Here is a 115,343-nt window from a genome sequence, read left to right as displayed (position 1 = left end):
AAGCTGGGTCACAGAGTCTTGCAAATTGGCTGCGACCCCAAGCATGACAGCACGTTCACGCTCACCAAGAAGCTCATGCCGACTGTTATTGATGTCCTCGAAACGGTTGAATTTCATAGCGAAGAGTTGCGGCCCGACGATTACATGTTCGAAGGCTATAACGGCGTGATGTGTGTGGAGGCTGGCGGGCCTCCGGCAGGCACAGGCTGCGGTGGCTATGTGGTCGGGCAAACGGTAAAGCTGCTTAAACAGCACCATCTGCTCGAAGACACAGATGTGGTAATCTTTGACGTGCTGGGCGATGTGGTTTGCGGCGGGTTCGCCGCTCCCCTCCAGCATGCTGAGCGTGCGCTGGTTGTCGCGGCCAACGATTTTGATTCCATCTTCGCGATGAACCGGATTGTGGCGGCAATCGGGGCGAAGTCGAAGAACTACGATGTCCGCCTTGCTGGCGTGGTTGCGAACCGTTCCAGAGAAACCGACGAGATTGATCGCTTTTGCGACAAGATCGGCATGGAGCGCCTTGCGCATTTCCGCGATGTCGATGCCATCCGCCGTTCGCGTCTCAAGAAATGCACCCTGTTCGAAATGGGCGATGATCCTGAAGTGATCGCGGCTCAGGACGAATATTTACGCCTTGCAGCGATGCTGTGGGCAGGCGTTGAACCGAGCACAGCGGCGCCGATGAAAGACCGCGACATCTTCGACTTTTTGGGGTTTGAGTGATGGCAACACGCGCATCTGACACACACTTTACCGCGCCCTATGTTGAAAGGCGTGAAGCGCTGGCGACCTATTTCGACAGCACGGCGAAGCAAGCGTGGATCGACCTCACATCTGACGCAAAAGTGAGCGGTATTCGCGCAACCGTGCGTGCCGGGCGTGAAGAAATGCGCAAGACCTTAGTCAGCTGGCTACCGCGCGATTTGCGCCGTACCAAAGTGCTTGATGCGGGCTGCGGCACAGGCGCTCTCGCTGTCCAAGCCGCGTGCAGGGGCGCAGAGGTGACCGGCGTAGATGTGGCTGGTGGACTGATTGAGGTCGCGCGCGAGCGGACGCCTGGCTTCATCGGCCATGGCCGTATCCGGTGGCGCTCAGGTGACATGCTTGATCCTCTTTGGGGGTCACATGAGCATGTGGTCGCGATGGATTCGCTGATCCACTATTCACCGGAAGACTTGGTCGACGCAGTGGCAGAGCTCGGCCAGCGCGCATCGCACTCCATTCTTTTCACATTTGCCCCGCATACAAAGCTGCTGGGCGCGATGCATTCGGTTGGCAAATTTTTCCCGAAAAGCGATCGTTCGCCAGCGATTGTGCCGGTCTCAGAAACCGAACTTCGTGCGCGGCTTGGCAGTCTTGCTGATTGGAAGATCGGCCGAACGCACCGTGTCTCAAGTGGGTTCTACACCAGCCAAGCGCTGGAATTGGTGCGCCGTGTATGAGTGAAACGACGCCTCCTCCTGTAAAGATCAGCAAGACGGCGCTCGCCTTCTTGCCCTTTGCGGATGCGGCCAGCACTGAGCTGCCGCTGGGGCGTTTGCTGCGTATGGCGCTGTTTCAAGTGAGCGTAGGCATGGCGATGGTTCTGCTGTCGGGCACGCTTAACCGGGTTATGGTGGTCGAGCTTGGCACGCCCACATGGGTGGTGGCTCTGCTGATCGCTGTGCCGCTGCTGGTGGCGCCGTTCCGCGCGCTAATTGGCCACCGTTCTGACCGGCATATCTCCGCGCTTGGTTGGCGGCGGGTCCCTTACATCTGGTTCGGCACACTCATGCAGTTTGGCGGCCTTGCGATTATGCCATTTGCGCTGCTGCATCTGTCGCGTCCTGAGAACTTCGCGATCGGCATGGTGGCCGCAGCCGTCGCATTCCTGCTCACGGGCACAGGCTTTCACATCACCCAAACCGCAGGCCTTGCGCTCGCCACTGACCTTGCTCCCGAAGACAAACGCCCGCGCGCTGTGGCGCTCCTTTACGTCATGCTGCTCGTCGGCATGATGATCTCCGCTTTCGTGATCGGCGGATTGCTGATCGAGTTTTCGCCCACCCGGCTTGTCCAAGTGATCCAGGGCGCTGCGGTGCTCACCTTCATCCTCAACCTGACCGCGCTGTGGAAGCAAGAGGCGCGCGCACCTGACCGCACCAAGGCGGACCCCGATGCGCCATCCTTCAGTACTTTGTGGAACGCCTTTGTGCGCGATGGCCGCAATGCGCGCCTGCTTATTGCCATCGGCATTGGCGCTGCTGGCTTTGCCATGCAAGATGCGCTGCTTGAGCCTTATGGCGGTGAGATCTTAGGGCTTTCTGTGGGAGCAACCACCGGCCTTACCGGGGCATGGGCATTCGGCGCATTGCTGGGCTTTATGTGGTCCGCTCGAATTCTCACAGGTGGCGGTGATCCTGTGCGCATTGCTGGACGCGGAATGGTTATTGGCATCAACGCATTCTTAGTCGTCATGTTCGCAGCGCCCTTTGGCTCGCCCGCTATGCTGTATTTGGGCGCGGGATTGATTGGCCTTGGCCTTGGTCTTTTCTCTGTTGGCACGCTCATCGAAGCCATGAACCTCGCCAAGAGTGAAACCGCTGGCCTCGCGCTTGGCGCATGGGGCGCCGTGCAAGCGACCTGTGCAGGCGCGGGCATCGCACTGGGCGGTATCCTGCGCGACATCATCGCCTATTTCGCTATCAACGCCGATCCGTCTGCTGCCATCGCCACCCGCGCGACGGGCTACACATCGGTCTACACCATCGAAGTTCTGCTGCTTTTGGCAGGCCTTGCCGCGATTGGTCCGCTTGTCGGACGCTCTCGCAATCAAACCACTGACACCGGGGAGCGCTCAGACCAGAGCTTTGGTCTGCGCGAATTCCCAACATGAATGCGCGTGAAGGGATGGCGCGCCAAGCCTTGGAGGGCATCCGCCAATGTTCTCCTGAATTTGGAAGGAAAGTACCATGACTGCCACCCTTGATTTGGGCCACTTTTTAGGGACCGCGTATATTGCGGGCACGTTTGATGTCGCTGAACTCGCGTTCATCCTGTTCTTCATCTTCTTTGTCGGCCTTGTGTTCTATCTGAACCGTGAAAGCCGCCGCGAAGGCTATCCTGTAGAAGACGAGCAAACTGGCATTGTGATGCGCGGAATGCCTTTGTCAGACGGCGCGAAGAAGACCTTCAAACTGCCGCATGGCCGTGGCACCTACACGCCAGAAGATGTTGCGCGAGATGATATCGATATCGCTGCGAAACAGACCTTCCCAGGCCGCGGCGCTCCGTTTGAGCCGACCGGCAATCCGATGGAAGACGGCCTAGGCCCAGCAGCCTATGCCAATCGTCAGGACTATCCAGATCTGACAATGGACGGCGCCCCGCGCATCGTGCCAATCGCTGACAGCCACGGCATGACCATTGCAGAGCAAGACCGTGATCCAGTTGGCTTGCCGGTCTATGGCGCTGACAAGAAACTTGCCGGCACCGTCTCAGATGTCTGGGTCGACCAAGCGGAACACATCATTCGCTATCTCGAAGTGACCACCAATTCGGGCAAGAAAGTGCTCGCGCCGATGGGTGTGGCTGCGGTTCAGGGTAAGGCGTGGCTTGGCGGTCTTATTCCGATTGTGGATGACCAGACCGAGCTGATCGATATTGACGCGATCACTTCTGAACAGTTCGACGCAACGCCTGCTGTAAAGACGCCCGGCCAGATCACCCGTCTCGAAGAAGACAAGATCATGGCCTATTACGGCGGCGGCTACATGTATGCCACGCCTGAACGCTCTGAGCCTTGGATGTAAGTCAGATGACGGGATCATCATCTGCGCCGCTCGAGGAAGAAGGCCCCAAAGCTTTTGGCGACCCTATGGGGACGCCAGCTGGGGATGAACGCGTGCTGTGGAAGGGCCGGCCTGATTTGCCGGTCCTAGCCCGCACAGCATTTCACACCCGCAAAGTGGCCTTCTACTTCGCTCTTCTGATTGTCATTGCGGTTGCAACGAACAATCAGAACACCGCGATTATGCTGGCTGTTATGGGGGTTGCGGCGCTTGCGATCCTGTATGGCCTTGCATGGCTGTGCGTGAAGACAACGCTCTACATCCTTACCGATACGCGGCTGATTATGCGCATTGGCATGGCGGTTGAGGCGCGGATCAATGTCCCACTCAAGCATGTGAGCGCAGCCAATCTTAAGCCGCTGGCAAATGGTGCTGGCGATATCGCTTTGCAGCTGAGCGGCGAGCGTCTGCTCGGATACTATCTGATGTGGCCGCATGTTCGCCCGTGGCACTTCACTAAGCCTGAGCCAATGCTGCGCGCTATTCCTGAGGCTGAAAAGGTCGCATCGCTGCTGGCAGAAGCGCGGGCCACATTCAGCGCGATCGAACGCCGCGATGTTCAATCGGCTTCCGCAGAGGCTACCGGCAACGCATTGGAGGGAGCACCGGCATGATCGTTCGCGAATATGAAGAGGACGAAGTTACCGTCCACAAAGTGCCGTTGATCATGGCAGGCGCGCTGATCGCCAGCGTCATCGCGCTAACATCGGCGGTCAGCTTCGGCTTGCTGGATAGGCAGTCTGTCCCCGCCGAAGCGCGCGCGGAAGCGGGCACGATGGCCACATCAACCCGGTCGCTAGCCTTCTTTGATGAAGCGGATGGAACGGTCCGTGTTGAGGATGCATTTAGTGGCGAAGTGGTTGGCAGCTTTGGTCCGGGCACAGGCGGATTTGTCCGCTCGACCATGCGCAGCCTCGTCCACCAACGGCGGATCAACGGCATTGGCCGCGCCACCCCATTCGAATTGATCGAGTGGGATACCGGCGCTCTCACCATTCGCGACACGACGACAGGCAGCATGATTGAGCTGTCATCCTTTGGCGCTGACAATCGCGCCGTTTTTGCCAACATGCTGGAGGGATCACAGCAATGAACACGGTAACAAATGCGGACATCCGCTCTCAAAGCGCACGCCAGTTTGACGTGCCCTGCACCATCGAGGTCGAGCAAAGCTCTGAGCATTTTCATGCCCATGTGGAGCTGGATGGCGATGTTGAGATGGAGCCGGGCGATAAAGTTCAGGTCCATGGCGACCCTATCTCAATTCCCTTTGGAAGCCGGCAAGTATTTGAACGCACCGCCACCGTTACACGGGCAGGCCCAGTGATGCGCGGATTGACGCGCCTCGCTGCTTATTTCGACTTGGCCGAGCTTTACGAAGTCAGCTTCAACGCGGGGAGGATCAAATGAACGCGCATACTGCAATCACTGAAGCACCCATCGATGAGATGATGACCAGCGAAGAGGCGATGGACCTTGCGACGCAGGACACCATGCTCACGCCGCGTTTCTACACCACCGATTTCGATGCATTGGACGCGATTGACGTCTCAACTGTGCGCGAGGAATGGGACCAGCTGATCGCTGATATGACGGCGGACCCCAACAAATATCACTTCCGCCAAAAAGACGATTTTGCAGGCGTGATCGAAGGGCTTGAACCAGCGCTGCGCAAGGAGTTCACAGACTTCCTCGTCAGTTCAATGACGTCTGAGTTTTCGGGCTGCGTGCTTTACGCAGAAATTGCGCGCCGGACTAAGAACCCGGATGTAAAACAGCTGTTCAAGCTGCTTGCGCGTGATGAAAGCCGCCATGCAGGTTTCATCAATGAAAGCCTGAAAGATGCAGGGATCGGCGTTGATCTGGGCTTTCTGACCAAGACCAAGAAGTACACATATTTCAAACCAAAATTCATCTGGTACGCGGTCTATCTGTCCGAGAAAATCGGCTATGCGCGGTACATTACGATCTACCGCCATCTGGCCGCCAACCCGCAGCACAAATTCCACCCGATCTTCAACTGGTTTGAAGAGTGGTGCAATGATGAGTTCCGCCATGGTGAGGCCTTTGCGATGCTGATGCGTGCGGATCCTGACCTGCTCAAAGGCGCGAATAAGCTTTGGATCCGCTTCTTCCTGCTTTCGGTCTACGCCACGATGTATGTGCGCGATCATGCGCGGCCCGTGTTTCATGAGGCGCTGGGCGTTGATCCGACAGAGTATGATTACAAAGTGTTCGACATCACCAATCAAATCGCTCGCCAGGTCTTTCCGGTTGAGCTTAATATTGATGATCCAAAATTTCGCGCGCGTATGGACGGCCTTCGCCTTGCTGCGAACCGGATTGAGGATGGCAAAGCGCAAGGTGGAATTAGCGGTCTTGCCAAGCGGGTGACCGGCATGGCGGGCGCAGGGTACAATTTTGCGCGGATGTATTTCAGCCGGACTAAGCCCAACACACTGCCGCAATCGATCAGGCTACAGCCTGCATGGTAAGTTGGAGCGGCCATATTGTCCCGTTCATCGTGACCGTAGCCATTTGGTTTATGGCGACAGGGCTGATTGCCTTTTCCGTAAACCAAGGAACCGATAGCAATGAGCGTGCAAGATTTCGCCGCAGCCTGATTTGGGGCGGCGTGGCCGGCATCGCTGGCCTCATCACAATCCTGTTCGCATCCCAATCGGTTAGCTTTTGGGCGGTCTATGCGAGCTTCGTCGGCGCTTTGCTGGTTTGGGGCTGGCATGAGATCGGCTTTTTAACTGGAGCCGCTGCAGGGCCACGACGCGAGGCATGCCTTCCCGGTGTGCAGGGCTTTGAACGGTTCACACAAGCAAGTGCGACAGTGATCCATCACGAAGTCGTGCTGGCCCTTACCGCGCTTATGCTCATTTCTCTGTCATGGAGCGCGCCTAACCAGATTGGCGCAACGGTGTTTGTGCTGTTGTTTGGTCTTAGGCTGTCGTCAAAGATAAACCTTTTTATCGGTGTGCCCAATTCAACCACAGAAATGCTGCCATCGCATCTGGGCTATCTGAAAAGCTATTTTGGTCGCAATCGGATGACCGTCTGGCTGGCTGCTTCAGTGGCCACGATTTTTGCTCTGACGGGTTGGTTTGGTAGCCTCGCTATGGCCGCACCGACCGGAAGTCCTGAGATGATCGGCGCAAGCCTGATCACTGCATTATGTCTATTAGGTGCAATCGAACATCTATTTTTGGCGCTACCATTTCGTGATGGAATGTTGTGGGGCTGGGCCTTTTCGCGTGAACGACGTGTCTAGGCTGGGGGGCGAGAAATGACTATGACGAACGAGAATACGAAAGCAGGGGAACCACCCATGGATTTTGAAACCTATTTCGCAGAGCAGCTGGACAGTGTTCGCGAAGAGGGACGCTACCGCGTCTTCACCGATATCAAGCGGCACCGGGGGAAATTCCCCCATGCAACGCGCTTTATTGGCGAAGAAACGCAGGCGGTGACCGTGTGGTGTTCCAACGATTACCTCGGCATGGGCCAGCATCCCAAAGTGCTCGATGCGATGCATTCAACACTGGATGAATGCGGCGCGGGCGCAGGTGGAACGCGCAATATCTCCGGCACCAACCACTATCACGTGGAATTGGAGGCTGAACTTGCCGATCTGCACGGCAAGGAAGCTGCTCTTCTGTTTACCAGCGGATATGTGTCGAACTGGGCGGGCCTTGGCACGCTTGCGAGCAAGATCCCAGGCTGCGTTGTGTTCTCTGACGCGCTCAACCATGCGAGCATGATCGAAGGCATTCGCCACTCCCGCGCGCCTTACAAGATCTGGAAGCATAACGACGTCGAAGACCTCGATCGGCACCTTTCCGAGTTTGGTCCAGAGGTGCCCAAATTGGTCGCTTTTGAGAGCGTCTATTCAATGGATGGCGACATCGCCCCAATCGCAGACATTCTTGACGTGTGTGAAAAGCATGGCGCGATGACCTATATCGACGAAGTGCACGCAGTGGGCCTCTACGGCCCGCGTGGCGGCGGCGTCGCTGAGCGCGAAGGACTGATGGACCGCATCACCGTCATCGAAGGCACTTTGGGCAAGGCCTATGGTGTCATGGGCGGTTATATCGCGGCATCCTCCAATTTGGTCGATTTCGTGCGCAGCTTTGCAAGCGGGTTCATCTTTTCGACCGCCCTGCCCCCGGCCGTTGCAGCGGGTGCGGCTGCCAGCATTCGCCATCTTAAAGAATGCAATGAAGAGCGCGACACGCAGAAGGAACGCGTGGAGCAAGTACGACGTCAGCTCGACATGGTTGGCATTCCGCATCTTCCAAACCCAAGCCACATCATTCCGGTGATGGTTGGGGATGCGAAGAAGTGCAAAATGATCAGCGACTGGTTGATGGATAATCATGGCATCTATGTGCAGCCGATCAATTATCCCACGGTCCCTGTGGGTACAGAGCGGCTACGCCTGACGCCTTCACCGGTGCATGATGATGGCGATGTGACACGGCTGATTAATGCTTTGTCAGAGATCTGGTCGCAATGTGAGCTGGCGCGCGGCAGGATTGCGGCCTGACAAAAGGCTAGCTTTGCGTTTCTGGCTCAGTCTCTGACGCTTCAGGCGTCGGCTCAAGCATTCCGCGCGCTTCGGCTTCAGCAAATATTTCAAAGAATTCGGGCACACCCAAACCAGGGTGCCCGGATTGCTTTGCGCGCTCCAGATTGTCGAGCTTGCTCTCACCTTCAACGATTACCACACCAACCATACCAGCGGCATAGTGCGGTACGCATTGGAAGCCATAGATGCCGGGCGCTGGAATCGTGTAAGAAATCTCTTTGTTTACATCGCCTTCCCAACCATTCGAAGCATCTGGTAGCATGCTCGCGATGGACGAGGATTGGTGGCTGCTTTCAGTCGGGATAAAACGGATTGTGTCGCCAACCTGCGCGCTGACTAGGCGCGGTTTGAACACGTGTTGCTCGCTCGGATCATCGGGATCGACGGTGTACATAAGGATGTCGATCACTTTGCCCGTCGGCTCAACATTAGGTTCCTCAACATTACCAGCAGGCGTCGCCTCTGGCGCTTCGATCATGGTCGTATCGGGAGTCGGACGTTCGCAGCCAGCAAGAGCCAATAAAGACGCTGCGGCGCATATCGAAAATGTTGGGGAGGAATTGGTACGCATAATGGACCGGAAGGCAGACATTTAAACAGCTCGCCCCGCAATGGCCGAGAACTGATTCTCGTCCGTTGCGGGGCGGTTAGCCATTAGCAACAAGGGCGATTATTCGCCGTTGGTTTGCAAGTAAGCAATCAGGTCAACGCGGTCCTGCGCGTCTTTGAGACCGGGATAGGCCATGCGCGTACCTGGCATGTACTCACGTGGTGCTTCGAGATATTCAAACATCACTTCTGGTGTCCAGGTGATGCCGCTGCTTGAGTTTGCATCTGAATAGTTGAAGCCTTCGATTGAACCGGCTTCGCGACCGATCACGCCGTAAAGCGATGGGCCAACGCCGTTTTTGCCTTCTTCGAGCAGATGGCAGGTTTTGCATTGTACGAACACTGTTTCGCCCGCGCCCGCATCGCCAGTGAGATCAGCAAAAGCCAATTCAACTTCTGGTTCAGCAGGCTCCGCTGGGGCTTCGACTTCAGCAGTTTCGGTTTCAGCCGTGGCGTCTTGCGATGCGGGGCTTTCGCCGCATGCAGAAACAGCCACTAGGCTGCCCAGTGCTACGGTGCTGAGAACAATTTTACGCATAAAGATATTTCCCTCTATGTCTTGGCAGACCCAATATGTCTTTTAAACCGAGGCCTTAACCGGTTGAACTTACGTGTTAAATCAGCGCTGATCTCACAAGCGCATCCCTATCGACGTGTGATCTCAAATGTCTAACGCGCGAATGCCAGATGGGTTTCCCGAGAAATTCGTGAAAATTTCAATTGGTATACTGCGGGACCAGAGGCTTTGCGTAATGCGCTCGCCTCGTTAAAGGGGGCAGCCATGAAAAACATTCCTTGGCATTCAAAGCTCGTCCTCGCTCTCACCGTCTTTCTGCCGGTGTTTTTTGTCGTTGCAGCACTCGGCACTAAGATTGGACTCTGGTCTTGGCAAACGGGGCTTTTGGCGCTCACATTTGGCGCTGGGCTTTGGCTCGTCGGGATTGTTGCCGTGGCGGCCTTGGTCTCGCTAATCATCGCGATCATCAGAAAGCCGCGCAGCAAGGTTGCCATGGGTGTTGCGGGTTTGGGCCTAGTGATTCCTGCTGCTCTTGCGGGCATGGGAGCCAACGCCTCTGGCACGGCCTCCGCCAATCCAATCCACGATATCGCAACCGACACGGCGAACCCGCCAGCTTTCTCTAAAGCGACCATGGATGATCGCGCAGAAAGTGATGCCAATCCGCTGAATGATTATCAAACCCCGCTTGGTGAATTGGAAGCCTATGCGGGCGCTGCGCCAGAGCTGGCTATCAAAAGTCACGCACAGATCATCAATGACACATATGCGGAGCTTTCCCCGCTCCCTCTCGCCGGAGCAAGCAAAGCAGACGCGGTCGCTGCAATTGCAGCTGCGATGGGATCGATGGGCTTTGTCGACATTAAACAAGATGCCGAAGCTGGGCGTGTCGAAGGCGTTGCTGAGACTTTCTGGTATGGTTTCAAAGACGATGTGGTTGCCCGTGTTGGTGAGAACCAGATCGACTTCCGATCAGTAAGCCGCGTAGGCCAGAGCGATCTTGGCGCAAATGCCGCTCGCATCGCTGAACTTCGCGAGCGTGTTGCTCAACAAATCGGTCAACGCTAAAGCTTCAGCGGAATTGCATGATGGCGAGCGCGCTCCGCTGAAACACGGTCAGCGCACAAAGTCCTGCATAGGCATAGGCAATCACGCCAAACCATGCAGGGAAGATGCACACTGCGACAAAGACCGCGATGGTCTCCGTCCCTTCTGCCAATCCGGTTGAGTAGAAGAAACTCTTCTTGCCATGTGCCTGCGTTTCTTGGCCTCGCTCGGCAGCGATGACTGCGAACGCTAGAAAGCTGACGCCGGTAAGGACAAAGCTTGCCACCAGAACCAAAGCCGGCAGCGTGTTCGAAGATGCCATGACGCCAAATCCAACGGGGATTGAGACGTAGAAGGCGAAGTCAGCGACTATATCGAAATAGCCGCCCAATGCAGTCGGTGTGTTCGCTCGCGCGACCGCTCCATCAAGGCCGTCGAGCACGCGGTTCACGATGATGAAAGCCAGCCCCCACCAAAGCGCGCCAAATGCTATTGCGACGGCGCCTGCAAGACCAATTGCCAGCCCTGTTAGAGTGAGCATATTCGCGGTGACGCCTGCCTTGGCTAGTGCCGCACCGACACGGTTGAGCGGCGGGTCAATCAGAGGGCGCAGCTTTGCATCGAACACTAGAACGTCACCAGACCAATCCACGCACCCGTCATAGCGGTGGCGATATTGCCCGCGACCCAACTTTTCATGCCAAGTCCTGCCGCCTCTGCCCGGCGCTCTGGACACAAAGTTCCGATGGTGGAGACCAGCAGGCCTACGCTCGCCAGATTGGCAAAGCCGCACAATGCATAGGTGACGATCAAGAGACTTCGCGGTCCAAACGTGTCAGCGGGGAGCGCGGCGAGTTCGAGATAGGCGACATATTCATTTAGGATCGCCTTGGTCCCCATCAATCCGCCAGCCGCCTGCGCCTCTGCCCATGGCACGCCGATCAGCCACATAAAGGGCGCGAAAATCCAGCCAAAGATGCGCTTGAGGCTCAAAGGCTCATCACCCACCAATGGCAGTAAGCCCAGCACCTGATCCGTGAGTGAAACAAGAGCGAAGATTACCATTATGATCGCAATGACCGCCAGGAACAGCTGCATCCCATCCATTGTGCCTTTGACTATGGCATCAATGCTGCTTTCGTATTTCAAACTTGGCTCATCCTCGTCGGCCTCAGTGGCTTGATCGTCGGCCTCACTTGGCACCATCAATTTGGCGATGAGAAGCGCTGCTGGAAGTGAGACAAGTGAGGCAGAAATCATATGGCCCACAGCATCAGGCACCGTTTCGCGCAGTGTGGTGGCGTAGAGGATTAGGATGGCGCCTGAAATGGTAGCCATGGCCAGCACCATGACCTGAAACAGCTCAGCGCGGGTCATGCGGGCGAAGTAAGCGCGCACGACCAGCGGGCTCTCCACCACGCCTAAGAACATATTCGCGCCGCCTGACAGGCCAACGACGCCGCTTACGCCTAATGAGCGCTGGAGCAGGAACGACAGCCCTTTCACGAGCCAACGCAAGACCCCCCAATGCCACAGCAACGCTGCCAGAGCAGAGAACACAATCACCAGCGGCAATATCTGAAACGCAATGATCAGCGGCGGCTGCGCGCCTTCCTTCAGTTCAAATGGGAGGTCTGCCCCGCCCAGATACCCGAACATGTAGGACGATCCATCAAGGGTCGCGCGCTCAATCGCAGCCACCCCCTCATTGGCTAACGTCACCACATCCCACACGAAAGGAACGCGAACGATCAGCAAAGCCAGCACCCCCTGCAACAGCAACGCGCCAAGGATCCAGCGGGTTGTGGGCCGCTCCGCCCTATTTTCGCTTAGTCCCCATGCGAGTGCGAGCAGCACCGCAATGCCGATGATACCGCGAAATTGATCAAACAGTTCCACGCCTCGCGCCTTAGCCCCGCCGCCAATCGTGATACTTCTCGACGAGGTTAAGCAGCCCTTCTGGTTTGCGCGCTTTCTTCCATTCGCCAGCGGCAAACTTGTTGCCTTCGGCCATGGTCGGATAAGGATGGATCGTACCGAGTATCTTATTGAGGCCCAGCTTGTGTTTCATCGCCAGAGTGTACTCAGCCAGCATTTCGCCTGCTTTGTATCCCACGATGGTCGCACCAAGGATCGTGTCCTTACCCGGCTTGGTCAGCACTTTCACGAAACCCTTGATCTCATGTTCTGCAATCGCACGGTCGAGATGATCTAGATTGTAGCGCGTGACATCGTACTCGACGCCCTGCTCTTTTGCCTCGGATTCGTTGATACCGACACGGGCAATTTCTGGGTCAAGGAAGGTGACAGCAGGGATTACCGAATAGTCAGCCTTGAACCGCTTGAACTGCCCGAAAAGAGCGTTGACGCTGGCAAACCATGCCTGGTGGCTGGCGGTGTGGGTGAACTGGAACGGCCCCGCTACGTCACCGCAGGCATAGATATTGGGGAATTTGGTCGCAAGGAATTCGTCGGTGACCACCGTTTTATTCGTATCGATGCCCAATTCCTCCAGACCATAGCCAGTCAGCCTGGCCGCGCGCCCCACGGCGACGATCAGTGCATCGTACGGCACTTCGACCGTTGTGCCGTCATGTTCGGTCATGACCGCGCCATCGGTGACCTTCACCGCCTTGTGATCGACAAGGACACGCACGCCCGATTCTTCAAGCGATTGCTGCGCAAGTGCGGAGACTTCCTCATCCTCGCGGCCCATAATCCGGTCCATCATCTCGATCTGAGTGACATTTGAACCGAGCCGCGCGAGGCTTTGCGCAATCTCACACCCAATCGGACCACCGCCCAAGATGGCTACGCGCGCAGGCGGGGCATCCATTTGCGCAAAAGCATCCCACATCGTGTCAGAGGTCAGGTAATTGCTTTCCTTAAGACCTTCGATGGGCGGCACGAATGGAGCAGCGCCCGCAGCAATGACGATAGATCGCGTCGTGAGGCGCTGGGTTTCGCCGTCATTGCGCGCGATCTCGACCGTCCACGGATCGATGATTTTGGCATAGCCTTCGACCACATCGACGCCGAGGCCAGTGTAACGCTCCACACTGTCATGCGGCTCAATTGTCTTCACCGCATCCATGACGCGGGCAATTGTGTGCTTGAACGGCACGGTGGGTTCATGCGCTTCGAGGCCATATTTGTCGGCGTTGCGCATTTGGCTCGCAACCTTGGCGCTTTTGATGAGAGCCTTTGAAGGAACGCAGCCAGTGTTTAGGCAATCGCCGCCCATCTTATGCGCTTCGACCAATGTCACCTTCGCCTTCACCGTTGAGGCAATCAGGGAAGAGACAAGTCCTGCTGCCCCTGCCCCGATGACCACCATATTGCGGTCAAAGCTTTTTGGCTTTTCGAAGCCACGATAGACTTTTTGCCGCTGAATGAAGCCGACGATCACTTTTGCAATCCAAGGAACGATAGCGAGAAGGATGAAGCTGCCAATCAGCGCAGGAGAAAGCAGGCCCGATGTGCTTTCAATCTGCGCAAGCTGCGTGCCAGCATTCACATAGACAATCGTGCCAAGCAGCATACCGACCTGACTAACCCAGGCGAAAGTCCACGTCTTGATCCGGGTTAGACCCATAACGAGGTTGATCACGAAGAACGGCACCAGCGGGATCATGCGCAAGGTGAAGAGGTAGAATGCCCCATCGCGCTCTAACCCAGAATTGATCGACTTCAACCGATCTCCGAAACGCTTCTCAATGGTATCGCGCAGCACATAACGCGAGGCGAGGAATGCAAGTGTTGCCCCAAGAGTAGAGGCGAATGAGACGAGGATTGTACCTTCCCAGAGCCCAAATAGAGCGCCAGCCGCCAACGTCATGATTGCGGCGCCTGGAAGCGAGGCTGCCGTGACGGCGACATAGATCAGGAAAAACAAGACCAAAACCAAAACCCGGTTCGCCTCGTAAAAGCCCTGTACGTCATCAACGACCTGCTTGATCCCCTGGATCGTCAAGTACGCGCCAAGGTCAAAGTAAAAATAGGCAATGACGAGCGCGGCCAGCGCAAGAATGATCAAAATCTTCTTCATCAAATATCCCTCTCGCGCCCTGTTGTTCAGGGTAGGTTCGCGCATTGATTGACCGCGGTTACGCTTTGCGCGCCAGTTCGGCGTATTGCGAAATCCAGCGATTGTCGATCCAATGTTTAAGACGAGCCACCCAGCGTCCTTGTGCTGCCAAGGGGCCATAGCTCAAAATTGCAGAGCTATCGTTGGTTGAGAGCAAATAAAGGCTGACAGGTCGCGGCCGATAATGAGCGTTCGCAGGCTTTCCCTGAGCTGCATTTCGTAGGTTTCTAGCCAGCACCGGCCCTGCCATCACAGCATGAACTCCAGAATGCGGGACGCGGCGGTCCTGATGCGATGCCACATCACCAACGGCGAAGATGTGTGAGTGCGAGAGCGAGCGGAGGTCGCCAGATACGGCAATAAATCCGCTTTCATCGCAAGCGAGCCCACCAGCGCGGGGCCATGCCGGTGCGCCGCTCCCCAAAGTCGCGATGATCAAGTCCATCGGTTCGAGCACGACATCGCCTGCCTGCAGCTTACCCTCGCAAAGTTGAGCATCATCCTCGTACAAAATGATATTCTGTCGATTTAGTGATGCAGTCACGCGCTTGCGGACTGCGTTGGAAAAGCTGGGCAACAATCCCTCTGCTCCTGCAACCAGTGACACATCAGGCCCGCTTTCAAACCGCTGCGAATTGCGCAGGCCAAAGGCAAGTTCAACACCTGCCGCCCCGCCCCCGATGATTGCGATCCGCTTCGCGTCTTTGAAGTCGGACAGGCGGTCCACGAAACCATCAATTGGGCGCACATCTAAAACACGCGGGTCGGTGCCCAGAACCGCCTTCGCGCGACCCACCCCGCCTGTGTCGATAGACCCCACGTCAAAGGAGATGACTTCGCCAGCCTCGGTCCGAACTTCGCCCGCGTCTGGATCAATCGCTATGCAACGCCCGAGCACCAAATCCACGCCCGCCCGCCGCGCCAGCGCCGCCACATCGACGATACCCGCGTCTCGCGGATATTGACCGGCGATCCAGCCAGGCACCATGCCAGAATAGCGTAAATGCTCTGACGGCGTGAGCAGCATCACATCATCGCATGGGAGGCCACGGCGAATAAAATCGGCCAGCACCGCAACATGGGCATGGCCGCCACCAATAAGCAGGAGTTTTGCCCGAAGCGTCATTGTGTTGTCGCCATTCCCCAATGCGCCGGGCATGTCCAGTGCAGCGTGCTGGCACCGGAACCTAGCCCAGCTTCAAGCGTACTCGCTTTATCCCTGCAGGTTGCCACGACCCTGCAAGGCCGGTTTGGGATGCCGGTTCAGCAATGCTGGTGGCAACCTCAATCTGCTAAAGTGGACGGCGAATGCCTGCGACCATGGCACTTGAAAACGACACATACGGATCGCGCATCTCGCTTGCGCAGTTCTTTCGGCGCTTCTTCGAGATATTGAGGCCCGAGCGGAGCTTTTATTGGCTCGCCGTTGTCTATGGGGTCGGGATCAGCTTGCTGTCCCTGGCAACGCCGATTTCAGTTCAGATGCTGGTGAATACAGTCGCCAACACAGCCCTTGCTGCGCCTTTGGTGATGCTGTCGCTGACATTGTTTGGACTGCTCATCATTTTCGGTCTGCTTTATGCGCTTCGCATCCATCTGATGGAGCTGTTTGCGCGCCGTTTCTACGCGCGGATGGTGGCGGAAATTTCGTTGCTCTCAGTCTACGCACAAGACCCCTTTTTCGCAGATCGCAAGTCTAACGCACTGTTTAACCGCTATTTCGACGTGATGATCGTCCAAAAGGCGATCCCCGTCCTTTTCATTGGCGGGTTTTCGGTGGTGCTACAGGTTGCGGTCGGCTTTGTGCTCGTGTCGCTTTACCACCCGCTGTTCATGGTTTTTACCCTAGTGATGTCAGCGCTGATCTGGGTGATCTGGCTAGTATGGGGGGCGCGTGCCGTGCGCACGGGGATCGACCTCTCTCATGCCAAACACAACACCGCCAATTGGCTGGAGACGGTGGGCGGGTCGAACGGCTTCTTCAAATCGCAACGCCGCGTTGATTATGCGCTGAACCGCACCGATGAATTCACGCACGGCTACATTGATCAGCGAAAGCGTCATTTCCGGCAGCACTTCGCACAAACCATTGCTTTTCTACTGCTCTATGCAGGCGCGAGTGCGGCGCTGCTTGGCCTTGGCGGCTGGCTGGTTATTCAAGGACAATTGACGCTCGGCCAATTGGTTGCAGCAGAGCTGGTGCTCTCGGTTGCCTTCTTTGGCGTCGCCCAGCTCGGCACATATCTCACGTATTTTTACGACCTGTGCGCAGCTATTGAGGAGATTTCGCTGTTCTATGATGTTGAGCAGGAAGAACCGCGCGGCGACAATCCGCTAGCCGGCGATGACCATACTCTGGTTTTCAAACGGGCCAGCGGAACAGGGCGGCACGGCGAAGGGCAATTCAATCTTGAAATCCCAAGTGGCGCAATCGTGATGGCAGCGGCCAGCGATCACGGCGTCCAGCGGCTTTTCACCAATATGCTCAAAATGCACGAGCGCCCCTCTTCGGGCTTTCTGACGCTGGGCGGCGTCGATTTCCAAGACATCGAAACCTACAATCTTCGCAACACCGTTCACGTACTGGAGCGACCCAGCTTTGTGGGTATGACCGTGCGTGAATATTTGGGTCTGTCATGCCCTGATACCGCGAGCAAACGCATGGTTGGCGCGCTTGAGTGTGTGGGACTGATCGATACCATCTCCAGCTTCGAAAAGGGGCTTGATACGCCCATCGCTTCGACCGGCCATCCACTCAGTCAGGTTGAATTGCAGCAATTGAAGCTCGCCAATGCGCTGCTCGAACAGCCCCGCGTCCTGGTGCTCAGCCGCCTTTTTGACCTGCTGGATGAAGACAGCCTTGCCCGCGCCATCACGGCGCTGCGCAGCCAAGCTTATTCGACCGTCATCTATTTCTCGAACAGGCGGGTTGATCTTGGGTTTGATAAATTCCTTTATCTTGAGCCGACGGTGCAGACCTACTTTGACAAGTTCGAAGACTTCTACACCGCCGTTCACAGCAAGCCGCCCGCGGAACCAAGCGGCCCAAGGCTTCTTTCTGCCAAGCCAGCAAGCGCGGTGGGAGAATGACAGTGGCTCGCCCCTCCGCCGACATGGCTCATTTCACTGCGCTTCAAAGCATTCGCACGCCGAGGATTTTCCGCACGGTCTTCATCGTGGTTCTGATAGCTGCGCTGCTGACGCTGGCCTTCCTGATCTATGCCCCATGGGTGCAAACCATCGGCGGACGCGGCGTCGTGACCACCCTCAACCCGAATGAGCGCCAGCAAGAGATCAACGCGCTTGTTTCTGGACGTATTGAAGAATGGTTCGTCAATGATGGCAGCCGCGTTGAGAAGGGCGATCCCATCGCGCGGATTGCGGATATTGACCCCAATTTGGTTCAGCGCCTTGAGGCGGAGCGCGCGCAGGTGGAAATCCAGCTGCAAGCAGCGCGAAACGCACAATCGACGGCCGAAATTGATCTTCGGCGAATGCAGGAATTGTTTCAGGCGGGCTTGTCTGCGCGGCGCGACTATGAACAGGCGCAAATCAGAGTGGAAGAAATGCGCGGCCGTGTGGCTGAAGCGCAGGCAAACCTTGCGCGAACTGAAACCAATTTGGCTCGGCAATCCGAACAGCTTGTTGTCGCCCCGCGTGATGGCTTTATCCAAAGCATCAATGCAGGCGACGCCGCTACATATGTGAGCTCTGGCCAAGTTCTCGCGACCTTCGTTCCCGAAGCTCAGCAGCGCGTGATCGAGATCTTCGTTGATGGCCGCGATGTGGCGCTTGTTGAACCTGGTGAGAAGGCGCGGATTGAATTTGAAGGGTGGCCAGCAGTGCAATTTAGCGGCTGGCCGTCTGTCGCCATCGGAACATTTCCTGGCGTGGTCAAGACGGTCGATCAGGTGGCACAACCCGATGGCCGTTTCCGCGTGCTTATCGCCGAAGACCCTAGCGCCGAACAGCAATGGCCACAGGATCGCTATGCCCGCTTTGGCACGGTGGTGCGATCATGGATTTTGCTGGACACTGTACCAGTGGGATACGAGCTTTGGCGGCAACTCAACAATTTTCCACCCGAGGTTCCTCCTGAGGTGACAGAGGCGACCAGTGCCAATGGATCGGGCACTTAGATCCATGCGCGCCTTTGCAGTCATTCTCGCTGCTATCCTCGCCGCACCTCCTTTGCTTGCGCAGGACATTGCGCCCTTCGAAGATCCACTTGAGGTCGCGCTAAGCGAAGGTCCTTTGACGCCTGACGAGGTTTTGCGCAGCTCTGCGCTGACCTTTCCCAGCATTCTTGAAAGCTTCGAACGCGAAGCGGCTGCCCGCAGCGATCAATTGGTCGCAGACGGCGCATTTGACTTGATTCTCAAAGGCGAGGCCTATGACAGGGTCACAGGCACATTTTCAGGCGGCTATGCCGAAGTCGGTGCGCGCCAACCGCTCGCCGACATGGGCGCGGAGCTGTATGGCACTTACCGCCTGTCCGACGGGCGTTTCCCAATTTATGAGAACATCTACAATACCAATCAGGCGGGCGAGTTTAAGGTTGGAGGATTGCTATCGCTGCTACGCAATCGCCGAATAGACCAGCGCCGTTTCAACGTCAGCGACACGCAGCTTGCTGCGGGCCAAGCGCAGTTGGATGTGGTGCTGGTACAGTTGAACGTGCAGCACGAAGCGCTCAAAGCCTATTGGCGTTGGGTCGCAGCGGGCCGCGAAATTCGGGTTTATGAAGAGCTGCTGGAAATCGCAGAAGCACGAACCATCGGTATTTCGCGCCAAGTCCGCGAAGGGGCGTCGCCGCGCATCGCGCTGACTGAGAATGAGCAAAATGTCATTCGTAGACGCACTCTTTTGGCAGAGGCGCAGCGCAATTTCGAAACGGCGGCAAACTCGCTCAGCTATTATCTACGCGCTTCAAACGGAGAGATGATCGTTCCCACGCGGCAAAATCTGCCTGAGCTGGACAGCCTCATTGGCCTTCCCGATATGCAATCGCTGATCGCGCAGCGGCGTAGCGATATTCTGGAGAATAGGCCTGAATTGCAGAACTTTCAGCTCGCCATTCAACGCGCTGAGAACAAGGTCGCGCTGAGGCAGAATGATCTGCAACCGCAGCTAAATCTGAGCGTTGAACTCAGCCGGGACTTTGGCGGGATTGGTGATGGCGGGCAAACGTTTGATTCGACCGATACGGTTGTCGGCGTCACATTCACTGTTCCCCTGCAGCGGCGCGAGGCACGTGGGCGATTGCAACGCGCAGAGGCCGAACTGCGCGAGATTGAACTGCGCGAACGGCGTGTTGCAGATCAGATCGAGGTCGAGCTCGACAATATCCTCGCCAACCTCAATGCAGCCCTACGCCTTGCCGATTTGGCAGAGGATGAAGTCATTCAGGCGAACACAATGGTCACAGCAGAGCGGCGTCGCTTTTCACTGGGAGCAGGCGATTTCTTCCTAGTGAATTTGCGCGAAGAAAGCGCGGCGGATGCGCGCATCCGCCAGATCCGAGCTGAGCTGCGCGGGCGGCTGGCCACTGCAAGCTACAATGCAGCAACAATGAACCTTGCTGAACTAGGCCTCGAATAAGCAAGCCTCAGGTGTTTTGACGACCCTCGATCAGTCGGTCGACCAAAGAGGGATCAGCCAAGGTCGAGGTGTCACCCAAAGCCCCGTAATCGTTCTCAGCCACTTTGCGCAGAATGCGCCGCATAATCTTGCCAGAGCGCGTTTTGGGCAGACCATCGGTGAACTGGATATGGTCGGGCGTCGCGATCGGGCCAATTTCTTTGCGAACATGCGCGCGTAGCTCAGCATAAAGATCGTCTGAACCTTCCTCGCCTGCATTCAAGGTAACATAGCAATAGATGCCCTGCCCTTTGATATCGTGCGGATAGCCCACCACCGCAGCCTCTGCGACAAGATCGTGCAGGACAAGCGCGCTCTCTACTTCGGCTGTTCCCATCCGGTGGCCCGATACGTTTATGACATCATCGACGCGGCCCGTGATCCAATAATAGCCATCGGCGTCGCGCTTGCACCCGTCGCCGGTGAAATACTTGCCTTTGTAGGTTGAGAAATAGGTCTGCACGAAGCGTTCATGATCGCCATAGACGCTGCGCGCTTGGCCCGGCCAGCTATGCGTAATGCACAGATTGCCATCGGTTGCCCCTTCCAAAACAGCCCCCCCGTTGTCGACCAATTGCGGACGAATGCCGAACATGGGCAAGCCGGCGCTGCCGGGTTTCATGTCGTGCGCCCCGGGCAAAGTGGTGATCATACAGCCACCGGTTTCGGTCTGCCACCAAGTGTCGATGATTGGGCAGCGCCCCTCACCCACAACATCGTGATACCAGCGCCATGCCTCGGGATTAATCGGCTCACCCACTGACCCCAGCAAACGCAGCGAAGAGCGATCACGACTGGTCACAAACTCATCGCCTTCACGCATCAAAGCGCGGATCGCGGTAGGCGCGGTGTAGAGGATATTGACCTTGTGCTTTGCCACAACGTCCCAGAACCGTCCAAAGTCTGGATAGTTGGGCACGCCTTCAAAGACGAGGCTGGTGGCCCCGTTCAGCAGCGGCCCATAGACAAGATAGCTGTGCCCAGTGACCCAGCCAATATCGGCGGTGCACCAGAAAATCTCGCCCGGCATATAGTCGAAAATGTAGTTGAATGTGGTCGCCGTCCAAACGCCATAGCCACCGGTCGTGTGCAGGACGCCTTTGGGCTTTCCGGTCGACCCTGAGGTGTAGAGAATAAATAGCGGCTCTTCCGCCTGCATCACTTCGCAAGCGACATCGGCATCGGATTTAACGTCGTGAAACCAATGGTCGCGCCCGTCCACCATGGGCACGCCCAAGCCCGTGTGCTGGACAACAAGTACGCCCTCTACCGCGACACCTTCACGCTCCAATGCGGCATCAACATTGGCTTTGAGGGGCACGCTCTTAGTCCCCCGCAAACCTTCATCTGCGGTCACAACAAACCGGCTTTCGCAATCGGTGATCCGTCCCGCCAGCGCTTCGGGAGAAAAGCCGCCAAACACAACGGAATGGATCGCGCCCAGCCGCGCGCAGGCGAGCATCGCGGTCACGCCCTCCACGATGTTGGGCATATAGATCGTTACCCGATCACCCTTTGTCGCGCCGATGGCTTTGAGCGCGTTGGCCATCTCCACCACTTCGGCAAAGAGCTGCGCATAGCTGAGCGAGCGCGATGGAGTTGCGGGGTCGTCGGGTTCAAAAATGATTGCGGTCTGATCGCCGCGTTCGACCAAGTGCCTGTCGACCGCATTATGACACAGATTGGTTGTGCCATCAGCGAACCATTCAATGCCAACCGGATCGTAGGACCAGTCACCACCCTTCGATGGTTTCTGCATCCAATCGAGCCGCTCGGATTGCTCAAGCCAAAAGCCGTCGGGATCAGCGATAGAGCGATCATACATCGCGGAATATTGCTCCGCTGTACAATGGGTCTCACGTGCTGCGGCTCTCGTTGTTTGTGGGCGCTTCACGAAGTCGCTCATTGGTTAGTCTCCCTTTGGATCAGATGTAGAGGCGCGCGCGCCATCCTGTCCATATTTTCTGAGGTCATCAGGCGTATCAATGTCGATCAACCACTCAGGTGGGCAAGGCGTCACGTAACCTGTGCGGATCAGCGACCGGGCGCCCTTGTCTGCGGTACAATTCCTAAGGTCTTCAAAGGACGCCGCGTCGAAGATCGCGGGCGGCATTCTGGCGGCTTCTTTGGCTGAAACAGCAATGGAAGCTCCTTCAATGTGAGTCTGTACAAGCACTTCGAAATGAGCGCGTGGGACCAGCGGCATATCGGCAAGCGCAATCAGCAAGCCATCGCACTTTGCCTCGGTTGCCAGCTGAGCCACGAGAGCAACCGATGTGCCCATTCCCAATGCCGCATCGGGGTTCGTAACGACTTCAAAACGACTTTCGCGCCAAGCTGGTTCGCATTGATGACTCGGCTGTGAGCTGATCACCCAAGCATTTGAAAACATCTCGCGCGGGATCGCACACACCGTATGTTCGCCTAGGGGCGCGCCGCGAAAGACTTGAGCGAGCTTATCCTCCTCGCCAAATCGCTGCGAGGAGCCAGCGGCAAGGACGGCCACGCCAATTCGCAGGTCAAGCAAGGGCGGCCTCGAAGTCCGTGTTCTGATAGGTGCGGATCACTTCTGCCAGCGTTGAAAGCGCGAGCGTTTGTGGATCGCGAGAAGAATGGAATAGGCCAATCGGGGCGTGGATAGTCGCGAGTTGATCGTCGGTAATGCCGCGCCTCTTTAATGCCTCACAACGAAATGCATGTGCCTTTCGCCCGCCCATTGCGCCGAGGTAGAAATGCGGCAGTTCGAATGCTCGAGCCATCAGCTCAATCTCCCAATCGTGATCGTGGAAGAGGAAGATGGTGGCGGTCCAGGGGTCGCCAACAACGTGGTCAGTTTGATCGACCCTCTTGAGCAATTCAGCGCCGATCCCCTCTTCCTCAAGCGCCGCAATGATACGCTCATCCGGGGTCAGTATATGTGTGGAACAACCAAGGGTTCGCGCTTGCATGGCAAGCGCCTGCAAACCCGCACCGTGCCCGATGATCTGCAATCGCGGCCCCGGCCAATGGCCAAATACGCCTTCGGCGCTTGCGGGTTCAAAATTCGACGCCCGCCAACCGTCCACGTGCTGAGCGCCCTCTGAATTGACCGAGATTGAAAATGGTGCACGCTCGCGCAGTGAATTTAGGCATGCAGACGCGGTCTCACCTGCACCCATCGGCGCGAAGTGCAGATCAAGCCCGCCCCCACACGGCAGCTTGATATCAAGATAAGGTGATCCAGCCCCAAAACGCACGACGCGCGTGGCGCCAGCTATCAAAGCCTCAAGAGCTTCTGCAACAACAGCGTTTTCAATGCAGCCGCCTGAGAGCGAGCCTGCAAAGCTTCCATCAGCGCATATGCCCATGACTGTGCCGGGACCGCGCATCGAAGAGCCCTCTACCGCGCAGACCGTGACGAGCACACAAGATTCGCCCCGCAGCGCTGCCTCATGCAGAAATTGGCAAACTTGGTTGAGGTCCACAGCCGGTTAAGCGCCCCGCCTACTCACTTTGTGCAGCGAGGTAAGCGATAATGGCCGCGCGCGTATCCGCATCACCCACGGTGCCAGCCAGCATGTCTGTTCCCGGCACGGTGCCATCTGGATCAGCAAGATAGCGGTCAAGATTGACCTCATCCCAAGTCATATTCGCCGCCTCGAGCGCTTCGGAATAAGGATAGCCTTCGAGGCCGCCTGCGACACGGCCAACGACGCCGTGCAGGTTCGGGCCAGCCGTCGAAGATGCGCCCGCTTCGATGACATGGCAGCCCGCACAGCGCTGAAAAGCGTCTTCGCCCATCGCAACCAAATCAATCGCCGCATCGCCAGTCTGAGCTGCAGCTGCAGGGGCCGCTTCGCCAGGCTCTCGCACCACGATCTGTTCCACCACTTGTGGTTGTTCCGATGATCCGCAAGCCGTCACGAGCACTGTCAAAAGCCCTGCGGTGAGCACCGCCTGATTGCGCATAAATAGTCCCCTCAAACCTTGATGTGCAGCCTTATGCGAACTGCTTGGCAATCGGCAGTTCACGAAGGCGCGTGCCAGTTGCGGCAAAGATCGCATTGGCAAGCGCTGGCGCTGCGGGCGGCAAGCCAGGCTCACCCGCGCCGCCCACTGGCACATCGCCGCTATTGATGATGGCCACTTCAATCGATGGCACCTCGTTCATCCGGAGCATTTTGTAGTCGTGGAAATTGCTTTGGACGATGGCGCCGTCTTTCAGCTCCAACTCACCATACATGGCTGCGGTCAGACCAAAGACGATGCCGCCTTCGATCTGGTTTCTAAATCCATCGGGATTCATCACATAGCCCGCATCGCACGCGGCCCAAATGCCGGTAATCTCAGGCTTGCCGGACGCCATATCGACCGCAATCACCTCAGCGACGATCGTGCCGAAGCTTTCAACGATGGCAACGCCCATATGGACGTCACCTTCGCGCACAGCGTGCCAGCCGCTCATCTCACCCACTTTTTCCAATACCGCTTTGTGGCGCGGGGAGTTGTTCAACATGGCAAGGCGAAATTCGAGCGGATCTTTGCCGCCTGCATGCGCGGCTTCGTCGATGAAGCTCTCAATGAAAAAGCTCTGCTGAGAATGGTCAACGGAACGCCATGCTTGGAAAGGCAAATGCAGTTCCGCCTCCGCCACGCGAATGGACGTATTGGCGATGTCATAGATTGCAGGGATGCAGGCCTCCGCTGGATCATGGCGCTGAGTGAAGACGCTGTCATACGCGATCAGCGATCCGCTCTCATCCAGACCGGCGCGCATGCGGCACTGGTCTGCGCAACGGTAAAGCGCTTTTTGCGTGTCTTCCTCGCGGCTCCAGATAAGCTTCACAGGATAGCCGGTCGCCTGTGCAACACGCGCTGCCATAGAGACATATTCTGCGCCAAGCCTGCGCCCAAATGCGCCGCCCAGATAAGGGTGATGGATCACCACATCATCCGCGCCCAGACCCAGCGTTTCAGCAACAGCGCTGCGCGCCATCAAGGGCACCTGCGTGCTTGTCCAAATGTCGCATTTGCCATCCGCTACATGAGCGGTGCAATTCAGCGGCTCCATCGGCGCATGGGCCAAATAGGGCGCTTTGTATTCAGCATCGATTTTGGTCGCAGCATTGCCCAGCGCGTCTTGCACATTGCCTTTTGCTGCCGCTTCTTCGCCGCCCGTTTCGCCTGCTGCGTCTAGCGCCGCTGCAAAGATGGCGAACTGATCGTCCATCGTTTTCACAGGACTATCGGACTGGCTCCACTCAATCTGAACCGTGTTCACCGCCTGTTGTGCTTGCCAATAGCTATCCGCCACTACGGCGACGAAACTGCCCATGTTTAGGATTTGCAGCACGCCGCCCATACCTTCAGCACGGCTTGCATCCATGCTGGTCACTGTGGTTCCGGGAACAGGCGGACGAATGACAGCCGCATAGGTCAGGTCGAGCCCTTCAGGCTCGGCATCTATGCCGAATTCGGCAGTGCCGTTGATTTTCGCAGGGATGTCCGTTCGCGCTTTGCTACGGCCCATCAAACGGTATTGATCGCGCGTTTTCAGTGTTGGCGATTGATCCATGGGCTGTTCAGCGGCAGCGGATGCAAACTCTGAATAAGGCGCAGATTTACCAGAGGCTTCGTGAATAAGTGTGCTGTCGCGCGTCACGATCTCTGCCGCTGGCACGCCCCAACTGTCTGCCGCTGCGCCAACGAGCATCTTCCGCGCAGCCGCACCTGCGATGCGCATTGAGAATTGTCCGGTGGTGCGGATTGAGGATGACCCGCCGGTGATCATTGCGTCAGCGGCTCTGGCCATTTGAGTGAACAGGCCATTCCAAGTTGGCTCAATCCAGTCAGCCGCATTCAACGTAAACGGTGCCAAGAACATTCGCGCCGTGTCCGTGACAACATAGCTGCCGTCAGCGGGCGCTTGCATCACGCGAACATTATCCCAGTCTGCGTCCAGCTCATCTGCGAGCATTTGGCCAAGCACAGAATGCGCGCCCTGCCCCATCTCGCAATGCGGGACGATGGCTGTGACGATATTGTTGGCGTCGATCTTGACCCAGCTGTTGATCAGTTCTTCGCCCGCGCCCGCAACCTTTGGCGCAAGGCTGTCAATCGGATTGCCAGGACGCACGCCGATACCAATCAGCAAGCCACCGCCAGCAAGCACGCCAGCGCCAATAAATCCGCGGCGGCTCCATTTGCCCAATTTTGAACGCTCTTGTTTCTCAGGAGACATATCGTTCATGGATCAAGCCTCCTCTTCACGCGGATTAACCTGCCCGGCGGCAACTTTGATTGCGCGCCGAATGCGAGTGTATGTGCCACAGCGGCAGATATTGCCCGACATCGCTGCATCAATGTCATCATCGCTTGGGTTGGGTTTGTCGCGAAGCAGAGCTGTTGCGCTCATGATCTGGCCCGATTGGCAATATCCGCATTGGGGGACTTGCTCGCTGACCCAGGCTTGCTGAACCTTGCTCAATTCACCGTCCGGCCCACCAACACCTTCGATGGTCGTAATCTCGCGCCCTTCGGCCTGTGACACTGCGGTCGAGCATGAGCGCACGGGCGTTCCGTCCAGATGCACGGTACAAGCTCCACATTGAGCAATTCCGCAGCCAAATTTGGTCCCCGACATGCCGAGTTTCTCACGCACGACCCAAAGGATCGGCATAGCTGGATCAGCTTCCACCTCCACCGGTTGCCCGTTCAAGATAAAACTCGCCATTGATAATTCCCCGCAGATGGTGTCGGTTGCACTTCGCAATTTATCCGACGGGCTGCATTTTGGGAAGAGCCAATGGCTGAGATCACATTCGATGACTTTTTGGCAGTCGATATTCGCAAAGGCACCGTAGTGGAGGCCGAACCTTTTCCTGAGGCGCGAAAGCCCGCGATCAAATTACGTGTCGATTTTGGACCGGAAGTCGGGGTGAAGAAAAGCTCCGCTCAAATCACCGATCACTACTCGCCAGATGCGCTGATTGGCCGCGCGGTGATGGCAGTGGTGAACTTCCCTCCGCGCCAAATTGGGCCTTTTATGTCGGAAGTGCTCGTTCTTGGCTTTGCCGACAAAGATGACGCAATTGTACTATGCGCGCCCGATCTCACTGTGCCAGATGGTGCGCGATTGATGTGAAGCGGTGTCGCGCGTAGGCTTTGCATTACCTCAAATTTTTTGGGTTCCTATGGGGGGAAGAACACAATGGCCGTATCCGATCACGTCGATCTAGAAACTTTCATGGAAGGCGTGAAAAAGCGCAATCCGGGGCAAACTGAATTCATCCAAGCCGTTCACGAAGTGGCGCAGGACATCTACGAATTCATGGCCGACAAGGTTGAATATCACGAAGCGCAAATCCTGCGCCGCATTGCAGAGCCCGATCGCATCGTTTCGTTCCGTGTCTGCTGGGAAGACGACAATCACAATATCCGTGTGCAGCGCGGCTGGCGTGTGCAGAACAACAACGCAATCGGTCCCTACAAAGGTGGCATCCGTTTCCACCCGAGCGTGACCGAAAGCGTTTTGAAGTTCCTCGCTTTTGAGCAGACCTTCAAAAACTCGCTTACTGGCCTGCCTATGGGCGGCGGCAAAGGTGGCGCAAACTTCAATCCGCGCGGCAAATCTGACGCCGAAGTGATGCGTTTCTGCCAAAGCTTCATGTCTGAACTCTATCGCCATATCGGCCCGAACACCGATGTTCCCGCGGGCGATATTGGCGTCGGCGGGCGCGAGATTGGCTATATGTTCGGCCAGTACAAACGCCTCACCAATCGTTGGGAAGGCGTCCTGACAGGCAAGGGTCAGGAATATGGCGGATCGCAAATGCGACCCGAAGCAACCGGCTATGGCGCGGTCTATTTCCTGCGCAACATGCTCAAACATCAAGGCATGGATGTCGAAGGTCATAGCGCTGTGATTTCAGGCTCGGGCAATGTCGCCACCCATGCGGCGGAGAAAATCACGCAATTGGGCGGCAAGGTTTTGACGCTGTCCGATTCAGGTGGTTTCATTCACGATCCAGACGGCATCGATCAGGAAAAGATCGATTGGGTAAAGCACCTTAAAACCGTCAAGCGTGGCCGGATCTCCGAATATGTTGATGAGTTCAAAGGCGCTGAATACCACGAGGGCAAGCGTCCTTGGGGCATCGCCTGCGACCTGGCTCTCCCTTGCGCAACGCAAAACGAACTCAACGAAGACGAAGCGAAAACGCTGGTGAGCAATGGCTGTAAAGGCGTCTCCGAAGGCGCCAATATGCCAACCACGCTCGACGGTGTGAAAGTCTTCCACGATGCAAAGATCATGTACGGTCCTGGCAAAGCGGCCAATGCTGGCGGCGTTGCAGTATCGGGTCTCGAAATGAGCCAAAACTCAGAGCGGATCAGCTGGAATCAAGAGCGTCTGGGCGACATGCTCACCGATCTGATGGAAGGCATCCACGAAAAATGCACTGAATATGGCGACCAAGGCGATGGCTATGTCGACTATGTGAAAGGTGCGAATATCGCCGGCTTCAAGAAAGTCGCCGACGCAATGTTGGCGTTCGGCGTGGTCTGACCCCGCGCATATCAGCGAATGAAAAAAGGGCGTCCCTTATCGGGGGCGCCCTTTTTCGTTGCTCGCGATTGTTCTTACTGAATGCCGAGTTGAGCTGCTTGACGCCGTAGCTCGTCCGCGTTTTCCGGATTTGCCGCGACCGCTTTCGCCAAAGCTTCGCGCGCTTTGCCGGTTTCGCCCAAGGTCATTCGGCTGCGCATCAGCATCACCCAACCATCAAGATTGCCGGGTTCATTTTCGAGCCGTTCTTCGAGACCAGCCACCATTCCAGCGACCATCTGATCCTGCTCACCCGGTGTCATTCGGCTCGCATCGGCAACTTGCTGAGCTGTTGGCCCGCGGACATTAGCCGATGCAGAATCACCTGCTGCCTCGCCCGAACCGGGGATCAGCACTTCTGGCGCGCGCGCTCCGTTAATCGTGGCGATCCGCGTTTCAACTGCGATGTCATTGATTGCGCCGACCTGCTGGATGGTCTGAATTAAGGACGCTTCCCATGGCGCGCCGGGTGGTGTGTCCGAAAGCAGCGCCAGCCAGGCCGAAATCGCCCCGTCGTGATCGCCTTCCAAATCCAATTTCACTGCGGCAAAGTAGCGCGCACGCGGGTCACTTGGGTCAAGTTCTAACGCTTTTTCAAACGCTGCGAACGCCTCTGGGGGCAGTGGGTTGGCCGCCGCTTCCGATGCGTCCGCGGCGTAGGCAATCAACTCGCCAAGCGCTGACCAAAGAGCCGCCTCGCTTGGATCGATCTCTATCGCTTTCTCATAAGCAGCTGCGGCTTCGGCAAATTCACCGCGCTCATAATGCGCAAATCCCAGCTCCGCCCAAGGGCCCGCATCATCATCGGAACCTTCCGCTGCCGCGCGAAGAGATTCCATTGACGGCGCACCATCACTGGCGACTTCAATCGATTCGTCACCGTCGCTGCTGCCATAGACATTGTAACCAACCGAGCCTGCGGCAAGAACCGCAGCAGCGCCGAGCAATATCCATCCGGCTTTTGAGCCCGAAGATTCTTGGTTTGCATCCATAGTCGAATTATTTGCACCTGATCCCATGCGTTTTTCACTAGCAACCAGTGCAGAAAACAGCAATTCTCTCTGGCATTAAGATGCACTTTCTCTATGGTGAGGGAGTGTGAAATCTATCCAAAGGGGGGGATAGATTGGGGGATTTGTATAAAGTCGCCATAGTTGGCTCCGGCCCCGCCGGGATGAGTGCTGCTGGCCGTGCCGCCGCGCTGGGCATTCCGCATGTGCTGCTCGAAAAGACAGATCACCTGTCGGACACGATTTTCAAATACCAGAAGGGCAAGCACGTCATGGCGACGCCGTCCAATCTGGTGCTCAGATCAGATATGGATTTCGACGCTGGCAAGCGTGAAACGATCCTCGGTATTTGGGACGAACAAACCGAAGGCCACAAGGTCAACGTCAAATACAATGCAGAGGTCAACAAGGTCGAAGGCGAAAAAGGCAATTTCACGATTGGCCTGAAGAATGGCGAGAGTGTGAAAGCTGAAACCATCGTTATCGCCATCGGGACGCAGGGCAACCCCAACATGTTGCGTTGCCCTGGCTCAGAACATGAGATGATCCAATATCAGCTCGATGATCCCGGCGAGTATTTTGACGAGCATATCACCGTCGTTGGTTCCGGCGATGCAGGGATTGAAAACGCGCTAGGCCTTGCCGCCGATGACGCGCAGCGCAATGTCGTCACTATACTCAATCGCCGCGATAGCTTTGCCCGCGCGAAAGCGGCCAATGTCTCTTTGCTGGAAGAGGCTGAGCAAGATGGCCGGATTAGCGTCCGGCGCGAGACTTCGCCTGCTGAAGTAAAAGATGGCGAACTTGTCCTCGAAACGCGTGATGGCGAAGAGACGATCAAATGCGACCGGATCATCGCTCGCACCGGTTCGCAGCCGCCACGCAAGTTTGTGGAATCGATGGGGATCGAGTTCACAAGCGAGGAGCGCAGCGCCTTTCCAAAGCTCACTCCCGCATTTGAATCGACCAATCCCGGTATCCATGTAATTGGCGCTTTGGCGGGCTATCCACTGATCAAGCACTGCATGAATCAGGGTTATGATGTCATTGAGTTCATCAATGGAAACAGTGACCTAAAACCCGCTGATGAACCAATTCTGCAAGCCAAATTCGCTCCTCTTCCCGGCGACCATTCGGTTGAACATTGGCTCGATGTATTTGGCGGGAATGTCGCGGTGTTCAGCGGGCTTTCCTCGCTACAATTGCGCGAGTTGATGCTCGATTCCACCGTCCATTCTTATGATGCAGGCGATGTGATTTTTCGGCGTAATGAGCCGGGTTCCTCACTTTTCACCATCGCGCAAGGATCCGTTGCGGTTGAGATCAATCCAAACGATCCTTCCATCACCGTACCGATTGAGCAGGGCTCGATCTTTGGCGAGGTTGGTCTGATTTCAGGCCGTCGTCGCGGCTCAACTGTTCGTGCGGCTGAGCCAGTGGTGGCGATTGAGTTGGCTCGCAACGCAGCGCTGAAATTGATCGCGACTTCGCCTGAAGCCGCAGAAGCGGTGAACCGGATCGCAGTGGAACGGCAATTGTTGCAAATGTTCGGGTCAGGTCTGACACCCCAAGACATCGCGCCCCTCGTTGAGGCGGCTGAAGTGATGGACGTGAAGGCTGGTCAGGTCCTCATTCAAGAGGGCGATGACGACAAAGAGGTCTACATCATCCGACGCGGGTCGATGATTGTTGAAAAGCAGATTGGCGAGAAACCCGTCTTCCTGTCCTACCTTCCCGCTGGAAGTTATGTGGGCGAAATGGCCGCAATTGATGGCTCTTCGCGCACAGCCACAGTGAAGGCTGCGATCAAGGCCGAAGCTATTCGATTGCCGGGAGAAGAGTTCGCCGCATTGCTCGATCGCAATCCAACCTTGCGTGAGAAAGCGCTGAAGGAAATGGACGGGCGGCGCAAAACCAACGCCTTTATCGAAAGCCGCAAGGATGAGTTTTCGGGCGCAGTCGATCTCTATTCGGAAACTGCGCAATTCCTCGTTGATGAAGGACTTGGCGAGGCAACCGATGTCCTGCTGATCGACGAAAAGCTTTGTATTGGTTGTGATAATTGTGAGCGCGCCTGTGCCGATGCGCATGAGGGGCTGTCGCGTTTGGACCGTGAAGCGGGCCGCACTTATGCACATTTGCACGTGCCGACGTCATGCCGCCACTGCGAACATCCTCACTGCATGGCCGATTGTCCTCCCAATGCGATCAAGCGCGGACCTGATGGCGAAGTCGTGATTGACGACACCTGCATTGGCTGCGGAAATTGCCAACGCAATTGCCCTTACGGCGTAATCCGAATGGATCCGAAACCGCCGGAAAAGCCGTCACTATTGAAATGGCTATTTTTCGGCAGCGGACCGGGACCGGGCGAGGCATCGTATAAATGGCGCAAAGAAAATGGCGATCCTGAGCAGCCGAAACAGGCGATCAAATGTGATATGTGTTCGGGCATCGATGGCGGCCCAGCCTGCGTGCGCGCGTGCCCAACGGGCGCTGCAATCCGCGTATCGCCCGACAAATTCCTGACCTTCACGAAGCTGACAGAGGACGTCGAATAATGGCTAGCGTCCCCAATAATCGCTTCAAGCAGGATGAAGCGCGGCGCAATGCCGATCATGTCAGCTTTCTGAAGCACAAGAAGTTCCGCTATCTATGGTTGGCGCTGATCCTCTGCATCGTTAGCGGGCTTGGCTATGCGATGATTGACCAAGAGCCGCGCCCCAATGGCGGCAGCTGGTATGGCTATACGCTTGGCACAATCGGACTGGTGCTGATCGTCTGGCTCTCGCTACTCGGAGTGCGCAAACGCAAAATGACCACAGGCGCTTGGAGCCTGAAGGGCTGGACTTCGGCGCATGTCTATCTCGGCCTTGCGCTGATCGTTGTCGGCACGCTCCATACCGGATTTCAAATCGGCTGGAACGTGCACACGCTGGCCTATGTGCTTATGATGCTCGTGATCATCACGGGCATTTATGGGGTGATTGTCTATGCGACTTTGCCCAGCACGCTCTCCTCCAACCGCAATGAAATGACCCGCGCGCAAATGCTGGAGGCGTTGACTGCGCTTGACCGGCAATTGGAAAGTGCAGCGCAGCCATTGGACCGCGCGCAGTCTGATCTGGTGATCGATGCACTGGGTCAGGACGTGTTTTACGGCGGCGTTTTCGCGCGGTTGTTCAATGCCTATCCGGGTTGCAAAACCAACAAAGCGCTGCGCGGTGTAGCCGCAGCCGTTGGGGGGACTGATGGTCCCGAAGAACGCGTGCATGTTCTCTTACAAAAACGCGCTGACCAGCTCGGCCAAATCCGCCGCCACCTTCGCATTCGGGCGCTTCTCGAAGTGTGGCTCTTCATCCATATCCCGGCGACAATTGCATTGCTCGCCGCACTGCTCGCGCATGTCGTGAGCGTGTTTTATTATTGGTGAGGGCGAGCGCTGTGGCATTCCTGATCCGAACCATCGATTTCACCTCCTCTGGTCGAGAGATCGTGCGCGATCGCACGGTGGATCAAGACGCGCTGACGATTGGCCGCGCGGCCGAAAATGACATTCACTTGCCCGATCTTGCGGTCGAGCAACACCATGTACGTCTGTTTGATGCAGGCGGCGGAATGCTCAGTGCTGAGGCCGTTAGCGGTCTTGGCTTTGGGATTGATGGACGTGTTGAAGAACACGCAGAAATCGACCCCAATATTGGCGCAGAACTTTCACTTGGTTCCGCACGCCTCGCCATATCCCGTGACGCGGATGGTCCCGTGCAGATCGTTATCAAGCAGGTTGAGAAGGACGCAGGTGCCGGCGATGCTCTTGAAGGGTTTGCCCTCGCCAGTGCGATGCCGTCGAAACGGGCTGTTGCCTGGATCGGCTCTCTTGCCATTTTCATCCTGCTGCTTTCGGTGCCTATCTTTACGCATCTCACCCGTGATCCGGTCGAAAACGACCCAGACAATCCGATGGAAGGTCAGGTTCTATTTGATGCGGCGTGGAGCTCAGGAGAGCTCAGCATGGCTCACCATGACCTAGAGGAGAATTGTGAGGCCTGCCACGTGACACCCTTCGTTTCGGTGCAGGATGAAACCTGCCTGACCTGTCATGAGGAATTGGGTGAGCACGCGCAAATGCCTCGCCTCAAAGAGGGGATGCCACCGCTTAGCCAAGGCGATGCGATCCAGTGGTCAATTGCTGAGACGCTGGGCAAAGAAGGTCCATTGGGCTGTGTCTCATGCCATTCCGAACATGAGGGCCCGGTCAAGCTTGAGGCATCAAACGAAAAGTTCTGCGCAGACTGCCACAACGAACTGGATGCACGGCTTTCCAACGCATCTTTCGGAAACGCGGCTGATTTCGGGAAGAAGCACCCGCAATTCCGCCCGCAATTCTACACCGCGCACTTCGATGAAAAGCCGAACCGTGTATCGCTCGACCAGCCCATTCAGGAAATGAGCGGATTAATCTTCCCGCACGATGTCCACGTATCCGAAAATAGCGGCGTTGCCCGCATGGCGATCAGCCTCGACCAGTATGGCGCACCGCTTGAATGCAGCGATTGCCATTCTGACTGGAGCGATGAGGCGCTGATTGTGCAAGTCGCCGAACAGGGCGGAAAGCCATCCGATTACGGCGATTTTGCGCCTGTAGAGATGGAGCCTGCATGTGAGGCCTGCCATTCATTGGTGTTCGATCGCGCCGGTCCCAATTTCCGCTCGCTTCGCCACGGGGATGTCGATGATCTAATGGCAGATCTTGCGACCATGAATCGTGGCCCAAGCCGTCCGCGGGTCGAAGGGCGCAGCCGTCCGGGCCAATTTGCGCGCGGTGGCCGTTATTATTCGAACTTTGGCCGCCCGATGAGCGCTTACATCGCGATCAATCGCGCGCTCGAGCCAACTGGAGTATGCGGCGAATGCCATATCCCGACCAGCACCAATGGCAGACGTGACCTCACACCGGTAAATCTGCCCGACCGGTTTTTGATGCATGGTTATTTCAGCCACGCAGCGCACGGCGATGATGTGGCGGAATGCACCGATTGCCATGCAACAGACACGTCGGGTGAAGCCACCGACCTGCTAATCCCGGATGTGGAGAGCTGTCGCGATTGCCACCAGGGCGAAACGGCGAGCAAAACCGAGGAAATCACTCCATCAAGCTGCGCAATGTGCCATGGTTATCACACACCAACCATGCCTTGGCGGCCAGAGGATCACCCTGATCTCCCCGGAAATGGCGGAAGCGACTCTGTTGCTGCCATCCTCAGCAGTCTAAGACGATAGAAAGAAGGAGCAGGTGAACGCGACGTGTTGATTGCTCAGATTACTGATACGCATGTCGGGTTTGAACCCGAAGCGGGCGAGAATGAGTTCAACTTCGTTCGCTTTCGCAACGTCCTTGGCCACCTGCTGAGCCAGCCGGTCCAACCCGATATGCTGATCCTTTCGGGTGATCTCACCGATGGCGGGCAGCCTGAATGTTATGATCGCATTCGTGATCTGGTTTCAGAATGCCCCTTCCCAGTTCACGTCATCCCGGGCAATCACGACAGCCGGGAAGAAATGCTCAAGGCGTTTCCCGAATGTCCCGTGGCCGACGGCTTTGCGCAATTCGCGATCGAAGAAGATGGCTTGAGGATCGTTTGCGTCGACTCATTTGAGCCCGGTCGCCATGGCGGCGCATTTTGCGAGGTCCGCGCAGCATGGTTGGCAAAGGAACTAGCCGCGCATCCGGAAACGCCCACCGTTATCTTCATGCATCACCCGCCCGTGGTCGCAGGGATCGAATGGATGGATCCCAAGCCGCACGAGGCATGGTTTCAGAGATTTCGTGACACAATCAGGGGCCACAAGCAGATCATCTCTGTCCAGGCCGGACATTTGCACCGACCATTGCACACGATGATTGAAGGCATTCCGTTGAGCGTGACGCCAGCCGTCGCACCCGCAGTCGCGCTTGATCTGCGGCCAATGGACACAGACGTGGCAGACAAGCGGCCTATCGTTGCAGCGGAACCGCCCTTTTACAGCCTGCATCTTTGGAAAGACGGTGAGTTTGTCTCCCACTTCCAGCCCGTAGGCCACTGGCAAACGCTTGCTCGGTTTGAAGATCACCTAAAGCCGATGATGAAGGGCCTCTTCGCCGAACGCGAATAGAGGCAAGGCCGTATACCCAATCTTTGCCTAAAAAAGAGAGCCGCCAGGTCCCAGCTGGCGGCTTCTTCTTTTAGTCGCCGCCCAGTGCCCCTGTCGCCTCGCTCTCAGGCTGCGCATCCATATCGGCATTGCGACGTAGTGGGCCAAGATCGCGGCCAACCCAGCGATCCATATTGACCTCATCGCTGACTTTCCACGGAATGCCCGAGCGGGTCATGAAGAGGCGCTCCATTTCATCGCGAGTGAACGGGCGTGAGCCAAGCCGTCCAAACACGGCCATCTGACCGCCGGTTTCATCCACCGCACGGTCCCTGTCGAGGCCTTTGGACAGCGCAATCGCAGGCGTGGGTGTATCGGCATAAGCGATAAGTTCAGGCACTGGTGCCGGGCTAAAGCCATAGAAGTTGCGCTGACTATCAGGGCTGGTGAGCTGCAACACCTTCATCCCGTTACGGCCATCCGCGACATACGCGAATAGCGAGGCATTGGTGGAGGCGACGATGACGTCCTCTGCATCGTTGAGTGTGCCATCCAGCGTCACTTGGCTGTGCAGGCGCGGTGCGCGTGGGTTCTTCACATCAAGGATCAGCAAGCCATCGCCCTTTGCAGCGACATAGGCATAGGTGCGCGCGACATAGATACGGCGCGCATCCGCCACCGGATAAGTCGCCTCAGGCACAGCCACCGGGTCGCGCAAGTTCGTCACGTCGAACAGCTTCACACCCTCAGCATCGCTCACCCAAAGGTAGCGGAACTGAATTGTGCTCGCCTTAGCCCCCGGCAGGTCGCGAACGGCGGCCAGCTGCGGGTTCTTGGGATCAGAGAGATCGACCACCACCAATCCGCGATCTGCGGTGATATAGGCCACCTCACCTGCCAGATGGATGTGGTTTGCCCCATTCAGTACACCATTCGGGTTCCAAGCATCCGAGCCATCGGCAAATTCGAGCCGGTCGAAGAAGTTGTTGCGGAACTCACCATCGGCCAATGTGTTCACATCGACCAGCACCAGACCTTCGACCGCATCGGTCACAACCGCATAATTGTAGATCGGTAGGAAGGGTTGCTCCTGATTGACCTCACGCATGCGCGCAGTGTTGCGGTCCGGCGCGATCGGTTGGTTCGTCGGCAACGCCATACAGGTCGCATTCTCGGTATCGACATGCGTGTCTTGCCCAAGCGGGGAGAATGGCGCGGTGATGATCCGCTCCGAAATGCCCTTGTTAGCGATGGAGGCGACATCATAGGCCCGGAAACCGCCGCTGCCCTCTGCCACGAACAGATATTCGCCGCGCAGTTGCAGACAACCTACCCGGTCCGGCGTGCCTTCATGAACGTTGACGAATTCCTCGAATGGCTTGGTTTCGCCCGAGATATCTTCGTCAAACGCCTCGCCGCGCACCCAGTTTTTGAGCTCACGCTCATTATCCTCAACATGGCGCTGCCAATATTCGGGATAGGAATAGCGGTGCAGATAGGAGCCAATGACAGCTTGTGGTTCATCATATTCAGTTACGCGAATTGCGGTAAGCCCGCCTTCAAGCCCAGTAAAGGCATGCATGCCAACGAAGTTCACATAGTTCGTGCCCAGCAGCAGCAACTGCGCCATAATCGCATTGTTGTCTTCCGCTTCGGACAGGTGACAGTCGGAGCATTGCTTGGTCTCTGTCAGACGGACCGTATGCGGGAAGTGCGGCGCGAAGGCTTGGCTTGAGAAGCCAATCGCTGAGATCGGCGGCTGCTGCACATAAATGCGCTCGCGGTTGATGTTGGTTGAGCTCAGCACCAGTGCAGAGGTCGAACGGACCGGAGCGGTTTGATTGCCCTTCGTCGTCTGGTGGACGCCCAATTGGAACATCTGATCGCGGGCGACCTGTGGGTTGTAGCTTGCGAAGTTGCGAGTGGAGCCGCCTTCATAGCGGTGCGATTTGGTCTTCCAGTTGGCCTCAATGGGCAAGTGGCAGCCACCGCAAGAGGTCGTCCATGAAAGGTGGCAGGTGAAGCATGCCATTTCTTCATTCTGGTGCGCGCGGTCGCTTTCCGCGATGCCGACACCAAATTCGAAACGGCCCGTTTCTGCGCCATAGCGACTCATCAATTTTGAGCGCGCGGCCTTGGCGTTGAATTCAGGTGTGGCCGGGTCGACGCTGTCCCGCACCAGGCTAACTTCCCATTCAAGCTCTGGGTCGACCAAAGAGCGTTGGATCAGAACGCGGCGGCCCTCTTCATTCTCCAGCCACTCAAACCGGCGCTGACCATCAGGGTTGCGAAGAAGCGCAAGGTTGTGCCCTTCGGGTGGAGCCGCTGGACCACTGGTACGCAGAGTTGGGTATTCATCTGCCGTGCCGTGGCAATCCTTACAACCGATCTCAATAGCATTGGCGACTTCCCCGTAGAGCAGGCCATTGCCATGTGTGTCTTGCTCATAATGGCAATCGACGCATTGCATCCCGACCTCGGCATGAATGCTCATCATATGCACCGCTTCGCCGGGATTGGTTCCAGGTTCGACGAATTGTTCCTCACCATCACGGCGCCAGCGCTGACGCCAACGTTCGTCGTGATACTGAGCCTCCTCGGGTGTGTCGCCTTCTTGAGAGGGGCGCAGAACTTCATTGTCCGCATCAAGCAGATTGCCGTCGCGATCCCGCTTAAACACGCCGCGGAAATTCCAGCCATGGCCGTGATAATCGGCGAATTGCGTGTCTTCGAGATAGGGGTTCAGATCATAGACATTGCGCAGGAAGTCGAGGTCCGCCCACATGCCTCGCGCGGCCGCGCCTTCCGGGTTACGGTCAAGGATAGCGCGCACTTCTTCGGCAGTTGGGAAGCGTTGCTCCTTATAGAATGCCTCGTAATCCTCATCCGACATGCCTTCGGGGCGCGGTGTAGTGTTCTCAGGGCCTGACCACATCATCGGCGCATCAGATTCGTAGTCCCACATCGTGTAGCCGAGGTATGAGTTCAGGAAGATATTGGGCTGGTGCATGTGACAGGTCATGCATTGCGAGGTCGGAATGCTCCGCGTGAAGACGTGCTGGAGTGGGTGGCCTTTCTCGCGCTCGGGCACTTCACCATGGCCATCACCATTGTGATCATCATAGCTTTCACCCGGCTGACGCAGGCCACCATGTCCCATGCCGCTATTCAGTGCGCCCTCTGAGCCGTAGCCATGGCCCTCTTGCATCTGGCTGTTGATCGTCGGATCGACCGTGATCGTCTGCCCATCACGGCCATATTGCGCATAGATCAGCGAGTGGCGCGGCTCACGGTCATTGGCATAGACAACGTGGCAGCTGGCACAGCCTGAATGGCGATAATCGCCCGGCTGATCATTGGTGCCCATAAACCATGTGAACGGGTCATTGAGGCGGGTCTTGTGAATGTTGAGCGCAGGGATCGCGACGCGAAGGCCAGTGCCAGGACCCCGATTGGACTGCTTAAGGTCAGGGCGCCCCGGTTCTTCGAGCCGCTGGATCTGTCCGGTCGGGCTAGGCAAGCCAATTTCCGGGAATTGTGAGTTGATCGTGCGACCACCACGCTCAAAAACGCGGAAGACGTCAGCGGGGGGGATCACATGCCATGTGGGCAGCGGGTAAAGCTGGCTCAGGACACCGCGCGCTTCTTGCTCAGGTGACAATTGCCCTTCTTCGCCGTCACCGGGTGATGCGATGACACTGCCAATGCCCGCAACTGTCGCGGGGTCACCGCTGCGGGTGTAAGCTTCGCCAAGGATGTAGTTTTTGAAGGGCAGAATGCCGTTATTGTAGGTCGCTCCGCCCCAAAGCATCGCGCCGGTTGCCATGATGGAGCGCTCGGCCGCCTCGATCGACTGAATGTGGCACGAACCACAAGCCTCGCGCGCGACGCGGTAGTCTGACGGGTTCACAAATTTGATGAATTCAGGCGATTCCTGATTAAGCAGCGAATAGGAACGCTCTGGGTTCGCCGATGATGGGAAGTGCCAGCTGTCAGGATATTTCGGTAGAACGTGAGCACTGTCACGAGCAGAGACATAGTCGGGGTGATCCTGCGGCAGATCAGAATTGCCGCGCACGCTCGCATTACCGCCGTGGCAATCAGTGCAGCCGAGCCGCACCGCAGGCGTTGTGTGCATAGTCGGCGCGTCTGTTTGGAGGTGGCAGGTGTAACACCCTTCCGACTTCGCATCCATTTGCGCTTGAGACTGCCGCGCAGGGGCTGGCGGAGCCGTTACGAGCGAATAATCCCGGTACGTCGGCGTTTCCTTATCCGCCGCTTGCGTCTCCGCTTGGAATACCGAAACACCAAGGACTAGCGCCGCCAGGGCCAGAAACGCTTGAGCGAAAGAGATGGGCTTCACTGTCATCAGTAGGTCAACGTCACATTTGCAAGGACTGAGTAGAACTCATTCTGGTTGCCACGATTGTCGAACAGGTCACGAAACCCGTCACCCGAAAGGAGTGTCGCGCCCGATAGGCGGAACACGATGTTCTGGTTCGCTTTGGGTCGCCAGATTGCTGAGACCGAGAGATCGTAGCCAATCTCATCGGGGATCGAGCCCTCAATGCGCAGGTTTTCAAGTGATGTCGTATCTTCGAACCAGAGGTGATTGGCGTTTGCCGTCACGCGAACTTCTGGCGTGATGTCGAAGTCAGCGCCGATACCGACCAGCCACAGACCCGGATTGTTGAAGTTAGATTGGCCCTGCTCTTTTGAGGAGCGCAAATTGTTCAAAATACCATTGCGACCGTTCACCGATACCGCGCGGCCACCGCCTGCAAAGGGGATCGTTTGCCGGATCCAGTATGAGGTGTCAGCGCCTGCAAAAACGGGGTTTTCAAAGATCGCGTCATATCCGTTGACTTCATTGTCATATGGATCGCTGTCGCCGCTTTGATAAAGACCCGACAGGCGAAAACGCATCCAATCGCGATCATAGCTCAGCTCAACAGCAGCAAATTGCGCGTTGATGTCGGCAGGTTCTCCGGTGAAGAAGTTGTTGCGATCTTCACCCAGAACCCAATAGGCGCTGCCCGTCACATTGATCCGGCCAATGCGTCCATCGACATTGTAGCCCAAGTAAAATGCGTCGTAATCGCGCCCACGCAAATCGCCGAGCAGAGCGGGGCGCACAGGAAAGCCGTTGTCGTCAATCTCGATATCGTCGCCTTCGCGGTTGCGATTATAGGCAACGGTCACTTGACTGGTCAGCGCCGGGATGAGGAAATCCTGACGGTAAACATTGGCAATGAAAACAAAGTCATCGCGCGGGCTCTGAACAACTGAGTTGAGACCGCTATTGGTGTCCTTCTCAAGCCGCCAAAACGCCGCCAGATTGAACTGGAAACGGTTGTTATCGCGGTTGCCGAACAGCCGCACGCCTAGCTGCTGATCGTTAAACAAGAAGCCACGAAAATCGGCTTGGAACGGCTGGATACCGGCCCGGATCGAGATGAAGTCGAACCGGTCATTGTCGTATTCAGTGAAGTGATAATCGACGAAGGCTTCTTGCACGCCGAGGAAGTGATCAAGACGCGTTGTGCCCTTGGATGGCTCTACAAACAGCACTCGCCGCTCAGGCACTTCGACATAGTTCAAATTGTAAGCGAGCGTGACACGATATTCGATGCTCGGCGGTTTGTAGGCCGTACTCCCCTTGAGGAGGGCAGCGCCCACAATGAAAGTCTGCGACAGGACGGTTGAGAAATCATCGCCGAACACGTCCAGCCGATCGGGGTCCTGCGTGGTTTGGATGCCGACAGGGATCGGGAAAGTGCGCGGTTCGTAAACCGTGTCGCTGATCGCATTGACGACGAAGAACCAATCATCCCCGGTGATCGGCAGCCACGGAACCTTCTCGCGGTTGATCGGGCGGTCGCCCTTATACGTGTTCTGATTGTAAGGATCGAGAATGTCCTCTGTCAGAACCGGATTGCCATTAATATCAGGCACATTCTCAATCAGACGCCAGCGATCGGGGATCGGCACTTGATCGGGTGAAAACGCCTGGGGAGGAGGCGCACGAATGGCGCCTTCGTTCTCTTGCTCAATCGCGTCGGGCAGTTCTGAATTGAAACCAGGGCGCTCACGGCCATCGATGATCTGCGGATCGACCGGGTCCGGTTCTTCGCGTGCGGTCGTATTCAACCCTTCGCGATCAATGCTCTGATTGTGCTGAGGTGAATCGCCCTCTTCCTCAGGCTGAGGGAGCGCCGGCGGCTCTTCCTGCCCAGCATCAGCCCCGGTATCGTACGTCGCTGGCTGCGCCAGAACGATCATTGGGATGAGTGAAGACACCGCCATCCCTTAAAGCCCCTCACACACATTCTGCGTTGGATCATCAAGGAACGGCGCAAACGGACAATTGATGTAGCGCAGTCGCACCTGACGGCTGCCCACTTGTACCAAGATACGATCCGCGCGGATTTCATTGGGCGCATTGTTCACAGAGCCGGTGCGCACACCAGCATTGTGAAGCCCTAGGAAACTGATCATGTCATCCTGATCAATGCCGTCGCCCGATACGCCAATGCCGCCAACCAGTTGGTTGCCGCGATAGACAGGGACCGACCCTGGGAAAATCTGAATACCATTGTCGAGCCGCGTGCCAGCTCCTGCGATATTGGGCAGCTTTGAACAGCCACGATTGGTGTCAGCGACAGTGCCAGTGGGATCAAGAACGAATCCCAAATGCTCTTCTAAGTTCTGCACAATCAGCGCCGATTGCAGTCCTGTCGAGAACGGATTGAACTGCTCGATAGGACGGGAAAGCGGGCCATTGGGCGTGCCGACTTCGCCATCTGGGAAGAACGGCCGCGCCAGATTGCCACCCGATCTATCCGCGAAGGCAAATGCCCCGGTCAGCGCATTGGGATCATTCAGAAACGTGCGAACGCGGTCTACAAACTGCGGCACTTCGCGCTCTGCCGCTTGCAATTCACCCGCCGCAAATGCTCCGGAGAAGAAATTCGCCGTCCGTGCCTTTTGCAGGCTAACATCGGTGCCAAAAATTGGTGCATCAGGAGAGCGGACGATGCCAAGAATTCGCCCCCGCGTATCGACGAGACTGATAGTTACTTGCGCGCGGCTATCAAGCGGTCGACGGATTTGCGCCCTCGCCCGGCTCATGACTGTGAAGGCTTCCTCTAAGATCGCCGCGGCTTCACCTTGCGTGATTGGGGAGCCGATATCCGCACCATCAGTTCCGCCGCGCACAGGAAAACGGTTGGTGCCTGCGCCGTCGCTCAAAACGAACGCGTCTGGGTTTGTGAACTCCGCCGTTGTCGATGGACGAATTCCTGAGCCTTCCGATCCATAAGCAGTACCCGCACGGATCGTCCCGTCAGTGTATCCGCGCACTGCCACCAACGTGCCTGCAGTGCCTGCAAAGCTCGCCCCAGAAACATTGCTCAAAGACGCATAGGTGGCGTCAGTGTAGCGCAGCGAGGTGCCATCTGCAGAAATGCGGTCAGCGCGAATTTCAACGGGAGCCTCAAAACCGACCGTACCGGCGAGCGCGATGGATTCGTCCGCATCAACATCCACATCGAGGATATTTGGGTCAAAATCATAGCTACCATCAGCCAGCACTCCGATGCCGCCAACCACAACGCCGTTCTTGTAGAGCGGGAAGCCGCCTGCATCGGCGGCAAGCCCCAATGGCGATCGCTGCGGGCCGATCATTCCATCGCTAAAGCGTGAGGATAGGTCGGAGCATGGCAATTGACTGAACTGCACCCCAAACAGCGGGCCACTTTCAAGGCCAACAGTAGTAGGCGCTGGCGGGAAATGCTCTTGAACAATCTGCGAAGCTACCCGCGTTGAAAAAGCATTGCCGCCGCTGGAAAGATACGCGCCTGTAATTGCCTTCGCCATGGCAGCTGCGACACCGGGAACGTCCAGACCTTGAATGTCGACGTTTTGTCCGTTTGGTGCCTCAGGAACGCGCGCATTGGCGGGCGCACCGGGCATCGCAAAGACGGCAAGGATATTCCCCACCCGATCAACCACCGCGATATTGGCTGCGTCTCCTTGAGCGCTCGCTTGGGCGGCAGCCTGCGCGATGATCGCCTGAACCTCTGCAACAGAGAGGTTCTCTTGCGCGGGGAATGAGAAGAGCTGCCCCGCTGGCGGTGGCGATGGCGGAGAAGGAGGCGGCGCATTGCCAGTGCCTCCACCAGCGGGCGCGGAATCCCCGCCTCCACAAGCAGCCAGCACCAAAAGCGGTGCGCCAACGAGAACTTTCCACCCCCGCGCCATAATTATTGCAACCTACGAATAGCGGTGGTGGCCGATGCAAGCGCGGTGCGGAAATCAGCCGGTTTGAAAGCGTTTGGCTCCTCGACCGCCGCATAAGCACGGTTGATATTGGCCCGAATACCTGCAGCAGCACCCGGCGTGATCCTACCATCCGTCACCAAGCCATTGAGCAAAGTATCAACCGCCATAACCGACTGTACAGCACCTGAATAATCGGTGAAGCGTGGCCGCGTTGCCCGCCCGCCTATGATCTCAATCACGCGGAAAGCGTCATTATCGACATAGGCCCGCTGGCTAAGCGCGTTGGAGAGCGCCCGCGCCCGCTGCGACAGCCGCTGCGCTGCCTCACGCGCATTGCCACCCGACATTGCACGGTGGAAATCACGGCTGGCGGCGCGGAAATCCTCAGCCTGCCCCGGAACAAGCGCGCCCGCGACTGCAGAAAGCATGATGATATTCTCATCATTGAACGGCGGATTGCCAAATGGGATCGGACGACCCGGATTAGTCTCGAACGTCAGGAGGCGACTATCCGAATCTTGAATTTGCCGGTGGCAGGAATGGCAATCGAAGAAGTAAAACTGCGGAAACGCGCCTTCCATCCCGAACTTGGGCTGGGCGAAAAGGCGTGTGGAGCGGCGCACCGCCTCTGCCTGACCGACGGCCCAAAAGCGCACCGCATTGGGCCTGCGTTTGCGCGACGCATAATCGTCATCAATATCGTGGTGCTGTTGAAGCGCGCTAAATAGGTCGAGCTCAAATGAAACGCGCGGGTGGCCTGCCGCCATCATCTCATGCGTCACAAATTGCCCTGTTTTTTCAGAGCCATAATGACAATCGAGACAAACATTCGCACGGGCCTGAGGATTCTCGAGAGGGATAAGGCCATCGGAAACATTCGACGAATGTGTCGCAGGACGCGCATAGTGGCTCGCAAGCCACCCCTCGGCAGGGCCATGGCAGCTTTCGCAGCCGACACCGTCGCTCAACTGAAAACGGGCTCCACGCTTTTCGCTAGGCGCAAAAGTCGCATGACACCCAAGGCACTCGCTCGCCTGGGTCGCCGGACCCAAATTAAGGCTGTTCGCAATCTGCTGACCACGTCGACCGGCGAGCACGGAATAGGCGCGGCTATGCGCGCCGCTCACCGATGAAGGCTCTTGCCATGTTGCGATTTCGTCCTGCCGAACGACCGCTCCATTGCCCTCTGCCCGGCCATGGCATGTCGAACCAGCGCAGCTAGCCACACCTTCAAAATTGCCATTTCCTGATGCTGTGGCCGCAGGATAGATCGCCACTAGGCCCGCAACCGCCAACAGGCGAACGAACCCAGCGCTCATCCGGCTAAAGGGATTAAACACACCCCATTTCGGCCTTGATACTGCCATCTCTTGCCCCCCACGAGATGCCCCAACTTTGCCTTTTTCTCCAAGCCGCGCAAGTCTTGCATCACATGCACGCATCGTCGCTAAGAGCGTCAAGCAGATACAGAATTAGCCACCTCGACTGGCCAAAGCTTGTATAGTCCCGTCAAGTCGCAGGCTTTTGCCCGCCGACTCAAAAATTTACCACGATCCGGGTTTCTTGTCCCAAGCTTACACGCGAAGTGCAACCGTCAATCCTTCAAATTCAATTCTTTCGCGATAGCTGCAAGATAGCCGGACGTCAGTTTCCCCGTCCAAAATGATCGACGCGCTTGTCCCCGGGCCTCGCATAAGGCCATGATACAAATAGCAAAGGGGACACAGAAACATGAACACACCGCCTATTCCGATTGGAAATGACGGATTTTATCATCCCTCGAGCGAGACAGATGTTGTCGCGCTGATCAAGTTTGCGCGGGCCAACTCGCTGCAAGTGCGAGGGCGTGGGTCGACCCATTCAGTGGCGTGGAGCGTCTATACCGATCCGAGTGACGGCTCACCTCCGAACCGAACCCTCCAGCAAAATCCGCCGCCGGGTGAAGTAAACCTCGCGTTTGATCAAATGCGCGCATTGGACTGGGTCGATGAAGCCAAAGGAGTGATTGAGGCAGAGCCCGGCATCAATCTTGGTTGGGACCCGCAAGACCCGTTTGGCGTCTCGACCTTGGAAAACAGTCTACTGCATCAGATTTTTGAGAAAGGCTGGGCGGTCAACACGCTTGGTGGGATTACACATCAGACACTGGGCGGCTTTACCGCAACCGGCTCTGCTGGTGGCTCTACCCGCTATGCTTGGGACAATATGATCGCCTACCGCGTAGTCGATGGAACGGGCAAGGCGCAATGGATTGACCAAACGCACACCGATTTTGACGCTTATGGCACATCAATGGGCCTACTCGGCATTGTGACCAAAGTGCGCCTGCAATTGGTGCCAATGTACAATATTGAAGGCACTGAGATCACGACTGAGACGTCTGGGGCTAATGCGCCAATGGATTTCTTTGGCCCCGGAAGTGCGACCCAACCGAGCCTGGAGCAATATCTCAAAGACGCGCCCTATACCCGCGTCGTGTGGTGGCCGCAAAAGGGGGCTGAGCGAATTCAGACGTGGCAGGCAAAGCGTGTCGCAGCTTCAAATGACGACCTTTCTCCCTATGAGCAGTTTCCGCCAAACTTCGGTGGTCAGACCGAAATGTTCCTTGGCTCAATCGTCTTCGCGATCTTTGGCAACACCAACCCGCTGCGGATTATCGGGCTGATCTGGGAACGCGTGGGCTTTTATCTGGAGAACCTTGGCGATGTCCTGCGGCGTTCCGGTAAGGGCGCGTTGGGCCGTTTCTTCACCTACCTGCTTGGCGTGATCGCCGGGATTATCCTTGGCGCGATTGGGTCGGCGCTTGGTTTTTTGAACGGGCTGGTCCGGATACTGTTTCCCAAACTCCTGCCGATCTTCAACCCAATCACCAAACCGGGCAAACAGACGAAGTTCAATGATTGGTATTGGCGGTCGCTATGCATGGATAACACCGTGCGCGACAATCTGCTCGCAACCGAATTTACTGAGATTTGGGTGCCTATTGGCAGAGCACGGCAGGTGATGAACCTGTATCAAACCATGTTTGAAGAGCGCGGATATGAGGCCACAGGTTACTTTTCGACCGAGGTTTATGGCGGCCCGCCCACGAGCGGCTGGATGCATGCAGGCTACACCGATGGGTCGGACGAGTACAAAGACGGCACAGTTCGTATCGATGTTTATTGGTATCGCGATAACAAAGGCGTGCCCAATGCAGATGAAGGCTTCCTAGACCAGTACTGGGAACTGCTGCGCGACAATAACGTGCCCTTCCGGCTCCACTGGGGCAAATTTGTGCCAAGCTATGATTTCGGCAGATGGGCCACGCATTATCGGGACAATCTGCCGAAGTTTGCCGATTTCATGGCCTTGCGCGAAAAGTGCGACCCAGATGGCGTGTTCTACACTCAATACTGGAAACGACGATTGACCGTGCCGCCGCCCGGCCAAGTCTAATTACGGAAAGCGCGCTGGAACTGGTCGACCAAGGGTTTCGTCACAAAAGACAGCATCGACCGGCTTCCGGTCTCGATAAACAGTTCCGCCGGCATGCCAGACACAAGCTGGAGATCATCAGCAATCGCCTGATCTTCGCCATCCAGAACCACGCGCACACGATATGCGCGCGCGCCTGAGGCTTCGTCAGAAATGGGATCGGCGGAGACGAAGGTGACTTCTCCATTCAACTCCGGCGTAGTGGCTTGATTGAAAGCTGATAGGCGCAGGCGCGCTGGTTGGCCTACCTCGACCCGGTCAATATCGCCGGGCATCACCAGACCATTAAAGATTAGGCGATCATCGCGCGGCACGATTTCGAGGATGGTTTCAGCTGGCCGAATGACTTCGCCAATCGCGCCAAATGCAAGCTTGTCGATAGTGCCCGCATATGGCGCGCGAATAGTTGAGCGGTCGAACGTATCATCCGCGCTCGCGCTTGCAACGCGTTGATCATTGATCGCGGCTTCGACCTGCGCCAGCTCAGCCCCTGCATCGGTACGTGCAGATTGCCCGATTTGAATGCGTTGTTCCTGCGCTTCGGCGATGCCTGCATTGGCTTGTGCGATACTTGCCCGCAATGCGCCAATCGAGCCTTCCAGCTCAATCGCCTGCCGCTCCATTTCATTGAGGCGGCGGATCGTGACATAGCCTTCTTCAAACATGTCGCGCAGCATCGTTAGCTCGGGCCCGATCAATTCTTGCTGCTGCTGGAGCGCTGAAATCTGCGCCTCAAACCCGTCGATCTGACGGTTGAGCTGGTTGACCCTTTCATCAAGCTGCGCACGCAAACTGGCCCTTTCAGATCGAGTGATGCGGAATCGGCGCTGTTCGGACTCCATCACCACCCGCGCTTCTGGCCCATCATCATTGATCAGCTCTGCCGGGAAAGTGATCGCCCGGCGGTTCTCGATATCAGCGAGGAGCGCCGCGCGGCGCGCGAGCAATTGTGCAAGCGACAGCTCAGAAAACTCTGCGTCCATTTCGGTGACATCGCTGTCCAGACGCATCAACAGATCGCCCTCTTCAACGCTGTCCCCATCGCCGACGAGGATTTCTGCAATCACCCCGCCAGTGGGGTGAGCAATGCGTTTAATCCGGCTTTCCGGTCCAACCTCGGCGGTCGCAATCACCGCGCCGCCAATGGGGACAAGAATGCCTCCGACCAGTACGATAAACGCGAGAATGCTGGCTGCGATCAGGGCTGTGCGTGCGCGTGCCTTCGCGCGCAGTTCAAACATATCAGCGCCGTCTTCGACATCCGCATCGATAGTCACAGGCAGCTGCGCGTTCATTTCTTGGACGCCGATACGGTTTGTGTGGCCCTGATCGGGGTTGCACCGGGCGGCGGCGTGACCATTCGCGAAAGGATCTCATCACGATCACCAAAGGCGACCATTTTCCCATCTCGCAGGAACAGCACTTTGTTCACTTGGCGCAGGGCCGATGGACGATGCGCAACCAAGACCACAATGGCTCCGCGCTCACGGGCCGCCGTGACAGCCTTACCCAGCGCCTCTTCACCCTCGCTATCGAGGTTTGAATTCGGCTCATCCAGAACCACAAGGAACGGATCGTCATACAACGCTCGCGCAAGACCAATGCGCTGGCGCTGACCTGCCGATAATTGGATGCCGCCAGCGCCAACGAGCGTGTCATAGCCATCAGCAAAGCCAAGGATCATTTCATGCACGCCCGCCATTTGGGCCGCAGCAATCACTTTTTCCGAAGGCTGATCAGGATCGAACCGAGCGATGTTCTGCGCAATGGTGCCGTCGAACAGTTCGACATGCTGAGGCAGATATCCAAATGAGGCACCAAGCGTATCCGGGTCCCATTGATCTAGGCTTGCCCCATCAAGGCGAACCGCGCCTTGTGATGGCTCCCACAAGCCCACGAGCGCGCGTGACAGGCTGGTCTTGCCAGCAGCGCTCGGGCCAACAACGCCCAAGGCATCGCCCGCTTTCAGATCAAATTGCACGCCTTCCAGTACTGCGGCTTCCATACCCGGAGGCGTGACAGCGACGCCCTCAACCCGCATGTCTCTTGATGGCGCTGGCAATATGGTCTCTTGCGCTTCCTCAAGCGGAACAGCCTCAAACAGCGTCTCCAACCGATCCCAACCTTGGCGCGCTGCCATAAAGGATGGCCAATGCGCGATTGCCTGATCAATCGGAGCGAGCGCGCGAGCCGCAAGGATTGAAGCTGCGAAAACGATACCGCCGCTGGCCTCTCCTGCGAGATACAGAAGCGCGCCCACGGTCAGGACAAAGCTTTGCAGGAACAGCCGAAAGATGCGGCTGATGCCAGAGATAAGACTGCCTGTGCGCTTTACCCCGTCTTCGGTTGTGCTGAGCTGGGCGTTGGCAGTGTGCCATTTTTCATTCATCCGCTCACCCATGCCAAGCGCGCGGATCACCTCGGCGTGGCGACGGCTATCATTGGCCATCTTTGCGCGCCAAGCCCGTGCATGTGCGGCCTCTTCGCTGGGCTGCCGGGTTGAGCGGTCATTGAGGAAGGTAAAGCCGATCAAGACCAACGCCCCGACAAGCGCGGTCACTCCCAACCAGAAATGGAGCGCTGTTAGCAATCCCACGAACAAGAGCAGCCACGGTAAATCCATCAAGGCACCGGGTCCGGGGGACGAAAGGAATGCGCGGATTGAATCAAGATCACGTAAAGGCGTCAATCCATCATCGCCTTGTGCCCCTGATCGTAACGCCTTCCACGAAATTGCCCGGTGAACTCTGCCTGTCAGACGCGCATCCAATGCCGCCGCAACATCTCCGAGGATGCGGATACGCAGCAGGTCAAACAGACCCTGAAAAACATAAACGACGATAATCATCGCGAGCAGCCCGAACAAAGTCGCCGTGCTGCCGCTGGGCATCACGCTGTCATATATCAACAGCATATAGATCGGCCCGCCCAAAAGCAGGACGTTGATCACAGCACTAAGCCAGCCGACCGTGACAAAGGCCGATTTCGACGCGCTGAGCGCGGTTCGAAGTTCAGAAGTGGGTGCGGTGCTCATTTGCATAGAATCTGCGCGGCGTAAGAGCCAAAATCAAGCCCTTACGCCGCGCAGCATAATCCTTGGCCTATATCATGGCCGTATTATCACAGGCTTATTAAGAAAGCGCGATATGGCGTTTCATATGGTGATCGACATTGCCAAACTCGGAATCGAAGATGGTCAAGCGCTTGAAATAGCTGCCAATCGCCAGCTCATCGGTCATGCCCATACCGCCATGGATCTGGATCGCCTCTTGACCAATATGGTGCGCTGCCTGCCCGATGCGGACTTTGGCGGCCGATACGGCAAGTTTGCGCTCACGTTCTTCTGCATCAAGTTTGAGCGTTGCGAAATAGGTCAGGGAGACCGACTGCTCATACTCAGTGTACATATCGACCATGCGGTGCTGGAGTACTTGGAAACTCGCGATCGGAACGCCAAATTGCTTGCGCTGTTTGGCATAATCGAGCGTCATCGCGTTAGCGACTTTCATCACACCGCAAATCTCCGCGCATTGTGCCGCAGCCGCTTCATCAGCGACCTGCTCAATAAGCGGGAGGGCCGCGCCCTCTTCACCGATCAAAGCGTCAGCAGGCACGCTGACATTTTCGAAGTAAACTTCGGACGCGTGACGACCATCAACGGTTGGATAGTCGCGGGTAACAACGCCATTGGCGCTTTTGTCGACCACGAACACGGAGACACCGTCTTTGTCGCGGCGATCACCTGCGGTGCGCGCTGTCACGATCAAGTGACTTGCCCAAGGTGCTCCGATGACGACAGCCTTGTGACCGTTTAGGACATAGCCATCCCCGTCTTTCTTGGCGGTCGTCTCAAGGTCTGCGTAATCATAACGGCCACGTGGCTCAGCATAAGCAAATGCAAAAACGCGGCTACCATCGACGATACCGCCAATATGCTCTTCCTTTTGTGCTGGTGTACCAGCGTGCTTTAGAAAGCCGCCTGCGCATACCACCGTTGGAACGAATGGCTCGACCACCAGGCCTTTGCCAAACTCTTCCATCACGACCATCGCATCAACCGCGCCGCCACCAAAGCCACCATCTTCTTCGCTAAACGGCATGCCCAAGATGCCAAGCTCAGCCAGCTGAGCCCAAACCTCTGGACGCCAGCCAGCATCGCTGGCCACCACGCTGCGGCGCGTGTCCCAGTCATATTGCTCTCGAACCAAGCGCGACAAACCATCGCGGACCATGTCCTGCTCTTCAGTGAAATTGAAATCCACTTATATTCCCTCCGGTGTCCGTGCGGCTCTTAAAGGCCGAGGATCATTTTCGTGATGATGTTGCGCTGAATTTCGTTCGATCCGCCATAGATCGAAGTCTTACGCATATTGAAATAAGTCGAAGCGGCATGCTCGGCATAGTCCGGGCCGACCGGATACTGGTTCGATCCTGCATCTGCGATGCTGCCATAAAGCGGCGTGCCATAGCTGCCGACCGCCTCAAGCGTAAGTTCGGTCAGACGCTGCTGAATCTCCGTGCCTTTGATCTTAAGGATCGAGCTCTCTGGACCAGGACCTTTGCCTGCTTGTTCACCCGCCAGCGTGCGGAGTTCGGTGAACTCAAGCGCCGCAAGGTCAATCTCAAGCTGGCTGACTTTGCGCGCAAAATCGAAATCGCTCATCAATGGCTGACCATCGATTGTTTCGCTGCCGGCAATCTCACGCAGTTTCTCAACACCGCGTTTCGAGCGGGCGACGCCAGCAATTCCGCTGCGCTCATGCGCGAGCAGAAACTTGGCATAGGTCCAGCCCATATTTTCTGTGCCGACGAGGTTTTCGACTGGAACACGGACATCGGTGAGCCAAGTTTCGTTGACCTCATACCCGCCATCAATCAGCTTGATCGGGCGCACTTCAACGCCCGGTGATTTCATATCGACAAGAATGAAGCTGATGCCTTGCTGTGGCTTTGGAGCGTCTGGATCAGTGCGGCACAGGAAGAAGCCCCAGTCCGCATATTGCGCAAGTGTCGTCCAAGTCTTTTGACCGTTGATCACATAGTGATCGCCATCGCGAACCGCGGTTGTCTTGAGGCTCGCAAGGTCAGAACCCGCACCCGGCTCAGAATAGCCCTGACACCACCACACGCTGCCATCGCGAATACCGGGCAGGTGCTGCGCTTTCTGCTCTTCATTGCCGAATGTGTAGATCACTGGGCCGACCATCGAGACACCGAAGGGAAGCGGCATCAGCGCGTTCACACGCGCGTTTTCTTCTGACCAGATATAGCGCTGTGTCGGCGTCCAGCCGGTGCCGCCATATTCGGTCGGCCATGCAGGTACTGACCAGCCTTTTTCACCCAGCACTTTATGCCATGCGACAAAGTCTTCGCGTGCAAGGTCTTCGCGCAGGCCTGTATCGCCTAGATGCTTTGGATATTTCTCTGCAATAAAGGCGCGCACTTCTTCGCGGAACGCCACTTCTTCAGGCGTGAAATCGAGGTTCATCGCTTTGCTCTCCCAAATTCGAATTTCCCAACCTTACTGCCACGAGCAAGGCCAGAGCTAAAGTGAGAAATACGAAATTTAGGAAGCGGCGGTTGCAGGTATTTTCCTGCCAACCTTTGTCATCAGATCAGAAAAGCTTAGCGGTTTTGCGATGTGATAGCCTTGGGCGAAATCGCAGCCTGCCTCTTGCAGGAAATCTAGGCAGGGCTGCTCTTCCACGCCTTCCCCTACGACACGCAGGCCTAACGAGTGGGCAAGCTGGATTGTGGAGCGTACCAGCAGCTCATCGGCGCGTTTGATATGCGCGTTCTGAACGAAAGCCCTGTCGATCTTTATCTCACTCAATGGCAGCATCTGAATGTAGCTGAGAGTGGACTGACCAGTGCCATAATCGTCCATAGAAATTAGCACGCCAAAGTCGCGGAAGCGCCTCAAATTCGCAGCTGCGACCTCCGGATCGTCCATAGTCGCCGATTCGGTGACTTCAAAAATCAGACAATTTCGAACTTCAGACTGCTGCAGAATGTCCTCAACTTTGCCAACGAAGGCCTCTGACCCGATCAGATTGGCGGAGATATTGACCGCAGCTGAAACTTTAATCCCGTCAGCCTGCCAGACAGTCAGATCCTCGATCGTTTTGCTTAATACGAATAGAGTTAGCGCCTCGATCCGATTGGTCTCTTCTGCCAATGGGATAAACAGGTCAGGCCGCATAAAGCCACGCTCTGGATGGTGCCAACGCACCAAAGCTTCAACGCTCTCAATCTTGTTGGTCTCAAGACGAAGTTTGGGTTGATAAAGGACAGTAAGCTGATTGTTCTCAACCGCTTCGTCCAATTCACCCATCAGCGTGACACGCTGCTCCACAATGGCCGCCTCAGCATCTTCATGTGCGTGCCAGAGCCGGTTTTCTTTGGCCGCTTGGCTAGCGGCGCGCGACGCATCAGCAATCATGGAGCCGGAGGCAATGCCAAAGGACAAGCTGACGTCGACACGGCGGCCTGCCACTTCGATGGGTTTCTTGAATGCCTCGGACAAACCTTCGAAGGCATCAGTCAGCGCCTTATAATCCTCAGTGTGCTTCCAGGCGAGGATGCGAGTGTCAGCGCGGTATATCTGGTCCACCCCAGCCTTTGTTTCGAAACGCTCTATCAACCGGTCGAAGAACTTTCTGATTTCGGCTTTGCCCAACACAGACTGGATGGAATCGAAGTCCTGAATGTAGGCGGTGGCCACAAACTGGTCGTCAGCATTGGTCGAACGCGCAAAGGCCAGCGCATTGGGCAGCATCGTTTCTGCATCGCGCAAGGTGCGTTCACGCAATTGAACTCTCGCGATCCGCATGATCTGGGCGATGCTTGCGAAAAGTAGCGCAATCAGGCCTGGGACAACCTCAAATTCGATGCGGGCAAAGTGGTAGGTCGCAATCTGAAACATGGCCAAAAACGCGCCGCCACCAAGGGTCAAAGCGACCACTTTCTCATAGCGGCGAGCGCGCACGATCACGCTTGAGAAGACTCCCGCGAGGATGAGCAAATACATCCAGCCAAGCTCAACAATCTGACCTGCGATCAGTGTTTCAGCGGCGAGCGCTTGGATGACAACGCCGGGCCTTACGCCATAATTGGGAACCCCATAACGATCTCCCAGCTCAATCGCAGTTGCGCCGATGAGCACGTCCTTATCCGCCAAGGCCTGTTTGTCGAAATTGCCGCGCTGAATGTCAATGAAGGAGTGCTGCGGAATCGTAGCGGGATCGATGCTGAAATCGATCGGGAAGCTGAGATCAGCATCGCCTGAGCGACCGGCAATCTGAGACGCCATAGAGGGCCGCGGCAGGCCATCGGTCATTGATCCGAACACCATCCGGCGAACCAGCGCGTCACGATCGGGATGTACAGTCGCAGATACCAGTCCGACATCTTCGCGCAGTTCTCGGATCGGCAGCGCGTCCAAAATGCGATCTGATTGCGCGGTTGCGTGCTGAGCAAAAGTGGGGAGGAACACAGGAGTATCGGAACGCGCCAACGCCTCAGCAAAAGCCGCATCGCCCTCTGGGGTCGAGTAGGATGAAAAGTCGATATCGAACACAATTGAGCGCGCGCCCGCTGCATCAAGCTCATCGACCAATTGCGCATAATAATCACGCGGCCAAGGCCATTGTCTGACGTTGGAAAGGCTGGTTGCGTCAACTTCGACAACGTGCACTTGACCCGATGCGTCGCGCTTCATAACGCTCGAAACGAAGGACTGTTGTGCATCCTCAATCGCTCTAACTGTATGAGTTTGCGCGACAAAGAACGCCGCGACTAGGCTCGCGATCACAATGCCCCATTGGACAAAGGCGTTACGAGTGGCCCAGCCTTTCATCCGAGTGGCCCGCTTTCGCCAGACTTAAGATGGCAAACACTACGCATCAGACACGAACGCGGTAGTCCCCTGCGAAGGCGAATCCATTGCCACCGCCGTTACCATTGCCACCGCCGTTACCATTCCCGTTGCCGTTGCCGTTGCCGTTGCCGTTGCCGTTTCCATTGCCACGACCGGGGTTGCTATCGTCATTGCCGTCGCGATCGTTGCCATGGCCGTTATTGCCATCGCCGTCACCGTCACGATTGCCGTTGCCATTCCCGTTGCCATTCCCACGACCGGGGTTGCTATCGTCGTCACCGTCAGAATCGTTGCCATTCCCGTTGTTGCCATCGCCATCATCGTCGCGATTGCCGTTGCCGTTGCCGGGGTTGCTGTCGTCGTCACCGTCGGGATCGTTACCATTCCCGTTGTTGCCATCATCGTAGTCGCGGTCATCATCATCGCGATCGTCGTCGTCATCATCATCATCGTCGTCGTCGCCGCCGTTTCCGTTACCGCGACCGGAATCGTCATCTTCGTCTTCGTCTTCGTCTATGTCGTCGTCAGAGCCGCCTTCATCATCACCATCCTTTTGATCGTCATCGCCGCTCTCATCGTCCCCGTCATCTGTATCTGAGCCACCCTCATCTCCGGCGGCATCATCGTCGTCGCCTTCGTCGCCTTGATCGTCATCAGAGTTGTCGACGTCATCGCCATTCTCAACGCTATCGCCGTCGTCGTTTTCTTCGTCATCGCCGCCGTCATCACTTCCGGCATTTGAGTTGACGTTGCTATCGTCAAAATCGCCTTGAGCAGCGCTATCGGCGACGACTTCGTCTGAATCCGTTTCTTCGTCGCCTGCTGCGCCACCTTGTGCACTGCCTGCTCGGCTGACAACGGCTGCAACTTCACCGCTTACCAAGCCACCGGTAAGGTTGCTTACATTGACAGCTGAACTTCCCACTGCAGAGGTGATTACGGCGGACGGGGCATTGCCCGCCCCGGCGGATGCGCCATTTGCGGGAATGGAACTGAGGGTTTTTGTCCCTTGGGCTGGAGCCGTAGAAACACCGCGTTTGGGCGAGTCCAGTTGGCGTGGCACATCCCCCTCGATATTGAGGCGATAGACATCGTCGGCAGCAATGATTGCGATCTCACCCGGACGCACCAGATCACGCGCACCGCCATCATTGGTAGAAGCCTCGACTGCACCTTCCGTGACCTGCATTGAGGCCCCTTCTTCGGTCACAGTGATGGAAAAGGTCGTCCCCTTCACCACAGCCGCAAGGTAAGGGGTGTCGACGCCAAAGTGGGGATCGGGCTGCCTGCCAATATCAAACAGCGCGCTGCCAAAATCCTGAATGATTTGAATGACACCGCGCTCGCGCTCACGCGGCACAATGGAAATGCGGGAATTCGGACGAACCGTCACGAACTCACGCCCACGAACAATCGTCGCTGTACCGCGAGTGCCGGTGACAACCTGCTCACCAGCATTAACACGCGCACCTCGGCGAGCAGCGCGCTCGCCTTCGGCAGTTCGAATTACGACATCACCCCGCGTCTCGCTCACGGTCCACGGACCGGATTGGGCAAGAGCGCTTGTGCTTGAAAGCAAGGCCGCGACGGGAAGGATTGCACGCAATGGCAGTTTCATAATTCTAGTTCTCCGTGACTGCGCGTTAGTCCAGACAACTCACCAGGTCGTAATCGTGTATACTTAACAAATTGAAATTTTGACGTTTCCTTAGGGGATTAGCTTTAGTCGGCACCGCATGAAGTTAGCAGGTGCAAAAGTGCTGCTCACCCCAAGGGTCTCAGTATCGGCCATCGCCTTGAGTTTAGCCGCTCCGGTGGCCGCCCAGAGTGATGCGCAAGTGGATACCGATGCATCGGTCGCAGCAGAAGCGCTTGAGACGCGAGATGTCTTTGAGCGTCAAGCCGATGCCCCCATCCGCCTCGCGCAGGCCGTGCGCCGGGCTGCACCCGAAACGCCCAGCCGCGCTGAAACCTTCAGCGTCAGCTCCATTCTGATCGAGGGTAACCAATCGTTGCCGGACCGCGAATTCGTCGACCTCATTGAGTCGTATACGTCTCGCGATCTTTCCCAAGATGACCTCGCAGCCCTTGTTGATGCTGTGGCACAGCGCGCGCGTGACAGCGGCTATGTGTTCGCGACGGCAACCATACCCCAGCAAAGTCTTGGCCTTGGTATTCTTCGAGTTGAGCTTGATGAAGGCCGGGTGGATGCCATCCGCATCGACGGCGCCGATGAACCTGCTATCCGCAGGCAGTTAGCGCCCTTGGTTAATGGAAAGCCAATTACAGCAGAAGAGCTTGAACGGCGTATATTACTGGCTGACGATATCTCAGGCGTGCACATTCTCGATAGCCGCTACGAAAAAGACGGCGATCTGGGCGTTCTGGTGGTCCGCACTCGCCGCAGCCATGCTTTTGCCTCAGTCGAACTTCGCAACAATGGCTCGGAGCCGGTGGGCCCGATCAGAGCGCGGATCAGGGTTGATCTAAACGGCGTGCTGGCCTCTGGAGATGAAGTTGACCTAACGCTGGGCACAACGCCGCTCCAGCCCGAAGAATTGCAATTTGCCAGCGCCGCCTATCGCATTGTCGTAGATGCGAGCGGCTTAGAGCTTGGCGCACACCTGTCTTATTCTTCCACTGAGCCCGGTGCGTTCTTGAAGGACCGCAACATCGACGGTGAGTTTTGGCGTGCAGGCGTAAGCGCTCGCTATCCTCTGCTGCGCCGCCGCAATGCCAGCGTGTGGGTGATCGGTGAATTTGAAGTGAGCGAGCTGACGCAAGATGTCGCGGGCCAGCAAGTGCGCCGAGACCGCGTACCCGTCGCCAAAGCTGGCATCTATTCGCGCGGCAAACTGGCCGGCGGCAGGTATCGTGGCAGAGTGACGGTGACGCGCGGGTTGAACATTTTGTCGGCCACCAAGCTTGGCGATGACCTCGCATCACGGTCTGACGCCTCTGCTGATTTCACAAGCTTGTTTGGCTGGTTCGCCTGGGATCGTGCACTGACCGACAGCCTCAGTCTGTCCCTGGGTGGGCGTGGCCAGCTTTCAACCGATCCTCTGCTTGCAACCGAAGATCTTGGCCTTGGCGGCACATCATTCCTGCGTGGCTATAACTTCAATGAACGGTCCGGCGATCAAGGCATTATGGGCTATGGCGAGCTACGCTATAGCTGGCGCGGGCAAGGGTTCTGGCTGCCGCGTGCGCAGCTTTATGTCTTTGCTGACGGCGGCGTTGTGTCCAATCTCCAAGATGGCTTTGGCAGCGGATCGCTAGCGTCTGCCGGTGGCGGAATGCGATTGGACGTGACGCGCGACCTTGACCTCGATTTGGAGCTCGCTGTGCCGCTGACAGGCGAACGTTTTGACGGCGATAGCGAAAGCCCACTGATCAATGTGAGGGTGCAGCAGTCGTTCTGACGGCGCTATTCAGCAGCAAGGTCGTCGCAGAATTCCTTGGTCCATGCCTGGACGTTGTCGTCACGGATCGTCCCGATCATCGCTTCATAGCGGCTCTTGCGCTGGGCCAACGGCATTTCGAGCGCCTTGAGCATTGCGTGTGACAGATCATCGGGGCTGTGCGGATTAACCAACACGGCCCCTTTTTCATCGCAGCTCAATTGCTGCGCGGCCCCTGCAAAGCGTGAAAGGATCAACACGCCGGGATCCTCGGGATCTTGAGCGGCGACATATTCCTTTGCCACCAAATTCATCCCATCGCGCAGTGGGGTGACCAGCCCAATTTTAGACGCATTGAAGAAACCATAGAGCTCTGCATGCGAGTATCCGCGGTTCACATAGCGAATGGGTACAAGGTCCACTTCGCTGCGGGCACCATTGATCTGCCCCGTCTTTTGCTCAAGCACGCTGCGAATATGCTGATAGCTTTCAACATCCTCGCGGCTGGGCGGCGCGATCTGGATGTAGACAAGGTCGCGCACACGCTCTGGATGCTGGTCGAAGAAACGGCCGATACCATCGATCCGCTCGGGCAAGCCCTTTGAATAGTCGAGGCGATCCACTCCGATCATGGCGGTTCTGTTGCGGGTTGAGCGAACCAAGCGGTCGGCTGCATCCTTCGCGTCCTGCTTGTCGCCTTGCGCCTGAAAGTGGTCCCAATCGATGCCTATGGGATAAGCTTTTGCGCGCACAGAGCGACCTTCAAACCGGATCGTACCGGTTTCCTCGTCAACCTCGGCTCCCAGCTCTTTGCGGCAATAGTGCAGGAAGCTTTCTAGCCACTCATTGTTTTGGAAACCAATGAGATCATAATCGAGCATCGTCTGCACTAGCCGTTCATGAAATGGCAGCGAAACAAATAGCCGCGTGGGTGGCCATGGGATGTGCAAGAAGAAACCGATGCGGTTCTTGAGACCCCGCTCACGCAAACGACTGCCTAGTGGGAGCAAGTGATAATCATGCACCCAGACAAGATCATCATCCTCGATCAGCGGCTGAACGCTTTCGGCGAACCGTTCATTGACACGCTCATACCCCTTGCCAGTTTCACGCTCATATTCGGTTAGGTCAAGGCGGTAGTGGAACAGGGGCCAAAGCGTCGAGTTTGCGTAGCCGTTGTAATATTCGTCAATATCGCGCGAAAACAGGTCGATTGTGGCGGTCGTCACTCCATCCGCACGCTGCATATTGATATTGCCGGTGCGGTCTTCTGGACTTTCCTGACCAGACCAACCGAACCAGACACCGCCGCGATCTTGAAGCGCAGAATTTAGCGCGCCCGCAAGCCCACCTTGCGCGCCTGCGGCACCGCGTGCCTTTGGTACAGCGACCCTGTTCGAGATGACAACCAGACGTCCTATCGCACATCACTCCAAAGTTTGGACAGCAGCCCCGCGCAATTGATCACACCAACTAACGAATAAGTCTGCGGAAAGTTGCCCCACAGCTCGCCCGTCTCATAGTCGAGGTCTTCGCTGAGCATTCCTGACTGCGTCGTGTGGCTCAGCATGGTTTGAAACAGAGCGCGCGCCTCTGCATCGCGTCCTGCCAGATGCAACGCCTCAATGAGCCAAAACGTGCAGACATTAAATGCCGTTTCTGGCGCTCCAAAATCATCCTTAGCCGCATATCGCAGCATGTGATCGCCGCGCCGCAGTTCCTTCTCAATCGCAGCAAAGGTGGATTGGAAACGCGGATTGTCAGGTGACAGAAAGCGCAGTTCGACCATTTGGAGCAGGCTCGCATCCAGGTAGTCGCTTTCGAAGCTGGCTCCGTAATGGCCCCCTGCCTCGTTCTCTTTCCATGCCTTCTCGTTGATCGTGCGCGCAATCGTCTCAGCGCGTTTACGCCAATAGGTCGCGCGGGCCTCTTTGCCGATATGCGCTGCGACATTGGCGAGCCTGTCACATGCTGCCCAGCACATGACGGCCGAGTAGGTGTGCACCTCCTGACGAGTGCGAAATTCCCACAGGCCCGCATCGGGTTGATCATGCATGGCAAAGGCCATTTCACCGACTTGCTCGAGGCTTTCAAAATCGTGGTCATCAGCGACACGCAGCAGGCGTTGATCGAGGAAGCTTTGCGTCGTGGGCAGAACAATCTGGCCATAACAATCGTGCTGGATCTGTTTGTAGGCCGCATTGCCGCGCCGAACCGGCCCCATGCCGCGATAGCCAGCGAGATGCGCTGCGGTCAGCTCATCTAACTCGCCTTCGCCCATAACCGAATAGAGCGGCTGGATTTGCCCGCCTTTCGCCCCATCCACGATATTGCGCAGGTAGGCGAGATACTTCTCTAGCACATCAAGCGCACCCAGACGGTTGAGCGCCTGCACGGTGTAATAGCTGTCTCTGATCCAGCAATAACGGTAATCCCAATTTCGCTCCGAATGCGCTGCCTCGGGGATCGAAGTCGTGAGCGCCGCCACAATCGCGCCTGTCTCTTCATGCTGGCAGAGCTTGAGAACGATCGCGCAGCGGATCACCTCTTCCTGCCACTCGAACGGAATATGTAGGCCCCGTGTCCAATGCGTCCAATACTTGGCCGTCAGCGCCTCCATCCGGCGCACTTCTGAGCGCAGATTGCCGGTAAAGGGCTCATCCGGGCCGAGGAAGAAATGCTGATCGCTCTCCACTCGGAAAGAACGGCTTTCGAGCACATAGCCAATCGGCGCATCAGTAGAGAGCCGCAGAGCCTGCGGTCCCACGAGAAAGCGAATATGGTTAGTCCCATGCGTCGTATCGGCGAGCTGTGCGCCGTAATTCTTCATCGGGTGGAGCACGACCTTAAGGCGGGGAGTGCCTGCCACGGGTCGCACTATCCGCGCATAAGCAACCGGGCGATACATTCGTCCATTGCGCTCGAAGCGGGGGGCGAAGTCGTGCACTTCGACCGCGGAGCCATCTTCCGCTTCGAGCCGGGTTACAAGGATCGGCGTGTTGCGCACATAATGTTGGGAGGCGCTAACCTGCCCTTCCAGCTCAAACCGCCATACTCCTGCGTCTTGCGAGGTCCCATTCAGGAGCGAGCAAAACACTGGGTCGCCATCGACCCTCGGCACGCAGCCCCAAACGAGCCCCCCATTGGTGTCGATCAGGCCAGAGACCTGGCAATTGCCAATCGGCCACAACTCAAGGTTAGGAGTAGACGCGTCAGATGTTGTCAAAATTCAAGCTCCAGCCATTCATGCACCGCTGCGACATCGCGCAACTGGTAGGTCGCGCTTGTTTTGGCGCGTTCACCCACACAAATTCCTGCCCCGCCATTGCGGGCACAGGCCTTGAAGCCATCCTCATCCGTCACATCATCGCCGAGAAACAGCGGGAATGCACCCGCAAATGTTGATTGTCCCAGCAAAGTCTCAACAGAGCGCCCTTTGTCGACACCGCGCGGGACCAATTCCACCACGCATTTGCCGTGCTTTGTCGCGAGGTCATGCTGCTTCGCCAAGTCTTCTGCGAAACTGTTGGCTTGCTTTTCAAAATCAGGCTTCGCGCGATAGTGCAGCGCCGCGCCCTGCGTTTTCTCCTCGTATCCAAGGCCGTGCTCGGTCGCATAGTCGCGCAAGGCTCTGCGCACATCATCACTGATGCCATTTGAAACAGCGCCAATCGCTGTCCCATCAGCGCTCCTGATCTCTCCGCCATGCGAACCCGCCATGGCGACGGGAATATCGCCCAGATGGCGTTTGATGTCGTCGATTGATCGACCGCTGACCAAGGCGAGCCTACCTTCCATCCTGCTTTTAAGGCGAATGAGTGCATCACCCAGGCCAGTTCGCGGAGCAATGGCGTCAGGGGTCGGCGCGAGCCCTATAAGCGTACCATCAAAGTCGAGAAACAGTGCGGGCTGTCTCTCCATGAAAACCGACAAAGAAGGAGGAGCGCTCAGCGCCTGTTTCACCGCCATGCCCTAAAGAGATAACCAGCTGATGCCTTTGGTCAATCAGTTAGTAGATCCCAACCAACGCTTTCGCCGATTGCGACCACAAAAACGTAAATGCCCAGCCAGCTCAGCTGACCGGGCATTCATCGAGGAGAGAAGAATGGGAACCTCTCTCGGGAGAGCTAGAAGTTGAAACGTAGGATCGCCGAATAGCGTCGATCATTGCGGAAGAAATTGCGCGGTGCACGCAGGCCATCTTCGTTGATCGTTTGTTCAGTGACAGTCACATCATCAGTCAGGTTCACACCTTGCAGACCGAATTTGATATTGTCGGTGATGTCGACAAAGATCGATGCATCCAGCTGGCCCGTCGCCGGCTGATAGATCGAGGCAAACGGGAAGATCACATCACGCGGCGTCAACTGGAATGCGCTGCGCCAGTTGTATGCGAGACGTGCCTGAATTGGCCCCTTCTCATACAACGCTACCGCATTGATATTATGGCGCGAAATGCGTGGGAAAATCCCTGAATTGATATCAAAGCGAGCCGTCGGCGGATCATCGCTTGGAATGTTGGGATCGAGCTCATTCGCTACCCCCTTACTGTCGATGTAGGTGTAGGTGAACTGCGCGCCAAGACCGCTCAAAACGCCGGGCAGGAAGTCGTAGAACTGCTGGTAGGCGATCTCAAAGCCAGTCACGCTCGCATTGCGATCAGAATTCACTTCAGTGTTGCGCAAAAGCGGGTTGATCACACTATTGGTGGCGAATTCTGCCGGAATGCCATCGGCTGGAATATCAATCGGCAGAGGCGCAAAAGAGATGAAGTTATCGATCTCTTTGTGGAAGCCAGCGACTGTAATCGAGCCAGCGCTGTCGAAATACCATTCCCAAGAAAGGTCGATATTCCAAGCCCTTTGCGGATTCAGGTTCGCATTGCCCGTCGCATTGCCAACAAAGCCAAGGAACGGCCGGAATGTGCCACCGCGCCCATCATCCGTTGGGTCACCTGTTAGCGATTGCAGTGTGACTCGCTCATTCAACTGATCGACGCCGGGCCGGTTGAGCGTGCGCGAAATTGCCGTCCGAATGACATGACCACCTGGGATGTCCAGCTTGAGGTTTAGGCTCGGCAAAAACTCATCATAGGAGGTCTGGAGATTTCGCTGTGTCGCAAAACCATCTCCCAAAGCCGCCTCAAGGCTAACCAGATCAAGGTCGCAGAAACCTGGCCTCACGAAGGTCGCAGGATTGTCTGGCACAAAGCCAGGATCACAAACCGCGCTCTGTCCGAAGAAGTTATCAAAGCCATTTGAGGCAAACGAGGAATCAACGGAGCGTTCTGTGCGCACATAGCGCAGGCCGATATTGCCGCTCAGCACTACATCTTGACCGGGATCGGTCTCGAAATCGGCACGGACATAGGCCGCGATGGTATCGCGCTCGATCCGGCCAATTTCGCTTGGCAAGAATGGTGTTCCTTCAATTACGCCATTGCGCGAGGTAAGCGGACGCCATCCCGATGGACCGAAATTACCAGCACCATAGAGCGTATCAATGATGCCATTGAACGTGTCTTGGAACCCTTGGAAATCTGTAACAGATGGCCCCGTGTATGTTGGAATGGGGCCACCAAGCCCGGTTGAAAGACCGCGCTGGTAATTTTCAAATTCGAAGGTGCCAAACAGCGGCGCAACCAAGCTATCAAGCGACGCATCTGGATTGCCGCCAAGCAGCAATAACGGACCGCCATCATTAAAGCTGGCGCCGGTCCAGACCTCGGAGATGTTGCCCCAGTTAAAGTCCGACTGACGCAGCAGCGATTCCTGCTCGTTATACCGCGCACCGGCACGAATTGATTTCAGCCAGCCGTCGCCAGAGAAATCATACTCCACATCACCACGAAACGCGAAAGACTCCGCTTCATTTTGCGATATGTGGTCCATCGCTGAACGAAGGAAGTAATTGCTTGGGTCTTGGAAGTAGCCCGCATCCTCGCCCGCCGGGACGAGAAATTCGAGCGTCGGGACACCGCCTTGCGTGCCATCAATCCGGACAGGCGCAAAGAAGGAGCGGTGGATGGTCAGATCAACCACTTCGCTTTCAGCAGTGATATATTGTGCATCAAAGTTGAAACGCAGATTGTCGGTTGGAGAGAACTTCAGATTAAAACCAAAGTCTTCGGTCACATCACTTTCAAATCGATCACGGGTCAGATTGATCTGCTGACCACCCGTTGATGGCAATAGCGCCGCGGACGCATTGGGGCCACGCCACTGCGAATTGTCAGTGATGGTGCCGCTTGTGAACACGCCATCGCTGTCGAAGGTGAAGTCGGTTGAATCGAGGCCAGAGCGCGCGCCTGCACTGTCAGCACCTGTTTCAATGACGTTCTCACCCCAGATCAGCTCTGAATCGGAGCGCAAGAACTGAGCAGTAGCAAGCCAACGCCCATCATTGCTTTCATATTGAGCAGCCGCAGCAATCGTCAGTCGTTCGCGATCAAATTCCTGGGTGCGAATGCTACCACCCGATGGGACAAAGCCATCGTCTGTTTCGACAAAGTCAACAATGCCCGTGCCATCAGCTCGCGAGAGGAGCTCGCTATAGGCAATGTTGCCCAAGAGGCCGAACGTGCCGCCAGCCGTGTCCCAGCTGTTTGAGTACAGGAAGGATGCGGTGGGAGAGAACTCTTCACGCAAGTCGCCGTAATTGCCTTCGATTGACCCGGCGATCACTTGGCCAGATTGGTCGAGCGGCAAACGGGTGCGCAGATCAATTGTACCAGCAGCGCCGCCCTCAATCAGATCAGCGGTCGAGTTTTTGAACACAACCACGCTACCGAGCAATTCGGGTGAAACATCCTCAAAGCCAAGGACACCGCCGCTATTGGCACCAAACACGTCGCGGCCATTCAGCTCCGAACGCACGAATGGCAAACCGCGGACAACGACGCCGCTTCCTTCGACGGCGAAGTGATCGGGATCATTAGGACCAGCGAAGCGGAGGATGCTTACACCAGGAACGCGTTGGAGGACTTCGGAAACAGAACGGTCAGGCAAGGCGCCAATGTCCGATGCGGTAACCACATCGACCACTGTATCAGCGTTGCGCTTTTGTGCCTGCGCAGAGGCCAGCGACTCGCGAAGGCCCGTTACGATGATGATATTATCGTCCTCAGCTTCGGCTGAGTTTTGCGTATCATCCGCGTCTTGATCTTGAGCCAGAGCAGGCGATGCCGCGAGCAGACCCAACGTAGAAACGCTTGAAAGCAATGACTTCGATACAAAGCCTGTGGCAACGCGATCGCGAATCAAATTCACTTGTTTTCCCCTCCAAGTGGCGCCTCGTTAATTGAGGTCGCACGTTCTCTTGTATTGTGAGTTGACCTCAAATTGACAGCGTTGTCAATGTACTTTCAAAAAACCTTCTGGTTAGATGCGAATTTTCAACACTCGATTTTTAAGCTACTGAATTTGCTTTGCAATTTTCGTCGATAAATCGCTGATGCACTGGCATCTCATTGGCCGCGTTATCAATTGCGCCGCCAATCTGCCGAATGATGCGATCTATTTTTGCCATCGGGACCTTAGCAATCAACGGGTTTGTCGCAGCCGGTTGAATGCCCTGTCCATACATTACGGCGAGCCAACTTGCGGTGCCAAACACGTCGTTTGGTTCAGAAAATATGCGACCGGTTCCTCGGAATTGCTCGATCCGGCCCGCAAGGCTGTCTGGAAGTTCGATTGACTGGCAATGCTGCCAGAACGGCGTGTCATCGCGCCGGGTGGCTGTGTAATGCAAGACCAGAAAATCGCGCACACGTTCATATTCCTTCAGCGTGCGCCGATTGAACGCATCTACGTCCGCTGTGTTGAACCGCTTATCCGGAAAATGCGTCAAGAGCCGCGCTAGGCTGGTTTGGATCAGATGGATGCTGGTCGATTCAAGCGGCTCCATAAAGCCAGCAGCCAAGCCCAACGCGACCACATTGCCATTCCAGAACTGCTTGCGATGCCCGGTCAGAAAACGAATGCGGTTAGCTTCTGCCAGTGGCTCCCCATCGAGGTTATCGCGCAGCACCTTCTCAGCGGCGTCGTCATCCATAAACTCACTGCAATAGACGTGGCCATTGCCTGTGCGATGCTGCAAAGGAATGCGCCATTGCCACCCAGCCTCGCGCGCAGTGGCGCGGGTGTAGGGGATGGGATCGCCAGACTTTGCGCAAGGGATCGCCACGGCCCGGTCACACGGAAGCCATTTGCGCCAATCTTCATACCCAGTCTCAAGCGATTGTTCGATCAACAGCCCCCGAAAACCGGAGCAATCGACGAAGAAATCGCCTGCTAGCTCTTGCCCGTTTTCGAGCGAGACCGACGTGACATGGCCGCTTTCGCCGTCGCGCGCGACATCTTGGATGCGCCCCTCAATGCGCGTTACGCCCTTGCCTTCTGCAAAGCGTCGCAAGAATGCGGCATAGAGCGAGGCGTCAAATTGAAAGGCATAATTGATGCCCGCAAGCGCGGACTGGGGACGGTCCGATAGCGGGCGCATGAACTTTTCACGCCGGCACGCCTCCACCATCAGAGAGTAGGAGAACAGATCATCCTTCTCACCAGCGAGACTGCGGTGGAGCCAATATTGGTAAAATGGGATCGCGTCGAAATCGCGGCCAAAATCGCCAAAGGGATGGATATAGCTGTGCCCCAGCTGCAGCCAGTCGACAAACTCAATACCCAGTTTGAACGTCGCATTGGTCTCACGAACGAAAGTGTCCTCATCGATCCCCAGCATCGTGTTGAAAGCGATGATGGGCGGAATAGTCGCCTCACCCACTCCCACGGTGCCAATGGCTTCGGATTCGACCAGCGTAACCTTTGTCGGAGAACCTTCCAGCAGATGCCCAAGCGTTGCAGCCGCCATCCAGCCAGCGGTCCCACCACCCACAATAACAACGTGATCGAGAAGTTGGTCGTTCATGCAGCAGTCGCCTTCACCGCGTCGCCTGACGCCTTACAAAACCGGTCAATATAGGCCTGGTGCGTCGGCATGGCGTCCGCCGTTTTGGCATAGACCCCTCGCATATTCGCCAGGCTCTGCGTGAGGTTGGCTTCGGACAAGCGATCTGCTGTCGGGCTATGACCTTGCGGTCCCCAGCCCTGCCCCTCAGCAACGGCAAGCCAGCTGGTCAGGTCAAACAGCTCCGCATCATATTTGAAGAAGCGCCCATTGGACTGCATCAGGTCCATCTTCTGCTGAAGGCTGTCAGGGATGCTCATCGTGCGAACGTAATCCCAAAACGACGTGTCATCGCGCGTAGTCGCTTTGTAATGAAGGATCAGGAAGTCGCGGACATGGGTAAAGTCATCGCGCATCAGGCGATTATATTCGGCCCGTTCAATCGGAGTATCTGTGCTTGCCGGAAACAGCGCGATCAATTTCGAAATACCCATCTGGATAAGGTGGATACTGGTCGATTCCAGCGGTTCTAAAAAGCCAGAGGACAGGCCAATTGCAACACAGTTCCCCGCCCAGAACTGATCGCGATGACCGGTTTGAAAACGAAGATGATTGGGCGAGGAGACTGGCGCTCCATCAAGGTTCGACAGCAGCGTGTCTTCTGCCGCTTCCGCGCTCAAAAACTCATCGCAATAGACGTAACCGTTGCCGGTGCGATGCTGTAAGGGGATGCGCCATTGCCAGCCTGCCTCGCGCGCGGTTGAACGGGTGTAGGGGCGCGGGTCTTCGACCTTTTCACACGCGGCTGCAACAGCCCGGTTACATGGCAGCCAATGGCTCCAATCCGTGTATTCACTGCCCAAAGCGGCACCGATGATAAGCGCGCGAAAACCGGTGCAATCAATGAAAATGTCGCCCTCGACCAAACGCTCACCATCAAGGCGCAGGCCGGTTACCAGCCCGCTTTCACCATCCTGTTCGACCTGCTCAATTCGTCCCTCAATCCGCATCGCGCCATTCGCTTCGGCAAAGGTTCTGAGGAATGCAGCGTAAAGCGAGGCGTCAAAGTGATAGGCATAACCAAGCTGACCGATCACCTGCCCGTGGTCAGGTTCGGGCCGGACGAATTTTCCGGCATAGGCCGCAAGTGTGTTGATCGAATAGGCATCCAGCCCATGCGCATCTCCCAGGCGCCTCAGCCGCGCCCAAAACTGGTGAAAATCCAGGCCATCAAGATCAAATCCAATCCGGCCAAAGGGATGGAAATAACTTTCACCCATGCCGCCCCAATTGTTAAACTCAATCCCCAGCTTGTAAGTCGCCTGCGTGGCGCGAATGAAGTCGTGTTCTTCAATGCCGAGCTGCGCGTTAAATTTGATGATCGGCGGGATCGTGGCCTCACCAACACCGACCGTTCCGATAGCTTCGGATTCGACCAGAGTGACGCTGACACCGGCGCTGCCGAGCAGTTTGGAAAGCGCCGCCGCCGTCATCCAGCCCGCGGTTCCCCCGCCTGCGATAACGACGCGCTTGACCGGATGGTTCTTCATACCGCGTGCCCCGCCAAGGCTTTAGCTTGAGAGCGCATCGCCTGCATCCATTCGTTCAATTTCGCCTCTGGGAGAATGCCAGCCATCCGATCAAAGCGTTTAGGCCGATTACCGCGAACCCATAACGCGGCGAGCCATTCGGGAGGCTGAAACACTTCGAAATCCTCAGTTGGAATGCGGCCACAAGCGGTGAAGACATCGATCTTACGCCTAAGTTCCGCGCTGGCCGTTGCTCGCGGATCGGGAGCGTTTAGCAGGATAGCCATATCCGCGATCCGCACCGCCTCTTGCCGCGCCAATCGGGTGTATTCGCGCTGTTCGCTATCCGCACGCTCCAAGTCGGATGATAGGCTCGCGAACCTCTGAGCAGCGTTTAGGCAAATTTGCCATTCAGTACCCGGCATTTCTGGAGGAGCGAGCAACTCCAACTTATCGCCATGCCAAACGGGTTTATCAGTACCAGTGCAATCGATGGTGAAGTCACTTTCGGAGCGCTCCGCCGCGTTAACAATGCGGGCGCCATTGCCCTTTGCCAACGCTAACAATGAATGGGCGTAACTATTGGCGTCAAGCGCCATGCCAAAGGGCAGAGCTGACTGAACCAAAGAGGCCAAGGCAGGCTTTTGCTTAGCTTTCTCAATCGCGATTGCGGGCGAGAATGCGAGCAAATCGTCTAGCACCCGATCACCGCCCGCGCGCAGCCAGAAGTGATGGAAATCCACGCCAAACTGCGCCGTACCAATTGGCGCAAAGGGCAGGTTTACAGTCCCTTCCACTGACGCATAGCTTGGCGCCAGAACTGGTCCAATTGCGCCGATCTGAGCAAGTTGGTCAGGTTGAAGTCCCAGCTCTGCATGAAATTTGAGGTGGTCAGGCCGCGCCAGCACATCTTCACCTCCTTTGGGCGGCTCGCCGGGCTCCAAAACGAGATACCGCCCCTTACCCACCCATTTGCGCGAAAGCAGAGCGCCAATGATGGCCACTCGCAAGGCTGGCCCCGTCACTCGGATAGTCTGACCGCTCATGCCGCGTCGCTCATCTTGGCATGGCGTGCCAAATAGCTGGCATGATCTTCCATCGAACTGGCTGCTTTTTCCATGTGATCGCGAAGCCCTGATAAATGCCGCTGCACATGCGCGTCTGGCACGCCAGTGACCCGCGCATCAAAGCTATCCGGCAGCACGCGCTGGCCGATCAGCACCGCAATCCAGCTTGGCACCAAAAACAGGCCGTGATCATAGGATGAGACGTGGCCATGCGCGCGGAACAGCTCAAGCCGCTCTCGTAAACTATCGGGCACATTCATCGTGCGCATATGGTTCCAGAAATCGGAATCGTCGCGCTGAGTCGCGTTGTAATGCAGGATTAGAAAATCGCGGATTCGCTCGAACTGCAAATCCATCCAATGATTGTACTCGCCCGTTTCAACGGCGCAGTCTTGGGAATGCGGGAACAGCTCGATCAGCTTCGAAATGCCCTCTTGGATTAGGTAGATGCTGGTCGATTCAAGCGGCTCCAGAAACCCGCCGGATAGGCCGATTGCAACGACGTTCTTGTTCCAGAGCTTACGCCTCTTACCGGTCACAAATCGCAAGAAACGCGGGTCGGCGAGCCTCTCACCTTCAAGACCACCCAGCAAAGTGTCACAGGCCGCATCGTCGGATAAGAACTGGCTCGAATAGACATGGCCGTTGCCTGTTCGATGTTGCAGCGGAATGCGCCAAGACCAGCCCGCCTCATGCGCGGTCGCGCGTGTAAACGGCGGCGGCGGCCCAGCGCTTTCGCACGGAGCTGCAACAGCCCGGTCAGCAGGCAGCCACTCGCTCCAATCGTCATATCCAGTATTCAGCTGCTTTTCGATCAACAGGCCAAAAAACCCGGTGCAATCGATGAACAGATCACCGGATACCTCTTGCCCGTTCTCAAGAATAAGTGAGGACACGCCGCCATCTTCGCCGTCTAGATCGACATCAACAACCTTACCCTCCATCCGCGTAACACCGCGCTTTTCGGCATGGGCGCGCATGAACGGCGCATATTGCAACGCATCAAATTGGTAGGCGTAGCGGTAAGTCGAGAGGACTGAGCGCGGGTCTTTGCTGGGCGGTTGAAATTTGCCTTTGCGACACGCGACCACTGGCAAAGAATAGTCGTCAAGCGGGCCGACACCGGGCTGCCCTGCAAATTTGCGCCAATAATGATGGAACGCGACACCTTCATTGGGCAGGCCGAATTCACCGAAAGGATGGATGTAGCTGTCGCCTTTTCGCCCCCAATTGACGAACTCAATCCCCAGTTTGAACGTGGCCGAGGTGGCGGCCATGAATTCGGCTTCATCAACGCCGATTGTGTCATTGAAAAACTTTATGTGAGGCAGCGTGGCTTCGCCTACGCCAACCACGCCGATTGCTTCAGATTCGATCAAAGTGACTTTGAGCCCTGTCGGCCCCAGCATGCTGGAAAGTCCCGCAGCCGTCATCCAGCCCGCAGTTCCCCCGCCCACGATCACAACGTGATTGATTGCATTGGCAGTGTCGCCAATTGCCACGCGCAGCTCCTCTATCCCACTTCGCAAAATCGCAGCCAGGCCCGCAATGTCAATCGCGACAGGCAAAGAATCTCTAGGCTTTTTGCGGGGTCTCCCTTGACCTCTTGTCCGATACAGTAATACAAATTGACAACGTAAGACAAGATGGCACATACAATGTCACGAGGTCTGGAGGGGAAATTGATGTCGTCGCGGTTGCGAATGGGCATGATTGGTGGCGGAAACGGCGCGTTTATTGGCGCGGTGCATCGCATGGCGGCTGCGCTCGATGGCGAGATCGATCTTGTTTGCGGCGCCTTCAGTCGTGATTTTGCCAATTGCGCGGAAACCGGGCGCCAGATCGGCCTTGATGAAAATCGCTGCTATTCTGATTTGGACGCAATGCTCAATTGCGAGGCATCTCTGGCATCTGGCGTCACGACGTCAACAAGCGCAATGCAGTGCCTTTCCATCGTCACGCCCAATCACACCCATGTCGATTTCGCGCAGCGCGCCGCATCGGCGGGCATTCATGTCATGTCGGACAAGCCTGCAGGGATCAGCCTTGCCGAAGTGGAAGATCTGGCCATCGTTCTAGAAAGCGCGGACATCCAATACGGTCTGACCCATACCTATCTCGGCTATCCGATGGTTTGGCAGGCGCGGCACATTGCCAGTTCCGCAGGCTTTGGTCCAATCCGCAAAGTGCATGTGAAGTATGTTCAGGGCTGGTTGGCTGGCCCGGCAGAGGCAAGCGGTAGTAAACAAGCGGAATGGCGGGTCGACCCGGCTCTGGCAGGCCCGGCAGGCGCGCTGGGTGACATTGGCAGCCATGCGCACAGCTTGGCCGAGTTCATCAGCAATTCGCGCATGAGCACGCTGCGCGCCCAATTGCGCAGCCACGTGCCGGGCCGCATGCTTGATGACGATGGTGAGATCACTTTTGAGCTGGAAAACGGCGCGACGGGCTCGCTTATCTCCAGCCAGATTTGTGCGGGCGAAGAGAATGGCCTCTCAATCACGATCTATGGCGAACATGCAGGCCTCGAATGGCGGCAGATGGAGCCCAATTCACTGATCGAGCGCCGCGCGGATGGCACCGTGATCACGCACCGTGCAGGCATCGATAAGCCGCTGTGTGATGAAGCACGCTCACGCTGCCGACTGCCCTCTGGCCATCCAGAAGGCTACATCGAAGCCTTCGCCAATCTGTATCGCAGTTTCGCCCGCGCACTACGCGATGATGTGCCCGCCGCATCACTGGGCGTACCCGGCATCGCAGAGGCATTGCGCGGGATGGCCTTTCTCGAGGCCGCTGTTGATAGCAACGCTTCGGGTGGCAGTCAGCGCGAGATCAAAGCGCCCTCAAAAGGGCCAGACCGCAAGGGATTGCTGACATGAAAGAGCTTCGCGGACCCGCAATTCTCCTCGCGCAGTTTATGGGCGATAAGGCGCCCTTCGATACGCTGGACAATATTTGCGAATGGGTTGCCTCGCTTGGCTATAAGGGAATCCAAATCCCTTCGAACGATCCGCGCTGTATGGACCTTGATCTTGCGGCGGAAAGCCAAGACTATTGCGATGAGCTGACCGGGCGCTGCGCAGAGCATGGCCTATCCATCACAGAGCTTTCAACTCACCTGCAAGGTCAGTTGGTCGCGGTCCATCCCGCCTATGACGACCTGTTCGACGCCTTCGCACCAGCTGAGGTGCACGGGAAGCCACAGGCACGACAGGAATGGGCGGTCGATCAGGTCAAAAAGGCTGCTGTAGCCTCGCGCCGCTTGGGTCTGAATGCCTGTGCAAGTTTCTCAGGCGCGTTGATGTGGCACCTGGTCTATCCTTGGCCTCAACGCCCTGCCGGTTTGGTCGAAGCAGGCTTTGCTGAGCTTGCCAAAAGGTGGAAGCCAATCCTTGATGTATACGAGGATGAAGGCGTTGATATCGCCTATGAGATCCATCCCGGAGAAGACCTGCATGATGGCGCGACATTCGAGATGTTTCTCGAAGCGGTCGATAACCATCCACGCGCTAACATCCTGTTCGACCCAAGCCATTTCGTGCTGCAACAGCTCGATTACCTGGCCTTCATTGATCGCTATCATGACCGGATCAAAGCCTTTCATGTAAAGGACGCCGAGTTCCGCCCTGATGCGCGCACCGGGGTCTATGGCGGTTATCAGGATTGGCAGGACCGCGCCGGGCGCTTTCGGTCACTGGGTGATGGCCAAGTCGATTTCCGCCAGATTTTCAGCAAGCTCACGCAATATGGCTTTGATGGCTGGGCGGTGCTCGAATGGGAATGCTGCCTGAAACATCCCGAACAAGGCGCCGCAGAAGGCGCTCCCTTTATTGCCGACCACATCATTCGGCCTACCGAATACGCATTTGACGATTTTGCAGGCGGTGATGTCGATGAGGCCAAGATCAAACGCGCGCTGGGGATTGCTCAGCAGGAGAACACGCAATGAGCACTCAGGACTATCCGCGCACAAAACTCTTTTGGATAGGGACACTTACCCTATTCACCGCTGCCATGCTGTTCGCCCTTCGGGTCGGGCTTACTGGTGACATGGCAGCGGATATCTATGCTGGTGTTCCTAATCCCGGCGAAGCGATTGGCGGGACGCTCGGAGCCGCCTTCCTTGGCTTTGCCTTCACCCTGTTCCTCGCCAGCCCATTGCTAGACGCGGTGGGTATCGGCAATGTTTTAAGGGGCGCTGGCGTTTGCTTTCTTGCAGGCACTGGGCTGGCAATTGGCGGCTCGACGCTGGCATCCGGCGAAACGGCACAGAACCTGTTTTACCTTGGCTTTCTGATCCAGGGCATTGGTTGGGGCGCGATGGAGGCGGCGGTCAATCCGATGACAACGGCGCTTTATCCCGAAGACAAAACCCATCGCCTCAATGTCCTGCACGCATGGTGGCCTGCAGGGATCATCGTGGGCGGCTTTATCGGCTTCGCGGTGAGCACAATGGGCATTCCATGGCGGCTTGCCATGGCTAGCGCATTCATTCCCGCCGTCGCGGTTCTGGTGCTAACGATCGGAGTGCGCTTTCCCCCAACCGAGCGCGCCGCCGATGGTGTTTCGTTCACGGATATGTTGCTTGAGATCGTGCGCGCCCCGACTTTCCTTGTCTGGCTGGGCGCAATGCTGCTCACTGTGTCGCTCGAGCTTGCCCCCGGAGCATGGATCAACACTGCTCTATCGGCCAAAGTCGGCTTTAACGCGGTGCTTTTGCTGGTCTATGTCGCCGGACTGATGTTCGTCATGCGACATTTTGCAGGACCGCTTTCACGCAAATTCTCCAATCCGGGGCTATTGTGGATGTGCAGTCTCGCCGCGATGATCGGCCTGTTCCTGATGGCTCGGGTGGAATTGCCTGCGCTGGTGGTGGCCGCGACCACGCTTTGGGGCCTTGGTGTAAGCCTCTTATGGCCAACTATGATGGCGAGCGTATCTGAACGGTATCCGCGCGGTGGCAGCTGGTTTATTGGCCTAATTGGCTCTGCAGGCGCACTCGCGATCAATTTCCTCCTCCCGCAATTGGGCCGGATGTATGATACGGCGATGGCAGAGGCTGCTGGCGGAGCGGACGAACTGGCCGCTTTGCGCGAAGCAGGAACCGATGAAGCCGCTGCCTCGCTCACCGCGATTGAAGCACAGGCGGCTCCGCAAGCTTTCGAATTTGTCGCACAAATGGGCCTGCCGCTGTTGTTTATCTTTGGCGCGATTTGGCTGTGGGACCGGCGCAAGCAATCGGCGGAGGCCATAAACGCGGTCTCACCAAAAGCAGAGGAGGCATCATAATGACGCAGACCTCTACCCTTCCTGCTTCTGATCGGCGTTCATTCCTGCGCGGCTCTGTCACGGTCGCAGGCGTCGCCGTTGGGCTGCCTAGCCTTGGCGCGCTGAGCGGATGCAGCGCACCTGCCTCGCTTGAAGGAAAACTTGGCCTGATCGGCGCGGTAAGCGATCGGATCATACCGGCAACTGAGACAGGCGGCGCTATCGCTGCGCGCGTGCCCGAATACATCGCTGCGGTGTTTGATCAGCACTTTAACGAGGAGCAGCAAAGCACTTTCGCTGATGGTCTAGCCCTGCTGAGCGATACCGGCTTTGAAGAGGCAGATCCTGAGACACAAGATGCAACGCTGACCACTTTCGCCAATGCGCAATGGGAAAGCCCTGAGCGCGCGATCTTCCAACAGCTCCACGATATGACCGTGTTTGGATACTACACTTCAGAAGTGGCCACGCAGGAGCTCTCCTATGAGGAGATACCCGGCCGCTATGATGGCTGTGTCCCCTTGGCCGAAGTCGGCCGCGCTTGGCTTGATCGCGGCGTCTAATTTCACTCGATAAAACGGATAAACGCACCCATGTCAGGTAGTGAAAATTTCGATGTCATCGTTGTCGGCTCCGGCATGTCCGGCGGGATGGCGGCCAAGGAATTTTGCGAACGCGGAATGAAGACGCTCGTCCTTGAACGCGGCAAACAAACCGAGCGCGGCGTCGACTATGCAGGCGAGAACATGGAACCATGGGACATGCCCATGCGCGACCGTGTTGATCCCAAGCTGGCCGATAGCGATTATGCCAAGCAGAGCACTTGCTACGCTTTTCGCGAAAGCACGCGCAACTTCTTTATCAATGACCGCGAGAACCCCTATTCCGAAGCGCCTGACGCGCCATTCGCTTGGCTACGCGGAGATCAGGTAGGCGGCAAATCGCTGATGTGGGCGCGGCAAAGTTATCGTTGGAGCGAAATGGATTTCGCCGCCAACAAAGCCGATGGCCACGGCAATGATTGGCCCATCCGATATGAGGAATTGGTGCCTTGGTATGAAAAAGTAGAGCGGTTCGTCGGCATTAGCGGTTCATCAGAAGGGCTGCCGCAACTTCCCGACAGCATTTTCCAACCACCAATGGATATGACCTGTGTTGAGCAAGCCGCCAAACAGGGCATCGAAGGCACTTTTCCAGATCGTCGCTTCATGATCGGTCGCGCAGCGCATTTAACGCAGCCGACCGAGGAGCAACTTTCGCTGGGTCGTGGCAGCTGCCAATTCCGCAATCAATGCGAACGCGGCTGCTCTTTTGGTGCATACTATTCGAGCGTTGCTGGCGCACTGCCTGCCGCTGAGCGCACCGGCAATATGACACTAAAGCCAGACAGCATGGTCGAACGGATCCTCTATGATCCTGAAACCAACCTTGCGACCGGGGTGCGGGTCGTCAATCGCAAAACAAAAGAGCGCGAGGACATCACCGCAAAGGTCGTGTTCCTATGCGCATCCACCATCGGCACTTTGCAGGTTATGCTCAATTCGACCTCTGAAACGTTCCAGAGCGGCTTTGCCAATTCCAGCGGTGTGCTTGGCCAATACATCATGGACCACCACACGCGGATCGGTGCGATGGGCAGGATGCCGGGCTTCGAAGAAGACTACTTCGCAGGCAGACGCCCCAACGGCATCTATGTCGCGCGTTACACCAATCTCGACAACCAAACGGATGGCGAGTTTCTGCGCGGCTACGGCTATCAGGGCTCAAGCCATCGCTCCTCTTGGACAAGGGCATTGGGCGACAACAAGTTTGGTGCTGGCCTAAAAGAAGAGCTGCGCCAGCCCGGAGACTGGTATTTGCGACTTCAAGGGTTCGGCGAGCAACTGCCTGACGCCAAAAACCGCGTAGTCTTACATCCCACAAAAACTGATCCGCTCGGCCTTCCGCAGGTTCATATGGATGTGCGTTGGGGCGAGAATGAAGTGAAAATGCGCCCCGCAATGCAGCGCGACGCGGTTGCAATGCTGGAGGCCGCAGGCGCGGTCGATATTGAACCGTTTGAGGGCGAGGCCATCCCAGGTCATTGCATCCACGAAATGGGCGGCGCGCGAATGGGCAACGACCCGAGCGAGTCAGTGCTAAATGCGTACAATCAGTGCCATGACGTCCCCAATGTCTTCGCGACCGATGGCTCCGCATTTGCCTCTGTCGCCTGCCAGAACCCATCACTCACATTCATGGCATTGACCGCGCGCGCTGTTGATTATGCAGCGCAGCGCATGAAGGAAGGAAGCCTCGCATGATCATGACCAATGCCAATCGCCGGACTTTTCTTGCGGGAGCCTCTATCGCGTCTCTTGGCGCCATGTCGGCATGTTCGAATGTAACAGGCGAAGAAGAAGGCATTACTGCTTGCGAGGATGAGTATATTGGCGTCCTAGGCGTCCAGCTTTACACCGTGCGCGACCTGTTTGAAGCTGATGCACAAGGCACACTAGAAGCTCTTGCGAAGATTGGTGTTCGGGATTGCGAAACCGCCGGGCTGTTCGAATATTCTGCCGCTGACATCCGTTCGATCATGGACGACAACAATCTAGTTAGCCGTTCAGGCCATGTGCGTTTGCCTTGGCTACGCGACGATGCTGTCTTTGCATCAACTCTGGAAGATGCTGCGGCGCTTGGTCAGGATCGCCTTTATCTCGGTTGGATTCCAGAGGAAGAGCGTACGCTCGATAAGTATCGCGAGCTTGCGCAGCTGCTCAACCGCCGCGGCGAAGAGACCAAAGCGGCGGGCATGATGATCGGTTATCACAACCACGAGTTCGAATTTATCGAGGAAGACGGAACCTCCGGATACGATATCCTGCTCTCAGAAACGAACCCTGAACTGGTCACAATGGAGCTCGATTTCTTCTGGGTGGCAGAGGCGGGCAAAGACCCGCTCGACATCTTTGAAAGCGCACCGGGCCGCTTTTCGTCCTGCCACATCAAGGACCGGTCGCAAGAGGGCGAGATGGTTTCGGTTGGCGATGGTGTCATCGACTATAAGACGTTGTTACCCCTTGCTGAAGCAGCCGGGATCGAGCGCTTTTATGTAGAGCATGACAACCCCGAAGACTCGCTGGAATCGGTTCGGCGCGGGTTCAGCCATCTGACGAATTGAATGCCGCTCAGATAGCGGGACGCACGGGCTCCGCTCACTCTTGTGTAAGCGCGCGCAGCATGTCCTCGTCCCAGCCACTTTCATCGGTGTGCAGCGCGAATGTGTTGCCATAGGCCCAGAGGCACCATGGAATATCAGCGCCTTCCATCGCGGTCTTGACAGCGCCTGCCCATTCCACGCGTTCATCATTATCGACAGGCGAATTCACGCCGAATTCGCCTAAGAATACAGGGCGCTGGACCGCTTCTCGAAATGCTGTGGCGATCTCCACTGCATTCGCCAATTCCGCCTGATCTTCACTGGAGCCCCAACCACGTTTACCCTTGGGCATGTTTTCGCCCAGCCATTCCGCTTCTTGATGGGTGAAATTGAACGGGTCGTAGTAATGGAAAGTGTAGACCACATTGGGATCGTCGGTGGATAGATTGGTGCCGAGCGAGCGTATTCCAGACCACTCCTCTCCGCCCAAAATCACAATCCGTTCTGGGTTGTCTCCGCGGATGATCTGCAACGCCAATGCCTGAAATTGGCGCATTTCTGCACCTTTCAAATTGGTGTGCGGTTCGTTCAAAACTTCAAACCAGACATTGTCGGGAAGTTGCGAATATCGCAGTGAGATCTGGTCCCACATCGCTTGATATCGCGCACGCTGGGCGCCCGGGTTTTCCATAATCTCTTCAAAGTGATGGATGTTTAGGACAACATTCAAATCCGCCCGCAAGGCCCAACGAATATTGTTGTCGACCACTTCTGCAAAGTCTGGATGGATGCGATAGGTCGGAGCAGGCCCAGTGTAATCGCTCCACCGAACAGGGATGCGCACAGTGTCAAAACCGGCGGCAGCGATGCGCTCATAGTCTTCTTTAGCGTACAGCCGCCCCCACGGCGCTCCATTGGGCGCTTCGAGCGCATTGCCCATATTGACGCAGCGTTTCATCTGGAAATCAGCGGCGACCTGAGGTGAATGATCGTCAGCTGCGACAGAGAGGGATCCGGTTAGCGCCAATGCTGCTGCGGTGGCTGCCAAAATTGTCTTTCTACCCATGTGATCCCTCTCTTCGTATCGTGCTATTTGTTTGGCGGTGGCGACGTCGTGTCGCGCAGGATGAATTCGTGATCGAGGACAATGCGGCGCGCAGGCGTCTTCGCCGTTTCGCTCAATGTCGACACAAGCTCGCGCACGGCAGTTGCGCCAAGGTCGCTTAGTGGTTGGCGCACAGTAGTCAGGAACGGCCGCATACAGGTGGCGATGCTGGCATCGTCGAAACCGACGACTGAAAGGTCCTGCGGAATCTTCAGACCGCGCTCTGTGTAAGCAGCGACAAGGCCCGCTGCCATATCATCATTGGATGAGAAAACGGCCGTCGGCGGTTCGCTCTGGTCAAGGAAGAACTGCCCCGCATCATAGCCTGATTGAAAGTCAAACGCACCGGGTCGCACTAGGTCAGGATCAACCGCCAAACCGGCCGCTTCCATCGCCACGCAAAAGCCTGAATAGCGCACATGCGATGAACGTTGGTTCTCGCTCCCGCGGATAAACCCGATCCGTTTATGGCCAAGATCGGTCAGGTGGCGAACCACTTCAATCGACGCCTGATAGTCGTCAATCTCAACCAGAAGGCCCTGTTTCTGAAGATCAACCGGCCCTACCCGCACCACAGGAATATTCATTTCCTGCAAGACGAAACCAATCTTCTCATCATTGGCATAGGGAGCAAGCAACACCACACCATCTGGACGACGGCGACGCATCACCGTTTCGAACGCAGCGCGAATATCAGCCATACTCATCTCATCGAGATTTTCGACCAAGCTGATCGACATTTGATAACCCAATTCCTGACACGCAATCACCGCGCCAAATTGGATCGAATTTACGTAGACGCTGCCCGCGTGGTGACAGACCAGATTGATGTCATAGGACCGGCTTCCCCGCAGTGAACGCGCGGATTGACTTGGCACATAGTCCAGCGCCTCTGCCGCCTCACGCACTTTGCGCCGCAGCTTTTCCTGCACATGCGGTTCGTTATTGAGCACGCGCGATACAGTTTTGATCGAAACGCCCGCAAGATCGGCCACATCCTTCATCTTGGCCGAGTTTTCGGATTTCGCTTTTGCCATTCGTACCCCCATCACTGCGATAACTCGTCTACTATTCGAGCATGCATGTCGCGGCTCAGTGGCATAACGAGGAGGGTAATTGAAGCGGCGACTAAAAAGAGCACGGGTGCAATCGCAATGTATTGCCCTAGCGATGTAGCCGTTTGTGTCGTTTGAACCTCAAGTTCCGGTTCATATCCAATACCGGAAAGCAGGTATCCTACGGCAAGGCCCGTGAGAGCGCCGGATGCCTTTTGCACGAAAAGGCTGGCTCCAAAAACGGCGCCTTCATCGCGCTTTCCATAATTGTATTGGCCGTATTCAACCGTGTCAGGGATCAAAGCCCAGATGATGATTGCAAAGGCTGACCCTGAAAATCCGTACAGGATCAATTGAACAGGCACGCCGTTCACAAGGAACGGCCCAGTTGCGAATAGCCAAACGCCTGCAATCGCAGCAACGCCAGTGCCCAAATACCAGCACTTTTTCTTGCCCAATGATCGCGCGATCAGTGTCCAAACGGGCGTTCCAGCAAGGGTTGCAAAGGCATAGGCTGAAAGGATCACTTCCTTGTTCGCAAAATCGCTCGCATTGGCTTCAATATAGAACGCCATCGGTATGCTGATGCTTGCGCCTGCAGCGGAGTTCAAAAGCAAAACCAGCAGCAACAACCGTAAAGCATCGTTCTTGGCAAAGGCATCGAGGAAGGATCGCAGGCTCCAACCGGTGGGCAGATCTTCTCCGCCCAGAGGCGGCTTCTCACGGGTCAGAAAGAAACACGCAACCAGCGCCATAGTTGCAGCGATCGCCCCAAGTATTGCAGCGAAGAATGACCCCTGCCCGGTTACCCCCCCTTGAGCTTCCAGCGCTCGGCTTAGCGGAAAGAAGAACGATGTGACGCACAGCATCCCGCAAAACGCGAAGAACATCCGAACACCCGACAGCTCCGCACGCTCGACCGAGCTAAAGGTCAGCCTTGCAGAGAGCGCCGAGTAAGGGACCGCGACGACAGTGTAGGATGTGCGGAAGATTATCGCTGAGGCAAGCAGAGCTGCAAACAGCAACCATCCCTCAAGTGGGGGCGACCAGAATAGCAGACAGAACGAAGCGCCAAGGCCAAAACTGCCGAATAGGATAAAAGGCCGATAAACTCCGTTTTTGCTTCTGTTCGCGGCGGCAAAGCTGGCAACCAAGGGGTCCGAGATCGCGTCCCACAGGAGGCCCAGAGCATAGATCCAGCCTGCGAGTTTCGGGTCGAGCCCGACAACTTCCGCGTACCAGAAAACCAGAATTAGTGAGAGACTGTGCCAATAGATATTGAGGCCAAAATCGCCCACGCCATAGCCAGCAAGCCGTTTGAGTTTCTCACCCGCCATCAGAGGCTTACCTGCCCGTTTGTAGGGGATCGTACCGCTGGCCAAGTTAGAATTGCCCCACCCCGCTCAGCCTCATGCGAACTGCTACCAGGCGGTCTGCTGCGGTGATGAACAAGGTGCGCCCATCCTCGCCAAAGGTGCAATTGGCGGTTGCCCGCCCAGTTGCAATGCGCCCGAGACAACGTCCTGCTGAATCGATCACCAAGACTCCGCCGGGGCCTGCGAGAAGCACATGCCCTGTTTGCGAAATAGCCATCCCGTCGGGCAGTCCGCCAACTTCGTGCATGAATGGTTTTGCGTCGAACCAGATCGCCTCTCCCTCGCCCGCCGATATCTCTCCATCGCGAAGAGCGTAACGCCGGATCAATGGCGCGTCGGGGTCTGATTGGCTGACATAGAGCCAGCTCTGGTCTGGCGACAGGGCCACACCGTTGGGAAAGGTCATATCGTCCACAAGCAGGTTTAGCCCCCCTTGTGGGTCAAGGCGGTACACTCCGTTGAACGCCATCTCCTTCATGGGAGACGCATTCAGTCCCTCAAGGCCATAGGGTGGATCCGTAAAGTAGATCGAGCCATCAGCGGCTTCGATCAAATCATTAGGGCTGTTGAAGCGTTTGCCCAGAAATTCTGAGGCAAGAACCCTGCGCTCGCCGCTCGTAAAATCTCGAGCTTCCACCGCCCGTTTGCCGTGGTTGCACACGAGCAGCTCGCCTGAGTGGCCCAGCAGCAAGCCATTGGCACCCGGCTCGCGCATTCCCTCAGCCTGCGATGAGTGGACACCTGAGGGATCGAGGAAGACACCCTGACCCTCGCTATGCGACCAGGAATAGGCCCGATTGCGAGGCACATCGGTAAAGTAGAGCTTCTGCCGCGCCCGGTCCCAAGCTGGCCCTTCGGCCCACCAATGGCCCGTACCCAGCAGCCGCGGCGATGATTGGGTATCTACAATCGCTGAAAAGGCATCATCAAACGGTTCGAAGGTGACACCCGCATTTGAAGCGTCGATCGCTCCACCATTTGCAACGCGCATAGGAGAACAGCCCGCTGCCATCGCCGCAAGTGACCCTGCCAATATATGTCTGCGCGAATACGCCAATTCGACTCGCCTCCCTCAACGCCCTGTTATTCCAATATTGACAACCTTGTCAAAAAACGCTGCTTTACAGGACAAATGAGGATTCGAGTGCGCTGGCAAGCGCCCGAAATGAGAGGACTAAAGAATGATCGCACGCAGCTATCGGCGTTTGAGCGGCCTTGCATTGGCCGCGGGCCTGGCAGGGTGTTCAGCAGGATATAGTGCAAGCGAAGGCTTGGCTGTTTCCACACCAGCTCCCGCTGATACCGTTGCCGCTCCGCAGTCTCAAACCGCAGCAGCGATCAATCCAGAAATCTGGCCCAGCCTAGAAGCTGCGGCGCTCAATCCCGCTATTGAGGCGCGCATTGATGCGATTATGGCCCGGATGACTTTGGAGCAGAAGGTCGGCCAGACTATCCAAGCGGACTCCGCCTCTGTCACGCCCGAGGAAGTGAAGCGCTATCGGCTCGGTTCTGTGCTGAGCGGTGGCAACTCCGCGCCCGGCCCGCTGCCCTATGCGGACGCGGCGACATGGTTGGAAACCGCAGACGCCTATTGGGAGGCGTCCAATGATCCAGAAGGCGTCGACATTGCCATCCCGATCATTTGGGGCATTGACGCGGTGCACGGGCACACCAACCTGCTTGGCGCAACCGTCTTTCCGCACAATGTTGGCCTTGGCGCGGCGCGCGATCCCGACCTCATCGAACGCATCATGCAAGTCACCGCGCGTGAACTGGTGGTATCAGGCCATGATTGGACGTTTGCCCCCACTCTCGCCGTACCACGCGATGACCGTTGGGGCCGTGGATATGAAGGCTTCTCCGAAGAACCCAGCGTCGTCGCAGCCTATTCCGACCGCATCGTCGAAGGGCTTCAGGGTACTTATGGCGAAGTGGATTTCATGGCACCGGGCCGCGTTATCTCCGCGGCAAAACACTATGTCGGTGACGGCGCGACCGATGGCGGGCGCGACCAAGGCGATGCCAGCATCAGCGAAGAGGAACTGCGCGACATTCACACCCCCGGCTATCTGCCCGCATTGGATGCGCAAGTGCAGACCGTGATGGTCTCCTTCTCAAGCTGGCAGAACATCAAGATGACCGGGAACCGCGCGCTGATCACCGATGTGTTGAAAGAACGCATGGGCTTTAACGGCTTTGTCGTGAGCGATTGGAACGCGCATGGCCAAATTCCGGGCTGCTCCAACACCGATTGCCCAGAGGCGTTCAACGCCGGAATCGACATGTTTATGGCCCCTGACAGCTGGCGTGGCCTGTATGAAAGCCAGCTGGCGCATACCCGTTCCGGCCGAATTCCTATGGAGCGTTTGGACGATGCGGTGCGCCGGATTTTGCGGGTGAAGCTGCACTACAATTTGTTCGAGCGTGGTGCACCCAGCACACGTCCTGATGCAGGCAATGTCAGTCTGCTAACAGAAACCGCGAGCCGTGCAATTGCACGTGAGGCGGTTCGCAAATCTTTAGTGCTGCTGAAGAACAACAATCAGACCTTGCCGCTTTCTGCCGGACAAACCGTGCTGGTCGTCGGCGATGGCGCCAATAGCATCGCAAAAGCATCAGGCGGGTGGACGCTATCATGGCAAGGCGGCAGTCATTCCAATGAAGAATTTCCCGGCGCGCAGTCCATTCTGGGCGGAATTCAAGAGGCAGTCGAAGTCGCAGGCGGCACCGTCATCTTTGACGAAGCAGGCACTGGCGACCATCAGGCGGACGTCGTGATCGCCGTCTATGGTGAGGAAGCATACGCCGAGTTTCAAGGGGATCGCCCACACTTGGACTGGTCCGATGGGGATTTCGATACCAGCCTGCTTACCCAATATCGCGAGCGCGGAATGCCGGTGGTGTCTGTGTTCCTGTCAGGCCGCCCGATGTGGGTGAACCCTGAGATCAACGCATCTGATGCGTTTGTAGCAGCATGGCTTCCCGGCAGCGAAGGCGGCGGGGTGAGCGATCTGCTGTTCCAGCGCGATCCAAGCTTCGACTTTACCGGACGACTCTCCTTCTCGTGGCCGCGCGCAGCGGACCAAACCACGGTCAATGTGGGCGACGAGGATTACAATCCGCTGTTCCCGTTTGGATATGGACTTTCTTACACATCGCCTACGCAGGTCGCTCAATTGTCTGAAGTTTCTGGCATTGACCCCAACGCAAACTCTTCGGGCGATGTGCTGTTTGCAGGCGGCCAAGCGCCCAATCCGTGGTCGCTCTATGGCCTTGTAAACGGCACGCAAACTCGTCTTAATTCAAGCAGTTGGGACGGTGGCGCCCTCGTCTTTGCAGGGCTCGACAGGGTGGCACAAGAAGACTCGCTGCGCATTGACTGGCGCGAGGCTGGCCCATTGGTTCGGATCGCCAGTCACGCCCCTGTCGACTTCACGCGCCAAAGCAATGGCGCGATGGAACTGGCCTTCTTCGTGCGCAATTTGGGCGAAGTTCCTGCTCAACTGCGGGTCGCTCTTGGGTGCGAAACTCTCGCCGATTGTGGCGGGGGTCTTACTGTCAATGTGAGCGACAGCGAGTGGCATGAAGTGCGCCTCAGCCTAGCCTGCTTTGCCGATCAAGGTGCCAATTTGAGCGCGGTAAGCACCGGGATGCTGATGGCTTCCAACACTCCTGCATCCATAGGTATTTCGGACATCCGCCTTGCGCCAGACATCGATGCGACGCGAAGTTGCGGGAACTGAATGATGCGATGCGCAGCCTGATTGTGGTGATGGGGCCTAGCGGCTCCGGCAAGTCGTATGTCGGCTCGGCATTGGCCAAGACCCTGTCGGTTCCGATGCTCGAAGGAGACGACTATCACCCCCGGTTAAGCCGCGAGAAAATGGCCTCTGGTATTCCGCTAGACGACACGGATCGAGCCGTGTGGGTCGATGCTCTGATTGAACAGATAGAGCAAGAAACCGCCGAACAGGTCGTTCTCGCTTGCTCGGCTCTTACACATTACGTGCAACGACGTTTGCGCAATCAGGTGAACCGCCATCCTATCTTTGTGCTGCTCGACGCCCCGAGAGAAATCTTGGCAAAACGCATGGAAGAGCGAACCGGGCACTTTATGCCTGTGTCGTTGCTAGACAGTCAGTTGGATGCCCTGCGCGCACCCGAAGATGCAATTGTGATCAATGCTTGTGACAACATTGACGCGATTATCGACAATATCTGCGCAAGGCTAGACGAACAGGCCTAGCATAAGCGCCATCGCAAAGCCGACAATGCCCACCAAGGTTGAGGCCACAGTCCAGCTTTTCAAAGTCTCTCCAACGGTAATCCCGAAATAGCGCGAGACCAGCCAGAAACCGGAATCGTTGACGTGGCTGACAATGCTCGCCCCTGCTGCAATCGCGATTACCATGCGCGCAAGGTCCCAAGGCGCAAGGCCCGCCTCAGCCGCTAAAGGCGAACAAAGGCCCGCTGCTGTCAGCATTGCGACAGTGGCAGACCCTTGGGCAACGCGGACCAATCCGGCGAGAAGAAATCCTGCAAAAATCGGACCGAAACCATAGGCTAAGAACCCTTGCGCCATCATCTCGCCAGCGCCTGTATCAACCAGAACCTGCTTAAACGCGCCGCCCGCCCCGGTAACAAGCAGGATGACCGCGGTCGGCTCCAGCGCGCGGCGTAAGCCATCTTCAAGCCGCGCCTTTCCCGCATCGTCGGTTGGCCGCAGCACCCATGCCGCCAATCCGCAGCCGATCAGCAGAGCCGTGAATGGATGACCGATAAAGGCTAAGGCCTCGCTTTCGATACCAACAAGACTTGCCGTTGCAGCAATCACGATCAGAGCAATCGGTATAAGGATCGCGATCAGAGCGCGTGCGGCTAAGGAAGGGTCGGTTGAAGGAGCCTCTTCACTGGCGCTGGTCAACGCACCCTCGGGCAACCACCCGCGCGCCTGCGCCATCCGCGCATAGACAGGCCCAGCGATCAGCATGGCAGGGATGCCGGCGACAAGACCGCAAATTATGACAAGGCCGATATCCGCGCCCAAAATCTCCGCGACAGCAACTGGGCCGGGCGTTGGAGGGATGAAAGCGTGCGCGGTCGCAAGGCCTGCCAAAAGGGGTAAACCAAAGAAAAGAGCGGGCCTTCGCGCCTTGACCGCTAGCGCCTGAACCAGCGGGAACAGCAGGATCAATCCCACATCGAAAAACACAGGGATCGCGATCACAAGACCGACAAAACCCATCGCAATGGACGCAGGGCCCGCATCTCTGTTGCCGATGATCGAGCGTGCGAGCGCCTGTGCGCCGCCGCTTGCCTCAAGATAGGTGCCCAACAAAGCGCCCAGCCCCACGATCACGGCGATAAAGCCCAAAACGCCTGCAAAGCCATTCTGCACCGAAGTCAGGACCGCCGTCGGCGCGAGGCCTGCAGCAAGCCCGGTGGCCAAAGCCGCAACCAGCAGCGCGGCAAATGCGTTCACCCGGCGTGCAAGGATGAGGAACAGCAATCCGCCAACGCCCAGGAGTGTGGCTAGCAGCGGGCGCCATGCGGCAGCAAAATCGGCAATCTCTGTCATGCAAAAACGGCGCGGGCGCGCCTATAGTTCAGGATCGACAGGAACGGGTAGACCCTTGGAATTCCATTTCCAGAACACGAAGGTCAACGGCACGTCGCCTGTGTTCTTGATCCCGTGCAAATCCCAAGCGGCCGCGTAGATCATATCGCCTTTAGTTGCGGGGAAGACTTCTTCGCCGACAGTCCACTCGCCCTCCCCTTCGATAACCATCAGAAACTCCTCTTCGGCGTGACGATGGGGCGGGTGAATTTCGAGACCGGGATTGATTGTCGCTGTACCAGAGAGAAGATCGCTGACGCCTGCGGTTTCCCCCGCGAAGTATTCAGCGAATTCTCCCCATTCTTCGCCTGAAACCTGTGCTGTTTCGCGTGTGAGAACCTTGGTCGAAAGAGCATTTTCGCTCGGCTCAGGGACTTCGACGATCTCACTCAGCTCAGGCGCGCCAATGCTCTCCGAATTGCAGGCAGCAACAGCCAATGAATTGGCGCACAAGATCGCCCAGTTCTTTCTCATCAACCCCTCCTATCTCGAGTGTGTTGATAACGTTGTCATATAGAATTGCAAGGCGTGGCCATGCAAATTCACAGTCTAATCTAGACTGGTAACCCTGCCTAGACGACGAACACGTCCAGTCCTGTGTCGAAATGTTGCCATGGCAGGCCGTGGAGGGCTTCTGCATTCGCTTCTTGGTGCATGGCCCCTTCGGGGGCGGCCACAAGCGCGGTTGGCGATGGCGGGGCTGGTGCTGGCTTGTCGACAGGTTCCTCGATTGAGACCCAGGTTTCGGTGATGATGTCGCCTGTATCCTGTGCGCTTGCATTGGCGCTTTGCGCACCGCTTGGGAACCAGTCGCCAAAGGTTGTCTCATCATAGCCGTTTTCGGTCAGATACTGGCGAACCTCCGCCTCTGACTGGTAGTTGGCATAGCGGATATTGCCATCTTCATGCATCAGCGCGCGCAAGTAAGCGGTGCCATCGGTCAGCGCGAAATACACCTCCCAGATGCCGTCGCTGTTATAGTCGTCTGAGCCGAGAACGCGGTTGATGTTTTCAATCTCAAGATCGTTTTGGAAGCGGCGCTGGCTGTCCTGATCAGAGCCTGCCACCACATCGCCTGAGAGCACCAGTGGATCGACATAGATACCCGCCACACGCGTCTCACCAGCCCAGCCGTGATCTTCAAAGTAAACGAGGCCATCAGGCGCCGTGCCAACAGTCGCAAACCGCCCAATCGCATCGTTCACAAGGATCTGATCAACATCACCATCCCCGTTCACATCCGCCGAGCCAATCCGCAACCAAGCCCCATCACCGCCCAAATCATTGCCGTCAAAATCGCGGATCGCGTTCATGGCACTTTGATAGACATTGGTGTCGGCCGTTTCGAAATTGACCGAAACACCTTGGCCCGGAAGCAAGCGCAGCAATTGGTCATCAAACTGCGCAAACTCAATCCCCAGCAGACGGTCTTCGCCATCTGGCCCCGCCACCCCAAACGATCGATCCGTAAATTGCACAATCGTGTACTCCGACAGATCACCGGAGAAGACCGCAATATCGACATTTGCGCCGCCGTCTAACTCGTCATCGCCAGGACCGCCGGTCAGAACATTCGCGGTGTCATTGCCGAAGATCCGGTCTGCCTCCCCGCTGCCGATCACATCTTCGATATTGATTAGTGTATCGACGCCCGCGCCTTGTGTGTTTTGTGGACCAGAATTGCGAAGATCGACAACCACAGCGGCGCCCAGAGAATAGTCGACCACATCATCACCGCCTCCGCCGTCGAGAGTGTCCGCGCCAAGGCCGCCGATGAGGACATCGCGATTGCCACCTCCGCGAAGAGTATCGTCGCCTGCTCCGCCATTGAGCACGCCATCGCCTTCGATCAGGTCATTGCCATCACCGCCATCAAGCGAGTTGAAGCCATTGAAGTCGATCAAATGATCGTTGCCAAAGCCACCAATAATAATGTCATCGCCCAGGCCACCGTCGAGAGTGTCATCACCGGTCCCGCCATCGATGCGGTCATCGCCACCGCGACCAGACAGCTCATTGTCGCTGGAATTACCGGTTATGACATTGTCCGTATTGCCACCGATACCCACACGCGCAGTGTCGAGCAGTTCGAGCGTTTCAATATGATCGCCAATTTCAACGTCGATCGTTGAACGGACCACATCATTGCCTTCGCCCGCATTCTCGATGAATGTGTGACCGCTGCCGACCTGTACAATGTAAATGTCATCGCCAAGGCCGCCATGGAACGTGTCTGACCCCGGACTGCCACGAAGGATATCATCACCCTCGCCGCCGAAGATTATGTCGTCAGAGAGCGAGCCGGTGATCTCATCATTGCCGCCAAGTCCATAGATCGGAGCGCTTCCGATAATGGTGGTCGACTCGCTGAAGCCTGAGAGATTAATCGTGTCATTGAGATCAGTGCCCACGATGCGGAAATCGTCAAAACCGCCATCGGAGATGAAATCAATATCATCAATAATTGCCTCACCATCGGCAGCGTCGCGGATCGATACATCAGTCCATTGCAGGCGTGTTCCGTCTGCCGTCGCAAGAATGGTTTCTACGGTGGCACCGCCGTCTATACGATCCCTGTTAAGACCAGCCTCAAGCAGCACAGTCGCATTTGCCCCCCGCAATGCGATAGCATCATCACCTGCACCGCCACGAACGACATCGCCATCGCCAAAGCTTACGATGTTGTCATTGCCAGCACCGCCGATCAGTTCGCCTGAGCCAGACAGGGAATCGTTCCCTTCCCCTCCATCAAGCAGTCCGTTGCCGCGCAATTGGTCGTTACCAAGGCCGCCAAAGACCTGATCAAAATCAGTGCCATCACCGTTGATACGGCCGCCAGCGAGCTCGTCATCGCCTGCACCGCCTCTGATCACATCGGCGCCGTCGCTTCCGTAAATAGTGTCGTTACCAGAGCCACCTGTGATCGTGTCATTGCCCCGATCACCGTTGAAGTCGACTGCTTGAGTGAATGTGTCGTCTAGTATTACGCGGTCGTCAAAGCCGCTGAAAATGAACTGGAGCTCTTCGAAATTGCGGAAAGGTGCAGCGCCGCCCGCGGTCGCTGCCGCATAGTCAAATTCAATCTGGAAGCCTCCGCCCCCAATTCGCAAAATATCGAAACCTGCGCCGCCATCAAGGTCAGCGCCCGTTCCAAGATTGAAGACGCTTACAACATCGTCTCCGGCACCTGCATCAACACGGTCTGCGCCTGATCCGGGGTCAATAGTGTCGTTGCCATCGCCAGCAGTGATGTCGTCATCACCTATTCCAGTGGTGATGAAATCATCGCCTGCGCCAGCGTCGATAGTGTTGTTGCCAGACAAGTCTTCGATCTGATCGACACCATCCAAGGCCCTGATAGTGTCATTACCATCGCCGCCTCTGATCGTGTCATCACCGTTGCCGCCGGTCAGCGTATCATTGCCGCTTTGACCATCGATAAAGAGACTATTGGTGTACGCCGCCCCATAGATAATCGAGTCGTCAAAGTTACTCGCATCACCAAAATACATTAGGTTTTCGATGTCAGTAATGAGCTGGCCGCCAAGCCGGAAAGTGCCATCTGCGATAAAGTTAGTCAGGTCGATATTAATCGCTTCGCGCAATCCGCCTGACGATCCAAAGATATCAAGCGTGTCGAAACCGTCGCCGCCAATATAGGTGTCATTCGAGCCGGAGAAGGTGATCGTGTCATCGCCTGCTCCTGCATCGATCACATCGATCGCACCGTCACCGATGCCTGCGTCGATGAAATCATCTCCTTCACCGCCATCAATCGTATCGGCCCCGCTGCCACCATTGAGCGTGTCGCTGCCGTCTCCTCCTATGAGGGTGTCGTCACCTAGCCCCCCATTCAGACTGTCATCGCCTTCGCCGCCGTCGAGAATGTCATTGCCAGCACGGCCTGACAGACTGTCTCTCCCGCCAAGCCCGCGCGCCACGTCGTCGAGATTTGTGCCCTCGTAATTGTCATCACCGCTGGTCCCGGTAAAATCATCTCCAGGCGCAGCTGGTGCTTGCGGGTCAAATCCGCCAAAGTTGAAAGCGGTGAAATCAGAGACCTGCGCGTTCTGGAAAATGACCAGATCATTTGCACCGTTCAGCGTGCGGAATGTCCATTCCATGTGCACATCATCGCCCACTTGAACCAGGCTGATTTCATTGAAGGAAAACGGATTGAAATCGGGGTCATCGCCAGCATCCGTTTGCTGACGCACCCACGTATTCCATTCAAACCTATCGCCGCCATCGCCCGTTTCGAAATCGTTGATGACCAGCGGGCGTCTTGTGTCAAACGTATTGAAGGCGATATTTTCAAGGTCGATGACATCCGAACCAAGACCAAGTGTCAGCTCATTAAATCGAGGCTGGGTGAAGAAGATGATCTGGTCATCATCCTCACCCAGATCGAGCAAGATCCCTTCGGTTGATGATTGACCAAAAGTGACAATGTCATTGCCTGAGCCGCCAAAAATCCGGTGCGGATCAAGCGTGAACGAGCTTCCGAAATACCCTGTGATGTTGATGGTATCATTGCCACCATCGCCATGAATTGTGTTGGCACCGAACGCATCGGTGATGGTGTCATCACCCTCGCCGCCGCGCAGAGTGTCATCGCCAAAACCGCCGGTTATGGTGTCGTTATCAGCGCCACCATCAATCGTGTCTACGCCGTCACCGCCATTCAGTGTGTCATTGCCACCCAGACCGTTGATCGTGTCCTGCCCAACCGTTCCATCATAAGTGTCAGCGCCCGACGTTCCATCAAACGTGTCGCCCGCTCGGCCAGCGGCAGGGTCAACAATGCCGCCAAAATTGTAGCTGTTGAAATCATCCAAATTGGTATTCTGGAAAACGGCAAGCGTAGTGATCGTGCCATCAGTGAAAGGCGAGACCCGCTGGAGAAGGACATCGCTGCCATCCTGGAAAAGCAAAAGCTCACCCGACCCGAATGGGTCGCCATCATTGTCTACGCTTGATTGGCTGTAGCTGAGTTCAAAGACATCACCCCCGTCACCAGTTTCAAAGTCGGTGATGGTGATGCTGTTCGTGCCCGTATGGGTCACCGTGTCGATGCCAGAGCCAAGTGTGATTTCGCTGGCGTAAGTGCCATTGCGGGTGACGAACAAATTATCGTTGCCTGCCCCAAGATCAATGACGAACAATCCATCTGTGCTCGCATCAATGCTGACAGTGTCGTTGCCCTCACCGCCACTAACCGTAATGTTATTGTCGCTGCCGCTGAAACGCTGAATGCGGATGAAATCATCACCGCCTTCGCCGTTCAAGACATCATTGCCGCCACCGCCATCATTGATAGTGTCATTGCCATCGCCAGCATTAATCACATCATCGCCGCTGGTGCCCGGGAAGAAGTCATCACCCGAAGTGCCTGTCGTCATTTCCGGTAGGGTACCGCCAAGAATATTTGCAAACGAGACTTGCGAAACGAGTGTTGCCATTTCCGCGTTGCTAACGGAATTCATGTATCGCGCGTCGGTGGTAACGCTGGCATGTCGGGCCAGGCCGTCGACCGTGAAAGTGTAGCGAAAATCCCCCGTCAGGTCGGCGAAGCGACCATCAAAACCCAAACCCATTAAGCTTCGCCCCGAATACCGTCACAAATTACTCGCTTTGCTAAAGTCAATCCGGGCCGTTTTCAATAGAAGAGGTCCAATGCTCTCGGTTTTCGGGTCGCCCTAAACTCACCAATCGCCAACTACCTAACCCGGAATTAACCATTCTTTTGTAGCTGTTTACCCCTTCGCGTGAGGTCACTTGCCTGCGCGCAATTCGGGGGCGCAAAAATGCAGCAATGGGGTCGGTCACACTTTCAATCTGACGATTTGGACATAGGGTTAAACGGGTGCTCACGCGGCTATGTCGCCACGGGGTTTGAACCGGTTGCAGATGCTTTCAAAGGCTCGATCGCATCAGGCGCTGCTTTAGGCGCAGCATGCACCATCATGCACCAGGGTAAGGTCGTCGTTGACCTTCATGGCGGATGGAAAGAGCGATCCCAAAAGAAACCTTGGAGTAGCGACGACATCACATTGGTCTATTCATTGACCAAGGGTTTGACCGGCATGGCCGCGGCTGTCGCGGTGTCACGCGGATTGTTCTCTTACGATGAACCGGTCGCTGATATTTGGCCCGAATTTTCCGCGCATGGCAAAGGCGCGATCACTGTGGGTGAGGCGCTTTCCGAGCAAGCTGGCCTTGCGGCGATCGATTTTAAGCTGTCGCTTGAGAACATTGGCGATGAACCGGCGATTTGTGCGGCTATTGCTGCACAAGAACCCAATTGGGCACCGGGCGATTTCTCGGGCAATCATGCCTACACGCTTGGGTGGATCGCCAGCGAACTGATCCATCGCCGCGATCCTCAAGCCCGGCGCTTGCCGGAGTTCTTTGCGGAGGAAATCGCGAGGCCACTTAGCGCCGACGTGTTTGTAGGTTTGCCTGAGAGTTTCAGCCGTGACCGCATCGCCCGGATCGATGGGTTTGGGATGGCTGATCTGTTTCTGCATCACACCACGATGCCTTGGGCGCTGACCTTTAAGATGTGCCTGCCATTCACGCTCGCCTTCCGCACTCTCAATAACCCGCTTGTGCTCGCGGGACCCGAAGCGCTTGATCACGAAGCATTCTGGAAAGTTGGCCAGGGAGCAGCTGGCGGCATGGCGTCAGCACGCGGTCTTGCATCGCTATACAATGCCTTTGCTCAAGGCGGCGAGAAACTCGGCATCACGCCCGAAGTTATGGCGCTGCTCAAAGCTGGACATTCTTACCCGCGAAAAGGTCTGAAAGATCAGATCCTGACCGAAGACATGTATTATTCCTACGGCTTCGAAAAGCCGTTTAGCCAGTGGGAATTTGCTCGGACCCGCGGCGCCTTTGGCAGCTTTGCAGTGGGCGGATCACTCGCTTTTTGCGACCCCGACGATGGCGTGTCCTACGCCTGGATCACCAATAAACTCGGCACTGGCAAGTGGGATGACCCGCGCGAGAAAGCTGTGCGCGATGCCTTTTATGCCTGCCTGGAGTGCCAATCATGAGCATTCGTCACGTAGTCTTATCCGACCTGCATTTAGGCGCGCGCGACAGTCTGCTCACCCACGTGCATCGTGACGGCGCTATCGCCGATGGCCCATCAGAAGTCCTGGCCGCCTTCGCTAATGGCATGGCGGAGACTTTGCAGGGCGAAAAGCCGCAATTAGTTTTGCTAGGTGATGCGCTTGACCTTGGTCTGTCCCCATTTGGCGATGTATCGAAGAGCTTTCTTCAACTGCTTGACGCATTTTTCCCGGCAAGCGGACCTGACCTTTTCGACCGCGAGATCATCTATATCGCTGGAAATCATGATCACCATTTGTGGCGGATCGCGCAGGACAATGGGTTCTTGTCGGCATTGGAGCAGGGTAAGCTGCCTGATGACCTCCAATCAGTCACAAGGATTTTCGGTACGCCATCGCATCGCTGCCGTTTGATGGAATCTCTGTTTCTTCACCGCCCGCATCTAAGCGATGCCTCGGTCAAGATCGCTTACCCCAACTGGGGCATCTCGAATCCTGACACAAACCGCGCTGTCGTGATGCATCACGGCCATTACCTTGATGGAATGTACCGCGCGCTTTCCAATGTGCGCGGGTTCTTAGCTAATGAGGACGCGCGCCCTCAGACCATGCATCAATTGGAGCAGGAAAACGGCCCATGGATTGACTTTCTCTGGTCCGATCTTGGCAGCGCAGGCGAAGTCGGCAGCGATGCGGGCTCTTTGTACGAAGTGATGCTGAGCGCAGGCGCGAGCCACGACTTTGCAGAGACAATTGCGCGCCGGATCACGGGCGGACTCCACAGCAAGCTTGGCATTAGCCCGCAGATGGAACTCAAATACGGGATCAAGCTCGATAATCTGATCCGCGCGGGCGTTGATATGACTGCAGGCCGCGCAGCAGAACGCCAACGCGATGGCTACGGACACGTGTTAGGCGAAGACGAGATCGCCGATATTTGCTGGTATCTTGGAACGCCGCTAGTGAACCAAATGCGTGATGAGCTTGCCAATACACCGCGCGAACTCTCCTTCATCTTCGGCCACACGCACAAGCCATTTCAAGATGAGCTGATGGTGGACGGTTTTGAAGTGCCTGTGGGCGTCTTCAACACGGGTGGATGGGTGCTCGATGAGCCTACACTTATGCCGGTGCAGGGCTGTGCGGCCATGTTGGTTTCCGACGATCTCGAAGTCGCCTCACTGCGCCTTTTCAACGACCCAACTGATGGCACAATTGCCCCGGTTCGTGTCGAAGGCAGCGGCCGGGTGAGCCGCTTGGTTGATGAGGCCACCAAGGCTGTCGAAAGCGCGTCAGCCAGCTGGGCCGAATTCTCGAAGATAGTACACACGCGCATCGTCGAAGAGGCGGACAAGCGCACACACGACTTGCTCGAAAGATCCAATACAACTCTGCGGGAGGCGGCAGAATGACTTACCAAAACACTTTCGGTCAAAAACGCATCGCGCGCCCCCTTTCAGAGGCGAAGTCGCATTATACGGTGCTGGTCGTCGGCTCCGGCTATGGTGCTGGCGTTGCCGCATCGCGTCTCGCGCGCGCAGGTCAGGATGTCTGCGTACTCGAACGCGGCAAAGAAATGCTGCCCGGAGAATACCCGAACAAGATTGCTGACGCTCAAGATGCAATGCAATTCAATGTGCGGGGAGGCCGAATTGGCGCGCCTGACGCGATGTTCGAAGTGCATGTGAATGACGATCAATATGCGCTGGTTGGATGCGGGCTTGGCGGCACTTCATTGATCAATGCCAATGTCGCGCTCGAGATCGACAAGCGCTTGCTCAATCTGGAGCATTGGCCCGCGGCCTTTCGCGAAGAACCCCATGCGATCGACACTTACTATGAGCGCGCCCGAGAAATGCTCGCACCAAATGCCTATCCTGACACGCATCCGGCGCTCGGCAAGCTGGAAGCGTTGGAGCATTCCGCCAAGGCAATGGGTGAGCGCTTTTACAAGACGCCGATCAACGTCAACTTTGAGGACAAGACCAACAAATTCGGCGTGCCTCAGCCGGCCTGCAACAATTGCGGTGATTGCACATCGGGCTGCAATGTGGGTGCGAAGAACACCACACTGATGAACTACCTGCCCGATGCGGCCAATCATGGGGCAGAGGTGTTCATGCAGGCCAAAGTGCTGTTTGTCGAGCGCGATGGCGACCAATGGCGCGTGCATGTTCAGCACAATGTTGAGGGCGCTTCGAATGAGGTGCGCACAATCACTGCTGACCATGTGGTGCTGGGTGCGGGCACATTGGGTTCGACCGAACTCCTCTTGAGATCGCGGGAGAAGGGGCTGCCTCTTTCTGATAAGCTCGGCACCGGTTTCTCCGGCAATGGCGATGCATTGGGCTTTGCCTATGACAGCTACTTCAAATCCCAAAAGGACGATGACACCGTTACCGCCAAACCCTTCTACGCAATGGGTGTGGGCGCGAATGAGGTTTCTGTGGAGGCCTATCCTGGCCCCTGCATCACCGGCGTTATAGACATGCGCGACAACGAAGACCCTACCAAAGGCTTGGTCATTGAAGAGGGCGTTGCTCCCGGCATCCTCGCCGGTGCGCTTGCTCCCGCCTTCTTCTTCGGAGAGGCATTGGCCGACGGCTTCACTCGCTTCGGCTTCGACCAGGTCAAACCGCGCCTTCTCGATGCAAAGGCCATGGGCGAAGCGGTCCAGACCGATCCCGGCAGTATCGCCGAATGGGCCTACACAGGCCCCATGGCGCGCACGCTGACCTATCTGGTGATGAGCGTTGATGATAGCGGCGGGCAGCTTGCGCTTGAACAGGATCGCTTGACGATCAGATGGGCGAAGGCGGGCGAGCAGCGGACCTTCCGCCGCGATGATGACCTGATGCGCGAAGCTGCTGAAGCGATTGAGGCGCAGTACTTCTCCGACCCGCTTTGGTCTGAGCCATTGGGCAAGAAGCTCATCACTGTGCACCCCATCGGCGGCTGCGGTATGGGCGATGATGCATCGCAGGGCGTCGTTGATGACACTTGCCGCGTCTTCGCCGGGACCAGTGGGACCGACGTTCACAAGGGCCTTTATGTCTGTGACGGCGCTGCGATTCCGGGCGCTGTTGGCGTCAATCCGCTGCTGACCATTACCGCCGTCGCTGAACGCGCGGTTGAGAAGCTGGCGCAACGCGAAGGGTGGAGCATTGACTACTCTATGGGCGAAGAGGCTTCGCTGCCTAAGCCAATCGAGGAGGCTGAACCCGAAAACGAGCCGCAAGAGGTGCCGCATCACGAGCACCTTAAGCTCAGCATCGCCAAGTGGGTCGGTGGCCATGCGATTGGCCCTGTTTCCGATGCTGTTATGGCTGCTGCTAAGCACTTCGAAGGCGGTGCACTGGAGGAAGGCAAAGCGGCTATCCGCAAGCTTGTCAAAGACCATCCGCGAGCGATGAGCCCCGGCATGGCCTTCACCGAGACCATGGCTGGCCATATCAGCGCGACCGGATGCCACCATCGCCCTTGCGGCCATGCGGAGCGCATTCGCGATGACTATGTGAACGGCGCTGCTTGGGGCAAATCGGAGCAGTCGCTGTGCAGCTTCAAGCTGACCGTCACGACCGATAACCTCCACACCATGATCGAGGACTCGCACCACCGTTCTGCCATAACAGGCGAAGTGCTGGTCAGCCCTGTCTGGCCCGATCCGCTGCCCGTTCGCGAGGGCACGTTCCAACTGCTCGTTGCTGACCCTGACAAGGCTGAGAGCTGGACCATGCTCTATGACATGGTGCTTGAAGGGCCAGACGGTCCGATCCACTTCCACGGCTTCAAGACGCTTGAGGAGCGCGGTACGGGCGGTGCCAAGTCGGATCCATGGACTGACCTCACCACGCTGTTCGTGACGCTCCGCCAAGGCGAGGATGCTAGCGGAGAGCTGATCGGACGCGGTGTCCTGAAGCTGGGCATTGACGAGTTCATGCGGCAGCTCACCACCATCACTGTCCATGACGCAGACACGCTTGTGGGCCACGTCGTGAACCTGATCCCGAAGGCCAAGACCGCCATCGAGACCTACTTCATGGCGAAGTATGCGGGCTTCTTCGCGATGACCGTGTTCCGCGCCTACGGGGGCATGCTCGCAACGCTCAATGACTTCCCTGCCAAAGAGGCGGAGACGCTTAAGCCGCGCGACCTCCACCTGCCATCTGCTGAGCGCTATGTCTTGCCCACCGGCGACGGCGTGAACGTCGGCCTCACCCGCTATCGTGGCGGTTCGCGTGGGCCGCTGATGCTGGCACCTGGTTTCTCCGTCCGCGCATCGAGCTTTGCGACGCCTACAGTGGACGAGAACCTCACGGAGAGCCTTGTCGCTCAAGGCTATGACGTGTGGCTGTTCGACTACCGCGCGAGTGCTGACTCGGGCAACGACACCCAGAAGCCTCCCGAGTTCTGCATCGACGACATCGCGCGTCATGACTGGCCCGCTGCCATTGCCAAGGTCCGCTCGGTGACCGGCGCTGACAGCGTGCAGGCTCTGGCGCATTGTGTGGGTTCGATGAGCCTCTTTATGGGCATTGGCGCTGGCCATGTGAGCCATGTGCGTTCGCTCATCAGCTCGCAGCTGACGCTCCACCCCGTGACCGATTGGCTCAACTACATGAAGGCTGACCTTGGCGTGGCTGACATGCTGGGCAAGATCAGCTTGCTCGATGGCCATATGGACTTCGTGAGCCAGGGCACTGAGGCCGATTACGAGATTGACGCGGTTGCCTACCAGATCCCGATGCCTGAGGGTCAGGAGTGCAAGAACCCGACCTGTCGGCGCGTGTTCGGTACGTTCGGGCCAAGCTGGGACCACCGCCAGCTGGGCCATGACACCCATGTCGCGCTTGGCTCCATGTTCAGCCGCATTTCGCTTTCGCCGTTCAAGCAGCTGGGCGACATCATGCATAAGGGCCTCGCCGTCGATGCCGATGGCCATGCGGTCTACACCAGTGACGAGGCGGCGCACAGGCTGGCTTTGCCAATCACCTTCCTGTCGGGCGCTACCAACCAGATCTTCTACCCAGAGAGTGGCCAACGCACCCGCGTTTGGCTGAGCGAGCACAATGGCAAGGCGCTGTATCGCCAGCGCATCGTGCCCGGATACGGCCATATGGACCTGTTCATTGGCCATAGCGCCAACCGCGATGTGACCCCTCTGATCTTGGAGGAGCTGGAGCGGCTTGATCGCCATTCTGACGCCAATCCTACATCTCACGCCATTACAGGCACTTAGTCGAGACATGGACCGCATGTTACACGGTCCTAGGAGAGAAAAATTGAGACCCTCCGCGCACGTCTTTTGAAGCGTGTGTGGAGGGTGAATTCTTGCCATGCCCTCATGCCTAATGCGCCATTTGCGTGTAGGAAAATCATGTGCTTGTGCACGTCCGTTTTAAACGGCACTGTGCTCCCAGACAGACTTGGGATCACGTAACGCATGAACATAGATTTTGCCCCAGAGCTCGAAGCCTTCCGCGCTGAAGTCGCCGAGTTCTTCGCCACTGCACCTACGCCCGCCATTCGCGAGGCGGGTCGCAAGACCACCAGCGTCTTCGCGCCGTTCGACCAATGCATGGCATGGCACCAGATCCTCTATGAAAAAGGCTGGGCCGCGCCCCATTGGCCAAAGGAATATGGCGGTACGGGGTGGAGCGTTGAGCAGCGTTTCATCTTTGCTGAGGAGTATCGGAAGGCTGACCTGCCACCGCTCCTCCCGCAAAGCCTTGGCATGGTGGGGCCACTGCTGATTGACCTTGGCACGGACGAGCAGAAAGAACGCTATCTGCCCGGCATCCTCAAAGGCGAAGACTTCTGGGCGCAAGGATACTCGGAGCCTAACTCGGGATCAGACCTCGCATCGCTTAGCTGTAAGGCCGAAGCGGACGGCGATGATTACATTATCAACGGCTCCAAAATCTGGACCACTTACGCCCATCACGCCAACCGCATGTTCATGCTGGTGCGCACCAGCATTGAGGGCAAGAAACAGCAAGGCATCACCTTCCTGCTGCTCGACCATATGGAATATGAAGGCATGGAAGTACGGCCTATTGTGGGCTTGGATGGCTTCCCCGAACAATGCGAGGTGTTCTTCGACAATTGCCGCGTGCCGCAATCGGGCCGCGTGGGCGCGGAGAATGACGGCTGGACGGTCGCCAAACACTTGCTGAAGCACGAGCGTGGTGGCGGCAATGCAGCCAGCCCGACGCTCAACCGCTATGTAGAGCGGGCGCGCGATGCGGCGGCGGCGACGCCTTCGCCCTTTGGCGGGATGCTCGCCGATGATCCGGTGTTCCAGCAAGAGGTTGGTGATCTGGAGGCGGACATTGCCTCGCTCGGCCACTTTGAGAAACTGGCGATTAGCGGCCATGAAATTGCCCGCGATCCGGCATTTCCTTCGATGAACAAGACGATGAATTCAGAACTGGTGCAACGCGCATCGACCCTCATGATGCAGCTTTCAGGCGTCGATGGTCTGGCGCGCCAATTGGAGGCTCTACGCGTGGGTTCGAATGTTGAGCCACTTGGCAGCGAATTCGACCTTATCTCCATGCCGCTTTACCTCAACAGCCGCGCGACCACGATCTATGCGGGCTCCAACGAAGTGCAGCGCGACCTGATCTCTCGCACCGTCGGGAGGACTTGAGGCGTGGATTTCAATTACACTGAAGAGCAGCAGATGCTCCGCGATGGCGTCTCCAAATATCTGGAGAAAAGCTACGATTTCGATACGCGGCAGAAGGTCGTGCGCGGAGAAGACCCGTGGTCGCGCGAGGCGTGGCAGCAATTTGCGGAGTTTGGCCTGTTGGCGCTTCCCTTTGCGGAAGATAATGGCGGGCTGGGCGGCTCGATCACCGATTGCGTGGCGGTCGCGGAACTCTTTGGCAAACATCTCAGCGTCGAACCCTTCAGCGCGAGCATCATGCTCGCAGGCGCGGCTTTGGCGGCGAGCGAGAATGCGACCGCGCATGGCTGGCTCGAGAAAATCATCAGCGGAGAGGCTGTGGGCGCTTTCGCCTATGAAGAAGGGCGCGGCACCGCGCGGCCTGACCTCATCCAGACCCTCTGCCCGTATGAGGGCAATGGCTATGTCCTGTCTGGTGAGAAGCGATTGGTGATCGCAGGCGCGGATGCCGATTGGTTGGTGGTGGTTGCTCGGACGGGTGAGGGGCTGGGGCTATTCCAACTCGACCCCAAAATGCCAGGCGTGGAGATGCGCGGCTACACGACGATTGATGGCATGGCTGCGGCCAATATCCGCTTTGACAAGGTCCAGCTTGGCGAAGATGCTTTGCTGCTGGCTGATGCTGGTGAGGTTCTCGATAGCATCCTCGCAAACGCCATAATCGTGCAGGCGGCAGAGGCTGTTGGCGCAATGGGTGCACTGCTCAACATCACGGGCGAATATGCCGCCACACGCAAGCAATTCGGTGTGCCCATCGCAAGCTTTCAGTCCATCGCACACCGCTTGGCCGATATGAAGATCGCCTACACCAAAGCGCTCTCTACCATGACCTACACCGCGGCCTTGGCTGAAAGTGGTGCGGCAGGCCCGCGCGAGATCGCAACGCTGAAAGGCCAGATCGGCAAGCTGGGCCGCGAAGTGGGGGAGGCGGCGATCCAAACCCATGGCGGGGTTGGCATGACCGATGAGCTGAATGTCAGCCACTATCACAAGCGCCTTGTTGCGCTCGATACGATGTATGGCGGTCACGAATATCACTTGCGAATGCTGGGTTTGCCCAAGGCGGCGTAAGAGAATTTCTCGCATGGTGTAACCGCAGTCAAAGTCGCGGCGTATCCCTGTCATTAGGGAGACGGCACGAGATGAACCTTCGCGATCTTGAATATGTGGCTGCGATTGACCGCTATCGCAATTTTGGCCGTGCGGCAGAGGCTTGCCATGTAAGCCAGCCTTCGCTGTCAGCTCAGGTCAAGAAGCTCGAAGAACGCCTCGGCGTCGAACTGTTCGCGCGCACCAATACGGGCGTGCTGACGACGGACGCCGGCCTGCGTATTGTTGAGACCGCGCGCGATATGCTGCGCTCTGCTCAGCGCATCACAGACACCGCCGCTGAATATCATGACCCGATGGCAGCCCCTTTGCGCATCGGCATGTTCCCGACATTGGCGCCGTTCGTGCTCCCCTATGTCTCGCAAACGATCAAAGACCTCGCGCCGGATCTCAACACAATCTTTCGCGAGCAGCCCACAGATACGCTTTGGAAAGAGCTTGAGAACCGCACGATCGACATCGCCATGATGAGCGGCCCAGTTGACCGCGCGGGCTATCGCTTTTCGCCTGTCTTTATCGAGCCACTGGTCCTGATGGTGTCCGCCGATCATGGGTTCGCCAATGATGAGACGATTTCAGCCAGCGATGTGCCGGTTGAGGAACTCATCCTGCTTCCCGAAGAGCACTGTCTGCGAGCTGACACAATGTCGCTTTGCAATGCGAAGAATATCGGGATCGATGTGCCTGATCAGACCTTCGCGACGAACTTTCTAACGATGTCGCACTATGTCGATGAAGGCTATGGTTCAGCGCTGATCCCAATGCTGGCGCGCCCGATCCTGCAATGCGCAAACAAGAATATGCGCTTCGTCAAAATTGACGATTCCTCCTTTAGCCGCGAGATTGGTTTTGTCTCACGCATCGGGTGCCCGCGCGAACATATTTTGATGGCCTTGGTCGACCAGATCAAAGCGAACCCGCCAACGCGAAAGACGCCAGCAATGGCCGCTTAAACCCGCGCTCCCGCCCACACAAAACGGATAGCTTTCCAGCCTGCATTTGCGGGCTATTGGTGATTCTAGATTATGCATAAATTGCCAACATTATCAGTATTTTATGCCATAGCTTTTGCCTATCGGACCCATTGAGAGCTTGTATTATACAGGGTCAAAAACAGCTCATATCTGCTTGCCATGGAAGGCAGGCTCCCCCGACCCCCCCTGGCCTGCCTTCCAACCGTTCTATCAATGGAAAAGGCAGCACAATGAAAACCCCTATTACTCATAAGCAGGCTCTGAATGCCGGACGCTTGCTTCTTACCTCTTCAACCCTCGCTCTATTCGCCACCGGCGCAGCGCATGCTCAGCAAGTGATCAATGACGGCGACAATATGACAGTCACTTCGGCTGCGGATGGTGAGACCATTTCCGCCGCCGCAGGCGTGGCCAGCACCGTTGATGGCGCTCCTGTCGTCGTGGTCGCAAACAATGATGTGACCGTAGACAATGCAGGCACACTCGCAACCACTGGCGTCACACAGACCATCCAAGTCAATCAAGGCACGAGCGGCGCGACCATCAATAATGCGGCGACGGGCCGTCTTGAAGGTGCGTCACGCGTTGTGAGCTTTGACGGCACGGATGCAACGCTCAACAATGACGGCGTCATCCTTGGCACAGCCAGCCAGCGCAATGGCGCCGTCTATGGCAACCGCACATCGAACAATATCACAATCAACAACTCAGCCACCGGCTCGATCGACGCAGGCGTTGAAGGCGCTGGCATCGCTGTCGAAGTTGGCGGTGGCGGAGCGCCTCGCGGTGGCTCCATCACCAATGCCGGTACGATTCAAGGCCGCGGCCAGGCATCGCCAATGGGCGGCACTGCGGGCGATGGAATTCGCTTCTTCGGCCCCGGTCTTGCGCCAGAATATATTTATGAAGGCGACATCACCAATTCCGGCCTGATCAACTCAGAGAGTACCCGAGGCACCGTTGCTGGCATCCGCTTTGCCAACCGCATCGGTTTCCAAGGCACGCTGACCAACGAAGCCACAGGCGTCATCTCCGGTGCGCAAAATGGCCTCTATTTCGGCAATGACGCCGACCATACAGGCGGCATCGTCAACAATCTCGGCACGATCTCATCAGACAGCCGCGCGCTCAACATTGATGGCAACGGCCTCACCATCAACAACTCTGGCTCCATCATCGGCACTGGCAATCAGCGCAACGGCACCGTCTATGCAGACAGCACCGCCCAAGACTTCGAACTAAACAACCTCGAGGGCGGCGTAATCGACGCTGGCATGGGCAATGAGGGCGCAGGCTTCTCGGTTGAGCTTTCCGGCGCAGCTGATGGGGGCAACAGCTTCAACATCACCAATGCTGGTACGATCCAAGGGCGCGGAAATGCCTCTGCGGGTGCGCCAACGGCTGGCGATGGCCTGCGTTTTGAGCGGACCCGTAATGCAGGTGTGCTCGATGGCACGTCAGACGGCTTGTTCGTCGGAAACATCACCAATAGCGGCGTGATCGACAGCGAAGCGGCCAATGGCACTGCTGCTGGTATCCGCTTTGTGAACGGTGTGAGCTTCCAAGGTGTGCTCGACAACTCTGGCACGATCTCTGGGGTTCAAAACGGCCTGTATTTCGGCAACCCAACGCCTGCTGGTGGCGGTGACTTTACCCAAGCCATCGTCAACAATGCTGGCGTGATCTCATCTGACAGCCGTGCGCTGAACATTGATGGCATTGGCTTGACCGTGAACAACCTTGCAGGTGGTCAGATCATCGGCACTGGCAACCAGCGCAATGGCACTGTCTATGCAGACGGCACCGCTGACGGCTTTACCTTCACTAATGCTGGCACGGTTGACGCTGGTGCGGGCAATCAAGGCTCCGGCTTTGGGGCAGAGATTGGCGGGGCCGTCGATATGGCCAACACCTTCACTTTGGCCAATACCGGCACCATCCAGGGCCGCGGTCAGGCTGCTGCGATGGACAATCAGGCAGGCGACGGTGTGCGTATCGGCAATGTTGGCAATTCAGGCGTGTTCGACGGCGTGATCACCAACTCTGGTCTGATCAACTCCGAAAGCACGCAAATGACCACTGCCGGTCTTCGCGTCGTGAACGGTGTCGATTTCCAAGGTGAGCTTACCAACTCCGGCACAATCTCTGGCGGCAATCACGGTATCTACCTTGGAGCTGGCGACCACACTGGCGCAACCTTCACCAACTCCGGGACTTTATCCGGAGGGGTGAATGCCTTCTTTGCAGGCAACGCATTGTCAGCGGTGAACTTCACCAATGATGGCGGTACTTTGGTCGGCAACTTCTTAGGCACGACGGCTTCCGAAGACACGCTGACCTTCACCGGCACAGGCAACTCACTTCAGGGCAACATCCTGAACAATGTTGCGGTGACAACTTCAGCAGATAGCACCACTACGATCTCGGGCGTTCGCACGTTGAACGGGAGCCTGACACATAATGGCACGCTTAACTTCGACCTTGGCGTTGATACTCTGGCGGTCGAGGGCGACACCGTGCTGGGTGCAAGCAGTGTGCTGAACATCGCGACCACGCAGATCACCGACGCGGACCTTGGCACGACTTTCAATGTGCTCAGCGAAACAGGCACCTTTACCAATGAAGGCGCGACAGTGAACGTGATCGAGGATGATCTCCTGCTCGATTTCGTGGTCGATTTTGGCTCGGTTGATGTGACTGTTGTGGCCGCTGATCTCGCGCAGGTTTCTGATGATGCGAATATCAGCAGTTTTGGTTCAGCGCTCACCTCGGCTGTTGCCGATGATCGCCTGGACAGCTTTATCTTTGCTAACCTCAACGCGCTTGGCTCACCGGCTGAGTTTGAGGCGGCGGCTTTGAGCTTGCTCCCAGCGATCAATGACGGTGTGGAGCGTGAGATCTTTGAAAGCCAGCGCGCTGCAAGCTCTCACATCCAGAACCGTGTGCGGTCTAACAATATCGGCCTGTGGGGCGCTTCATCGTTCCGCGACGCTGATGCTGATGCGACCAGCACAAGCTCACTGGGCTACAGCGCGCAGAGCGCAGAATTCACACTGGGTCTCGACGCTCAGCTCGGTGAAAACGCTCTGGTCGGTGTCCTATTCAACTACTCGGATATCGAGATTGAAGCGGGCGGTGCCGCGGATGCAACCGATGAAATCGACGCTATCCAAATCGGTGCCTATGCTGGGTTTGACTTGGGCTCGGTCTATCTCAGTGGTGAGCTTGGCTATTCCGTCAGCTCTGTTGACAGCCGCCGCGACGTTTTGGGTCTGCTCGGCAATCCGGCTGCGAGTGAGAGCGATGTTGACGGTGTCTATGCAAGCCTAAATGCTGGCTATGACATCGACGCAGGTGGCTTCACACTGACGCCGAGTGCAGGTCTGCGCTATGCTGAGCTTTCGCGGAACACTGTTACCGAAACCGGTGGGCTTGGCCTGACGCTTGACCGCGATGGCGCTGAGTTCTTCGAAGGCCGCATTGGTCTTCGCGCACAGGCCAATGGTGAGACCGGCATCCTCCCCTTTATCAGCGTTGATTATGCCTATGACTTCAGCAGCGGTGCACTGCCGGTTGCAGGCTCTTTCAATGGTGGATTGGACACGTTCACAATCGTTGCTGACGAGGCTTCCGCTTCGCGCTTCGACGTGGCAGCCGGTGTCAATCTGGTTCAGGAAAGCGGCTTCTCCATCGGGGCTGAATACCGTGGACGTTTCGCCTCCGACTATCAATCGCATTCAGGCGGCATTGCCCTGCGCTTTGCTTTCTAATGTGAAGGCTTTCTAAGTGGCTCCAACTTGGGCTGCCTAGGCCAAGGAAGGTCGGTCGGTGCGATGGTCACCGGCCGGCCTTTTCTGTTTGGTATTTTCATTCGGCAACAGATGACTTGTCGTCTTATTTCCCGCCAGAATTCAGCCTCTTGAAAATCGCATCGACCTTGATCTAGATTGCGTTTCAATTGGGAGGGGGCGCACCTCACACAAATTCTCGCTTTATTGCAGCCTACTGCGAGGGCCTGCATAGCAAACAGGTATCTTTAGGGGCAGACATGGCTGATATTGACGGCACCGAAAACGGCGAAACTATCGAAGGCACTTCGGGGGATGATGTCATCCGCGGTCTTGGCGGCGATGACACGATCAATGGTCTTGCTGGCAATGACACAATCGAAGGCGGCGAAGGCAACGATGGCATCGATGGTGGTGCTGGCAATGACGTGATTGACGGCGGCGCGGGCGATGATCGGCTGCGTTCATTCTCGGGCGAAGACATGCTGATCGGCGGCACCGGCAATGACGACATCATCGTTGAGAATTTCGAAGATATCGACAATCCCGGCATCGGCAATTCCAGTGTCGATGCAGGTGATGGCAATGACACGCTGCGCTATTTTGGCGAGAATGCTGGCGGCACCATCAATATGGGCGCTGGCGCCGACCGCGTAACGATCGCGATGCAAGGGTCGGGCATTGAAGTCACCCTTGGCACTGGCACCGATACAGTCGAGTTTTTCGCACTTTCCGACATTGATCCAGGCGACATTACCTTCACTGATTTTGTCGCAGGCGATGCGGGTGAAGTGCTCGATTTCTCCGGCATTATCGTCGACTTGTTCAACTATGATGGCTTCGCCAATATCTTTGGCACCGGGCACTTCATGTTAGAGGCTGACGGAGCAGGATCGGTCATCCGCATCAGCCCATTTGCCGATGCGAATATCACCTATTCCTTGTTCTTCCCCAACATTGCAGTGTCCGAATTCACCGCTCACAATTTCGGCGGTTATGATCCGAGCGGCGAAGACACAAACGGCCCTCCGATTGATGGCAATTCTGACGACAACGTCATTGATGGCACCGATTTGGGGGAGACGATTTCTGGCTTTGACGGGAATGACACGATCAATGCAGGCGGCGGCGATGATACGATCATCGGCGGCGCTGGCAGTGACACGTTGCGGGGCGAAGGCGGCAATGACACCTTCCTGTTCGACCTTGATACGCTTGGCGACCTCAGCGAGGATCCGCGCAGCGACACTCTGATTGATGGCGGCGAAGGGTTCGATGTCATCATCGTCGATGGCAACAGCCAAGGTAATGATATCACCTCAGTCAATATCGCCACAGACCTGCCCATCCAGAACATCGAAGGGCTGGAATATTCGGGCAATTGGTTGCTTGAAGGGACCGCAGCCGACTTCGAAAGTTTCGGACGCATCGTGTCTGATCAAGTTCGCATCAATGGCAACGGGGCATTTAATCCAACCGGCCATTTTGAGGTCAATCAACTAAGCCTCGGCAATGGCGGCGTCGTCGCGGATTTCTCTGGCGAGGACATCTTTATCGTTAGCATTGTCAGCGGCGATGGCGATGACATGATCATCGGCCCTGATGCGGCCTTTGTAGAGCCCGATCCGTTCAACTCAGAAATCTTCGTCAACATCGACACCAATCTGGGCAACGACACCGTGGTTGCTGGCGCTCACCGCACCAGCTTTTTTTCTGATGGCGGCAATAACGATTTTACCGGCAGCGAATTCGCAGACCGCTTCATCCTGTTTGGTGACGGCGACAATATCATCAACGCAGGCGGCGGCGATGATACGATCGATGTCTTTGGCAGAGGTGCGCATCAGATCAGCGCGGGCGCGGGCAATGACGTCATCTCGCTCGATTTCTTTGATGATGTGGCGTCGCTGTCCGGTGGCGAAGGCCAGGACAGACTGATCATTCAAACAGGTCAGAATTTCGACATCCTCGATTTTACTCAGGTCAATTTTCCCGGCGACATTGAGGAGCTTGAAATAGCTGGCAATGGCGGCGTGCGCATGACAATTGCGCAGCTCACCAGCTTTGACGTGCTGCAAACAAACACTCTGGAGATCGCTGATGGCGGCGCAGTGGCCTTTACCGAAGCGCCCGGCGAAATCCGGCTGAGCGCAGAAGGAAACCGGGTCGATCTGTCAGGCGAGACAAACTCCGTTGTCCAAGTGGTCGGCAATAATGGCAATGACGTTATTATTGGCGGCAGCCAGTTCAACTCCCTGCTTGGCGGAGGCGGCGATGATGAACTGTTTGGCGGCAATGATGGCGACTTTCTCTCCGCCGGAGACGGCGTTGACTTGATCGTTGGCGGCCTGGGCAATGATCAGATCGAGGGCGGATCGAATGTCGATACTGCTGTGGTGAATGGCAATCTTGCCGATTACACAGTGACGCAAATTCGCTCCGGCGAGTTTGAAGTATCGGGTGCGGATGGCACTGATATGCTGACCGGGATCGAGTTCCTGCAATTCGACGATCAGATGCTGCGCCTGCTGCCTGGCAATGGCGTGTCTGTGAACTTCGAGACCGCTGACCCGACCGTTTATCAGATCGCGATGGAAGACATCCGCGATTTTGATGGCAATGATTTGGGCGGTGATGGGGCTTGGCTACGGATTGGCTCGGCGGATGTGAACGGGGATGGTGATGTTGATCAGATCCTCGTGAACGATGCGATTGGGCGTTTTGCGACCGTTGGGACGGCGCCTGATGGCCTCGTTTATTTCGAAGATCACGGCTGGGCGGGTGAAACGCGTGTGGCGGGTATCTATGTCGATCCGCTGGTGCTCTCAGGCGATGTGGTGGCAGGCTCTGATCAGGACAGCCAGCGCCGCTTCCAAAACGATCTTGAGATTGAAAACATCAACCGCGTTCTCGGCTCAGACGACTATAACAGCGACGGCATCTGGGAGGTGTATTTCGCGCTGACCGATGGCACCGCTTACTTGCGCGCGCTGATGCATGAAGATGGCAATATCCGCTATGCCAACTACCAGTCAGAGGCGGAGGTTCGCCAGTATCTGACCGAAAACGGCTATGATGAGACAACCTTTGGCGACTGGTTCCCAAGCGGTGCGCAAAGCGCCAATGCAAGCGCACAGGATACAGGCGACATCATCACCGAAACCTGGGTCTCAATCGAGGAACCTGTCGACAAGCCAGCACCAGCCCCGCCATCGCCAACCGCGCTTGTGGCCGCCCCCGAAGGGGCCATGCACCAAGAAGCGAATGCAGAAGCCCTCCACGGCCTGCCATGGCAACATTTCGACACAGGACTGGACGTGTTCGTCGTCTAAGCGCGCGCGCGCCGTTTGGATAGCGGCTGTCTAAGTCTTGCCTAAATCAGGAACCGCGCCCGGCTGCCATGCATCTCCTTTAAACCGGATGGCAGGGGCAATATGTCGCGCGCCCTCTTCACTTTCCACCAATAGACCTCGTTCGGCAATGTGTGGCTGATCTAGAGCTTCGCGAAAGTCGAGGACCGGTGAGAAAGCGACATCCTTGTCCGCGAACCACCGCGTCCACTCGTCTCTGGTGCGGGTCGCGAAGGTCTCGCGCAGGAACGCGATCAGCTCACCCTGCTCACCCGCCTCACGCTCTGCGTGGGAGACCAAATCCTCCCTACCCAATGCGCTCAAAAGGTTGCGCGCAAATTTCATCTCTCGCCCGCCGAGCACAACATGTTTGTCGTCAGACGTCTGATAGACCTGATAAAAGCCTGCTCCGCCCAAGGAACGCTGGCGCGCGGATACAGGGCTCTCCCCGCCAGCTATCGCGCTGCCTGCGGTATGCGCGCACCACGGCATCAGGCTGTCGAACATGGCGCAATCGATGTAAGCGCCCTCGCCCGTTCGATCGCGGCCCAAAAGCGCCATCAATGTCGCGGACAAGGCAGTAAGTCCCGCTGCCATATCCGCACTCGCAACACCGGGGACGACCGGAGTGCCATCAGGCCCGTCATTGACCGATAGAAAGCCTGCAAGAGCCTGCACTGCCATATCATGCGCGGGGTGATGCGCGAGCGCGCCCTCCTGCCCGAACGCTGAAATCGAGCAATAGACGATGTCCGGCTTGATCTGCTTTACCGCTTTATACTCAAAGCCGAGCCGCTCCATAACGCCGGGTCTGAACCCTTCGACAAATACGTCTGCCTGTCGGCACAGATCGACCAGAGCGGATTTGCCCCCCTCACTTTTGAGGTTCAGGACCACGCTTTCCTTGCCGCGATTGAGATTGGCGAACCAGACCGAATGGCCCGCTTGCATGGGCTCCATCTCGCGGGCTGGATCGCCTGCCTCAGGTTCAATCTTGATAACCCGCGCGCCCTGATCAGCCATCATGACGGTCATCATGGGGCCGGGCAGAAACTGTGTGAGATCCAGCACGGTGAGACCAGAAAGCTTACCCATTCTCAGACCCTTCGCGAATTGACCAATGTGATCACGCAATCGCATCGCTCAATTCAGGGATGCACGCAAGCGCTGGGGAGTGCGATGTGCGGCTCTTGTCAGTCTTTCTTGGCGATGCCGTCAGCAAGCAGCCGATTTACCCGGGCGGAAAGCTCGCTCATATCGTTTTTGCCGTCACCCCAAACGGCATAACGCAGACCCACAAAGACATTCATGCCCATCAAAGCCCATGCCTCTGCTTCGCCTAGGCCGGTACGATACTCACCTGACTTGCTGCCCGCCTCTAACCGCAGTGCAATTCGTTCTGCGATCCCTTCATAGTGGGCCTGATAGCTGGCGGGATCGACGAATTCTGCCTCATCAATGATGCGGTATATCTCTTTGTGTTCACGAGCGAATTCGAGAAAGGCTTGCAAAGCTGCGCGTTCAACTTCGAGCGCAGCCATATCTTGGCTAAGGGCGGAGCGCGCGCTGGATTTTACGCTTTCGCTCATATCGTTGACGAGCGCTCTGAACAGAGCGTCTTTGCTGTCGAAATAGGTGTAAAAAGTGCCAAGAGCCACGCCTGCCCTGCGCGTGATGGAGCTCACCGATGCTTCGTGAAATCCCTTTTCGCCAAACTCGGTGGCTGACGCATCAAGCAGCTTGCGCAAAGTCTTGCGGCCGCGTTCTGTGCGCGGGGTTTTCGTTTCGGGCACCGTCTGCACTTCCCCCCTTCCCAAATTGCTGCCCGACGCGTCCATAACCTCTCCCTTGTCCGCCATGCGGGGTAAGCACATCGGATAGCATTAACAAGTCAAACTTGAAAGTTGGTTCAACTTTCAATATTGCAGCGACTGAGAAGAGATTGGGAGGAATACAAATGACCATGAATGCCATCCGCGCGCGTGCGGTTCTGCTTTCCGGATGCGCCGCACTTGCGACCATCGCCTCACCCGCTGCCGCCCAAGACGCGCAAAGTGATGGCGACACCTCTGCTGAAGAAACGCAAGGCAATGGTATCATCGTCACCGCGCGGCGCCGCGAAGAGCGGCTGTTGGACGTGCCGATCTCTGTCACCGCAATCACTGGCGAAGCGCTTGAGCAGCAAGGCGTGCTTGAACTGACACAGGTGGCGCAAACGGTGCCCAACATCACGCTAGAGGTAAGCCGTGGGACCAACACGACCCTCACCGCCTTCATTCGCGGCGTCGGGCAACAAGACCCCGTCGCTGGATTTGAAGCGGGCGTGGGCGTGTATGTTGATGACGTCTATCTCAACCGCCCTCAGGCCGCGGTGCTCGATGTCTATGATGTTGAACGGATTGAGGTGCTGCGCGGGCCACAAGGAACGCTTTATGGCCGAAACACGATCGGCGGCGCGATCAAATATGTGACGGCCGAATTGCCCGATGATCCCAGCCTCAGCGTGCGCGGGACGCTTGGCAGCTATGACCAAGCTGATCTGATCATCACCGGATCTACCCCACTAACCGAGACACTCACGATCGGCGCAAGCGGCGCGCGGCTTTCACGCGGCGGCTTTGGCGACAATCTCAATCTGGGCACCGAGAATTACAACAAGGATGTCTGGGCAGCACGCGGCACGATTGAGTTTGACAATGGCCCTGTATTCGCCCGGCTTTCTGGCGATTACGTGAAAGACAATAGCGAGGCGCGGCAAGGCACGCGACTGATACCCGGACTATTCACAGGGGCTCCGGTGCTAGACGACGTGTTTGACACGCGCGCAGGGTTGAATGTGGTTGACCAAGAGGTCGAAGCCTATGGCGGCGCGCTCAACATCGCGGTTGAGCTGAGCGATACGCTGACGCTCAAATCCATCACAGGATACCGCGAAGACAAATCAACCACTCCGATTGATTTTGACAGCCTGCCAGCCGCTGACCTTGATGTGCCCGCAATCTATGAAAACGATCAATTCAGTCAGGAACTTCAGTTGCTGTATGAGGGGGATCGATTGTCGGGTGTGGTTGGGTTTTACTACCTCAACGCCAACGCATTTACCGCGTTTGATGTGGCGCTGTTCAACACGGGCGACCTTATCAGTCTGCCGGGGCTCAACGCGCAGACTTTGGGCGATGTGGACACAGAAACATACAGTGTCTTTGGCGACTTCACCTACGAGCTGACCGATACGTTAAGCGTTTCGCTTGGTGGCAGGTACACCAATGATAAGCGCTCAAGCCGCGTTTTGCGCACCACCTTCATTGGCGGATTTTCGGACCTGTTTGTGCCGAACAGCGCCGCTATCCCTATCGCTGTCACGAGCGATTTTAGTGGCAGCGAAACCTTCGAAGATTTCAACCCGCGCGCCTCAATTAGCTGGCGGCCCGATACCAACCACAATCTCTACTTCACCTATTCACAAGGGTTCAAAGGCGGCGGCTTTGACCCTCGCGGACAAACCAGCGCAGCGCCGGACTTGGACGGCGACGGCGATATCGACTTTGACGATCAATTCGAATTTCTTCGCTTCGCACCTGAAACGGTCGACAGTTACGAACTGGGTTGGAAAGCATCGCTGCTGGACAATCGCCTCAATGTGTCGCTGGCGGTGTTCTTCGGACAATATGATGATGTCCAAATTCCAGGCTCAGTCGGGCTCGACACAACCGGTGATGGGGTCAATGATAGCTTCATCGGCATCACCTCCAACGCGGCAAGCGCGGATGTGAACGGGTTCGAATTCGAAGGCTCCGCCTTGGTGGGCGAGGACTTTGCAGGTGATGGCAGCCGCTTCAGCGTCAACTGGTCGCTGGGCTATCTCGATGCGAGCTTTGATACATTCATTGATGCGTTTGGCGTCGATGTCGCTGACCAACGCGTTTTCCAGAACACGCCGGACATCACCGCGCATATGGGCTTCAACCTTGGATTGCCAGTGGCTGATGGCATGCTCGATTTCCTAGGCGTCGCCTCGCTGAGGTCAGATGCGAGCCAGTTCGAAACGCCCAACCCCTTCCTTGATCAAGATGGCTTTGTGCTGGTCGATGCGAGCATTGTTTACAGCGATGACGAAGGCCGCTTTTCAATCGGCGCCCATGCAAAGAACCTGCTCGACAAGGAGTATATCGTCGCAGGCTATAACTTC

General features: G+C 56.7%; 79 protein-coding genes (2 of these 79 only partly in view). 39 read left to right on the top strand and 40 right to left on the bottom strand.

The features are described 5' to 3' along the window. From bchL to hemA, 10 genes are all read left to right on the top strand, one after another. Positions 1-726, top strand: partial view of a ferredoxin:protochlorophyllide reductase (ATP-dependent) iron-sulfur ATP-binding protein gene (gene bchL, locus AC0V6N_RS01780; RefSeq protein ID WP_486169880.1) — the 3' portion only. It extends 171 nt beyond the left edge of the window; only the last 726 of its 897 coding nucleotides appear in the window; its start codon lies off the left edge, out of view; it ends in the stop codon at positions 724-726. After that, positions 726-1,445: a magnesium protoporphyrin IX methyltransferase gene (gene bchM, locus AC0V6N_RS01775; RefSeq protein WP_486169879.1), complete on the top strand. Its 720-nt coding sequence runs from the start codon at positions 726-728 to the stop codon at positions 1,443-1,445. Before bchL ends, bchM begins: the two co-directional genes overlap by 1 nt. Beyond that, a complete protein-coding gene (locus tag AC0V6N_RS01770) occupies positions 1,442-2,878 on the top strand; it encodes a BCD family MFS transporter (protein WP_486169878.1) in 1,437 nt (478 codons plus the stop codon). The genes bchM and AC0V6N_RS01770 overlap by 4 nt, the downstream gene beginning before the upstream one ends. 76 nt (positions 2,879-2,954) lie before the next feature. Further along, entirely contained in the window at positions 2,955-3,794 is an 840-nt protein-coding gene (puhA, locus tag AC0V6N_RS01765; RefSeq protein WP_486169877.1) for a photosynthetic reaction center subunit H, read from the top strand. 5 nt (positions 3,795-3,799) lie between these two features. Next, a complete protein-coding gene (puhB, locus tag AC0V6N_RS01760) occupies positions 3,800-4,447 on the top strand; it encodes a photosynthetic complex putative assembly protein PuhB (RefSeq protein WP_486169876.1) in 648 nt (215 codons plus the stop codon). Next, complete coding sequence (gene puhC / locus AC0V6N_RS01755) at positions 4,444-4,926, top strand: photosynthetic complex assembly protein PuhC (RefSeq protein WP_486169875.1); 483 nt, start codon at positions 4,444-4,446, stop codon at positions 4,924-4,926. Before puhB ends, puhC begins: the two co-directional genes overlap by 4 nt. Continuing rightward, entirely contained in the window at positions 4,923-5,243 is a 321-nt protein-coding gene (locus AC0V6N_RS01750) for a hypothetical protein (RefSeq protein WP_486169874.1), read from the top strand. Before puhC ends, AC0V6N_RS01750 begins: the two co-directional genes overlap by 4 nt. Beyond that, on the top strand, positions 5,240-6,328 hold the full coding sequence (gene acsF / locus AC0V6N_RS01745; protein ID WP_486169873.1) for a magnesium-protoporphyrin IX monomethyl ester (oxidative) cyclase: 1,089 nt from the start codon (positions 5,240-5,242) through the stop codon (positions 6,326-6,328). The genes AC0V6N_RS01750 and acsF overlap by 4 nt, the downstream gene beginning before the upstream one ends. Next, positions 6,322-7,113: a putative photosynthetic complex assembly protein PuhE gene (gene puhE / locus AC0V6N_RS01740; protein WP_486169872.1), complete on the top strand. Its 792-nt coding sequence runs from the start codon at positions 6,322-6,324 to the stop codon at positions 7,111-7,113. Before acsF ends, puhE begins: the two co-directional genes overlap by 7 nt. A 57-nt stretch (positions 7,114-7,170) precedes the next feature. Beyond that, positions 7,171-8,391 (top strand): 5-aminolevulinate synthase, encoded by a 1,221-nt coding sequence (hemA, locus tag AC0V6N_RS01735; protein WP_486169871.1) that lies wholly within the window; start codon positions 7,171-7,173, stop codon positions 8,389-8,391. Between the two features lie 7 nt (positions 8,392-8,398). On the opposite strand, the gene AC0V6N_RS01730 is transcribed toward hemA, so the two are convergent. Further along, entirely contained in the window at positions 8,399-9,025 is a 627-nt protein-coding gene (locus tag AC0V6N_RS01730; RefSeq protein ID WP_486169870.1) for a plastocyanin/azurin family copper-binding protein, read from the bottom strand. 78 nt (positions 9,026-9,103) lie between these two features. Further along, the gene (locus AC0V6N_RS01725) at positions 9,104-9,580 is read right to left on the bottom strand and encodes a c-type cytochrome (RefSeq protein ID WP_486169869.1); all 477 of its coding nucleotides are present in this window, start codon (positions 9,578-9,580) and stop codon (positions 9,104-9,106) included. A 243-nt stretch (positions 9,581-9,823) separates the two neighbouring features. Between AC0V6N_RS01725 and AC0V6N_RS01720 the strand changes: the two genes are divergently transcribed. Continuing rightward, on the top strand, positions 9,824-10,627 hold the full coding sequence (locus tag AC0V6N_RS01720) for a DUF1499 domain-containing protein (RefSeq protein WP_486169868.1): 804 nt from the start codon (positions 9,824-9,826) through the stop codon (positions 10,625-10,627). 4 nt (positions 10,628-10,631) lie between these two features. Here AC0V6N_RS01720 and AC0V6N_RS01715 read toward each other — a convergent pair whose 3' ends face one another. Genes AC0V6N_RS01715 through AC0V6N_RS01700 form a run of 4 tightly spaced genes read right to left on the bottom strand, consistent with a single transcriptional unit; the run spans position 10,632 to position 15,819 of the window. Next, positions 10,632-11,258, bottom strand: a complete 627-nt coding sequence (locus AC0V6N_RS01715) for a CDP-alcohol phosphatidyltransferase family protein (RefSeq protein WP_486169867.1) — start codon at positions 11,256-11,258, stop codon at positions 10,632-10,634. Then, a complete protein-coding gene (locus AC0V6N_RS01710) occupies positions 11,234-12,505 on the bottom strand; it encodes a NupC/NupG family nucleoside CNT transporter (RefSeq protein WP_486169866.1) in 1,272 nt (423 codons plus the stop codon). The genes AC0V6N_RS01715 and AC0V6N_RS01710 overlap by 25 nt, the downstream gene beginning before the upstream one ends. Before the next feature lie 10 nt (positions 12,506-12,515). Further along, positions 12,516-14,654 carry an FAD-dependent oxidoreductase gene (locus AC0V6N_RS01705; RefSeq protein ID WP_486169865.1) on the bottom strand — a complete coding sequence of 713 codons (2,139 nt, stop codon included), beginning with the start codon at positions 14,652-14,654 and terminating at the stop codon, positions 12,516-12,518. 58 nt (positions 14,655-14,712) lie between these two features. Then, positions 14,713-15,819 carry an FAD-dependent oxidoreductase gene (locus AC0V6N_RS01700; RefSeq protein ID WP_486169864.1) on the bottom strand — a complete coding sequence of 369 codons (1,107 nt, stop codon included), beginning with the start codon at positions 15,817-15,819 and terminating at the stop codon, positions 14,713-14,715. A gap of 182 nt (positions 15,820-16,001) precedes the next feature. On the opposite strand from AC0V6N_RS01700, the gene AC0V6N_RS01695 reads away from it, so the two are divergent. Genes AC0V6N_RS01695 through AC0V6N_RS01685 form a run of 3 tightly spaced genes read left to right on the top strand, consistent with a single transcriptional unit; the run spans position 16,002 to position 20,294 of the window. Then, a complete protein-coding gene (locus AC0V6N_RS01695) occupies positions 16,002-17,783 on the top strand; it encodes an ABC transporter transmembrane domain-containing protein (RefSeq protein WP_486169863.1) in 1,782 nt (593 codons plus the stop codon). Further along, a complete protein-coding gene (locus AC0V6N_RS01690; protein ID WP_486169862.1) occupies positions 17,780-18,832 on the top strand; it encodes an HlyD family secretion protein in 1,053 nt (350 codons plus the stop codon). The genes AC0V6N_RS01695 and AC0V6N_RS01690 overlap by 4 nt, the downstream gene beginning before the upstream one ends. Further along, a complete protein-coding gene (locus AC0V6N_RS01685) occupies positions 18,816-20,294 on the top strand; it encodes a TolC family protein (RefSeq protein ID WP_486169861.1) in 1,479 nt (492 codons plus the stop codon). The genes AC0V6N_RS01690 and AC0V6N_RS01685 overlap by 17 nt, the downstream gene beginning before the upstream one ends. Before the next feature lie 7 nt (positions 20,295-20,301). Here the strand turns inward: AC0V6N_RS01685 and acs are convergent, their stop codons facing one another. Genes acs through AC0V6N_RS01655 form a run of 6 tightly spaced genes read right to left on the bottom strand, consistent with a single transcriptional unit; the run spans position 20,302 to position 27,045 of the window. Beyond that, positions 20,302-22,239 (bottom strand): acetate--CoA ligase, encoded by a 1,938-nt coding sequence (acs, locus tag AC0V6N_RS01680; protein WP_486169860.1) that lies wholly within the window; start codon positions 22,237-22,239, stop codon positions 20,302-20,304. Between the two features lie 3 nt (positions 22,240-22,242). Next, a complete protein-coding gene (locus AC0V6N_RS01675) occupies positions 22,243-22,860 on the bottom strand; it encodes a nucleotidyltransferase family protein (RefSeq protein WP_486169859.1) in 618 nt (205 codons plus the stop codon). Then, positions 22,853-23,797: an XdhC family protein gene (locus AC0V6N_RS01670; protein ID WP_486169858.1), complete on the bottom strand. Its 945-nt coding sequence runs from the start codon at positions 23,795-23,797 to the stop codon at positions 22,853-22,855. The genes AC0V6N_RS01675 and AC0V6N_RS01670 overlap by 8 nt, the downstream gene beginning before the upstream one ends. 19 nt (positions 23,798-23,816) lie before the next feature. Next, entirely contained in the window at positions 23,817-24,281 is a 465-nt protein-coding gene (locus AC0V6N_RS01665; RefSeq protein WP_486169857.1) for a c-type cytochrome, read from the bottom strand. Positions 24,282-24,312: 31 nt separating this feature from the next. Then, positions 24,313-26,562, bottom strand: a complete 2,250-nt coding sequence (locus tag AC0V6N_RS01660) for a xanthine dehydrogenase family protein molybdopterin-binding subunit (RefSeq protein ID WP_486169856.1) — start codon at positions 26,560-26,562, stop codon at positions 24,313-24,315. 3 nt (positions 26,563-26,565) lie between these two features. Then, entirely contained in the window at positions 26,566-27,045 is a 480-nt protein-coding gene (locus AC0V6N_RS01655) for a (2Fe-2S)-binding protein (RefSeq protein WP_486169855.1), read from the bottom strand. A 72-nt stretch (positions 27,046-27,117) separates the two neighbouring features. On the opposite strand from AC0V6N_RS01655, the gene AC0V6N_RS01650 reads away from it, so the two are divergent. Both AC0V6N_RS01650 and gdhA read left to right on the top strand, forming a co-directional pair. Further along, positions 27,118-27,456 carry a tRNA-binding protein gene (locus tag AC0V6N_RS01650; RefSeq protein ID WP_486169854.1) on the top strand — a complete coding sequence of 113 codons (339 nt, stop codon included), beginning with the start codon at positions 27,118-27,120 and terminating at the stop codon, positions 27,454-27,456. A gap of 66 nt (positions 27,457-27,522) precedes the next feature. Next, on the top strand, positions 27,523-28,878 hold the full coding sequence (gene gdhA / locus AC0V6N_RS01645) for an NADP-specific glutamate dehydrogenase (protein ID WP_486169853.1): 1,356 nt from the start codon (positions 27,523-27,525) through the stop codon (positions 28,876-28,878). Between the two features lie 74 nt (positions 28,879-28,952). On the opposite strand, the gene AC0V6N_RS01640 is transcribed toward gdhA, so the two are convergent. Then, a complete protein-coding gene (locus AC0V6N_RS01640) occupies positions 28,953-29,972 on the bottom strand; it encodes a tetratricopeptide repeat protein (protein WP_486169852.1) in 1,020 nt (339 codons plus the stop codon). Positions 29,973-30,091: 119 nt separating this feature from the next. On the opposite strand from AC0V6N_RS01640, the gene AC0V6N_RS01635 reads away from it, so the two are divergent. From AC0V6N_RS01635 to AC0V6N_RS01620, 4 genes are read left to right on the top strand one after another with little or no spacing between them, the layout of a single operon-like run. Then, a complete protein-coding gene (locus AC0V6N_RS01635; protein WP_486172404.1) occupies positions 30,092-32,488 on the top strand; it encodes a cyclic nucleotide-binding domain-containing protein in 2,397 nt (798 codons plus the stop codon). Continuing rightward, complete coding sequence (locus tag AC0V6N_RS01630) at positions 32,488-33,360, top strand: hypothetical protein (RefSeq protein WP_486169851.1); 873 nt, start codon at positions 32,488-32,490, stop codon at positions 33,358-33,360. The genes AC0V6N_RS01635 and AC0V6N_RS01630 overlap by 1 nt, the downstream gene beginning before the upstream one ends. 11 nt (positions 33,361-33,371) lie before the next feature. Next, positions 33,372-35,207: a cytochrome c3 family protein gene (locus AC0V6N_RS01625; RefSeq protein WP_486169850.1), complete on the top strand. Its 1,836-nt coding sequence runs from the start codon at positions 33,372-33,374 to the stop codon at positions 35,205-35,207. A gap of 24 nt (positions 35,208-35,231) precedes the next feature. Further along, positions 35,232-36,080: a phosphodiesterase gene (locus AC0V6N_RS01620; RefSeq protein ID WP_486169849.1), complete on the top strand. Its 849-nt coding sequence runs from the start codon at positions 35,232-35,234 to the stop codon at positions 36,078-36,080. A 70-nt stretch (positions 36,081-36,150) separates the two neighbouring features. Here AC0V6N_RS01620 and AC0V6N_RS01615 read toward each other — a convergent pair whose 3' ends face one another. From AC0V6N_RS01615 to AC0V6N_RS01600, 4 genes are read right to left on the bottom strand one after another with little or no spacing between them, the layout of a single operon-like run. After that, positions 36,151-40,428, bottom strand: a complete 4,278-nt coding sequence (locus tag AC0V6N_RS01615) for an LVIVD repeat-containing protein (protein WP_486169848.1) — start codon at positions 40,426-40,428, stop codon at positions 36,151-36,153. Continuing rightward, positions 40,428-42,365 (bottom strand): hypothetical protein, encoded by a 1,938-nt coding sequence (locus AC0V6N_RS01610; protein ID WP_486169847.1) that lies wholly within the window; start codon positions 42,363-42,365, stop codon positions 40,428-40,430. The genes AC0V6N_RS01615 and AC0V6N_RS01610 overlap by 1 nt, the downstream gene beginning before the upstream one ends. A 3-nt stretch (positions 42,366-42,368) precedes the next feature. After that, positions 42,369-44,321 carry a heme-binding protein gene (locus AC0V6N_RS01605; RefSeq protein WP_486169846.1) on the bottom strand — a complete coding sequence of 651 codons (1,953 nt, stop codon included), beginning with the start codon at positions 44,319-44,321 and terminating at the stop codon, positions 42,369-42,371. A 2-nt stretch (positions 44,322-44,323) separates the two neighbouring features. Then, positions 44,324-45,709, bottom strand: coding sequence for a multiheme c-type cytochrome (locus AC0V6N_RS01600; RefSeq protein WP_486169845.1), 1,386 nt, complete (start codon positions 45,707-45,709; stop codon positions 44,324-44,326). A 364-nt stretch (positions 45,710-46,073) separates the two neighbouring features. Here AC0V6N_RS01600 and AC0V6N_RS01595 point away from each other — a divergent pair, with 364 nt between their 5' ends. After that, positions 46,074-47,780 (top strand): FAD-binding oxidoreductase, encoded by a 1,707-nt coding sequence (locus AC0V6N_RS01595; RefSeq protein WP_486169844.1) that lies wholly within the window; start codon positions 46,074-46,076, stop codon positions 47,778-47,780. On the opposite strand, the gene AC0V6N_RS01590 is transcribed toward AC0V6N_RS01595, so the two are convergent. The 6 genes from AC0V6N_RS01590 to AC0V6N_RS01565 all read right to left on the bottom strand — a co-directional run bounded on the left by AC0V6N_RS01590 (position 47,777) and on the right by AC0V6N_RS01565 (position 57,316). Continuing rightward, the gene (locus AC0V6N_RS01590) at positions 47,777-49,114 is read right to left on the bottom strand and encodes an HlyD family type I secretion periplasmic adaptor subunit (protein ID WP_486169843.1); all 1,338 of its coding nucleotides are present in this window, start codon (positions 49,112-49,114) and stop codon (positions 47,777-47,779) included. The genes AC0V6N_RS01595 and AC0V6N_RS01590 overlap by 4 nt on opposite strands. Next, positions 49,111-50,853, bottom strand: a complete 1,743-nt coding sequence (locus tag AC0V6N_RS01585) for a type I secretion system permease/ATPase (protein ID WP_486169842.1) — start codon at positions 50,851-50,853, stop codon at positions 49,111-49,113. The genes AC0V6N_RS01590 and AC0V6N_RS01585 overlap by 4 nt, the downstream gene beginning before the upstream one ends. Before the next feature lie 97 nt (positions 50,854-50,950). Further along, complete coding sequence (locus AC0V6N_RS01580) at positions 50,951-52,081, bottom strand: acyl-CoA dehydrogenase family protein (RefSeq protein ID WP_486169841.1); 1,131 nt, start codon at positions 52,079-52,081, stop codon at positions 50,951-50,953. 29 nt (positions 52,082-52,110) lie between these two features. Beyond that, positions 52,111-53,307: an acyl-CoA dehydrogenase family protein gene (locus AC0V6N_RS01575; protein ID WP_486169840.1), complete on the bottom strand. Its 1,197-nt coding sequence runs from the start codon at positions 53,305-53,307 to the stop codon at positions 52,111-52,113. Between the two features lie 78 nt (positions 53,308-53,385). Continuing rightward, positions 53,386-55,677 carry a putative bifunctional diguanylate cyclase/phosphodiesterase gene (locus AC0V6N_RS01570; protein WP_486169839.1) on the bottom strand — a complete coding sequence of 764 codons (2,292 nt, stop codon included), beginning with the start codon at positions 55,675-55,677 and terminating at the stop codon, positions 53,386-53,388. A 46-nt stretch (positions 55,678-55,723) separates the two neighbouring features. After that, positions 55,724-57,316: a FecR domain-containing protein gene (locus AC0V6N_RS01565; RefSeq protein WP_486169838.1), complete on the bottom strand. Its 1,593-nt coding sequence runs from the start codon at positions 57,314-57,316 to the stop codon at positions 55,724-55,726. A gap of 118 nt (positions 57,317-57,434) precedes the next feature. Here AC0V6N_RS01565 and AC0V6N_RS01560 point away from each other — a divergent pair, with 118 nt between their 5' ends. Then, positions 57,435-59,120: a ShlB/FhaC/HecB family hemolysin secretion/activation protein gene (locus AC0V6N_RS01560; RefSeq protein ID WP_486169837.1), complete on the top strand. Its 1,686-nt coding sequence runs from the start codon at positions 57,435-57,437 to the stop codon at positions 59,118-59,120. 5 nt (positions 59,121-59,125) lie between these two features. Here AC0V6N_RS01560 and AC0V6N_RS01555 read toward each other — a convergent pair whose 3' ends face one another. From AC0V6N_RS01555 to AC0V6N_RS01520, 8 genes are all read right to left on the bottom strand, one after another. Further along, positions 59,126-60,520, bottom strand: coding sequence for an alpha,alpha-trehalose-phosphate synthase (UDP-forming) (locus AC0V6N_RS01555; RefSeq protein ID WP_486172403.1), 1,395 nt, complete (start codon positions 60,518-60,520; stop codon positions 59,126-59,128). After that, on the bottom strand, positions 60,517-62,325 hold the full coding sequence (locus AC0V6N_RS01550) for a glycoside hydrolase family 15 protein (RefSeq protein ID WP_486169836.1): 1,809 nt from the start codon (positions 62,323-62,325) through the stop codon (positions 60,517-60,519). Before AC0V6N_RS01550 ends, AC0V6N_RS01555 begins: the two co-directional genes overlap by 4 nt. Further along, positions 62,322-63,062 carry a trehalose-phosphatase gene (otsB, locus tag AC0V6N_RS01545; RefSeq protein ID WP_486169835.1) on the bottom strand — a complete coding sequence of 247 codons (741 nt, stop codon included), beginning with the start codon at positions 63,060-63,062 and terminating at the stop codon, positions 62,322-62,324. The genes AC0V6N_RS01550 and otsB overlap by 4 nt, the downstream gene beginning before the upstream one ends. A gap of 164 nt (positions 63,063-63,226) precedes the next feature. Next, entirely contained in the window at positions 63,227-66,367 is a 3,141-nt protein-coding gene (locus tag AC0V6N_RS01540; RefSeq protein WP_486169834.1) for a TonB-dependent receptor, read from the bottom strand. A 139-nt stretch (positions 66,368-66,506) separates the two neighbouring features. Beyond that, entirely contained in the window at positions 66,507-68,024 is a 1,518-nt protein-coding gene (locus AC0V6N_RS01535) for a tryptophan halogenase family protein (protein WP_486169833.1), read from the bottom strand. Continuing rightward, positions 68,021-69,553 carry a tryptophan halogenase family protein gene (locus AC0V6N_RS01530; protein ID WP_486169832.1) on the bottom strand — a complete coding sequence of 511 codons (1,533 nt, stop codon included), beginning with the start codon at positions 69,551-69,553 and terminating at the stop codon, positions 68,021-68,023. Before AC0V6N_RS01530 ends, AC0V6N_RS01535 begins: the two co-directional genes overlap by 4 nt. Next, positions 69,550-70,578 carry a tryptophan 7-halogenase gene (locus tag AC0V6N_RS01525; RefSeq protein WP_486169831.1) on the bottom strand — a complete coding sequence of 343 codons (1,029 nt, stop codon included), beginning with the start codon at positions 70,576-70,578 and terminating at the stop codon, positions 69,550-69,552. The genes AC0V6N_RS01530 and AC0V6N_RS01525 overlap by 4 nt, the downstream gene beginning before the upstream one ends. Then, complete coding sequence (locus AC0V6N_RS01520; protein WP_486169830.1) at positions 70,575-72,167, bottom strand: tryptophan halogenase family protein; 1,593 nt, start codon at positions 72,165-72,167, stop codon at positions 70,575-70,577. The genes AC0V6N_RS01525 and AC0V6N_RS01520 overlap by 4 nt, the downstream gene beginning before the upstream one ends. 117 nt (positions 72,168-72,284) lie before the next feature. Here AC0V6N_RS01520 and AC0V6N_RS01515 point away from each other — a divergent pair, with 117 nt between their 5' ends. From AC0V6N_RS01515 to AC0V6N_RS01490, 6 genes are read left to right on the top strand one after another with little or no spacing between them, the layout of a single operon-like run. Then, positions 72,285-73,481: a Gfo/Idh/MocA family protein gene (locus AC0V6N_RS01515; protein ID WP_486169829.1), complete on the top strand. Its 1,197-nt coding sequence runs from the start codon at positions 72,285-72,287 to the stop codon at positions 73,479-73,481. Next, positions 73,478-74,551: a sugar phosphate isomerase/epimerase family protein gene (locus AC0V6N_RS01510; protein WP_486169828.1), complete on the top strand. Its 1,074-nt coding sequence runs from the start codon at positions 73,478-73,480 to the stop codon at positions 74,549-74,551. The genes AC0V6N_RS01515 and AC0V6N_RS01510 overlap by 4 nt, the downstream gene beginning before the upstream one ends. Next, a complete protein-coding gene (locus tag AC0V6N_RS01505) occupies positions 74,548-75,891 on the top strand; it encodes an MFS transporter (protein ID WP_486169827.1) in 1,344 nt (447 codons plus the stop codon). Before AC0V6N_RS01510 ends, AC0V6N_RS01505 begins: the two co-directional genes overlap by 4 nt. Then, a complete protein-coding gene (locus AC0V6N_RS01500) occupies positions 75,891-76,433 on the top strand; it encodes a gluconate 2-dehydrogenase subunit 3 family protein (protein WP_486169826.1) in 543 nt (180 codons plus the stop codon). Before AC0V6N_RS01505 ends, AC0V6N_RS01500 begins: the two co-directional genes overlap by 1 nt. A gap of 30 nt (positions 76,434-76,463) precedes the next feature. Continuing rightward, positions 76,464-78,173 (top strand): GMC oxidoreductase, encoded by a 1,710-nt coding sequence (locus AC0V6N_RS01495; protein WP_486169825.1) that lies wholly within the window; start codon positions 76,464-76,466, stop codon positions 78,171-78,173. Then, positions 78,170-79,033 carry a sugar phosphate isomerase/epimerase family protein gene (locus tag AC0V6N_RS01490; protein WP_486169824.1) on the top strand — a complete coding sequence of 288 codons (864 nt, stop codon included), beginning with the start codon at positions 78,170-78,172 and terminating at the stop codon, positions 79,031-79,033. Before AC0V6N_RS01495 ends, AC0V6N_RS01490 begins: the two co-directional genes overlap by 4 nt. A 34-nt stretch (positions 79,034-79,067) precedes the next feature. Here the strand turns inward: AC0V6N_RS01490 and AC0V6N_RS01485 are convergent, their stop codons facing one another. Genes AC0V6N_RS01485 through AC0V6N_RS01470 form a run of 4 tightly spaced genes read right to left on the bottom strand, consistent with a single transcriptional unit; the run spans position 79,068 to position 83,539 of the window. Continuing rightward, complete coding sequence (locus tag AC0V6N_RS01485; protein ID WP_486169823.1) at positions 79,068-80,078, bottom strand: glycoside hydrolase family 5 protein; 1,011 nt, start codon at positions 80,076-80,078, stop codon at positions 79,068-79,070. A gap of 23 nt (positions 80,079-80,101) precedes the next feature. After that, positions 80,102-81,154, bottom strand: a complete 1,053-nt coding sequence (locus AC0V6N_RS01480) for a LacI family DNA-binding transcriptional regulator (protein WP_486169822.1) — start codon at positions 81,152-81,154, stop codon at positions 80,102-80,104. Between the two features lie 11 nt (positions 81,155-81,165). Continuing rightward, positions 81,166-82,554 carry an MFS transporter gene (locus AC0V6N_RS01475; RefSeq protein ID WP_486169821.1) on the bottom strand — a complete coding sequence of 463 codons (1,389 nt, stop codon included), beginning with the start codon at positions 82,552-82,554 and terminating at the stop codon, positions 81,166-81,168. A 1-nt stretch (position 82,555) separates the two neighbouring features. Then, positions 82,556-83,539 (bottom strand): SMP-30/gluconolactonase/LRE family protein, encoded by a 984-nt coding sequence (locus AC0V6N_RS01470; RefSeq protein WP_486169820.1) that lies wholly within the window; start codon positions 83,537-83,539, stop codon positions 82,556-82,558. A gap of 190 nt (positions 83,540-83,729) precedes the next feature. Here AC0V6N_RS01470 and AC0V6N_RS01465 point away from each other — a divergent pair, with 190 nt between their 5' ends. Together AC0V6N_RS01465 and AC0V6N_RS01460 are read left to right on the top strand one after the other, a co-directional pair. Next, positions 83,730-86,291 carry a glycoside hydrolase family 3 protein gene (locus tag AC0V6N_RS01465; RefSeq protein WP_486169819.1) on the top strand — a complete coding sequence of 854 codons (2,562 nt, stop codon included), beginning with the start codon at positions 83,730-83,732 and terminating at the stop codon, positions 86,289-86,291. Then, positions 86,279-86,794 (top strand): gluconokinase, encoded by a 516-nt coding sequence (locus AC0V6N_RS01460; protein WP_486169818.1) that lies wholly within the window; start codon positions 86,279-86,281, stop codon positions 86,792-86,794. The genes AC0V6N_RS01465 and AC0V6N_RS01460 overlap by 13 nt, the downstream gene beginning before the upstream one ends. Here the strand turns inward: AC0V6N_RS01460 and AC0V6N_RS01455 are convergent. The 3 genes from AC0V6N_RS01455 to AC0V6N_RS01445 all read right to left on the bottom strand — a co-directional run bounded on the left by AC0V6N_RS01455 (position 86,777) and on the right by AC0V6N_RS01445 (position 93,762). After that, the gene (locus AC0V6N_RS01455; RefSeq protein WP_486169817.1) at positions 86,777-88,126 is read right to left on the bottom strand and encodes a GntP family permease; all 1,350 of its coding nucleotides are present in this window, start codon (positions 88,124-88,126) and stop codon (positions 86,777-86,779) included. The genes AC0V6N_RS01460 and AC0V6N_RS01455 overlap by 18 nt on opposite strands. Before the next feature lie 21 nt (positions 88,127-88,147). Then, positions 88,148-88,639 (bottom strand): cupin domain-containing protein, encoded by a 492-nt coding sequence (locus AC0V6N_RS01450; protein WP_486169816.1) that lies wholly within the window; start codon positions 88,637-88,639, stop codon positions 88,148-88,150. A 98-nt stretch (positions 88,640-88,737) separates the two neighbouring features. Continuing rightward, entirely contained in the window at positions 88,738-93,762 is a 5,025-nt protein-coding gene (locus AC0V6N_RS01445) for a beta strand repeat-containing protein (RefSeq protein ID WP_486169815.1), read from the bottom strand. Between the two features lie 210 nt (positions 93,763-93,972). On the opposite strand from AC0V6N_RS01445, the gene AC0V6N_RS01440 reads away from it, so the two are divergent. From AC0V6N_RS01440 to AC0V6N_RS01405, 8 genes are all read left to right on the top strand, one after another. Further along, positions 93,973-95,223, top strand: coding sequence for a serine hydrolase domain-containing protein (locus AC0V6N_RS01440; protein WP_486169814.1), 1,251 nt, complete (start codon positions 93,973-93,975; stop codon positions 95,221-95,223). Continuing rightward, positions 95,220-96,653, top strand: coding sequence for a metallophosphoesterase (locus tag AC0V6N_RS01435; RefSeq protein WP_486169813.1), 1,434 nt, complete (start codon positions 95,220-95,222; stop codon positions 96,651-96,653). The genes AC0V6N_RS01440 and AC0V6N_RS01435 overlap by 4 nt, the downstream gene beginning before the upstream one ends. Continuing rightward, positions 96,650-100,480: a GMC family oxidoreductase N-terminal domain-containing protein gene (locus AC0V6N_RS01430; protein ID WP_486169812.1), complete on the top strand. Its 3,831-nt coding sequence runs from the start codon at positions 96,650-96,652 to the stop codon at positions 100,478-100,480. The genes AC0V6N_RS01435 and AC0V6N_RS01430 overlap by 4 nt, the downstream gene beginning before the upstream one ends. 204 nt (positions 100,481-100,684) lie before the next feature. Further along, positions 100,685-101,893: an acyl-CoA dehydrogenase family protein gene (locus tag AC0V6N_RS01425; RefSeq protein ID WP_486169811.1), complete on the top strand. Its 1,209-nt coding sequence runs from the start codon at positions 100,685-100,687 to the stop codon at positions 101,891-101,893. Between the two features lie 3 nt (positions 101,894-101,896). Continuing rightward, positions 101,897-103,003 carry an acyl-CoA dehydrogenase family protein gene (locus AC0V6N_RS01420; protein WP_486169810.1) on the top strand — a complete coding sequence of 369 codons (1,107 nt, stop codon included), beginning with the start codon at positions 101,897-101,899 and terminating at the stop codon, positions 103,001-103,003. A gap of 71 nt (positions 103,004-103,074) precedes the next feature. Next, on the top strand, positions 103,075-103,995 hold the full coding sequence (locus tag AC0V6N_RS01415) for a LysR substrate-binding domain-containing protein (protein ID WP_486169809.1): 921 nt from the start codon (positions 103,075-103,077) through the stop codon (positions 103,993-103,995). Between the two features lie 251 nt (positions 103,996-104,246). Next, the gene (locus tag AC0V6N_RS01410) at positions 104,247-107,786 is read left to right on the top strand and encodes an autotransporter domain-containing protein (protein WP_486169808.1); all 3,540 of its coding nucleotides are present in this window, start codon (positions 104,247-104,249) and stop codon (positions 107,784-107,786) included. A gap of 278 nt (positions 107,787-108,064) precedes the next feature. Continuing rightward, positions 108,065-111,136 carry a hypothetical protein gene (locus tag AC0V6N_RS01405; protein WP_486169807.1) on the top strand — a complete coding sequence of 1,024 codons (3,072 nt, stop codon included), beginning with the start codon at positions 108,065-108,067 and terminating at the stop codon, positions 111,134-111,136. A gap of 30 nt (positions 111,137-111,166) precedes the next feature. On the opposite strand, the gene AC0V6N_RS01400 is transcribed toward AC0V6N_RS01405, so the two are convergent. Continuing rightward, entirely contained in the window at positions 111,167-112,249 is a 1,083-nt protein-coding gene (locus AC0V6N_RS01400; RefSeq protein WP_486169806.1) for a CaiB/BaiF CoA transferase family protein, read from the bottom strand. Between the two features lie 98 nt (positions 112,250-112,347). After that, positions 112,348-112,992: a TetR/AcrR family transcriptional regulator gene (locus tag AC0V6N_RS01395; protein WP_486169805.1), complete on the bottom strand. Its 645-nt coding sequence runs from the start codon at positions 112,990-112,992 to the stop codon at positions 112,348-112,350. Between the two features lie 125 nt (positions 112,993-113,117). Here AC0V6N_RS01395 and AC0V6N_RS01390 point away from each other — a divergent pair, with 125 nt between their 5' ends. After that, a protein-coding gene (locus AC0V6N_RS01390; RefSeq protein ID WP_486172402.1) for a TonB-dependent receptor crosses the window boundary here: on the top strand, positions 113,118-115,343 show its 5' portion. Its footprint extends 117 nt past the window's final position; only the first 2,226 of its 2,343 coding nucleotides appear in the window; the start codon lies at positions 113,118-113,120; the stop codon falls past the right edge of the window.

This window comes from Erythrobacter sp. S57(2025) (assembly GCF_057365055.1).
This window is presented reverse-complemented; position numbering and strand designations above follow the sequence as displayed.

Bases quoted from the DNA above. Each gene is read 5' to 3' on its own strand.
- AC0V6N_RS01720 (WP_486169868.1), top strand. From the start codon at position 9,824: ATGAAAAACATTCCTTGGCATTCAAAGCTCGTCCTCGCTCTCACCGTC.
- acs (WP_486169860.1), bottom strand. From the start codon at position 22,239: ATGAGCGACTTCGTGAAGCGCCCACAAACAACGAGAGCCGCAGCACGT.
- AC0V6N_RS01530 (WP_486169832.1), bottom strand. From the start codon at position 69,553: ATGAAGAACCATCCGGTCAAGCGCGTCGTTATCGCAGGCGGGGGAACC.
- AC0V6N_RS01440 (WP_486169814.1), top strand. From the start codon at position 93,973: ATGCAGCAATGGGGTCGGTCACACTTTCAATCTGACGATTTGGACATA.
- AC0V6N_RS01410 (WP_486169808.1), top strand. From the start codon at position 104,247: ATGAAAACCCCTATTACTCATAAGCAGGCTCTGAATGCCGGACGCTTG.
- AC0V6N_RS01590 (WP_486169843.1), bottom strand. From the start codon at position 49,114: ATGAACGCGCAGCTGCCTGTGACTATCGATGCGGATGTCGAAGACGGC.
- AC0V6N_RS01635 (WP_486172404.1), top strand. From the start codon at position 30,092: ATGAGTGCTGCTGGCCGTGCCGCCGCGCTGGGCATTCCGCATGTGCTG.
- AC0V6N_RS01465 (WP_486169819.1), top strand. From the start codon at position 83,730: ATGATCGCACGCAGCTATCGGCGTTTGAGCGGCCTTGCATTGGCCGCG.
- AC0V6N_RS01490 (WP_486169824.1), top strand. From the start codon at position 78,170: ATGATCATGACCAATGCCAATCGCCGGACTTTTCTTGCGGGAGCCTCT.
- AC0V6N_RS01455 (WP_486169817.1), bottom strand. From the start codon at position 88,126: ATGACAGAGATTGCCGATTTTGCTGCCGCATGGCGCCCGCTGCTAGCC.
- AC0V6N_RS01595 (WP_486169844.1), top strand. From the start codon at position 46,074: ATGAACACACCGCCTATTCCGATTGGAAATGACGGATTTTATCATCCC.
- AC0V6N_RS01725 (WP_486169869.1), bottom strand. From the start codon at position 9,580: ATGCGTAAAATTGTTCTCAGCACCGTAGCACTGGGCAGCCTAGTGGCT.
- AC0V6N_RS01535 (WP_486169833.1), bottom strand. From the start codon at position 68,024: ATGAACGACCAACTTCTCGATCACGTTGTTATTGTGGGTGGTGGGACC.
- AC0V6N_RS01660 (WP_486169856.1), bottom strand. From the start codon at position 26,562: ATGAACGATATGTCTCCTGAGAAACAAGAGCGTTCAAAATTGGGCAAA.
- AC0V6N_RS01560 (WP_486169837.1), top strand. From the start codon at position 57,435: ATGAAGTTAGCAGGTGCAAAAGTGCTGCTCACCCCAAGGGTCTCAGTA.
- AC0V6N_RS01610 (WP_486169847.1), bottom strand. From the start codon at position 42,365: ATGGCGGTGTCTTCACTCATCCCAATGATCGTTCTGGCGCAGCCAGCG.
- AC0V6N_RS01400 (WP_486169806.1), bottom strand. From the start codon at position 112,249: ATGGGTAAGCTTTCTGGTCTCACCGTGCTGGATCTCACACAGTTTCTG.
- AC0V6N_RS01515 (WP_486169829.1), top strand. From the start codon at position 72,285: ATGTCGTCGCGGTTGCGAATGGGCATGATTGGTGGCGGAAACGGCGCG.
- AC0V6N_RS01480 (WP_486169822.1), bottom strand. From the start codon at position 81,154: ATGGCAAAAGCGAAATCCGAAAACTCGGCCAAGATGAAGGATGTGGCC.
- AC0V6N_RS01415 (WP_486169809.1), top strand. From the start codon at position 103,075: ATGAACCTTCGCGATCTTGAATATGTGGCTGCGATTGACCGCTATCGC.
- AC0V6N_RS01395 (WP_486169805.1), bottom strand. From the start codon at position 112,992: ATGGACGCGTCGGGCAGCAATTTGGGAAGGGGGGAAGTGCAGACGGTG.
- AC0V6N_RS01770 (WP_486169878.1), top strand. From the start codon at position 1,442: ATGAGTGAAACGACGCCTCCTCCTGTAAAGATCAGCAAGACGGCGCTC.
- AC0V6N_RS01655 (WP_486169855.1), bottom strand. From the start codon at position 27,045: ATGGCGAGTTTTATCTTGAACGGGCAACCGGTGGAGGTGGAAGCTGAT.
- AC0V6N_RS01525 (WP_486169831.1), bottom strand. From the start codon at position 70,578: ATGAGCGGTCAGACTATCCGAGTGACGGGGCCAGCCTTGCGAGTGGCC.
- AC0V6N_RS01570 (WP_486169839.1), bottom strand. From the start codon at position 55,677: ATGAAAGGCTGGGCCACTCGTAACGCCTTTGTCCAATGGGGCATTGTG.
- AC0V6N_RS01500 (WP_486169826.1), top strand. From the start codon at position 75,891: ATGACGCAGACCTCTACCCTTCCTGCTTCTGATCGGCGTTCATTCCTG.
- AC0V6N_RS01695 (WP_486169863.1), top strand. From the start codon at position 16,002: ATGCCTGCGACCATGGCACTTGAAAACGACACATACGGATCGCGCATC.
- AC0V6N_RS01435 (WP_486169813.1), top strand. From the start codon at position 95,220: ATGAGCATTCGTCACGTAGTCTTATCCGACCTGCATTTAGGCGCGCGC.
- acsF (WP_486169873.1), top strand. From the start codon at position 5,240: ATGAACGCGCATACTGCAATCACTGAAGCACCCATCGATGAGATGATG.
- AC0V6N_RS01425 (WP_486169811.1), top strand. From the start codon at position 100,685: ATGAACATAGATTTTGCCCCAGAGCTCGAAGCCTTCCGCGCTGAAGTC.
- AC0V6N_RS01505 (WP_486169827.1), top strand. From the start codon at position 74,548: ATGAGCACTCAGGACTATCCGCGCACAAAACTCTTTTGGATAGGGACA.
- AC0V6N_RS01405 (WP_486169807.1), top strand. From the start codon at position 108,065: ATGGCTGATATTGACGGCACCGAAAACGGCGAAACTATCGAAGGCACT.
- AC0V6N_RS01605 (WP_486169846.1), bottom strand. From the start codon at position 44,321: ATGGCGCGGGGGTGGAAAGTTCTCGTTGGCGCACCGCTTTTGGTGCTG.
- hemA (WP_486169871.1), top strand. From the start codon at position 7,171: ATGGATTTTGAAACCTATTTCGCAGAGCAGCTGGACAGTGTTCGCGAA.
- gdhA (WP_486169853.1), top strand. From the start codon at position 27,523: ATGGCCGTATCCGATCACGTCGATCTAGAAACTTTCATGGAAGGCGTG.
- AC0V6N_RS01685 (WP_486169861.1), top strand. From the start codon at position 18,816: ATGGATCGGGCACTTAGATCCATGCGCGCCTTTGCAGTCATTCTCGCT.
- AC0V6N_RS01750 (WP_486169874.1), top strand. From the start codon at position 4,923: ATGAACACGGTAACAAATGCGGACATCCGCTCTCAAAGCGCACGCCAG.
- AC0V6N_RS01700 (WP_486169864.1), bottom strand. From the start codon at position 15,819: ATGACGCTTCGGGCAAAACTCCTGCTTATTGGTGGCGGCCATGCCCAT.
- AC0V6N_RS01430 (WP_486169812.1), top strand. From the start codon at position 96,650: ATGACTTACCAAAACACTTTCGGTCAAAAACGCATCGCGCGCCCCCTT.
- AC0V6N_RS01450 (WP_486169816.1), bottom strand. From the start codon at position 88,639: ATGAGAAAGAACTGGGCGATCTTGTGCGCCAATTCATTGGCTGTTGCT.
- AC0V6N_RS01565 (WP_486169838.1), bottom strand. From the start codon at position 57,316: ATGAAACTGCCATTGCGTGCAATCCTTCCCGTCGCGGCCTTGCTTTCA.
- AC0V6N_RS01630 (WP_486169851.1), top strand. From the start codon at position 32,488: ATGGCTAGCGTCCCCAATAATCGCTTCAAGCAGGATGAAGCGCGGCGC.
- AC0V6N_RS01650 (WP_486169854.1), top strand. From the start codon at position 27,118: ATGGCTGAGATCACATTCGATGACTTTTTGGCAGTCGATATTCGCAAA.
- AC0V6N_RS01705 (WP_486169865.1), bottom strand. From the start codon at position 14,654: ATGAAGAAGATTTTGATCATTCTTGCGCTGGCCGCGCTCGTCATTGCC.
- bchM (WP_486169879.1), top strand. From the start codon at position 726: ATGGCAACACGCGCATCTGACACACACTTTACCGCGCCCTATGTTGAA.
- AC0V6N_RS01600 (WP_486169845.1), bottom strand. From the start codon at position 45,709: ATGGCAGTATCAAGGCCGAAATGGGGTGTGTTTAATCCCTTTAGCCGG.
- AC0V6N_RS01485 (WP_486169823.1), bottom strand. From the start codon at position 80,078: ATGGGTAGAAAGACAATTTTGGCAGCCACCGCAGCAGCATTGGCGCTA.
- AC0V6N_RS01495 (WP_486169825.1), top strand. From the start codon at position 76,464: ATGTCAGGTAGTGAAAATTTCGATGTCATCGTTGTCGGCTCCGGCATG.
- AC0V6N_RS01690 (WP_486169862.1), top strand. From the start codon at position 17,780: ATGACAGTGGCTCGCCCCTCCGCCGACATGGCTCATTTCACTGCGCTT.
- puhC (WP_486169875.1), top strand. From the start codon at position 4,444: ATGATCGTTCGCGAATATGAAGAGGACGAAGTTACCGTCCACAAAGTG.
- puhB (WP_486169876.1), top strand. From the start codon at position 3,800: ATGACGGGATCATCATCTGCGCCGCTCGAGGAAGAAGGCCCCAAAGCT.
- AC0V6N_RS01665 (WP_486169857.1), bottom strand. From the start codon at position 24,281: ATGCGCAATCAGGCGGTGCTCACCGCAGGGCTTTTGACAGTGCTCGTG.
- AC0V6N_RS01510 (WP_486169828.1), top strand. From the start codon at position 73,478: ATGAAAGAGCTTCGCGGACCCGCAATTCTCCTCGCGCAGTTTATGGGC.
- puhA (WP_486169877.1), top strand. From the start codon at position 2,955: ATGACTGCCACCCTTGATTTGGGCCACTTTTTAGGGACCGCGTATATT.
- puhE (WP_486169872.1), top strand. From the start codon at position 6,322: ATGGTAAGTTGGAGCGGCCATATTGTCCCGTTCATCGTGACCGTAGCC.
- AC0V6N_RS01730 (WP_486169870.1), bottom strand. From the start codon at position 9,025: ATGTCTGCCTTCCGGTCCATTATGCGTACCAATTCCTCCCCAACATTT.
- AC0V6N_RS01585 (WP_486169842.1), bottom strand. From the start codon at position 50,853: ATGAGCACCGCACCCACTTCTGAACTTCGAACCGCGCTCAGCGCGTCG.
- AC0V6N_RS01615 (WP_486169848.1), bottom strand. From the start codon at position 40,428: ATGACAGTGAAGCCCATCTCTTTCGCTCAAGCGTTTCTGGCCCTGGCG.
- AC0V6N_RS01575 (WP_486169840.1), bottom strand. From the start codon at position 53,307: ATGAACCTCGATTTCACGCCTGAAGAAGTGGCGTTCCGCGAAGAAGTG.
- AC0V6N_RS01470 (WP_486169820.1), bottom strand. From the start codon at position 83,539: ATGCGCGTTGCAAATGGTGGAGCGATCGACGCTTCAAATGCGGGTGTC.
- AC0V6N_RS01445 (WP_486169815.1), bottom strand. From the start codon at position 93,762: ATGGGTTTGGGTTTTGATGGTCGCTTCGCCGACCTGACGGGGGATTTT.